Annotated in this window: 91 protein-coding genes, 1 tRNA gene and 1 pseudogene (1 of these 93 running past the window's edge); 30 read left to right on the top strand and 63 right to left on the bottom strand. The window is 35.7% G+C overall.

Annotated elements, in window-relative coordinates:
• From ES724_RS09060 to ES724_RS09040, 5 genes are all read right to left on the bottom strand, one after another.
• Window positions 1–4,771: the 5' portion of a DNA repair ATPase gene (locus ES724_RS09060; RefSeq protein ID WP_146932281.1), read on the bottom strand. 122 nt of this gene lie to the left of the window's left edge; only the first 4,771 of its 4,893 coding nucleotides appear in the window; the start codon lies at window positions 4,769–4,771; the stop codon falls past the left edge of the window.
• A gap of 165 nt (window positions 4,772–4,936) precedes the next feature.
• Complete coding sequence (locus ES724_RS09055) at window positions 4,937–7,018, bottom strand: flotillin family protein (protein ID WP_146932280.1); 2,082 nt, start codon at window positions 7,016–7,018, stop codon at window positions 4,937–4,939.
• 14 nt (window positions 7,019–7,032) lie between these two features.
• Entirely contained in the window at window positions 7,033–7,749 is a 717-nt protein-coding gene (locus ES724_RS09050; RefSeq protein ID WP_146932278.1) for a hypothetical protein, read from the bottom strand.
• A gap of 2 nt (window positions 7,750–7,751) precedes the next feature.
• A complete protein-coding gene (locus tag ES724_RS09045) occupies window positions 7,752–8,468 on the bottom strand; it encodes a PspA/IM30 family protein (RefSeq protein WP_146932276.1) in 717 nt (238 codons plus the stop codon).
• 12 nt (window positions 8,469–8,480) lie between these two features.
• Entirely contained in the window at window positions 8,481–8,876 is a 396-nt protein-coding gene (locus ES724_RS09040; RefSeq protein WP_146932274.1) for a type III secretion system chaperone family protein, read from the bottom strand.
• 320 nt (window positions 8,877–9,196) lie between these two features.
• On the opposite strand from ES724_RS09040, the gene ES724_RS09035 reads away from it, so the two are divergent.
• The 12 genes from ES724_RS09035 to ES724_RS08980 all read left to right on the top strand — a co-directional run bounded on the left by ES724_RS09035 (window position 9,197) and on the right by ES724_RS08980 (window position 20,983).
• Window positions 9,197–9,952, top strand: coding sequence for a helix-turn-helix domain-containing protein (locus tag ES724_RS09035; protein WP_146932272.1), 756 nt, complete (start codon window positions 9,197–9,199; stop codon window positions 9,950–9,952).
• 763 nt (window positions 9,953–10,715) lie between these two features.
• The gene (locus ES724_RS09030; protein WP_146932270.1) at window positions 10,716–11,519 is read left to right on the top strand and encodes a hypothetical protein; all 804 of its coding nucleotides are present in this window, start codon (window positions 10,716–10,718) and stop codon (window positions 11,517–11,519) included.
• Between the two features lie 492 nt (window positions 11,520–12,011).
• Entirely contained in the window at window positions 12,012–12,494 is a 483-nt protein-coding gene (locus tag ES724_RS09025; protein WP_146932268.1) for a hypothetical protein, read from the top strand.
• 114 nt (window positions 12,495–12,608) lie between these two features.
• Complete coding sequence (locus ES724_RS09020; RefSeq protein WP_146932266.1) at window positions 12,609–12,839, top strand: helix-turn-helix domain-containing protein; 231 nt, start codon at window positions 12,609–12,611, stop codon at window positions 12,837–12,839.
• 4 nt (window positions 12,840–12,843) lie between these two features.
• The gene (locus ES724_RS09015) at window positions 12,844–13,647 is read left to right on the top strand and encodes a hypothetical protein (RefSeq protein WP_146932264.1); all 804 of its coding nucleotides are present in this window, start codon (window positions 12,844–12,846) and stop codon (window positions 13,645–13,647) included.
• Complete coding sequence (locus ES724_RS09010) at window positions 13,640–14,305, top strand: P-loop NTPase family protein (RefSeq protein ID WP_146932263.1); 666 nt, start codon at window positions 13,640–13,642, stop codon at window positions 14,303–14,305. Before ES724_RS09015 ends, ES724_RS09010 begins: the two co-directional genes overlap by 8 nt.
• A 589-nt stretch (window positions 14,306–14,894) precedes the next feature.
• A complete protein-coding gene (locus tag ES724_RS09005; protein ID WP_146932261.1) occupies window positions 14,895–15,257 on the top strand; it encodes a BfmA/BtgA family mobilization protein in 363 nt (120 codons plus the stop codon).
• A gap of 729 nt (window positions 15,258–15,986) precedes the next feature.
• Window positions 15,987–16,214, top strand: coding sequence for a hypothetical protein (locus tag ES724_RS09000; RefSeq protein ID WP_146932259.1), 228 nt, complete (start codon window positions 15,987–15,989; stop codon window positions 16,212–16,214).
• Window positions 16,215–16,216: 2 nt separating this feature from the next.
• Window positions 16,217–16,708: a YqiA/YcfP family alpha/beta fold hydrolase gene (locus tag ES724_RS08995; RefSeq protein ID WP_146932257.1), complete on the top strand. Its 492-nt coding sequence runs from the start codon at window positions 16,217–16,219 to the stop codon at window positions 16,706–16,708.
• 10 nt (window positions 16,709–16,718) lie between these two features.
• Window positions 16,719–17,609, top strand: a complete 891-nt coding sequence (locus ES724_RS08990) for a helix-turn-helix transcriptional regulator (protein ID WP_146932255.1) — start codon at window positions 16,719–16,721, stop codon at window positions 17,607–17,609.
• Window positions 17,610–18,070: 461 nt separating this feature from the next.
• Window positions 18,071–18,958 (top strand): hypothetical protein, encoded by an 888-nt coding sequence (locus ES724_RS08985; protein ID WP_146932253.1) that lies wholly within the window; start codon window positions 18,071–18,073, stop codon window positions 18,956–18,958.
• A 60-nt stretch (window positions 18,959–19,018) separates the two neighbouring features.
• A complete protein-coding gene (locus ES724_RS08980; RefSeq protein ID WP_246136851.1) occupies window positions 19,019–20,983 on the top strand; it encodes a DUF2779 domain-containing protein in 1,965 nt (654 codons plus the stop codon).
• A gap of 24 nt (window positions 20,984–21,007) precedes the next feature.
• Here ES724_RS08980 and ES724_RS08975 read toward each other — a convergent pair whose 3' ends face one another.
• From ES724_RS08975 to ES724_RS08915, 13 genes are all read right to left on the bottom strand, one after another.
• Window positions 21,008–24,289 carry a T9SS type B sorting domain-containing protein gene (locus ES724_RS08975; protein WP_146932251.1) on the bottom strand — a complete coding sequence of 1,094 codons (3,282 nt, stop codon included), beginning with the start codon at window positions 24,287–24,289 and terminating at the stop codon, window positions 21,008–21,010.
• A gap of 7 nt (window positions 24,290–24,296) precedes the next feature.
• The gene (locus ES724_RS08970; protein WP_146932250.1) at window positions 24,297–24,575 is read right to left on the bottom strand and encodes a hypothetical protein; all 279 of its coding nucleotides are present in this window, start codon (window positions 24,573–24,575) and stop codon (window positions 24,297–24,299) included.
• A complete protein-coding gene (locus tag ES724_RS08965; RefSeq protein ID WP_146932248.1) occupies window positions 24,576–25,934 on the bottom strand; it encodes an ATP-dependent DNA helicase in 1,359 nt (452 codons plus the stop codon).
• Window positions 25,935–25,938: 4 nt separating this feature from the next.
• Complete coding sequence (locus ES724_RS08960; RefSeq protein ID WP_146932247.1) at window positions 25,939–28,989, bottom strand: type I restriction endonuclease subunit R; 3,051 nt, start codon at window positions 28,987–28,989, stop codon at window positions 25,939–25,941.
• Between the two features lie 353 nt (window positions 28,990–29,342).
• The gene (locus ES724_RS08955) at window positions 29,343–31,289 is read right to left on the bottom strand and encodes a DUF262 domain-containing protein (protein ID WP_146932245.1); all 1,947 of its coding nucleotides are present in this window, start codon (window positions 31,287–31,289) and stop codon (window positions 29,343–29,345) included.
• 1 nt (window position 31,290) lies between these two features.
• Window positions 31,291–32,754 (bottom strand): DUF262 domain-containing protein, encoded by a 1,464-nt coding sequence (locus ES724_RS08950; protein ID WP_170249874.1) that lies wholly within the window; start codon window positions 32,752–32,754, stop codon window positions 31,291–31,293.
• A gap of 92 nt (window positions 32,755–32,846) precedes the next feature.
• Window positions 32,847–33,812 (bottom strand): hypothetical protein, encoded by a 966-nt coding sequence (locus ES724_RS08945; protein ID WP_146932241.1) that lies wholly within the window; start codon window positions 33,810–33,812, stop codon window positions 32,847–32,849.
• Between the two features lie 10 nt (window positions 33,813–33,822).
• Window positions 33,823–35,157 (bottom strand): restriction endonuclease subunit S, encoded by a 1,335-nt coding sequence (locus ES724_RS08940; RefSeq protein WP_146932239.1) that lies wholly within the window; start codon window positions 35,155–35,157, stop codon window positions 33,823–33,825.
• Window position 35,158: 1 nt separating this feature from the next.
• Window positions 35,159–36,169: a virulence RhuM family protein gene (locus ES724_RS08935; RefSeq protein WP_146932237.1), complete on the bottom strand. Its 1,011-nt coding sequence runs from the start codon at window positions 36,167–36,169 to the stop codon at window positions 35,159–35,161.
• 3 nt (window positions 36,170–36,172) lie between these two features.
• A complete protein-coding gene (locus tag ES724_RS08930; protein ID WP_146932235.1) occupies window positions 36,173–38,521 on the bottom strand; it encodes a type I restriction-modification system subunit M in 2,349 nt (782 codons plus the stop codon).
• Window positions 38,522–38,679: 158 nt separating this feature from the next.
• Window positions 38,680–39,105 (bottom strand): hypothetical protein, encoded by a 426-nt coding sequence (locus ES724_RS08925; protein ID WP_146932233.1) that lies wholly within the window; start codon window positions 39,103–39,105, stop codon window positions 38,680–38,682.
• A gap of 8 nt (window positions 39,106–39,113) precedes the next feature.
• On the bottom strand, window positions 39,114–39,416 hold the full coding sequence (locus tag ES724_RS08920) for a hypothetical protein (protein ID WP_146932231.1): 303 nt from the start codon (window positions 39,414–39,416) through the stop codon (window positions 39,114–39,116).
• Window positions 39,413–39,625 carry a hypothetical protein gene (locus ES724_RS08915; protein ID WP_146932229.1) on the bottom strand — a complete coding sequence of 71 codons (213 nt, stop codon included), beginning with the start codon at window positions 39,623–39,625 and terminating at the stop codon, window positions 39,413–39,415. Before ES724_RS08915 ends, ES724_RS08920 begins: the two co-directional genes overlap by 4 nt.
• Window positions 39,626–40,219: 594 nt before the next feature.
• Here ES724_RS08915 and ES724_RS08910 point away from each other — a divergent pair.
• Window positions 40,220–40,966 carry a carboxypeptidase-like regulatory domain-containing protein gene (locus tag ES724_RS08910; protein ID WP_146932227.1) on the top strand — a complete coding sequence of 249 codons (747 nt, stop codon included), beginning with the start codon at window positions 40,220–40,222 and terminating at the stop codon, window positions 40,964–40,966.
• 62 nt (window positions 40,967–41,028) lie between these two features.
• Here the strand turns inward: ES724_RS08910 and ES724_RS08905 are convergent, their stop codons facing one another.
• From ES724_RS08905 to ES724_RS08875, 7 genes are all read right to left on the bottom strand, one after another.
• The gene (locus tag ES724_RS08905) at window positions 41,029–41,862 is read right to left on the bottom strand and encodes an endonuclease/exonuclease/phosphatase family protein (RefSeq protein WP_146932226.1); all 834 of its coding nucleotides are present in this window, start codon (window positions 41,860–41,862) and stop codon (window positions 41,029–41,031) included.
• Window positions 41,863–42,142: 280 nt separating this feature from the next.
• A complete protein-coding gene (locus ES724_RS08900; protein WP_146932224.1) occupies window positions 42,143–43,084 on the bottom strand; it encodes a hypothetical protein in 942 nt (313 codons plus the stop codon).
• 2 nt (window positions 43,085–43,086) lie between these two features.
• The gene (locus ES724_RS08895; protein ID WP_146932222.1) at window positions 43,087–44,346 is read right to left on the bottom strand and encodes an ABC transporter permease; all 1,260 of its coding nucleotides are present in this window, start codon (window positions 44,344–44,346) and stop codon (window positions 43,087–43,089) included.
• A 5-nt stretch (window positions 44,347–44,351) separates the two neighbouring features.
• Window positions 44,352–44,756: a hypothetical protein gene (locus ES724_RS08890; RefSeq protein WP_146932220.1), complete on the bottom strand. Its 405-nt coding sequence runs from the start codon at window positions 44,754–44,756 to the stop codon at window positions 44,352–44,354.
• A 415-nt stretch (window positions 44,757–45,171) separates the two neighbouring features.
• Complete coding sequence (locus tag ES724_RS08885) at window positions 45,172–45,597, bottom strand: hypothetical protein (protein WP_146932218.1); 426 nt, start codon at window positions 45,595–45,597, stop codon at window positions 45,172–45,174.
• Window positions 45,597–45,821 carry a hypothetical protein gene (locus ES724_RS08880; protein ID WP_146932216.1) on the bottom strand — a complete coding sequence of 75 codons (225 nt, stop codon included), beginning with the start codon at window positions 45,819–45,821 and terminating at the stop codon, window positions 45,597–45,599. Before ES724_RS08880 ends, ES724_RS08885 begins: the two co-directional genes overlap by 1 nt.
• Before the next feature lie 189 nt (window positions 45,822–46,010).
• Window positions 46,011–46,187 (bottom strand): endonuclease/exonuclease/phosphatase family protein, encoded by a 177-nt coding sequence (locus ES724_RS08875; protein ID WP_211362757.1) that lies wholly within the window; start codon window positions 46,185–46,187, stop codon window positions 46,011–46,013.
• Window positions 46,188–46,212: 25 nt separating this feature from the next.
• Here ES724_RS08875 and ES724_RS08870 point away from each other — a divergent pair, with 25 nt between their 5' ends.
• Both ES724_RS08870 and ES724_RS08865 read left to right on the top strand, forming a co-directional pair.
• The gene (locus ES724_RS08870; protein WP_146932214.1) at window positions 46,213–48,168 is read left to right on the top strand and encodes an ATP-binding protein; all 1,956 of its coding nucleotides are present in this window, start codon (window positions 46,213–46,215) and stop codon (window positions 48,166–48,168) included.
• A gap of 7 nt (window positions 48,169–48,175) precedes the next feature.
• On the top strand, window positions 48,176–48,841 hold the full coding sequence (locus tag ES724_RS08865) for a response regulator (protein WP_146932212.1): 666 nt from the start codon (window positions 48,176–48,178) through the stop codon (window positions 48,839–48,841).
• 230 nt (window positions 48,842–49,071) lie between these two features.
• On the opposite strand, the pseudogene ES724_RS16965 reads toward ES724_RS08865, so the two are convergent.
• From ES724_RS16965 to ES724_RS08815, 9 genes and pseudogenes are all read right to left on the bottom strand, one after another.
• Window positions 49,072–49,306, bottom strand: a pseudogene (locus ES724_RS16965) (tyrosine-type recombinase/integrase); the annotation flags it as partial.
• A gap of 280 nt (window positions 49,307–49,586) precedes the next feature.
• On the bottom strand, window positions 49,587–50,702 hold the full coding sequence (locus tag ES724_RS08855) for a DUF2914 domain-containing protein (protein WP_146932210.1): 1,116 nt from the start codon (window positions 50,700–50,702) through the stop codon (window positions 49,587–49,589).
• Between the two features lie 611 nt (window positions 50,703–51,313).
• The gene (locus tag ES724_RS08845) at window positions 51,314–52,534 is read right to left on the bottom strand and encodes a site-specific integrase (protein ID WP_146932208.1); all 1,221 of its coding nucleotides are present in this window, start codon (window positions 52,532–52,534) and stop codon (window positions 51,314–51,316) included.
• Between the two features lie 240 nt (window positions 52,535–52,774).
• Window positions 52,775–52,848: transfer RNA gene (locus ES724_RS08840), tRNA-Asp, on the bottom strand.
• A gap of 83 nt (window positions 52,849–52,931) precedes the next feature.
• Window positions 52,932–53,861, bottom strand: coding sequence for a DUF58 domain-containing protein (locus ES724_RS08835; RefSeq protein WP_146932206.1), 930 nt, complete (start codon window positions 53,859–53,861; stop codon window positions 52,932–52,934).
• A 232-nt stretch (window positions 53,862–54,093) separates the two neighbouring features.
• Window positions 54,094–54,411 carry a thioredoxin gene (gene trxA / locus ES724_RS08830; RefSeq protein ID WP_146932204.1) on the bottom strand — a complete coding sequence of 106 codons (318 nt, stop codon included), beginning with the start codon at window positions 54,409–54,411 and terminating at the stop codon, window positions 54,094–54,096.
• 293 nt (window positions 54,412–54,704) lie between these two features.
• Window positions 54,705–59,093 carry a DNA polymerase III subunit alpha gene (dnaE, locus tag ES724_RS08825; RefSeq protein ID WP_146932202.1) on the bottom strand — a complete coding sequence of 1,463 codons (4,389 nt, stop codon included), beginning with the start codon at window positions 59,091–59,093 and terminating at the stop codon, window positions 54,705–54,707.
• 179 nt (window positions 59,094–59,272) lie between these two features.
• Entirely contained in the window at window positions 59,273–59,722 is a 450-nt protein-coding gene (locus tag ES724_RS08820) for a ferritin-like domain-containing protein (RefSeq protein WP_146932313.1), read from the bottom strand.
• A gap of 286 nt (window positions 59,723–60,008) precedes the next feature.
• On the bottom strand, window positions 60,009–60,455 hold the full coding sequence (locus ES724_RS08815; RefSeq protein ID WP_146932200.1) for a ferritin-like domain-containing protein: 447 nt from the start codon (window positions 60,453–60,455) through the stop codon (window positions 60,009–60,011).
• A 318-nt stretch (window positions 60,456–60,773) separates the two neighbouring features.
• Here ES724_RS08815 and ES724_RS08810 point away from each other — a divergent pair, with 318 nt between their 5' ends.
• From ES724_RS08810 to ES724_RS08790, 5 genes are all read left to right on the top strand, one after another.
• Window positions 60,774–61,376 carry a 30S ribosomal protein S16 gene (locus tag ES724_RS08810; RefSeq protein WP_146932199.1) on the top strand — a complete coding sequence of 201 codons (603 nt, stop codon included), beginning with the start codon at window positions 60,774–60,776 and terminating at the stop codon, window positions 61,374–61,376.
• A gap of 12 nt (window positions 61,377–61,388) precedes the next feature.
• Window positions 61,389–61,916 (top strand): ribosome maturation factor RimM, encoded by a 528-nt coding sequence (gene rimM, locus ES724_RS08805; protein WP_146932197.1) that lies wholly within the window; start codon window positions 61,389–61,391, stop codon window positions 61,914–61,916.
• A gap of 6 nt (window positions 61,917–61,922) precedes the next feature.
• Window positions 61,923–62,642, top strand: coding sequence for a tRNA1(Val) (adenine(37)-N6)-methyltransferase (locus tag ES724_RS08800; RefSeq protein WP_146932195.1), 720 nt, complete (start codon window positions 61,923–61,925; stop codon window positions 62,640–62,642).
• Window positions 62,643–62,701: 59 nt separating this feature from the next.
• A complete protein-coding gene (locus ES724_RS08795) occupies window positions 62,702–63,880 on the top strand; it encodes an acyl-CoA dehydrogenase family protein (RefSeq protein WP_026837325.1) in 1,179 nt (392 codons plus the stop codon).
• Window positions 63,881–64,362: 482 nt separating this feature from the next.
• Complete coding sequence (locus tag ES724_RS08790; protein ID WP_211362756.1) at window positions 64,363–65,139, top strand: DUF3050 domain-containing protein; 777 nt, start codon at window positions 64,363–64,365, stop codon at window positions 65,137–65,139.
• Between the two features lie 608 nt (window positions 65,140–65,747).
• On the opposite strand, the gene ES724_RS17020 is transcribed toward ES724_RS08790, so the two are convergent.
• The 21 genes from ES724_RS17020 to trmB form a co-directional block, all read right to left on the bottom strand.
• Complete coding sequence (locus ES724_RS17020; RefSeq protein WP_146932191.1) at window positions 65,748–65,897, bottom strand: fibronectin type III-like domain-contianing protein; 150 nt, start codon at window positions 65,895–65,897, stop codon at window positions 65,748–65,750.
• Window positions 65,890–68,376 (bottom strand): glycoside hydrolase family 2 protein, encoded by a 2,487-nt coding sequence (locus ES724_RS08780; protein ID WP_146932190.1) that lies wholly within the window; start codon window positions 68,374–68,376, stop codon window positions 65,890–65,892. The genes ES724_RS17020 and ES724_RS08780 overlap by 8 nt, the downstream gene beginning before the upstream one ends.
• The gene (locus ES724_RS08775; protein WP_146932188.1) at window positions 68,369–69,202 is read right to left on the bottom strand and encodes an endonuclease/exonuclease/phosphatase family protein; all 834 of its coding nucleotides are present in this window, start codon (window positions 69,200–69,202) and stop codon (window positions 68,369–68,371) included. Before ES724_RS08775 ends, ES724_RS08780 begins: the two co-directional genes overlap by 8 nt.
• 136 nt (window positions 69,203–69,338) lie before the next feature.
• Complete coding sequence (locus ES724_RS16750; protein ID WP_246136850.1) at window positions 69,339–69,617, bottom strand: hypothetical protein; 279 nt, start codon at window positions 69,615–69,617, stop codon at window positions 69,339–69,341.
• Between the two features lie 12 nt (window positions 69,618–69,629).
• Window positions 69,630–70,067 carry a discoidin domain-containing protein gene (locus ES724_RS16745; protein WP_246136849.1) on the bottom strand — a complete coding sequence of 146 codons (438 nt, stop codon included), beginning with the start codon at window positions 70,065–70,067 and terminating at the stop codon, window positions 69,630–69,632.
• A gap of 260 nt (window positions 70,068–70,327) precedes the next feature.
• Window positions 70,328–72,595, bottom strand: a complete 2,268-nt coding sequence (bglX, locus tag ES724_RS08765; RefSeq protein WP_146932186.1) for a beta-glucosidase BglX — start codon at window positions 72,593–72,595, stop codon at window positions 70,328–70,330.
• 39 nt (window positions 72,596–72,634) lie between these two features.
• Window positions 72,635–74,440, bottom strand: coding sequence for a family 43 glycosylhydrolase (locus ES724_RS08760; RefSeq protein ID WP_146932184.1), 1,806 nt, complete (start codon window positions 74,438–74,440; stop codon window positions 72,635–72,637).
• 49 nt (window positions 74,441–74,489) lie between these two features.
• Window positions 74,490–75,287 (bottom strand): carboxylesterase family protein, encoded by a 798-nt coding sequence (locus tag ES724_RS08755; protein WP_146932182.1) that lies wholly within the window; start codon window positions 75,285–75,287, stop codon window positions 74,490–74,492.
• 34 nt (window positions 75,288–75,321) lie between these two features.
• Window positions 75,322–76,683 carry a glucoamylase family protein gene (locus ES724_RS08750; RefSeq protein WP_146932180.1) on the bottom strand — a complete coding sequence of 454 codons (1,362 nt, stop codon included), beginning with the start codon at window positions 76,681–76,683 and terminating at the stop codon, window positions 75,322–75,324.
• Window positions 76,684–76,709: 26 nt separating this feature from the next.
• Window positions 76,710–78,059, bottom strand: coding sequence for a glucoamylase family protein (locus tag ES724_RS08745; RefSeq protein ID WP_146932178.1), 1,350 nt, complete (start codon window positions 78,057–78,059; stop codon window positions 76,710–76,712).
• Between the two features lie 231 nt (window positions 78,060–78,290).
• On the bottom strand, window positions 78,291–80,012 hold the full coding sequence (locus tag ES724_RS08740) for a LamG-like jellyroll fold domain-containing protein (protein ID WP_146932176.1): 1,722 nt from the start codon (window positions 80,010–80,012) through the stop codon (window positions 78,291–78,293).
• A 22-nt stretch (window positions 80,013–80,034) separates the two neighbouring features.
• Window positions 80,035–81,582: a RagB/SusD family nutrient uptake outer membrane protein gene (locus ES724_RS08735; RefSeq protein WP_146932174.1), complete on the bottom strand. Its 1,548-nt coding sequence runs from the start codon at window positions 81,580–81,582 to the stop codon at window positions 80,035–80,037.
• 11 nt (window positions 81,583–81,593) lie between these two features.
• Window positions 81,594–84,632, bottom strand: coding sequence for a SusC/RagA family TonB-linked outer membrane protein (locus ES724_RS08730; protein ID WP_146932172.1), 3,039 nt, complete (start codon window positions 84,630–84,632; stop codon window positions 81,594–81,596).
• A 272-nt stretch (window positions 84,633–84,904) separates the two neighbouring features.
• Entirely contained in the window at window positions 84,905–87,670 is a 2,766-nt protein-coding gene (locus ES724_RS08725) for a triple tyrosine motif-containing protein (protein ID WP_170249873.1), read from the bottom strand.
• 74 nt (window positions 87,671–87,744) lie between these two features.
• Complete coding sequence (locus ES724_RS08720) at window positions 87,745–88,080, bottom strand: 2Fe-2S iron-sulfur cluster-binding protein (protein ID WP_146932168.1); 336 nt, start codon at window positions 88,078–88,080, stop codon at window positions 87,745–87,747.
• Between the two features lie 22 nt (window positions 88,081–88,102).
• Window positions 88,103–89,164: an NAD(P)/FAD-dependent oxidoreductase gene (locus tag ES724_RS08715; protein WP_146932166.1), complete on the bottom strand. Its 1,062-nt coding sequence runs from the start codon at window positions 89,162–89,164 to the stop codon at window positions 88,103–88,105.
• 43 nt (window positions 89,165–89,207) lie between these two features.
• Window positions 89,208–89,450 (bottom strand): NifU family protein, encoded by a 243-nt coding sequence (locus ES724_RS08710; RefSeq protein ID WP_146932165.1) that lies wholly within the window; start codon window positions 89,448–89,450, stop codon window positions 89,208–89,210.
• The gene (locus ES724_RS08705) at window positions 89,451–90,581 is read right to left on the bottom strand and encodes an Mrp/NBP35 family ATP-binding protein (RefSeq protein WP_146932163.1); all 1,131 of its coding nucleotides are present in this window, start codon (window positions 90,579–90,581) and stop codon (window positions 89,451–89,453) included. It lies immediately after the preceding gene.
• Window positions 90,582–90,723: 142 nt separating this feature from the next.
• Window positions 90,724–91,065: an MGMT family protein gene (locus ES724_RS08700; RefSeq protein WP_146932161.1), complete on the bottom strand. Its 342-nt coding sequence runs from the start codon at window positions 91,063–91,065 to the stop codon at window positions 90,724–90,726.
• Between the two features lies 1 nt (window position 91,066).
• Window positions 91,067–91,690: a LysE family translocator gene (locus ES724_RS08695; protein WP_146932159.1), complete on the bottom strand. Its 624-nt coding sequence runs from the start codon at window positions 91,688–91,690 to the stop codon at window positions 91,067–91,069.
• A gap of 4 nt (window positions 91,691–91,694) precedes the next feature.
• Entirely contained in the window at window positions 91,695–92,369 is a 675-nt protein-coding gene (gene trmB / locus ES724_RS08690; RefSeq protein WP_146932157.1) for a tRNA (guanosine(46)-N7)-methyltransferase TrmB, read from the bottom strand.
• Between the two features lie 1,500 nt (window positions 92,370–93,869).
• On the opposite strand from trmB, the gene ES724_RS08685 reads away from it, so the two are divergent.
• On the top strand, window positions 93,870–94,928 hold the full coding sequence (locus tag ES724_RS08685; RefSeq protein WP_146932155.1) for a glycosyltransferase: 1,059 nt from the start codon (window positions 93,870–93,872) through the stop codon (window positions 94,926–94,928).
• Here the strand turns inward: ES724_RS08685 and ES724_RS08680 are convergent.
• Window positions 94,866–95,945 carry a sensor histidine kinase gene (locus ES724_RS08680; RefSeq protein ID WP_146932153.1) on the bottom strand — a complete coding sequence of 360 codons (1,080 nt, stop codon included), beginning with the start codon at window positions 95,943–95,945 and terminating at the stop codon, window positions 94,866–94,868. The two genes, ES724_RS08685 and ES724_RS08680, sit on opposite strands and share 63 nt — an antisense overlap.
• On the bottom strand, window positions 95,945–96,628 hold the full coding sequence (locus tag ES724_RS08675) for a response regulator transcription factor (protein WP_146932151.1): 684 nt from the start codon (window positions 96,626–96,628) through the stop codon (window positions 95,945–95,947). The genes ES724_RS08680 and ES724_RS08675 overlap by 1 nt, the downstream gene beginning before the upstream one ends.
• Window positions 96,629–96,935: 307 nt before the next feature.
• On the opposite strand from ES724_RS08675, the gene ES724_RS08670 reads away from it, so the two are divergent.
• The 4 genes from ES724_RS08670 to ES724_RS08655 all read left to right on the top strand — a co-directional run bounded on the left by ES724_RS08670 (window position 96,936) and on the right by ES724_RS08655 (window position 103,427).
• Window positions 96,936–99,722, top strand: a complete 2,787-nt coding sequence (locus tag ES724_RS08670; RefSeq protein WP_211362755.1) for a TonB-dependent receptor — start codon at window positions 96,936–96,938, stop codon at window positions 99,720–99,722.
• Between the two features lie 12 nt (window positions 99,723–99,734).
• Window positions 99,735–101,720, top strand: coding sequence for an autotransporter outer membrane beta-barrel domain-containing protein (locus tag ES724_RS08665; RefSeq protein ID WP_246136848.1), 1,986 nt, complete (start codon window positions 99,735–99,737; stop codon window positions 101,718–101,720).
• 195 nt (window positions 101,721–101,915) lie between these two features.
• The gene (locus tag ES724_RS08660) at window positions 101,916–102,254 is read left to right on the top strand and encodes a T9SS type A sorting domain-containing protein (protein ID WP_146932147.1); all 339 of its coding nucleotides are present in this window, start codon (window positions 101,916–101,918) and stop codon (window positions 102,252–102,254) included.
• A gap of 195 nt (window positions 102,255–102,449) precedes the next feature.
• Window positions 102,450–103,427, top strand: a complete 978-nt coding sequence (locus tag ES724_RS08655; protein ID WP_146932145.1) for a LuxE/PaaK family acyltransferase — start codon at window positions 102,450–102,452, stop codon at window positions 103,425–103,427.
• 209 nt (window positions 103,428–103,636) lie between these two features.
• Here ES724_RS08655 and tyrS read toward each other — a convergent pair whose 3' ends face one another.
• Window positions 103,637–104,932: a tyrosine--tRNA ligase gene (gene tyrS, locus ES724_RS08650; protein ID WP_146932143.1), complete on the bottom strand. Its 1,296-nt coding sequence runs from the start codon at window positions 104,930–104,932 to the stop codon at window positions 103,637–103,639.
• Window positions 104,933–105,084: 152 nt separating this feature from the next.
• Between tyrS and ES724_RS08645 the strand changes: the two genes are divergently transcribed.
• Entirely contained in the window at window positions 105,085–106,116 is a 1,032-nt protein-coding gene (locus tag ES724_RS08645) for an NAD-dependent epimerase/dehydratase family protein (RefSeq protein WP_146932141.1), read from the top strand.
• Window positions 106,117–106,396: 280 nt separating this feature from the next.
• On the opposite strand, the gene ES724_RS08640 is transcribed toward ES724_RS08645, so the two are convergent.
• Genes ES724_RS08640 through ES724_RS08630 form a run of 3 tightly spaced genes read right to left on the bottom strand, consistent with a single transcriptional unit; the run spans window position 106,397 to window position 108,959 of the window.
• Window positions 106,397–106,876 (bottom strand): DUF4296 domain-containing protein, encoded by a 480-nt coding sequence (locus ES724_RS08640; RefSeq protein ID WP_146932139.1) that lies wholly within the window; start codon window positions 106,874–106,876, stop codon window positions 106,397–106,399.
• Window positions 106,877–106,881: 5 nt separating this feature from the next.
• Window positions 106,882–108,228, bottom strand: coding sequence for a dihydroorotase (locus ES724_RS08635; protein WP_146932137.1), 1,347 nt, complete (start codon window positions 108,226–108,228; stop codon window positions 106,882–106,884).
• Window positions 108,228–108,959 (bottom strand): polyprenol monophosphomannose synthase, encoded by a 732-nt coding sequence (locus tag ES724_RS08630; protein ID WP_026837293.1) that lies wholly within the window; start codon window positions 108,957–108,959, stop codon window positions 108,228–108,230. The genes ES724_RS08635 and ES724_RS08630 overlap by 1 nt, the downstream gene beginning before the upstream one ends.
• Window positions 108,960–109,059: 100 nt before the next feature.
• Between ES724_RS08630 and ES724_RS08625 the strand changes: the two genes are divergently transcribed.
• The gene (locus ES724_RS08625; RefSeq protein WP_146932135.1) at window positions 109,060–109,719 is read left to right on the top strand and encodes a DUF4271 domain-containing protein; all 660 of its coding nucleotides are present in this window, start codon (window positions 109,060–109,062) and stop codon (window positions 109,717–109,719) included.
• A gap of 21 nt (window positions 109,720–109,740) precedes the next feature.
• On the top strand, window positions 109,741–110,487 hold the full coding sequence (locus tag ES724_RS08620) for a uroporphyrinogen-III synthase (RefSeq protein ID WP_146932133.1): 747 nt from the start codon (window positions 109,741–109,743) through the stop codon (window positions 110,485–110,487).
• A gap of 159 nt (window positions 110,488–110,646) precedes the next feature.
• Here ES724_RS08620 and pckA read toward each other — a convergent pair whose 3' ends face one another.
• Both pckA and ES724_RS08610 read right to left on the bottom strand, forming a co-directional pair.
• Window positions 110,647–112,245 carry a phosphoenolpyruvate carboxykinase (ATP) gene (pckA, locus tag ES724_RS08615; protein ID WP_146932131.1) on the bottom strand — a complete coding sequence of 533 codons (1,599 nt, stop codon included), beginning with the start codon at window positions 112,243–112,245 and terminating at the stop codon, window positions 110,647–110,649.
• 78 nt (window positions 112,246–112,323) lie between these two features.
• The gene (locus ES724_RS08610; RefSeq protein ID WP_146932129.1) at window positions 112,324–112,713 is read right to left on the bottom strand and encodes a DUF423 domain-containing protein; all 390 of its coding nucleotides are present in this window, start codon (window positions 112,711–112,713) and stop codon (window positions 112,324–112,326) included.
• Window positions 112,714–112,788: 75 nt separating this feature from the next.
• On the opposite strand from ES724_RS08610, the gene ES724_RS08605 reads away from it, so the two are divergent.
• Together ES724_RS08605 and ES724_RS08600 are read left to right on the top strand one after the other, a co-directional pair.
• Window positions 112,789–114,162 (top strand): saccharopine dehydrogenase family protein, encoded by a 1,374-nt coding sequence (locus tag ES724_RS08605; protein ID WP_146932127.1) that lies wholly within the window; start codon window positions 112,789–112,791, stop codon window positions 114,160–114,162.
• Window positions 114,163–114,211: 49 nt separating this feature from the next.
• Entirely contained in the window at window positions 114,212–114,682 is a 471-nt protein-coding gene (locus ES724_RS08600) for an Lrp/AsnC ligand binding domain-containing protein (RefSeq protein ID WP_146932125.1), read from the top strand.
• Window positions 114,683–115,343: the final 661 nt, after the last annotated feature.

Below are 115,343 nucleotides of genomic sequence, written 5' to 3'. Positions count from 1 at the left end.
TATTTTTCACAAAGGTTTCCTTAATGGTTTTCCACCGCTCCTGCTCTGTCTCATCAAGGCGGTTTATAAGCTCCTTGTATCTTAAAAGGTTGGCTTCTGCAGAAGAAGTGAGGGTTTGCGATTCGCTCTCATAGTGAGAAAGCAGAAGCCTCTCCAGCTCCTTGTCGTTCATAATAGGTACTACTTTGCTCACCAGCTTGTTCATATCTCTATAGGAACCCTGAAGTTTAAACGTGGGCTGTGTTCTGTATTCATCTTCCATAGCGGCGCTATTTATATATGCAGCGTTTACTTTAAGAACAGTATCTCTTATGGCAATCACTTTCTTAAGCACCGAGGTGTATTCCTGCACCTCCTGGGCGGTATGACTTCCGGTAAGTTGGGTGTCCTGAGTATTATTTTCGATCCTGTCAATAAGCGTGTATATATCGTCAAAATGGGTGCTGCTCAACTGCTGCAATAACGGATTCGCAGTAAGCGAATTCTCGATCAAACTTAGCTTGAACAAGTGCCCGGTATCTCCAATGATATCTCCCAGGTTGTAAATATCTGCCCGGTTGGCAAGCATATCGGGAATCCTGAATTTGTCACCGGTTTCAGTATATGGGTTTCCGGCCATGATCACGCAAAATTTCTTTCCGCGCAGATCATAGGTTTTTGATTTCCCGTTGAAGATCCCTTCTATTTTTCGGGTACCATCAGATAGAGAAATGAATTTCTGTAAGAACTCTGGGTTGCAATGTTGGATATCGTCAAGATAAAGCATCACATTATTCCCCATTTCAAAGGCGAGGTTCAACTTTTTCAGCTCTTCCCTGGCTGCAGAATTTGTTGCTGAAAGCGGATCTACTGAGGTGATCTCGTGACCAATTGCAGGGCCGTTGATCCTTATGAATACCAAGCCAAGACGATCTGCAATGTATTCCATAAGCGTAGTTTTTCCATAGCCAGGGGGTGAGATCAACAGCAGCATTCCGCTTCTGTCTGTTCGGGTCTTATCCCCCACTGTTCCCAATTGTTTTGCAAGATTATCTCCAAACAATGGAAAATACACCTGGTCTATCAACTTGTTTCGTACAAAGGAAGTCAACACTTTTGGCTGTAACTCTTCGAGTTTCAGGTCTTCCTTGAGCTGTTTGGTCACTTCGTTTTTTGCCTTTCTAAAAGTGTTATAAGCAGGAATGTTATTATTTACAAACTCCTCCAGTTGAGCTTCAAAACTGTGGTAATTGAAATTAAAAACCCCATCCTGAAAACTTGGATGATCCCCGCTTAATCCCTGTATGGTTTCCCCGGGAGATACGGCTTTGGTTTTAGAAACAGATCCATCTTCAAACATAATAAGGCATACCACCTCATCAACATAATTGAGAAGCAAAGGTTTTCCCAATGTTTCAGGTTGCTCCGTACTATTTACAAAGGCCGAAACCCACTGTTTGATCAAACGGATCTTTCCTTCATAAGTTGTTTCCGCTTCATAACTTTTCCTGAATTTAAGGTCGGCCTGTTGTTCTTTCAATGCCTTTAAAAAATCTTCTTTCAAAAACAAAGCAACGCTACTGCGTACAAAATCGTTATCACTTTGTAGCTCTTCAAAAATATAAGCGGCTATTTTTTCACTAAATTCTGAAGAAAACAAACCTGATCCTTCTGAATAGTTACAGATGTGCCCGCTCAGCTTTGAGATCAGAAAATCGTATTCCCGCGTATTGGGAAAAATGCTCAATACTTCTCCTGAAGCCTTCATAGTCTGGTCTAAATTCTTGCGAACTTCAGCGGTTAAGCTGTTCCAGAAATACTGTGCATGTCCTCTTATTTTTGGCGAATAAGTGAGTAGTCCTAGTTCATAATCTTTATGAACCAGCACCCGGAGGATCTTGGCGGCATCTACATCGTGAACACCTTTAATATAACCTTCAGTATAATCGCTATTGCTTTCCTGCTGCACGATTTTCAGCAGCCCTTCTTCTGATGACTCCAGCAAGGTTGCTTGAGGAATCTTTCGGAATAATTTGTAAGCGAGATAAGCCGAACGATACACCTTCGGATTTTCAGAAACAAATTCCTGCTCCCACAGTGCGGTTGAATTCAGCAGAACCTGGTTTTTTAATTCCTGGTAAAAATCAGTTCCAGTTAAATGGTAATGCGGGGTGCCATCCTTTAAAACGATGGTGAGGTCCAGGGGCTGCTTGTTCACTCCAAACTTATGTTTACCCAGCTTGATCACATTGTCGCCATCTTCGTAAAGATCGAGTTTATCCTTTAGTTTTCGCAGCGCGTTTTCCCTGGCGGTTTTCAGGCTGGTCTCTATCTCTTCAGCTTTCCCGCTATCTTCCAGTTCCACCAATTGTTTGATGATGTCGCGAACCTTATTGATCATAAGATCTGCAGCAAAATACCCGTGAATCTCTGAGGCTGTTGAAAACCTTTCAGCTTTAGAAATGGCTCCTTTCAAAATCCGATCTGCAGCATTTTGAAGGGCGAGGGCTTTTTTGTTCCGCTTTTCAACAAGAGAATTTTTTCTCGCTTCAAAGGCTGCGTGAACCTCCTCCCGCTTTTGAATTATTAGAGATATGAATTCTTCAAAATCTGTGAATTTTCCTTCAAGTTCCTCCAGCTGTATCGAGATCTTTGTCTGGAATTCGTCACACTTTTCAGGTGTTGATGAAATATCGAGGTAATTAATGATGCTCTGGTCTATAAGCTTTAATTGAGCTGCAAAATCGGCACGTGCCTCTTCACTTCCCAAAGCTTTTTTCTTATTTTTCAGTGCGGCTTTCAATTGGTTGATTGTCGCGAAGATCAAAGAAATATTGTCGATGATTTTTGTAGAATGCGCGGTGTCTTCAATATCGAGATTGGAAACGATCTCTATCAACATCTCAAGATCTGCCGCTATTTGGTTTACCTCCTCCTCCAGTTTTTTTACTTCTATGACCTTGTTGACTTTTTCTAAAGCTGCCCGCTTTTCATCAACGGTCTTTTGATAAGGTAACAATGCTTTTTGATCCAATAAGAAATGTACGCACTTTTCAGAAATTTTTTGAGTTTGTTGGGCGATCTCCTCTTCCAGCTGCTTAATAAAATCTGCATCTACGTAGCGAATATCCTTAAGGCTAATAGCCTCCCCGCGAAGCTTCCTCAACTCGGTTAAGAACAACACAAAATCATTGATAGATTTGAAGGAAGAGCTTTTCACTTTGCTAAAAATAGCCTGTGCTTTCTCCCTGATCTCTTTGGTTTGTCCCTGCGCGTTTTTCTTAAGCTGAACAACTTTCTCAAATTCATCTATCGCAGCATTTGCAGCTTTATTGATCTCTCCAATAGGCTCGTTGAGTTGCTGCGCTTCCGGCTCCGGCAACCAGTAATAGGAATCGAGAATGTCCCTTGAAAATTTGGAGATATCCAGATACAATCCGCCGTAGTTGTCTTCTTTGTTTAGTAAATTTACAAGTCCGTTCACCTCGGCCATCGCTTTGACTATATCTTTATTTCCAATTTTGTAAAGCAAAGTATCCTCGTGCTGTGAAGGCATAAAATCTCCTGATAAATACGGGGTTTGCCAGATCTGGATTACGTGGTGCCTAGTTTGCTCATTCTCAGTTCTAAAATAACAGAGCTCTCCGTTTTTAAGAATTGTAAATCCGTTGCAAATAATAGGGGTTTGAATCTCCTGGGTGATGATATTGTAAGACATCAGGTTGTAAAGGCCTTCCCCGGGGGAATAGAAAACATAAAGATAATCTTCGCCATTGGGAGAAGCGATCTTCTGCTCAAACTTTACATTCTGGATCTCATTGTTGAGAATCTTGTACTCCCCGGTTTGCAAGTAATATCCGGTAGGAAAAATAATTCCCTGATCGTCTGGCAACAGGATACAGGAATCTTTGATGCTTTCAATTTTCTTGACTTCCTTAAGCTTATGGTTGTATACAAAGTACCGCGGCGCTTCCTGAAATGGCTTTATTTCCAAAGCGATAAGGTTGCCTAAATTGGCGAATTTGTATTGCCCGTCGTCCAAAGTCTGGTCCTGATGCTCCACCGGCTCATCGAGGATTCCTTTTCCGTCCTGGGTGTTGTTCTCGATCTTAATGGTAAGATCACCTCCAATGGTTTCTACAAAAACCTTATCCAGAATAGAAACATGAGAATGCACGCCGTAGCGATGCATATCCCGGGTTACCTCAAGCCATTTGAATTCGTGCTGAGGCTTGAATTTGTACTCTGTTTCACTACGATTATCAATATATTGAAGAGTGTTGTCCCTTATGAGCCATTTGAAAGTCTTAATATCTGTTGCACTGTCACTAAGCTGAAAAACCATATGAAGGTAATTCCCAATAACAGCAAACTTAGAGAAAATGGTGTTGCGGTAATACTTGTAAAGGTTGGCAAAGTCGGCCACAAAAACCTCATCCTGCAAAATATCTAGCGGCTTAGGCTCAAAGCGATTGTCCCTGAATTCATAGATACTAAAAACATCTGAAAGACTAATCTCGGTTCGCAAACCGAAATGCACGTTGTAACCAAACACACAGGTATTTCCCAGGGAGATGATGTCCCGGGCAATGCAATTATTCTCTGTATTTATACGGTCTGTAGAGATCAATTTGGTCTCCAGAGAACCAAAAACCTCTTTGCGTTCTACATTAAGTTTTTGTAAACGCTCCTGCAGCTCGGTCTTTTGTTTCTGTAAACGGCCCTGGATGATCTCATAGGTGCCGCCGTCGAGGGTTTGAGTGTCCTTAATTGTTGCCTGCTCTTCTGCCATTTCTCTATGTAATAATTTTGAAACGCATGAATGATCCTACACAATCTAGATCTTGTTAGCGCATGAAAACCTTCGTGGCCTTCCAGATCCAGAAATGACTTGTGGGAAAATTTCGCTTTTCGTGTGGAAAATTAAAGCACCCCGGTTGCCCGGGGCGCAAGTTATCTACTTATGGTTGAGTTTTGGGAGCGGTTTATTTGAGATCCCAAGACCATCGGCCAAGGTTAACAAATTTCCGAAGATCGTTTGCTCTTCCTGGTCATCAGACTTCTGTCTAAGGTTGTTCAGCAATGTCGCAATACTCAGATTCTTTACATCTTCCGAAGAAATGCCGTACTTATCTGTGAACATCTTGATCTTGTCCAGCAAATCTCCTTTTAGGTTGTCACTGCCTAAAATGGCGGTTTTCACTTCCTGTAGATTGGTACTGTTCTCCACCAACCTGTCATATCCTTTGGCTCTGGTGATCTGGCTTATGATCTTGTCAAAGAACATAGTTTCACCACCTACAATATCAATTTTAGCAGCTCGTAAAGCATCTCCAAGCACTGCGGCCTGGGCATCGGCGATATCTTTCTGGATGTTGATGTGTGCAAGATCTACCTGAAGGTCTTTGTCAAGACGTAGTTTGAACTCTTCGTGTTCTTTTCCTACCCCGTCAAGTTTCTTCATTGCATTGGCTTTCTCCTCAATTCCTGCAGCATCGGCAAGGGCTTTTTCCTTGATCACGGCAGCTTCAGCAAGGCCATCTTTACGTTTTGCATCGGCATTGGCTTCAATTCCTGATGCCAAGGCTTTGGCTTTAAGTTCTATTATATTTGCTTCCACAATTCCCTGGCGCTCGTGGGCATCAGCTTTTGCGTGCATTACCTGAGCTTCAGACATCCCAATGGTAGCTTCTTCTTTGGCTTGTGCCTCTGCAAGGATCTTACGGGCATCTGCTTGTTTAATACTGGCTTCTTTTTCTGCCAGAGCTTCAATATTAATCTCTTCTGCTCTTTGTTTAGCGGCTTCTTTAGAAGCTTCAGCGGCTTTGGTTACTTTGATAAGGCTTTCCTGAGCATTAGCTTCAGCAATAGTTATCTTCACCTGCTTTTCACGATCGGCAGTTTTGAAGGCTTCAATATCTTTCATATTTTCCTGCTCCTCAACCACTCCTTTTTCAAGGGTTACCCGGTCGCGAATCACATCCTGAATATTCTTCTTTTCAACTTCAACAACTTTCACTTTCTCGATTTGGGCCAATGTCACCACGCGTTCTCTTTCGGTAGCTTCAAGCATGCGGTCTTTTTCAACGCGTTCTGTTTCCACAGCTTCGGTCCTTTGCTTGTTCTTAAGTGCTACAATGATCTGGCGCTCCATATTTTCTTCAGCAACTTTCACTTTTTCCTGAGTGATAATTCGTGCTGATTCAGATTTCAGACGCTCCTCTTCAGAAACCTTCAAGATTTCAGCTTCCTCCCTGGACTTGATGTTTGCGATCTCTCGTTTTTGTTGTTCCTCTTTTTCAGCTAACTGCTTATCGAGTTCCAGGATCGCTTCCCGGGCTTCTACATCCTGTTTGCGGATGGTCTTTTCTTCATCTCGCTTTATAAGGTTGGCTTTAATATTTTGAATAGCAGTGAGTTCAGTAATCTTCTTGATCCCTTCAGCATCTAGAATATTATCTGCTTTTAAAGCCGTAACTGGGGTTTGCTCCAAAAAGTCGATAGCACAGTCTTCCAGTGTATATCCATTAAGATCTGTACCTATAATATTCACGATCTCATCTCGAAATTCCCGGCGGGCTTCATAAAGCTCTATAAACTCAAATTTCTTTCCAACGGTTTTAAGTGCTTCAGAAAATTTTGCTTCGAAAAGATCTTCTAAAGTTTCTATTTTAGATGCACGGGCTACCCCAATGGTTTGAGCCACTTTTTTGATGTAGTCAATATCGTTGTTCACCCTAACGAAAAAGGCTACTTTAATATCTGCACGCATGTTGTCCTTGCAAATGAGTCCTTCATGAGCAAGGCGCTCTATCTGGATCTTTTTTACTGAAACATCCATAATTTCAACCTTATGGAATACTGGTACTACGTATAGACCTTTATCTGTAGCAACCTGGGATCCGCCAAAACCGGTACGGATTAGGGCCTGACCCTGGGGAACTTTTTTGTAGAACATCGCAATGATTGCGAAGTAGACGATGATGAGGAAGAGAACTATGCCTATCCCAATGCCAATAATTGGTAAAATTGAATTCATGAATTTAAGTTTTTTTAATCGTTGTACGTTTGAACTAAATAATAATTGTGGTCTGGCGACCTTTTGATGATTAGGATATTACTTCCGTATGGTAAAGCTTCTCCATTAAGTGATTTTACATATATAGACATGGAATTACCGTCTACCTTCACCTCTGCATTGCCCATCTTATCTTCTGAAATTGAAGAGAGCAACATGGCTTTTCTTCCCAAATAATCTATAGGTGAATCTCCGTTTTTATTGAGATTTTTGAAAAAACCTTTGAACGGGGTGGTGAAAATTTTAGTCACGATCAACGCCGGAAAAAGAGCCAGCAGCATAATGGCAAACCCAATAAAATTGTCATATGTATAGGTAAGTGCTGTGGTAAGCACCGTCATGAACCACCAGAAAAAGATCCAACAGGTAAATGTGAACATGAATGGAAGGCCTACAAAATTGAAGTAGATCAAAAATATTTGCCACCATTTTAGCGGATTTCGGCGCTTTCCAACGACATCTTCCTGATTGACCTCGGCGTTTGAAATATCCTCAAAATCCATATTGCCACCTTCTATACCTGCATCCAGGTCCAACGCAGGCTCAATATTGGCATCAACATCTATATCAAAATCTAGGTCAAAGTCAATACCGCCTATCATTGTGGCTATCCAGTAAACAATTAGCACGATGAGCAGGATGGAAAGTACCAGGTTAACTTCAGAGAATAATATATTTAAAAGATCGGTCAAAGCTATTGGTCTTTAGAATCGTTAAGCCCCAGTTTTGCCTTCAATTGCGCAAGATCTTCTTCGGCCTTACCCTTAGAGGTATCTGCTGCTTTATCGATCTCGTCATCTATGGATTTTGTTGCGTTTGCAATATCTCCATAAGCTTCAGCAAGGGCTTCTTCCTGGGCTACTTTTTCCTTCATTCGTTCCAGCATGCTCACAGTTCCCGAGTTGTCCAGCTGTGCCATTTGCTTATTGAGGCTTTTTGTAGCATTGCTCACTTTCACGCGCGCTCTCAGGGTTTTCAATTCGTTCTCCCAATTCCCAATATTCCCTTTGATAGACTGGATGTTTTTTTGCAACTGGGCTACATTGTTGTCGAACTTAGCAGACTCTTCTTTTGAGCGAATTACCTGTTGGTCGCTAAGGTCTTTTTGAATTAGCGATTCTTTGGCAAGGCGGTCTGCCTCTGCGGAATCCATCTCCTTTTTGTGTCCTTTTTTTAGGATAGCAATGGCCTTGTTCTGGTAATCATCGGCTTTGTTCTGATGTTCATCCTGATCGTTCTTCGCACGAATAGCCAAAGCTTTCACCTGTGCTAGGGCTTCAAGGCTTTTGTCAAGATCTTCTTTCATATCTCTTATGCCTTGCTCGGTCATTTTGATGGGATCTTCCATTTGGTCTATAGCCGAATTGGTTTCAGCCTGTCCAATTTTAAATAATCGCTTAAATAAGTTCATAATTTTAGATTTTTAGTATTTAGAAAATTCAATAATGTTATCGGAATATTCACTCATTAAAAGGCTTAGCGAGTTTAGGCTGCCTTCCAATTCATTGATATCCATGTTTTCGATTTGAAGGGTATCTCTAAAGATCACCTTCTCACCGCTCTCGTCCAGGACAAAGGCTCCGTGAATAATATCGCGGTTCTTTTGCAGCAGGCTTTTAAAGATCTTTTCAGACTGGTCATTGATCCTGAAAATAAACTGTTCCAGGATAAGGATGGGAGGCGCCACTCCAAGGATGAGATTTCTTATTCCCGCACTTTCTTTTTGAACCACAAGGATACAATCTTCTGTTGCTTCTCGGGAGATATCAAAATTTAGTTCCAGTAAAAAATCCCTGGTAATATTGTAATGATTTTTCATTGAGTTTGTTTAGTTAGAAAATGTTAAAAATTTCTAAAGGTTAATAATACAAAAAAGTTCTAAAGCTTTGGTTATTACGTGGGTTAAAAACATAATTATTAATGGAATCATAATTTTTGGCTTTTAAAGTTAGTGTTTTTATTAAAAAATTAAAGATCGAGGTCTCGAAGACACTGTTTTTTCCTCCTTACTTTTTAGCAATTATTTCTTGTAGGGAGGAAATGAATTGCTAATGATTGTGGTAAAGTGAAAACTTTTTGCTAATATTGTTAGACGAATATACAATATTTTTTAAATGCTGCAAATTAAATTAGCAAATTATGTCATTTTTTGGTAAAAATATTCGGAAGATCCGAAGCGTAAGATCCTTAAGCCAACAATCTTTTGCCGAACTTTTCGACTTAAAGCGAGGTACACTTGGGGCTTACGAAGAAGGAAGAAGTGAACCCAAGATCGAAACCATAATTAAAATTGCTAACCATTTTAGCATTCCCATAGATGATCTACTTACCAAAGAGCTTACCGTAAACAAGCTACTGAAGTTTAAAAGTAGCATGATCACAGATCACGAAGAAATGGTGCGTGAACAATTTGCTGTGGTGCCGTGCATTGTACATAGTAACAGCAACGACTATAAACGTTATTTTGACAAGGAGGACTTCATCAAGAACATGCCGTGCTTACGTCTTCCTATAAGCAAAGAAACAAATTACAGGGGTTATACAGTAGACAACTTAGAAATGAGTAATCATGATAAAGGCTTATTTCCTAAAGATGTTGTTATTGGAGAGATTATTCCTAAATCGGGGTTTAAGAAATTAGACAACGGGATCCTGGTGGTGGTCATTTATCAGGATCAGCTGGTTCTGCGCAGGCTCTACATCACCAATGATACCGTAGTTTTGAGGGCAGATCATAAGGTAGTAGAAGATATCAAAGTAAACCTGAAAGAGGTGAAGGAACTTTGGCGTATTTGCTATGTTTTTTATCACCGAATTCCTGAAACCGGGGATGGCCTGGAGGAAAAACTTAGCCTGTTGGAGCAGGAATTTGCAAGATTGAGGTCAAAGATGTGAGCATTAAATTTCATCTATCGCCCTTATTTACATAACCCTTAATCAAATAGCCTCTCTCCCTTAACAATAACATGAAGATTATATGACTTTAATTTTCAATGAATAAGGCTGTTTATTTTTAAATTTATTTCCTAAACTTTCAGCTATGCAAGTAAGGAAGACCTTTAAGATCATAAGTTTCACGATTTTTTTGATAACTTATATTATGGGCATCTCTATGCTGATGAATATTCGAACTCTGGAAAATATTATGATTTGTAGTTTGGGGTGTTTTATTTCCCTTGTGCTTTTTCTGATCTCCCATAGTTATTATGTGAAAATTTGAAATGCGAAAATATCAAAATACTTAAGGCCTCACTCAAATACACCAAACCTCCAAACCAACAGCCACAAGGGACTTACAAGATCTTTGTGACAAAGGTATTCTCACCAAGGAAGGTGGAGGGCGAAGTACTTCTTACTTTTTGAAATTCATGCAAACAAGTATTTAAAAACATATGCTTCTAATAAATTTTTTAATCAGCTTGATATCTTTATAAATCTGAGGAAGAAGAATTTTCTATTCGGCTCATAAAATTTAATCGAAAAAACTAAGCTTTAGTGAAGTAATATCACTCAGAAATCCAAAGATTGAATGGTAATTACAAAAGAAGCACTGTAAAGGTTCCTCAGTCCAAAAAAATAATTTCTTTAAATCTCAAATTATAATACTTTTCGAATCCTTTTTTATTATACATTTATTCAGTTTTTCTTAAAAATGAATATGGGAAAAAAAATCTTACTGATATGGGTGCTAACACTTGGTTTTTCGTGTAGTCCTGATTCCGCAAATGAACAGCTTCCTGAAATTGAAAAAATTTTCAACGTAAACCTTACACCTTCTGTAACTGAAGTAACAGTGGATATACCTTTTGAAGTTAAGGTACAATCTAACGAAGATATTTATGATATCACCAGAATTTTTGAAAATGGCTCTCAGAGTATTACGGCAGCAATGCCCGGTACTTCGCTAGATGAGCAAAATCTTAATCTGCACTTCCAATTTGGATATTTAGGTAACGAAGAAGTGAAGTTGGAGTTTACCAGTATCAGCGGAAAAAGAACAACAAAAACCCTGAATTTTAATGTTACTCGCGGAAATGCGGTGAAGGTTATTGGCTTCCGGATCAATTCGTTTTATAACATGAATGGCAACTGGGACGAAGAATATGCTGAAGACGACCCAAACCGAATGGCCGATATAATTTTTTCACTTAACAAATTAAAAAATATACATTTTTCGAAAGCCACTGTTGATATGAGGTTATGGTACCTTTCCCCAATATATCCAAATCAGCAACAACTAGAGTGGGATTTGTCCCAAAAGGAACTTTATATTTCGGACCGTTCTACAATTGAGTTTGGAATTGGGGATGATGACGGAAATGGTGTTGGACAAGACCTTGCAAGGAGTTCGCAAGAATTAATCATTCGGCTTAACGATTACAGGGATACAAAACCCACCGAAATCAATCTAAGGAATGAAGAATATGGCTATAACGTAAGTTTTCAATTGGAGTGGTTGTAAGCTCAGTGGTAATTATTAAAGTAGAGTTTTTAGAACTCTTTTTAAAGGAATGAACACACTAAAAAACAATTCCTGACCAAAAACTCCTAACAACTGTGACCAAAGATTTGCAAGATCTTTGTGACAAAGATATTCTTACCAAGATAGGTGAGGGCGAAGTACTTCTTACTTTTTGAAATTCATGTAACCAAGTATTTAAAAGCTTAATTATTTCTTCTTTTTATTATCTTTAATTAGCTAATAGTAAGATTGATAAGGATGTTTTTAGAGCGGATTGCAATTTTTTCACTTCAAGCGAAGGAAAAGCTAGATACTTTTCTCAATTATCTCATTCGAGAAACAAATTCTCAAATTGGTCCTCTTCTTTTTTTGGGTTGCGTTTTCCTTCTAACATTGCTTTTGTATTATGTATGGATTACTCCCTATGCTTTTTGGGCACAAATTGTATTCACTTTTATATTCATATTGTGCTTACTAATATGTGCTTCTGTAATGTACTTTCATATTACACAAAAGAGGGTTAGAAGGAATTCTAATACATTGGAGGTATTTAGCTTAGCTGAAGATGAAATAAAGAAATTTGACCTAAATGCCATTCCTTTAAATGAGGTTCAAGTAAATAATATTTTTAAAGCATTTTCAGAAAATCATTTAAGTGGAGACTATCAAACCTTTCAAGCTTTTATTCAGTTAAAACCAGTTTCAAGATTGAAACGATTGGTATGGAAAGATTCTTCTTATAAATTACCTAAACAAGTAAACCGCCAAACCTTGTTGGAATTTCTAAGTCAAATTTTGGTAGGATTTGAAAATTTGGAAAATCAACAAATGATAGAATTAACAAATTATTACTTCATTCTGAAAAATTCTGAAGGAAAAGAATTGACTTTTTCAACAAAAAATATTTACGATTGGAAAAACAACAAATCCTCCTATCTAGAGAATATTTCCGCGCTTCTCAAAAAGAATTTATAAGGTATTACCACTAGACCACGACTTACCCTATTGATTTTCAGGGATTTTCGTTATTCATTTGTTTCTATAATCAAAAGACAACAAGACTTGTTGGCTTTATAAAAAATAGAAATTATGGATGATTTACAACTAGAGGATCGATTGATTCGTATTGAGCAACTGCTTCTGGCAAACAAAGAAGTTCTAACCTTGGAAGAAGCTTGCCAGTATACTGGTATTTCAAGAAGTTATATGTATAAGCTTACCTCTACTGAAAAAATTCCCTATTGCAAACCCCGAGGAAAGTTGATCTATTTCGAAAAGGAAAAACTGAATTCCTGGCTACTAAATAAATCTAATTCTTAGAGTGATGACTGGCTACGAATTTTCCCGCACATGGTTCGATTTTAGTTTCGCAAACACTCATAAGATAAAACCCAACCATACCGCTATTTACTTTTTTGCCATCGAACGCTGCAATCGGTTGGGATGGAAAGAGGAATTTGGTTTTCCCACTGATCTAGCAATGGAAGCCCTGGGCATCAAAAATTATAAAACCTATATCTGTGCACTACAAGATCTAGCAGATTGGGGTTTCATAAAATGGATTCAGAAAAGCAAAAATCAGTACACCGCCAATATCATTGCTTTGGTAAAAAATGACAAGCCAGTTCTAAAAGCATTAGATAAAGCAATGTCCAGCCATTATATAAAGCAAGTCCATGGCACTTGCCAAGGCATTGCTAGTATAGATAAACAAGCAAACAATAAAACTATAAACCTTGAAACTTTAGAAAAGAAGCCATTAATGGAAATCAAAGATTTTGAAGTTGGTTTTGATCAAAAACTGTCATTCAATTGGGCGATTAAATTTCAGGAGTTATTTCTGCAGAATTTAAAAAATAAAGGTGCGCCATTGAAAAAAATGAAAGAGGCCAGTTTTGAAGATTTCGTAGAGCCTGTTCGGAAAATGCTAATAAATGATGGGATTACGGAAACACATTTACAGCTCGCTTATGAGCTGCTTCATAAAGATGAATTCTGGAAAGGGATCATTTTGGACACTAATAAACTTCGGGAAAAAATAAGTCAGCTTATCGCACAGGGAAAAAAGTATGTGGAAATTAAAGAAATGGACATAAGAGTTCAGGATAAAATTAAAAGCTATGATTAATTCAAATACAATACTGGTTTCATCAAAAACCTCCGCATCGGTAAAAGTTAATAGTCATCATCAATCCTTGATTACCAAACAACTTTTTTGGAAGCTATTCCGATTTCATGCTCCTCAATTCATCATAAAACCTGAAAACAAAGAAATAATTTACAGTGTTTTCAGGTATTTTTTGCACCAACCTGATTTCAATGATTACGGAGTGATTAAAAATAAGGCTGATCTGGATAAAGGTTTATTGGTATATGGAGATTACGGAGTTGGAAAATCCACGCTCTTTAATACCATTCATGAAGTTGGAAGAACAATCGTTACTAAAACCCAAAATACCCAATTATGGTTTCCGCGCATATCAACCATAGATATGCTTAATCAGTATTATAAATCTCAGAAACATCCAAGCAGCAATTTTAAACTGGAAAATTATTATCGAGGAAAGCTATACCTGGACGATCTAGGAAAAGAAGATAAGGCTTACAACAGGGAAGAAATAATTGGAAAGCTACTTTTTGAAAGACACCACCGGAAGTTTAAAACTTTTGTAACTACGAATGAAAATCCATCGGCCATAACTGCGAGATATGGAAATCATATTGGAGATCGACTGCCGGAAATGTTTAATATCATTAAATGGGAAGGGAAAAGCTGGAGAGAATAAGGATGATTTATAAAATAAGTCCTCACCACATTTTTCCCGATGTTTAAAAAGAACATCTTAGAAAAAAGAGGTTCGTCTGTAAAAATCTTGAACACCAACCAATATTTTGAACAGAAAAGCAGATTGAAATAAGAACGAAAATCGAACTTTAAAATTATTTATAGAAAATTATGGTTGGAGTTCGCTGTCGTTTTTCTGAAAGTAATTTAGTAGATAATTATAAGACAGTTAACTTCAAAATCTAATCAAAAAATCGAAAATTGCACTACTAACTTAATTTTCAAATTGATACAAAGGCAGTCAAATAATATTCTTTGAGTGCTGCATTAAACAGAGAAAATTAAGGATAGTAATCACTAAAAAAGTACTCTTTTGATGAGCTGAAAGCGAAGGAAAATGAGTAGCAAGAGGATAACACGCTACGCGATGTTAAGTTATTCTCATTTTCTCATAAGTAATTGAATATCAGTATTTTATATAGGTGTTCTGAAGATTATAAAACCATTCCAACTACAATATTTACCGCAATTGGTCGGCAGGCCTTATAAACAGTACAACCAATTATCCTAATCTTTAAAAAAAAGAAACCATGAGCAAGAATTTCTCCCGAATTAACTTTCATTCCGAAACGGTAGAACGCTTTAAAAAATACGCCGTAGAAAATGAGGTGAATTATACTGAAACCTTAGAAGCGATGCTGGACTTTTTTGACAAGAATTATATCTCTCCCTTTAAGCCATTCCCTCTTACTAATAATAGATTACTGCATATTTTCAATAAAAGAATGGATGCTCTGGAAGCACTGTTACGTAAAATGGAAAAAGATTCTTTAGAGCCTACGCTCAAAATTCTTCTTAATCTTATAAATGGGGCAAATCTAAGAAACAAACCTCTGTATCGTGAGAAAAAAGCCTATGAAGAGGATGATACACATCCCGATTTTTATAAATAAATCAAACAATTTCTTCTGTAGTTTAATTTTGAGTAGAAAAAAAAGAAATTCAGTTTCAAATCATAGCACAATTGCGCCCTCTGCTGTTTTTACTTAACGCTTATCTTCCCGAACGCTATAAAAACAGCACAGGAACCACGCGCAGGTTAGTTCTGGTAGATTTGGGGGCATTGTAGTAGAAAATTATGTTTTAGATTCTTGATTAGGAATTTGTGATCTTTGCATAACAATCATTCTTCCTACAACTCTTTTGAAATATGAATATTCATAAAGAATATCGGTTTCATAGTATCTATTTAATATGTTTTGATAAAAACTACTTATGAATCGCTATGTTTCATATCGGGTCAGAACATTTAATTGGCGGAATTTATCTGAGGAATGTTTAAGTGAAAATCAATAGCAATGTGTGTTTTTTCTGAATATTTATTTAAGCGTTTCTTTAGGGAAACAATTTGGTAAATAAGATGGAACCTGTAATAAAAAACTCTATTAAAAAATATGTCATAAGTGCCTTTTAATGCACTATTTGGATGTGTTTGTTGTTTTGTGAAGCGTTGATATCTAAAAAGTGCTTTATGTTGCACTATTCAGATTAATAATCTTTAGTAGGTTAAGCGATATCGAGCTTGTACCCTGGTATTGAAAAGAAATGAACTCAAATTAATTCTAGTGCCGACATATTTTGTCGCTCTAATTGGTTTTATTTGTTTTATAGAATTAGAGAAGATGAGTAGATCGAGAAGAAAACTACCAATTTTAGGAAACTGCCTGGCATCTTCTGAAAAGGAAGAAAAGCTAAAAGCAAATAGAAAACTAAGACGCCTGGTCAAGAAAAAGTTATCAGACTCACAAATCGAATTACCCCAACTAAAAGAGATCTCCAACAAATGGAATTGGCCTAAAGATGGAAAATCCTATCGAAGTGATCTTACTAAGAAACAATTAAGCAAATAACTATGAACATACTTTATTTACATGGACTTAACAGCAAATTGAATGATCAAAAACGTGCGATACTTGAAAAATATGGAAATGTTTACGCCCCCGATATTGATTACAGTATTGAACATATTCAACCAAAATTAATTTTGGAAAAGCTTAAAGATATTGAGATCAATGTGATTATTGGAAGTAGCATGGGAGCTCTAAATTCTTATATCATTTCAGACAGCATAGGCAGACCATGCTTACTGTTTAATCCACCATTAGCTAAATATGAAGACAAGCATACTATTAATTCTAATTACACTAAAGGAAATTCCTATAAGCAGATTGTTTTAGGAGGCATTGATGATGTCGTGGATCCTAAGGAGACTTTAGCTTTCTTAGGGAACTACATTGATAAAGAAGAAATAGACCTTCATATAGATCCTCGATTAGGGCATCGAATACCTTTAGACCTATTCGAGACTCAAACTGCAATCTTCTTTTCTAAACTTTGTTATTAAAACTAATACTATGTCTGTACGCCAAACCATCAAACGTCATTACAAAATTATTTCTCTTTTAAGGTTAAGACCTCTGGGATATGATGAAGTTCAAGATGAAATGAACATGGATCCTGACTCCAGAGAAGAAAGTTTAATGACTTCTCAAAGAACTTTCCAAAGAGATATACTCGATATAGCATCCATCTATGGAATTGAAATTGAATCTGATCGAAGTAATAAAAAATACTTTATAAAGGACGATCTGGAAGAAACACATTCCCAAAGATTGCGTGAAAATTTTGAGATCTTAAATGCAATTCGACTTTCTAAAAGCTTAGGAAATAGTTTAGTATTTGAAGAGCGAAGATCATTAGGAACTCAGAATATGGCAGGGCTTCTAAATGCTATTCAAAATGGTTTAAAAGTGAAATTTGACTATCATAAATTTTATGATGATACAGACAGCAAAAGAGAGGTTATGCCCATTGCTTTAAAGGAAGCAAGAAACAGGTGGTATCTAATAGCTGAAGACGCAGATAATATAATCAAGAATTTTGCCCTAGATAGAATTGTGTCCCTCCTAATAACTGAAACCAAATTCAAACCAATTCAATACAACGCACATCAAGAATTTAAGGATAGTTTCGGGATAATAAATGGAACCAATGAAAAACCGATTGATGTCATTCTTTCATTCACGGCTAGAGAAGGCAGATATGTAGAATCCCTTCCGCTACATAGAAGCCAGAAGCTCATTTCCAAAAATGATAATGAATATCAGTTTAATTACTTCATTAGACCTACCTACGATTTTAAAATGGAACTACTTTCCTATGGAGATCAGGTAAAAGTTCTGGAACCAAATAGTCTCCAAAAGCAAATTCGGAATCAGTTAGAAAATGCTTTAAAAAATTATTAAGCGACATGTCTTGACATACGTAAATAATAGTTTTGAAAATATAACCGCTTTATTGATGTTTTGATATTTATTGGTAGGGCAATAAGAATTGATTGAATATAAGGCGGTTTTAAAAAATATTGATTGGTTTATGGATTTCCATCAAACTATTAGGATTAAAATTATATATTTAAAAACTTTTAAGTCCCTACCTTAAAATCACTTAACCTACAATTAAAATGAGGGACCTTAATACGTTTTTTTCAGATACCTCTGAAAAAGCATTCTTACTTTATAATAAAATTCTGGCATCAGTTAGCAAAAGCGCTAGGATTAAAGAATCTTTATTTAGGCCATATACACTTACCAATTGATAAATATTTTTTTCGTTGCTGCTTATTTTTCTTTGATGATTTGACTAATAGCTCAAAACATAACCATAGAATATTTAATATATTTCAATTAATCTAAAGCTCAAACTCATGTTCAAATCACCCAACTCGGAAAAAGTCATTAATTTAGGTAGCATTATTTCTAGTAAGGTTACTGATACAGGCAAAAAGACTGTAGAGTCAGATATGGTAAAAAAAACAATTTCTATTATTGGAGTTTCATCAAAAGATATTTCCACTTTTACTAATGTAACCACTAAAAGTGCCATTGCTGTAGGTAAAAAAACTATTGAATCAGAAAGGGTGAAGAAAGCTATAAATTATGTTGAAGCCTCTTCAAGAGAGGTTATTTCAGAAAGCAAGAAAATAGCTAGTAATGTCATATTTAATGTTTCAATAGTAGCAATTCTTTTTTTCTCTGTAAATATAATATTCATGATTTATGGTGTATGGATTCTGTTTACTGAATTCGCCTATTTCAATCTTCTCTTAATTCTAGGACTAATAATAGGTGGAATAACATTTTCTGGCCTTGCCGCTTTTAAATGTTATAAGTATGCTCAATTTAAGATTGGACTTGGAGTTTATCACCTATTTACAGCTTTTTTCAAAAACTTGATTACCACATGCATCAACGAATTAGAACTTCATGGCTCTGAAAAATTGAAAAAACATAAAATTCATGAGGTTCTGAAAAAGAATGGAAATTCTCAAATTCAGTCATCCAATTTCAAAGTTCCAGGAATAGTAAGGAAACCAGTCTTGTTATTATTTGAGTTTCTTCCTTTTGGAGATATTATTGTTGAAATAGTAGAAGAGTCAAAAAGGAAGGTCTCTAGTAATATGGAGGATCAGGTGATGAAGCGAATGGACACTTTTGTCTCCGACTTGAAACCTCATAAAAGATTCACCAACTTCATTGTAATGACTTTGGTAGCAAATATTGTTGTAATGGGCTTTTTAGTAAACTGGATGTAGATAAAAATAGCAAAAAATGGTTTAATAAGAAGTCCCTATCTTCAAATTAATAATCTCCTCTTGAAAAATCTGAAAAGAAGATATCTTACCAAATCCCGATTTAAACTGGCTTTAGATTGTCCAACAAAGCTTTTCTACACCCGTAAGAGTGAGTATGAGAACCAAAGTGAAACAGATTCATTTTTGGAAGGTTTGGCGCAAGGTGGATTTCAGGTTGAAGAATTGGCAAGGATGGATCATCCAGCTGGAATTGCTATTCTGGGTAAAGATTATAATTATCAGTTACTGGCAGATAAAACAGCGGAATTATTAAAGCAGGAGAATGTGACCATCTTCGAACCTGCTTTTCTAATAGATGGTCTTTTTATCAGAGTAGACATCTTAGAGAAAAAAGGAAATAAGATCAGACTAATAGAGGTTAAAGCCAAATCGATCAATAGCAACTCACATGATTCTTTTATAAATTCCAAAGGCAATTTGAGTGGCGGCTGGGATATCTACTTATATGATATTGCTTTTCAAAAACATGTAATGCATTTATGCTATCCGGAATGGCAAATTACATCCTATCTCAAATTAGTCGATAAGAATGCGATTACTACCGTGGATGGATTACACCAATGCTTTAAAGTGGTTGCCGATTCACAATTACGAACTGGTATTGAGAAAAGAGAAGGACTTACTAAAGATGACATTGGAGATCCTATTTTGTGCTTATTAAATGTAAGCGCGGAAGTGGATCTCATTCTAAAAGATAACCCCATAGATACCAATAGCTCTTTCACAGAAACGCTTGCTCATTTTAAAAAGCATTATCAGGAAGATATAAAGTTATTTACTGAAATAGGTGCTCATTGTAAAGGCTGTGAATTCCAGGTTAGAGATTTAGCAGAGGGATATAAAAGTGGCTTTCACGAATGTTGGAGGGAACAACTTCAACTTCCAGATCATAAAATAGACCGTCCTAAAGTATATAATGTTTGGTACAATCCTGTGAAAAATGCGATAGAGGAAGGTCGGTATTTTATGGATGAATTAACAGAGAATGACCTCAACATTCGCCCCGAAGCCGGCAAAATGAGCCGTTCCGAACGCCAATGGCTTCAGATAAGTAAACATCAAGAAGACGATGCTACTCCCTATTTTGATATAGAAAACTTAAGGATGGAACTGGATTCTTGGAAATTCCCATTGAATTTTATCGATTTTGAAACCACTGCGGTTGCCATTCCTTTTATGGCTGGTATGAAACCATATGAACAGATAGCCTTTCAGTTTAGTCATCATATAGTATATGAAGATGGCAGAGTAGTACATCACAATGAATATCTAAATACAGAAATTGGAGTAATCCCCAACTTCGATTTTATTCGTGCCTTAAGAGATTCTCTTTCTGAAAATAAAGGCAGTATTTTCAGATACCACAATCATGAAAACACCATTGTAAATGTTATCTATAATCAGTTACTAAAATCTAAGGAGCTTGATAAACAAGAGTTGCTAGAATTTATTGAAAGCATAAGTCATAATACTGGTAAAAACGCCAAGTCATGGTGTGGCGAAAGGGATATGATAGACCTTCAAAAAACCGTGGTGAATTACTATTACGATCCATCAACAGGAGGTTCCAATTCCATAAAAGCCATTTTACCTGCAGTTCTAGGTTCTAGTGAATATCTTCAGAAGAAATATCAAAACAAACTAACTACCATTGACTTAACAAGTAAGAATTTTGACATGGATCATGTGTTTTGTGAAATGGAGAATGGGAAACCCATTAATCCTTATAAAGCATTACCTCCACTTTTTGATGGATGGGACAATGAAAAATTAGAGCAAGTTTCAGAAAGTCTAACTGAAATTAAAGATGGTGGAGCTGCTTTGTTTGCTTATGCCAAATTACAGTTCCCGGACGTCCCGGAAATAGAACGAGCAGCTATTAAGAAAGGATTACTGCGCTATTGTGAATTAGACACCCTAGCTATGGTTATGATCTATGAGTATTTAAGAGAAGTATGTAAATAAACAATTTTGATCTGAAAAGCTGAATCACCTAATCAAGGAAAAGTGATCTCCATATGTTTTCCCATCTGCCATTTGTGCTTTGAACCAATAATCATCTGCAGGCATAGGTTTACCATTAAAAATTCCATCCCAACCTTTATCGTTTGGGTTCAGTACCTTTAATAGTTTTCCATAACGATCATATATATAAATCTCATATACTTCTCCTTCAAATCCAGTAATTTTCCAATATTCATTAATGCCATCACCATTCGGAGTAAAAACTTTAAGAAAATCAAGGATCATAACGGAATCTGATAAGGTTCTGCACCCGTCCACTTCTCTGGCAAAAATTCGGTGTTCACCTCCAGATAGGTTTAAAAATCTATTACTAGCATAATAATTTTCACCGTCAAGGGAATATTCAAAATTCCCTATTTCCAAAACGTTTATCTCTAAAAATGCATTTTCATTAAATTCTGAAGTGTTTATTTCATAATTATTAATCGAGACATTCGCGTCTAATTCAATTATTACTTCAGAACTGGAACTGCCGCAATTGTTGTTCAATTTATATGTATAGATTCCCGGGGAATCCTGTTGTGGATTAAAAGTTCCATTATCATTAAGTAATGGTGGAGACCACTTACCATCTCTATCTACATTAGGCCCTAGAATATCATAAAGGTCAACTATTGGGCTATTTTCACATAATGATATGGAAGTTGAAACCCCCGAATCAGGAATAGAATTTACCGTAACCGTTACAAAGGAGGAACTTACCCCACAAGTTTTATTATCAATTTTATACTCATAGATTCCGCTGTCATTCACTTTCGGATCGAAGATGCCATTTATTAAAATTGGTGTCCATTCGCCATTATCATCTGCATTTGGTCCTAATAAAGGTTTTAGATCTATAGGCCCATCATTTTCACAAAGCTCAAGGCTTGCGTCTTCTCCCGCATTAGGTTCTTCTTCTATTAAATTTATAACCACCTCCGCAAAAGTTGGATTGCAATTTGTAGCGCCTACAGTATATGTGTACTTTATGCTGCTGTCAAGCTTAGGGTCAAATACACTTTCTCCACCAGATAAAGCAGGAGACCAAGTACCTCCAGCAGTAGGTGTGCCGTTAAGTATAGTGAATAGATCTACAGGGGCTGAACTTTTACAAATACTTAATTCTCCATCTGACCCTGCCGTTGGAGTATCATTAAAACTGATAGAAATTTCTGACTTTGCTGTTTGGCAGTTATCATCTCTAAACCAATAGCGATAGGTTCCTTCAGCATCCATCGAAGTATCAAACACAGAAGTCCCGCTATTTAATGGTGGACTAAATTGCCCTCCTTTTTCCGGAGTGCCCTCAATTAAGGAGAAAAGATCAATTTTCCCTGAGGAAGGGCAGAATTCTAATTGTGTATCTTCTCCTGGATCTCCTAAAACACTTGATTTCACAATTAGCGAAGCAAAATAAGAAGTGATTTGAGCTGTACAGGAATTTCCACTATTAGAAATATTAACACGGAACAAATAATTATGAAACTCTTTCGTGGTATTTTGAATTGTTAGCACAGAAATTTTAACTCCACTATAAATAGTATTTGCATCAATATCTTCCCAAGTATTTCCGTTATCCTTACTAACCTGCCATTGAAACCTATCTGCATTAATGGTTTCTACGGAAAAGCTTGCAGAATTGCCAGCACTCACCTCCAAAAACTCAGGATTTTTCGTTATCTGAGGGGATAAAGTAGGTTGCTGAAAAAACAGAATACCTTCTTCTTTATCCGGGCATCCATCATTATCGCTGTCAAGATCTACATGGTCTGGCAAGTTATCCCCGTCGGTATCTAAGAACTCATTCCCAGCATTTTCTTCAAGATCCCTAAGACCATCATTGTCATCATCTAAATCGTTAACATCTAAAATTCCATCCTTATCGGTATCTGCTGCCGCCTCAATATCTGCTCTAGTATTGCAACCAAAGGCACCTGTAGAGACATTAATATTATTAGATATACTACCATATTTTAGAAGATTGGAAAGACCAGAACAATCCTGAAGTGTTGGCATAGCCTGTATAAAAATATCTGAATCATTTGAACTTACATCATGTAAATTTTCAAGAAAATCGAAATTTGTTAAACTATTATTCAATAACCAAAAAGCATTCTCAACATATTCTGCGGACTTAAATGCATTTACCTCAAACAACTTAATATTATTACTAAGTTTAAATGATCCATTAATTAGCTTAAGATTTTCAAAGCCTTCAATAGTCTCTAGATCTATGTTATTATCTATCCACAAATTCTTGGTGGATTGTGTTTTATTAAAACCTTTTAAACTTTTTAAATTCCTAAGCGATTCAATCTTTAAATCATTTATCTGAACTAGATTATTAAAGGCCGTGTAGGTTTGCGGCATTATGAGCTGTGTTAAGTAAATATGATCTGCACTGCGCAAGGAAGGGAAGCTAGGGAATGAATTAGGAGCCCCAGAGCCTGCATTATTATCGAATATTAAATGCTGAGCACTCTCTAAGCTTTGAAAGCCTGTAATAGATTCTAGGATAGGATTATCGGTGATCCGTAATCCACCAGAATCACCAACTAGACTCGCTATCGATGAAAATGAATTAATAATCTTTAAACCTTCATTGCCAATAATCGATATATTTTTTACGCAGGTGAGGGATTGAAAACCTAGAATCTCTTTTAGGCTTGGATTGGCAATGATAGTTAAATCCTCTAATATAACTTCCAAGTTATTAAAGGCTGGCAAAATTTCTACAAACCCGTTATCTTCAAAAATAAAAAATTTGAGAGATTTAATTTGATCGAATCCTGTAAGGGTATTTGCATAGGACATACCCAATAAATTAAGGCCTCCTCCAATAAAACTTATATTGGGAACACATACATAAAGCAAATCATAATTTCCGAAAATATTAAAATCACCATCAACATTTTCAAGATTGCTTAGTGAAAGTTCAATTGCTTTGGTATTCTGAATAGTCAAATCTCCATTGATGGATATCATATCTTTTAAAAAGGAAAGATCAGTAACCTCTTCACTTCTCACTAAAAGGCTTCCATTTATATTTGTACAAGAAGGATAGGTGGCCACAAAATTAGTTATTTGTTGCTGACTTTCTAATGTAACATCCCCGCTAGGACATTGGGCTAATAAGAATTGAGATGAGAATAGACTAATAAAGAATACTAACCAAAAAGTATGTTTTCTTATTGTCTTGTTTGTGTAAGCATCAATTTTAGAATTGAATTTAACTAGTGGGTTCGTGATTTGGGTTTTCAACATTTTATTTTTAATCTCTCCTTTCAATACTTATAGTTTCCGGCTCCATCCATTTTGAAATCGAAGCATTTTTATTGACTTTTCTAAATTTGCACCAGTGTCCATCAAAACTATATTCATAAACCGGTATACCCTTACTTTTTAGAATACCCTCCTGTGGTTTATTCTTAATTTTCACTCTCCAATTCTGTTTAGAACCTTTTAAATTGAACAACAGGTATTCGGGATATATACCTGTTCTTTCAAATTCTAGCATTCCGCCTTGTATAAAGGTGATTTCTAATATCATTTAATACAAAATCAATTCGTCTTTAGCTCTTGTAATAGCCGTATACTGGTATCTTAAACTTGGCATATAGTAAGAATTTAAGTAAACTTTTTTCCATTCCCCGCCTTGCGCTTTATGACAGGTAATGGAGTGTCCATAAGTAGCTCTTATAGCTCCTACATATTTATCATCAGCCGGATTACCTGACTTTTGATATATTTTATTTGCTCTAAATCGTTCAAATCGCAATCTTTTTTCTTGCTCTGCATTAAGCCCTTTAGACTGTTCTAGGCATTCTAAAAGCAAATAATCATCTAAAAACTCCTCCTTATCTAACAAGTTTTTAAACATTAATTTCACAGGAACAAATCTTAGCCCAGCAATAATTTCTGTTTCATCAAGATCAATTTTCTTTACAATTACGTGATCCCCACTATATAATTCTTTTGCTTTTCTTCTCCATGAAGAAATTATAAGTAACAAATCATTTTCCACAAGTTCATCCGCAAACTTACCATACATATATTCCCTTACTATTCTATTAAAGAGTTGGTTCATTTTATGAGTTGCTGCAATCGAGATACTTCCTTCCAATCCATAATTTTTATACTCCTGGATATAATTCAGTGCTGCGGTGTTCATTCTTTGCACTTCTAAATCTACCAAATCTTCCGGGGGCATATTATTATCAATTGCTTCCCTAACAGTTACAGCATTCTTTAAAATATAGCTGTCTTTTTGCTGACGCTTAACTTCTGTAAGTCTATATGACTCACCTGACAATTGATAATTCTCCTCCAAATATGATTTAGAAAGAGCTTTGGAATATTCTTCCTGAATGGGTGGTAACTGATTTCTATCTCCTAATAAAATTAATTTGTTTCGAAGGTTTCCATCTTTTACAAATTTCACAAGATCATTAAGAAGGGAGTTCGTACTCACAAATAAACTTTCTTCATCATTTGTAATGATTGATGAAATCATTGAGGCTTCATCTAAAAGATAAACTGAATAATCTTTAACCGTATTAGGTTTCAATTTAAAGTTCACTTCACCTGTATTAGGATCGGATACAGAATTATATATTAGTGAATGAATAGTTGTACTGGTAGCTCCAGCTTTTTTACCAAGGATTCTGGCTGCTCTGCCAGTAGGTGCTGCGATTTTAAATTGAACATTTTGATGGTTCAAATATTTTATCAAACTAGTGGTAATGGATGTTTTTCCAGTCCCGGCTGCACCACTAAGAATAAGAAAATCTTCTGAATTAGAAGTTGAAACAAAATCAGACATAGCAATTAAAGCATTCCTTTGCTCTAAGGTGGGTGATTTAAAACTGACAAAATCTAAAATAGATTTTTGCTTAATGTTCTTATCCATATATTTAAATTCGGTCTCGAGAAACCATCCTCTTCATGGTATCAAAAAATGCTTGATAGAAGCCTTCGTCCTTGGCATATAACTTATAAAGATCAAGCTCATTTTTTCGCTGTTTTCGCATTACATCTTCAATGATCTTTTCTAATGCGAGGTCGCTATTTTGTCTATCGCCATTATCTGCCACCTTGGATTGAAAATCCTGGTGTGCTTGAATATGCTTACTTAATTGTATGAATTTTGTCCGCTGCTCATCTGGTGTTGCTTCCCAGCCCTGAAACCATTTTTCATTGAAGTTTCTTATAATGCTTTCAAGAATATCTTCCTCTTTCTCTCCATGGGCTCCACGCGGTTTTGCATTCTGTGGATCCAATTCTGAAGCTGAAGCATCTAAACCAATACTATCATTCAATTTAGTGCGTTCAAGACCATAGGTAGACAGGTCTACAGACTCTAGTAATTTATCAAGATCATCTGCATCTTTATCTTTCACGATCAGTTTCGGAACAAGAAATTTCAGGAACCAAAATAATTTTTCCCAGGCCATCATTTCATAAGGCATAATAGCTGCCATTTGTCCGTAGATCTTTACGAATTGCTTTGCTTTTATTTTAAAGTCGGCTTTGTCCTCATCCTCCAATTCAAGTTCTTTATTAAAACGATTGGCGGCCATATCAATAATAGGACTCAATTTCTGCGCATCCTCTTTTAAAAAGAACTTCTCGCAAAACAACTCTACTTCTTCCTGCTCGTAAACCCCGGTTTCATCCAGCGTTTGTTTTAAGTCATGCAGAACATTAATATCTGTTGCGCCACTTAAGGATGTTGCTGTATAAAAAGGATCAAAAGATGCTTTAATATCATCTGTAGAATTAAAGAAATCTAGGATGAAAATATCCTCTGTTTTCTTTCCAAGTTTGTCTGCAGACCGATTTAATCTTGACAAAGCTTGAACAGCCATAACTCCCTGAAGCTTTTTATCCACGTACATCGCAGTAAGCTTTGGCTGATCGAACCCGGTCAAATATTTATTGGCAACCACCAATATTCGATACTCATCTTTATCAAAATTATCTTTGGTATCTTTTTCTCCAAACCCATTAATATCGGCTTCGGTATATTCAATTCCATCTACAGTTTTAGAGCCGGAAAATGCAACTAGGATTTTAAATGGATTTCCTTTTTCACCTAGAATTCTACTTAATGCTTTGTAGTAGCGTATAGCCGATATTATACTTTGAGTTACTACCATAGCCTTGGCTTTCCCTTTAAGCTTTTTCTTATTCACAATATTAGGAATGAAATGATCCAGAATCACTTCAGCTTTGGTATCTATTGTTCGCTGATCGCTTTCTACAAAAGCCTTTAATTTTTTTTGTGCCTTTTGCGAATCAAATAAAGGGTTTTCTTCAATAGACTTTTCTATTTCATAATAACTCTTATAGGTAGTGTAGTTTGCCAGAACGTCCAGAATAAATCCTTCTTCAATAGCTTGTTTCATGGAATATAAATGAAATGGCTTAAATGAACCATCTTCCTCTTTTACTCCAAATTTTTCTAATGTATTATTTTTTGGGGTTGCAGTAAAGGCAAAATAAGAAGCATTCCCACGCATCTTTCTAGATTGCATAGCTTTGATGATCTTGTCCTGCACATCTTCCTCCTCATCCTCTTCCTGATCCTTCTGCCCCATAGATTGATTCATCTTATCGTGCGCTGAACCGCTTTGAGAACTATGAGCTTCATCTATAATTACAGCAAAACGCTTATCACTAAGATCTGATATTCCATCAATTATAAAAGGGAACTTCTGAATTGTGGTAATAATGATTTTTTTTCCGCTTTCTAAACTTTCTCGTAATTCTTTAGAAGAATATGCCGGAGACACAATATTTTTAACTTCTGAAAAATCCTTTATATTATCCCTGATCTGCTTATCCAGTAAGCGCCTATCGGTTACAACTATTACTGAATCAAATAAAGGCTTTTCCATTCCAATACTTCCATGAAGCCCTTCCTTCTGTGGATAGGATTCTATAAGCTGAAATGCCGCCCAGGTAATAGAATTGGATTTTCCTGAACCTGCCGAATGCTGAATGAGATACGTTTGCCCTACTCCGTTCTTTGCAGCGTGATCTATGATCTCTCTAACCACATCCATCTGTTGGTATCTTGGAAAGAACAACGTTCTGGAATTCAATGGATCTTTTGATTTCCCGTCTAATCTTACGAAATGCTGAATAAGGTTAGCTAAACTTTTCTTGGTTAAAACTTCTTCCCAGAGATAGGCAGTTTTATGTCCGTTTAGATTTACAGGATTTCCCTTCCCATTATTATCTCCTTTATTGAAAGGTAGAAAGAAGGTGTTCTCTCCATTTAACTTCGTAGTCATATAAATCTCATCGGTATCTACAGCGAAATGCACTAGGCAGCGGCCAAAATTTAGCAATGGTTGTTTGATATCCCGGTCAAATTTATATTGCTTCTGGGCATGTACTTTAGCATTCTGCCCGGTCCAGTGATTTTTTAATTCTGCGGTAATAATTGGTAGCCCGTTAATAAAGATTACTATATCGATCTCCTCCCGAGGATTATCTACAGAATATCTTAATTGCCTAGTGGCGCTAAACTGATTGTTTTCAAAAAGTTTTTTTACGCGAATGCTGCTACTTGCTAGTGGGGCCTGATAAAACAAAGTGAAATGCGCATCATCTACATCCAAACCTTTCTTTAAAATTTGGAGGACTCCATATTTTTTGATCATCCTGTCCAGACGTTCCAGGATCTTTAATTTCCAATCGCCATGCCTTTGAAGTTTCTCGAGTTCCTCCTTTTGGGTTTCCTTCAGATAATTCCAGAATCTTCTATTATCAATAGCATATTTTGCATCAAAATCATCGGGATTACCAATATAATAGCCTTTCCCTAAAAGATATTGCTCAGATTCTTCTGCAATATTAGCCAAAGGATTTTGCTCCTTTATCATCTCTATGGTGGTACCAGAAAGTGTTTCCTGTATGGCTGCTTCTAAAGCTTGTTCGTTGGTTTGGCTATGCATGCTATAATTTTGTTTTCCGAATTCCAGTCAAATAAGAAATCCTTGATATTTAATGGTTTAACAACTACTTCCTAATTCTAATCAAATAAACATCTACAGTATAATTATTGGTTTTAAAACCCACAATCTGTCATTTTCCGAATTCCCGTCAAATAAGAAACCCCTACAAACACTGGTTTTTTTCGATTTTTATAATTTCAAGTTAAATAAAATCATGCCCAATAAGGTATATACATTATGAATTTTTTGGAATCGCTACCTAATCTGAAAGATCTTACTACTTTATCATCGCAATCTTGTTACCAGATAGCATTTCCTGTATTGAATCTTTTAAAGCTTTTTCATTGGTTTTACTATTCATTGAAATAATGCTTAGTAATTTTTTTTATCATCTCTTTTTGATGCTCTTTTATGGAATCTATATTCCATGGGTGAGCAGATTTTTCAAAAATATAATAAGACTTTAATGTATCATAAGCGTCTCTTTTCTCTTTGAACATTGATTTTTTAACACTTACAGATTTATTACTGTACTCAGAATTTTGAGAAACACTTAATAAAACTAAATTTCCAAAAGAATGGAGATATTCATCTTTAATCTCTGGATGATTCAAAATGTTTTCCGGGTTTTGAGGATAGATATGTTCAATTGAATTTTTGGAAGTTATTTTGTAACTTTTAAATTCATCTGTTTCTTCGAACTTCCAATTTTTCCATATAATATATTCTAGTTTCTGAAACCAATAATGTTTAAACCTAGTTCCTTGATTAGAATTTAAATATTCTTTTATGTTAAAACGTTTTTCAATTTCAAAATCCTGACCCATTAAACTCCAAGAGAGTTCTTTATCTGTGATTGATTTACAAATTGAAAAGGTATTATCTAGTTTCTCCAAATAATTTAAGTGTTTCTCATCTGTAGGGGAAAGATTAGAATGATTTTTATGCAGATAATTCAGATAAGTTGTCAACCAATATTGCCTTAAATAATCACCTGTGAAATACAGTACACTTTGAAGCATTAAACTTTCAGACTTTTCGTATTTGCTACGACTGTAGTAACTTTCTTTATTTCGATTAATGTTAACTAGCTCTAAAGATTCTGATTTAGTATCTACATCAGAAATCCATTTAATTATGTATTTATCGAATAGGTATCGAATATCCCAAAGCAGTAAAAAAAAACGTTTGATCTCTTCTGGATTTTTACGCAATACTAGTTCATTAAATATTTCGATTAATCTTGACACATGAAAGGTGCCCTCAAAATCGTTAAGACCTTTTTCACGATACAAGTGAATACGATATGTATGCAACAAAATCTGACCGAAGCTAATTACAGATCTACAATATATCTCGTCAGATTTTCGCGTTTCTTCATTTAAACTTTTATACTCTGGTCTTTTATATTCTTCTAATTCATCAATATTAAAATTATCAATATTAAATATTTCAGAATTCCTTTTATCTCTTAAATTTTCAGATTGATATTTAAAAACAGCATCATTAAAAAATGTAAAATCCTGCATATGTACAGCCTCCCATTTTGTGCTCGGAAAGGAATCCCTTGCATTGCGTTCAAAAAAATTATTCATGTTTTCGCAGGACTCCCATATTCTACTATACTTCGTTTTTTCGTCTATAAGACTTAACAGGTTTGCTTTTATAATATCTGTTTGCTCTAGTTGAATTCCAGCACTATTTATTGTAGAAAATAATTTATTTAGATCGGTGTTTTTAGGTGTAGTGTTTTTAATTAAATGTACATTTCTGTAAATCCAATCTCCAAAATCATCCAATTCAGTCACGGGTAATTGATCTATGAACCCTTTTATAAAAACAAATGCTTTAGCTATATTTTTAAGGTAAGGATGCTTAATTATATATTGTTCTTCAAATATTCTTTGTGAAGTATTTTCTTCTTCTAAAAGCGACCTGAAAAAGTCTCCAACCTCTTTTCTTATTTCAAAACTTAATCGAAGTTTACCATCTTTTTTAAGAAACTTAGAAATTTCTGAAGATTCACATACGCTATCCAACACGAAGGAAATTAACCATAACGTTGTAAATCTTTGTTGTCCATCTATTAGTTCAGCCTCATTATTATTTTCCTTAGTTAAAAAGGTGCTTACATAATAGACGTCATTAGGTGCAGTATTAAATGCTAGATAAAAATCATCTAATATTTTTTTCAATTGTTCATCTCCCCAAACGTAAGGACGTTGATAAGTTGGTATAGAAAAATTATAATTATCTAAGGTTTTTAAACTTACTATTTTAGTTTCAAATATATTATCCATCTTATTGCTTTTCTTTTATTTTATCTGAAATGCTTAATAATAAGTGTTTATCAAATTCACGTGGATTATTCTTGTAGTAGTCTATAGCATTTAAGCCGGAAAAATATTTCTGTAAAGTACTAATATGCTTTCCTTTGGATTTGTTTTTATCTGCATAAGATGTATCCAAAGAGTAATAGTGTTTTTTAAGAAATAAGAATAATTCTTCGGTTGTAAATACCTCTATTATATTATCTACAAACTGCTTATCGTAAACAAATTTAAAGACACTATCCTCCCTAACGTTTCTTTTCATACTTACACGTAAAGAATAAATAACCCTGTATAGCCAAAGGCTAGCCTCAAACATTTTGTAAAAGCCAAACCTACTTACATAACTAATCATTGCTATTTCAAACAATTCCTTTAAAAAAAGAGTTCCATTTTCACCGTGTATAACTACATCTCTAAACTCGTAATAATTATCATCTATTCGATGATCTGATAATTTACCAAAAAGCACTTCGTACAGATGTATATAATCATTAATATAATCCAAGGTGTTATTACCGTTAGAAAGTGGTTGCTTTAATTGTTTATAATTGCTTTCGTGCATTTGTAGCAAACGTCCGCCATCGTTTTGTACGGCACTGTAGTAAAAAGACACATCTCCATTATTACTTGAAGTATTTAAAGTATATTCATCGATAAGCACTTGTTTGATTCCTATTTTATTTTTGTAAAAAGGGAATTGTCGCCATTTTCTATTATCCCAAAAACGAATCTTAGTTAATTGTTGTGTTACATATTCAACATTATCACTATCTATAGATTCCCATTTTCTTGCTTGATAATTAACTGTTTTCTTACAGTCTATAGCTCTTAAGTGATGAGCTTTTAAAATATCACTCCCTTCAAGGCGGACTCCTCCTGTGTTTTGAGTTTCAAAAAAAGTGTAAGCTAAATCTTGGGTAGAAGTAATAATTAAAGTAATATTAATTTCATCGAATTTGATTAAATCAAACACGTCAAATTCTCTAAATTCAAAAATATTCTTATCCTGAATACTTTTTAAGTATTTCAAGTTTTTTTTAATATTTTTAATAGTTGAGCTTGATGAATATTCTAGTCCACTTTTAATTTCTTCATTTTTCAACTTTTGAATAAGTAATGCAGTGGTTATGCGTTGTTGACCATCTATTATATTTAATTTCCCATCATCATGATGTAATAGAATACTTCCTAAATAATATAAAGGTTTATCTGCAACATTTTTTTTGTCATACTCAATATAATCATTCAATAACTGATTAATTTGTTTTTCCTTCCAAACATAAGGTCTTTGATATTCTGGTATGTGTAATTGTCCTACTATGGAAGTTCCTGGTATAGCATCAGAATTACAATTTAAGAGTTCACGTAAAGTACAACTAACCACCTTTACCGATACATTTTCAATATTATTTAAAGTTAATTCTTCTTGCACAATCTATTTATTTTCTTTTCGCATTCCAACACACTTTCACTTTACGAGTTACTAAGCAATCTATTAAACAACCATTTTTTTTCTTTAATTTTTCAATTTCTAGAACTCCTGATATCAATTGAGTCTTTTGTTTTTCTAGATGCTATTCGCTTCTCAAACTTTTCCAATGCTTTTTTTAAAGCTAATTTCTCGCATTCTTTTATCGTTCTACAATCATTTGGATCATCAGAATACATTGTATTTAGATAAGAGTTGCTGTAGCATTCAATAAAAAGTGATTTATCTTTAAGATTGTTTTCATTGGCATATTCCCAACCATTTATATAAGCCTTGGCTTTATCTTTCGCAAAATCCAGTATTTCTTCGTCCTCTGAAATACCGGCTCTTCTTTTAACGTCCACCAATTCGCTGGCATATTTTGATGCATATTGCTCAGCATATTCTTCACTTTTCTCGTGTGTGAGGGATTGATCATAAATCAAAGCATAATCTTGACAATATATCTCATGATAATGATCTTCAGCTATTAAACTTGCGTATTTGTTAGCATAGATCTCCGACTTACCACCTTCTATTTGCTTCTTATAAATTTTAGAAAAGTCATCTGCAAGTTCTTCAACAGGTCTTTCTGAGTAACCATTATTGATTACATAATCAATTAAAAAATCAGTGTATCGTTTATCTCCATTATTTAGTTTGCAAAAAACATGTAGATCTTTTAAAGCTTCTTCTTTATCTACCGCGGCAACTTCCTCGTAACAGCTAAAAACTTCGTTACTCCTAACAGATGACATCTTTAATTTCGCTCGCGTTATACTCCAAATTTTGCTAAATCCATCCTTCCTACACTCAATATAACAGTCTATAAAATCATTTGGTATTTCAAGCAAGGTTGTGGGAGTATCATCTTCTTCAATTGCATTATCTCCTTCCAACTCTGTAAGATAGTTGGATAAAAAAGAGGTGAAAACTTCCTCGAATTCAGTATTCCCGAAAAACTTTTCAACTTTTTCTTCAAAAGCTTTTTTACCTATATATTTTTCTATAATTGTTTTCATAAAATTTATATTAACTTACCTTAATCTTCCCAGTTACTGCGCTATTTATCAAACTACTCTTATACTCCTTTAACTTCCTAATTTCTTGTTGTTTTAAGTTGACGGCTTTTTCAGTCTTCTTGTTGAGACCATCGATAAATTCCACAATACTCCCTTGCTCCTGGAGATCTGGAAGTACAGTAAACAACTGTTTGAACTCATCCCAATATAATCTCTTTCTAAAGTCTGTAATACCCCGCGAGTTTTGGTTCATTTGTTGGATAAAGGAATCAGTTCGATAGAGATGTTCGAAGTATTTGGATTTCAATTTTAAGTTTGGGGTAGCCACAACGTATGCTGGACTCACCAGTCCTTTGACACTTACTGAACCAATCGCTCCTTGCCAAGCTCTCATCATATTAAAAACTATATCTTGCTCATCAACAAGTTTATATTTTGTCTTGTCTTCAATTTTGACCCTACCTCTAATATTATTATCATCTTCCAGTTCTTCAGAAGAAACAGCCGAATGAATAGATACAGATAAGAGTGGAAGATCTTCCTCTCCAGGTTTATTACTTTCTCGGAAAAGCGTTTTATTTTTTACTAATTCCCAATGCTCAGGAATCTTTCCAATCCATTCTACACCAGAGTCTTTTAGTTTGACATTTGGATTTAAACCTTGTGTAACTGCTTTGTGTATGAGTATTTGTTTGCGTTCTTTAAGCAGGTTTATTTGTCGCTCTTTTATGGTGATAGCATCTTCTATTTTTGTTGTTTTATCATCTAAAAATTGAGCTATTGAATTCTGTTCTTTTAATGGTGGAATTATTACCTGTATATTTTTAAACACTCCTCTACCAATAATTTTTCTTGTCGTCCCTTTTCCTGCTCTAGAAAATTGATTTAAAACAAAATTGTTATTTGTTAAATATTTTCTAAATGGATGATTGATGTCTTTAGCAAATTGAAATCGAATAACGTGATATGAAAAAGATGTGTTTTCGAGTTCTTCATCTATTAATGCGGCAAGCCCTAATTCTTCATAGGTCTCAGAACTGGGAAGTAATACTAAATCTCCTTTATTTACAAGATGTTTAATTCTATTTGATTCAGGAGTAGTAACCTCCATAAATTTAAAAAGTGAATTGATAGTTCCCTTTTTATTTCCATAGACATCCGTAAAATTGATTATTTTAATTATACTTTCATTATTCTTAATATATTTATCTATTCCGCTCGCAGAAAAAACGCCAATATTTCTCAATTTAATTACCTCCCAATGCTCAGGAATCTCTCTTAACCATTCTACTCCAGAATCTTTATAAGCAGGATATTTTGGTATGCTGTTTTCTACCTCCACCATATTATTTTTTGTTTTTAAGCTGTTTATGGGTTTGGTCCAATTGCTTTATAAAGTCTTTTTCAACCTTAGACAAACTGTTTTTAATGCTTTCTTTATATTGGGTATAATCATGGGTTGCTTTTTCTAGCGCTTCCTTATGGCTAATACTGCCGGCGTGTGTTAAAATATTTTTCCCTGTTAATTGTAAAAAATCATCTACACGTTGTAACCAATCTTTCATATACATTGGTTTGCTGTTTAAGGCCTGTAGTTCGGCAATTTCTAAATAAGCAGTTACCATACGGTTTAATATGTTTAGCTCTTCTCCATTTAAATAATTTTTAGCCACGCCCACCTCTTGTTTGGTAGGCTGTTCGCCTTTAAAAGTAGTCAGTCCCAAATACGGTTTTGCAGGATCTATACGGCTATAAATAACCTCTGCGGCGGTTTGGCCGTGTGCTGCCCAATGCATTTTATTTTGTATGGTTTTAAAAAATTGTTGCGAAGTTTCAGCATTTGGGTTGTAATCTACACTAGTAGCATAAATATCTAATACTTTTCGCCAAAACACTTTCTCTGACGAACGTATATCACGAATACGCTCTAATAATTCTTCAAAGTAATTGCCACCACCAGCTTCTTTCAATAAATCATCGTTTATGGTAAAGCCTTTCACAATATATTCTCGCAGTCTTTGGGTTGCCCAAATACGAAATTGTGTACCATTATTAGATTTTACTCTGTAACCAACCGAAATAATAACATCGAGATTGTAAAACGTGCTTTCGGCTTCTTGTGTTTTACCAACAATAGCACCATGTTGAGTGGTATGTCGGATTTTCCGACTTACCAATGCTTTGTCTAGTTCACCTTCTTTAAAAATGTTAGTAATATGTTCTGTAATGGTAGAACGTCCTTTGCCAAATAGCGTTGCCATTTGTGTTTGTGTTAACCAAACAGTTTCATTTTCTAAACGTGTTTGAATTTTAGTTTGTCCGTCTTCGGTTTGATATATAATAAGTTCTGAAGCCATACTTTACCCTAAGTTTAAAATTTCAGCAATTAAACCATCGCTTTTTTCTTCTAATGCTAAAATATCGGCAGTAACTTCTTCAATAGAACGCAGTGGCGTATGCTTGTAAAAGTATTTGTTAAAGCTAATTTCATAACCAATTTTGGTAGCGTCCAGATTTATCCAAGCTTCGGCTACATGTGGTTTTACTTCTCGTAAAAAGTAACTGTGTATATTGTCTTTTAAGGGTACATTCTCGGTATCACGCAGGTCGCTTTCAGTTTCGTAAGTGATATATTCTCCTTTTTTGTTAGTTGCAAAATACCCGAAATCTGCTAAATCACTTTCTTTACAATCTAAATGCACTAAAAGTTTGTTTAGCTTATCGCCAGTTAGTTTTTCTATCTTTTTTATTACTTTTTCGGCTTCAGCATCATACCAACTTACTGCATTTAAAATGGCTTTTTTATCGCTAGCACCTAGTGATAGTTTCTGCTTTTTAATTTCGGCATCTACCAATACTTTAAATTGGTTAAAGTCGGCATACTCATTTTCCCCAATCGCCTTTAATAAACTCATCCCTGTTTTTACCAGATAGAGATGTTTCTTCCAAGTATCAGCCTTGGTGAGTTTCTTTTTATTAGCAGAAGAAAGATTCAGGTCATTTTTCTCGCACCAGTCTAGCAATTCCTTTTCGTGTTCCTTGGTGTTGGTATATATACTTTCTCCAAAAGTTGTGTATGCCCATTGCATAGGTTCTTGTAAGCTCTTATCAAAACGCAAAGTTTCAATTCGTTCTGCGGTAAACTGAGCTTTTAAACGTTTTGGCCTTTCTATGCTAGCTTTGTAATATCCGAAATCTGCATTATCGAATACTTGAGCAGAAACACCCTTTTCTCCTTCGCGTTCTTTTACACTCATTTTGGTATAAGCCGTAACAATCTCAGTGATGTGTTTTGGGGAAAATTCGCAATTCTTATTTCCTAAATTCTTGCGCAACTTTCTATATAACTGTCCGGCATCTATAAGTTGTACTTTTCCTTTTCGGGTAGCCGGTTTATTATTGCTTAATATCCAGATGTAAGTAGTGATTCCTGTATTATAAAAAAGGTTGTTTGGTAATTGCACAATGGCTTCTAACCAATCGTTTTCTATAATATAACGGCGTATATTACTCTCACCACCTCCGGCATCTCCTGTAAATAAACTGCTTCCGTTATGTACAGAGGCTATTCTGGTTCCTTTATCACTTTGAGTCAAGGGTTTCATTTTAGACACCATCTCCATTAAGAATAATAACTGCCCATCTGAAGATCGCGGAATGGCATCTGCATCTTCATCTACTCCCCAGTAATTATTTAATTTAATTTGAAAACGAGGATCGATAACCTCTTTTCCATCCTTTATGTATTTCTGCTCACTGCTCCAGGATTTCCCATAAGGCGGATTAGACAGCATAAAATCGAAGGTATTCCCGGCAAATTCATCTGTAGAAAGTGTAGAGCCAACTCTAATGTTTTCAGGGTTGTTTCCCTTAATCATCATATCACTCTTACAGATTGCGTAAGTTTCATCGTTAATCTCTTTTCCGTAGAGATATACATCCCCTAGGGCTTTAATGATTCCTTCTTCATCCTTTATGAAATTTTGAGCTTCCGTAAGCATTCCGCCACTTCCACATGCGGGATCGTAAATAGTCATCACCGGCGGTAAATTATCTTTTACAGGATCAAAAATAATATGGGTCATCAAATCTATCACTTCACGAGGCGTAAAGTGTTCACCCGCTTCTTCATTATTTTCTTCATTGAACTTCCTGATAAGCTCTTCAAATACATACCCCATCCCTAAATTAGACAATGCAGCTAATTTTCTTCCTTCCGGGTCTTCTTTTTCAAATGGAGTTAGGTTGATGTGAGGAGAAGTGAATTTTTCCAACACATTTAATAGTACATCCTTATTTGCCATATGGCGAACCTGACTGCGTAATTTAAACTTTTCAATGATCTCCTTTACATTATAACTGAAACCATTAAGATAATCTTCAAAATTAGCCAGCAATATCTGTTGAGAATTAGTTGCGGTGCCTCGTAATTTTTGAAGAGTCCAAGTGCTAGTATTGTAAAACACATAACCTGAAGCTTCACAAAGTCCGCTTTCATCCCACTCTGTAAAACCGGCTTCATCTCTTTGAAAAATCAGTTCCTCCATTACGGCATCTTTTGAAGGTTCCAGAAGTGCATCTAGCCTTCTAAGGACTATCATTGGTAAAATTACATCTCGGTATTTTCCACGTTGGTATACATCACGCAGGTAATCGTCTGCAATAGACCAAATAAAAGAAACGAGTTTATTGTGTACTTGTTGATTCATTTATGTAGATATGTTATAATAGAATATGGGTGCTTAATTACTGAAAAATCAATCTCCGGAAGATAGGGTAACTGGAGAATAATTGAAAGCGGAGTAAATCTAAAGCTTTTCTTAAAGCTTAGAAAATGTTTTCCCGTAATGTAAACACTAAAATTTTATTAGTAAGGATCATTATCAAACAAAACCCTCAGAAATATTAAAAACAGGTTCTTATTTGAAACTCCTTTTCTAATTGCAGTTTCACAAATTTTCTGGATAGATAGATTGATCTCCTTTTTAAACCCTAAAGTTTCAAAATCCTTTTCCAGTTTTACTACTACAGGAATATAATGATCTATTAAACTGATTGCTTGGTTGATCTCAGTGATAATAAAATCATTTGAGTCCAAAATTATAAAGAGAAGATACTTCTCGTTAGCCAGCGTTAAGCAGTGATCCATATGATTCTCTAATTTAAAAGTTGATGGATCTACACCTTTTAAAACAGAACTTATCAAAGCATATTTAATCATGCTTATCCCCAACAATTTCTCAAGACCCTCAATTTGGGAAAGCCCTTTAAAAAATTCGATCTCATATTTCATTAGGCTACTTAATTGATCATGATTTCAGGCTTAAGAGACAATTTTCTGTAATGCACATAATGCTGAATGTCAAACTTTCTAAAATTGTCTGGTTCTATCTCCGGAATAACTCCTCTTAAAGTTACCGGAGAAGTGTCTCTGGGATTAGCTCTTATCCAGCCATTACAAGCCTCTTCTTTGGCTATTGCATCTGTGTTTTGCAAAGTTATTCGCGAAATAAAATCATCATTATCCACCGCATACAGGCCAACAATCAATAGATTGCGTTTTCCTCTCTTTCCGCGTAACTGAAAGTGGTTCAGATCTTTCATTGAATTTTCCATTTCACCTCCCCTAGGTCGATACTAGTATTCGTCTTCAATTCAAGCTGTCCCCCAAAAACGTTCGGGATGCCAACGCTTAGGCATAGCTCGTATCCGCCAAAGACACCTTCAGATAAATGAACTCTGTTCGAGTATTTGATCTCTTCCTGTATGTGTTGGTATTGTTCTTCGGTAAGGCTTATTTCAAATTTCCTCATATTGCTTTTAATTTCAATACAAGTTTAAGTTAAGGATCAGACAAAGCGTGTCGGCTTAAAAGCCATAATAAGATGAACCATTGATATTATATACATCAAACATTAATCCTTAAAAATTTCTCTTATTAGCCACTGACATTGCCCTTCTTCCGAAGAAAAATCAAACTCTGCCCACACAGGAATATGATCTGAGATGCGGCACACTGCTTTCATATTCGGAAAACTTTATAGATTAAAACCACTCCGAAATTCAATGACTTAAGTTTCCCTGAATTGACGAAAATAATCTCTTATCCGAAAACAGAAGAATCATTTAATAGACTGAAAATAATATCTGAAGCCTGATTTCTACTAAAACCTGTTTCTAATACAATTCCCCTCTCCGTGTGCAAATAAACCTACTTCTGAGATAACGATTTCTTTAAAAAAACATTACAGGAATTAGCACAGAACAAGATTCTTTCGAAAATAATTAAATAATTTTCTTCAAGAGTTTAAAACTAATACCTGTTATCTTTAATTAGTATATTACTTTCGCACCCATGGGGTTTTTAAAAAAACAGGGAAATGCAATGCTTGCATTACACTAAAAAAATGTACAGAACAAAAATATTTTTCACTCTTTTAATTAGTCTATTTGCGCTTTGCTCAACCGCGCAGGAAAGGACAATACTTGAAGGCCGGGTTGTAAATATTGACAGCCTTCTTGAAAACGTTTACCTAAAAAATATCACCACCGGCAGATCTACGGTGACCAACCTTTATGGAGAGTTCCTGCTACTTGCCAAAGCCGGGGATACCCTGCTTTTTTCGCACGTAGCAATGTATGACCTTATCAAATTCGTGGATTCCAATGATGTAAAGAAAAGTTCCTTAATAATAAATATGAAAAGCAGCACCAATGAACTGGAGGAAGTGACGGTTACGGATGTGTCAAGGATAAATGCGGTGAGCCTCGGGATCATTCCAAAAGAAATAAAATCTCTTACTTTGAATGAGAGAAGATTGCAAACCGCTGGAGATTTTAAATGGATACATCTTCTGGGTTTGTTGGTCGGAAATCTTCAGGTGGATCCAATTCTCAATGCAATCAACGGGAGAACCAAAAAATTAAAACGGAATATCCTCATCGATAAAAAGATTCAAAACATTGCAATCCTTGAAGGACACAGAGATTATATTCAGAATAGTATGGATTTGACAGATCAACAAATGGGCAGACTTATTTATTTAGCTGTGGATGAAGAGGAGGTCCAAATGGTTATCGACACTAAAAATGACGGAAGGATGCAGATTTTTCTTCTTGATACTTGGATGAAATTTAAGCAGCCTGAAGAATAGGTTTACAAAAGAAAAATTTTTTTGCTAGTCTGATCTAACAGACTTCAATACTGCTGCATTAACTACTGACATTGCCCTTCTTCCGAAGAAAATTCAAACTCTGCCCACACAGGAATATGATCAGAGATGCGACGCACTGCTTTCATATTCGGAAAACTTTTATAGATCAATTTCACCCCGAAGTTCAAGGACTTAAGTTTCCCTGAATTGTAGAAAATATTATCGTATTCTGAAGCCAAACATTCCTCTCCAACACATTCCATTTTCATAGTGGTCTTCTGATCTACCAAAACCGAAAGATATCCAGCCTTCTTCAGCGGATTAAATACCGTATGACTCTGCGGAATGTTAAAATCTCCCAAGAAAACCAAGTTTTTATCGGGGTATTTACCAGGAAGGAACTTGAAGTATTTAATCTCAGTTTCAGGTTGTTTCTTTTTTGGAATCGCGTGAAAGCTTACAAGGGTAAAGGACTGACCTTTAAAATTGAAGTCCATCATGTAGGGTTCTCTATCAATTTCAGCAACATAATTTCGATCTAGCCAAGCCCTACCCTCTCGTTTTACCTTGGCTGTTTTCCATAAAAAAGCATAACGCTCTGTAGCATAAGGAGTGCTTTCAGTAGGATCACTTACGGCATAGTCCCACTTAGCGCCTTTCCTGTTTAAAGCATCTGCCAGTTTCGCCACCGCCTGGGTTCCACCAAACCCTGCCACTATCTCCTGCAGTGCCACCACATCGAATTCATTTAGAACATCTGCAACATAATTAATTTCAGATTCTGATTTTGTTTTTCCGAAGTTCTGCAGATTCCAAGAGGAGATCTTTACCTGCGCGGTGATGAGTTCACTACAGAATAACAGAAGTAAAATTAAAAGGATACTTGGTTTAAGCATGGGATTTTAAAATTATGAAGTGGGACTGCCTTATATTATTAGAATGATGTCTATTGAGCTAAGGAATAAATTAATAGAAATTTGTAATTATTAGTAGTTTTTAATTTGAGGGCTTATTAAATAAGAAGACTCAGGTTCTAACACCTGAGTCTGTAATTAACTTTAGGAATCTTGAACCTATATTACCTTCTCTGGTGGTTAATTATACTAAAGCAGTATAACAATTTGCACAACAAATAAATTGCACTTCCTCAGTAAAATATTGATAATTCTAGTCCTTTTATTTATTTATAAAATCTAGTATTACACCTTCCATATTAGAAGGAATCACCGCATTTTTAATTTTATAATTCCCCTCTGGAATTCCCATTTCTCTAAACCATTGGCTCCAATATTCCTGAATAATATCTAAAGCATAAGGATTGTTATCGTTCAAACTATTTATTCCAATTACCAATACTTCTAGATCTTGCAGATCTTTTGCTGCCGGTATGAAACCTAAATCTTGCTTTTGCATTTCTTCTTTCCAGTTGCTCTTTTTTAGATTAAGTTTAGATAGATAATTAGGGGTTAAATAGGAAGTTCTTCCACCTTCCTTCATTTCAGTTTTATCATAATACATATAGCCATCTGTAAGAATTACCAGAATATTTCTATGACAATTATCTATACTATAATCCCTCACATTGTCTTTAAAAAATCGCCATATATCAGAACCGGGATAATTCTCTTTATTCCCGTTAGCATCCGTTTTGGCAAATTCATATAGTTTCAATGGTTCATTTTGATAAAGAGTTTTTGTTTCCTCAATTAATTCCTTAGGAGTGTTTTTAGTAAAGGAAATTTTAAGGTTTTCAGCAATTTCATTTATTGCACTGCTAGAGGGTTCTGGATTAAAGAATAATTGAATACGATCCTCCAATAAAACCAATTTCTTAGTCTTTATATGGTTTGTAAAAGCCTTAGATAAGCTTCCCAAATAAGCCACGTCTTTTTCAATAGATTTTGGTTGTTCAATCCTATCGGAAAGGTCAAGAAGAATACTAATATTTAAATTATTCTGTTTATTTTTTATTATATATGCGGGGCATTCCATTGTGCCCTCAGTTCGTAAATTAGGTGTGGATTCCGCTATTATTTTCTCCTCTTTAGGATCCTCGCCACATGAGGATAACGCCAGAGTAAATATTGCTAATAGGTATATTGAAGATTTAAAATTCATGTTTAGACAGATTTTAGGTAAATTTTATTTGGTATATGTGAAACATTCAAGCCCAGATCATCTATATGTAAATCATATTCTTCTCTGCACTTTTGCAATAATTCATCCTTATGATTTTGACCCATTGATAATTCTGAAGCAATAAAATGTTGCCAGCCTTGCAAATACTGTGAAGAATTATTTTTATAATTTTTGATCGGGAATATAAAGCCATCAATAATATTGTCCAACTCAGTGCCTCTTACTTTTAGTTTGTCCATTTCTTCCTTAATATTCTCAACTTTTAAAGTATGGGTCTCTAGTAATTTCATTTTATTAAATATTTCAGCTTTTAAACTGGAAAGAAACACCTGAATTTTATCACGGTCTGCATGCTCTTTCATAATAAAATCGAACACTAAACCCCAAATTAAATAGGACACAAATCCTGCAAATATTATCACCCAAAAGCCTGGACTTGTTAAAGCATAAGAAACAGAGAATGGTGGATCTCCATATACCTTATCTAGATCATATAACTTCCCTTCTATCAAATAGGCCAATATTGCATCGAAAACAAATGTAATAATGAATAACATCGCAATCTTAAAGACGTTAAGTATTCCTTTTTTGTGCTGAAACATGTGTATCAAATAGCCTAAACCAAAGAATACAAAGGGAATAAAAACAATGAATCCTAATTCCAACATTCCATCTTTATAGGCTTCTGATAATGCCTGTGGATAAAATATCCCCCCGAATAGATCTATCGAAGGATCAAAATTTCTAAAAAATCCTGAATAAGAAGTTGAAATGTAAAATATAAAAATATAAGCGCTAATAGGTAACAATAAAAATAGTCCAATCCAAAATTTAACCGAGGACTTGGCATCAACCTCAATTCCGTAATCTATAGGATTCTTACGGACATTGATTTTATCTTGTTGAAGTTTTTCAATTTGACTCTCCAATGTAGATTTGTGATCTAATAAGCCGCCCAATGTTTCAGCTTTATTTAACAAAGAGGTATTGATTCCTTTCTGTTCTGCAATATATGGTTGCTTTAATCTACGTTGTTCTTCTTCTTCTTCTCTGCAATCTTTTTCAAATCTATGAAACAGAGCTTGTAAAGAAGTTTTTAAGTTATGAAAATTCCCGAGGCATGCTTTTGAACCTCCATGTCCTTGATTATGATAAGTTAATCTTTGATCGTATAGAGTTTCATTTTGAGACTCTTCAATTTTCGGAGATTTTAAAGCAGATAAATTTCTTAATATACTCATGACTATTAATTATTAAGTTCATTCAAAAATTCAGTTTTAGATTTATTTTCTTTAGCACTTTCTATTAAGTATTCTGCTAAGGCATCTACATTTTCATCTAAAAATTCAAACTTTCTACAATACTTCTTAAGAGTACTTAACTCATCTTCTGTGATTTTTTGATCTGCCCAAATCATTACGGCAAAATCATATAAATACTCCATTCTTTCTTCAAGAGCATCTGGGATGGTTATTTCTCCAATAGATCCAGTTAATATCTTATCTAATTCTTCACTAGACACATTCCGTTCTTCAGCGAACTTATAAAGTAGCTGCATTTCTAAATGACTAAAGTTTTCGTCTGCAAGAGCAATTTGATAAAGTCTAAGAAAGTGGCTTTTTAACTGTGTAGTAATTTCTATTTTTTCCATTGTCAATTATTATTTATTAACTGTTTTATAATTTTAAAATCAATTTTTTAACTAATGCCTTAATATCAATTATAGGTACCGTATAATAATACATCAAGTAACATTAGATATATTAACGAATAATCCCTTTTTACTTTAAAAAATCCAATTATGGATTATTTTATAAGTAATTGACGTGAAAAAAAATAGAACAAAAGTTTTTAACATATACGAGGTTTAGGAAAATCAACCTCTTCTGTGTAGGGCAAAAGAATTTGGGTTAGCAATTTAAAATAAAATCTTAATTTATCGAAAATTATTAAAGTATTCTTGTAATTTTTATATTTATACGCGAATAAAATCACCTATTATTACTAAATTTTAGTGTAAAGTAACTACGATTTTATTTAAAATGATTATGGCTTTCCGTAATTGATCAAGGAACTGGATAATCAAAAAGCACTTTCAAAAATGTGATAAATAAATTTTTACCGGGAATATCTCTCTTCCGTGATCCGGCGATGATATTATTTACATTCAAGCCTAAATAATTTTTAGGCATCGGCACCTTCACTTCCTGTTCTATTAGAATTACAATAGTGTTTAAATGTTGGATCTCTTTAACCGCTTTGTTTATCTCCCTAAGCACTGCTTTATTTTTTTCTACCAATACAAAAACTAAATATTCCGAATTGGAGTAAGTGACACATTTATCCTGATGATTTTCAATCACGAAAGTAGTTTCATCAAAGTCCTCTAAAACACAAGCCAACACCGCTTCTTTTATACAAAAATTAGATAGCCTTGCAAAAGCGCCTGTTTTATTTAACCCCCTAAAAAAGGCTACATCTTTCAGACCCATTAGCTCGCCACTTTAACAAATTCCGATTCCACCTCTCCCATGTCTATATTAGTATTCGTTTTCAATTCTAGCTGTCCTCCAAAAAGATTCGGGATTCCCACACGTAGGCATAGCTCATATCCTCCAAAGACACCTTCAGACAAATGAACTCTGTTCGAGTATTTGATCTCTTCCTGAATATGTTGGTATTGTTCTTCGGTAAGGCTTATTTCAAGTTTCCTCATATTGATTTTTATTTGAATACAAGGATAAGTTAAGGTGCAGACAAAGCATGTCGGTTTAAAAGCAATACCAAGATGAACTATTGTCTTATATACATTCAAATCTTAATCAATAGAAATCGATCTAATGGCGCGGATTTGTAATCCGTGACAACAAGCTCTTAATAATTCAATCTATAAATCCTTGTAATACTACTGCGACTCCTCTTCCAACTTCAAACCTTCCGCAAAAAATTCAAACTCTGCCCACACAGGAATATGATCTGAGATACGGCGCACGGCTTTCATATTCGGAAAACTTTTATAGATCAATTTCACCCCGAAGTTCAATGACTTAAGTTTCCCGGAATTGAAAAACTTGTTTGCCATCGCTTTTTTTAATTATTTTCGTTTTATGAAATTCCCCCATCTTCTTATATGCCCATATTTCTTATTGGCAACTTTACTCTTTTCCTGTAATTCAAATCAGAAAGAAAATTCTCTCAATGATAATACAGAATCAACATCTTTACAGTCACCCAGAAAAGATTCTGTTACATTCTACTTTGATCAAGCAAAATCTGTAAAGGGAGCTCAAGAAAAGATAGTGTTTTTAAATAAAGCTCTTGCAGCAGTTCCCAACGAAAATGATACTATATTAACCAATCTATTGGACTTCAAGATCTATTATCACAATCAGATTAAAGAGTATGACAGTTCTCTCTATTTTTCTGATAAGCTTCTCAATACAGCAAAATTTCAGAAAGATACCAGTTATGAGGCCATGGCTTATTACAGAAAAGCTACTATCCATAAATATTTAAAAGTTGAGGAAAAAGTATTTGAAAATCATTATCGAGCGCTTCAGCTTTATTTAAAAATAAATGATAGCGCTAAAGCTGGAAAAAATTTATCAGACATGTCATTATCTCAAGGCAGGGTTATGGATTATACAGGATCCCAAGAATCTGCCACTGAATCATTAAAATATCTTAATAAATACAAAGATTCTATAGGGATTAGTAGTGCTTATAACAATATTGCAATTGCCTACCGTCAACAAGGATTTCATGATGATGCAATCAAAGAATATCAGAATGCCCTACGATATTCCACTAATCTTGCGGATAGTTTAAGTCATTTGAATAACATGGCTCTAGTACTAGGAGATCAAAAGAAGTTTGAAGAAGCGATACGCATACTTCAACAGATAGTTTTAAAATCTTCCACAGTTAATGAAAGCTCTAAAGCACGTTTTTTGAATAATCTAGCTTATACCAAATGGTTAAGAGATAGCACTATTGATATTGCAAAAGATCTACAAGAAGCAAAGGAGATACGGCTAAAAATTGATGACAAACCGGGTCTGTTATCAAGCTATAATGATCTTTCAGTCTATTTTCTAACAAAAGATAAAAATCAAGCTAAAATATTTGCTAAAGAACATTTAAACGTCGCGACAGAATTGAATAGTGAATCAGCACAATTAAGAGCTTTAAAAAGATTAGTACGACTTTCTTCAGGAGAGGAACTAAGAAAATATTCAGAAGAATACTTTCTTATAAACGAGGATCTAAATGAATCCAATCTTAAAGCAAAAAACACATTTGCCAAGATCAAATACGATGAGGAGCAAAAGGAAAAGGAAATAAACAATCTAGAAGCAGAAACAGTTCGCCAACAATTAGAAACTAAACAATTGGAGGATCAAATGCTCATTATGTTTTTAGGAAGTCTCTTAATTTTAAGTATTGGTGGTTTTATTCTTTACTATTTCAAGCATAAACATAAAAAAGAGAAACTACAGGAAGTTTATATTACAGAAACGCGCATTTCTAAAAAGATCCATGATGAATTGGCCAATGATATTTACAACATGATGGGCAGCTTGGAGCCTATTGCTTCGCCTGATGTATTGGACAATCTGGCAAGTATATATTCCCGTACCAGAGATATTTCCAGAGCAAATAGCGATATAGATACTGGGGAAAACTATATAGCACATTTATTAAGCATACTTTCTAATGCTGCTCCTGCAAATGCAAAACTTATAATTAAGGGTGAAAATTCTATAAACTGGAAAAACATTTCTGAAGAAAAGAAAATCGTGATCTACCGCGTGCTTCAAGAATTCATGGTTAATATGAAAAAACATAGCACCGCTAGTTTTGTTGCCATCATTTTTTCCAAAACTGAGAAATTTTTAAATATTGATTATTCCGATAATGGACAGGGAAGCGAACTTTCGACTATAAAATCTGGAAACGGACTTAAGAATGTGGAAAACCGTATTATTTCAGTAAACGGAAAGCTTAATTTTGAAACTGAAAAAGGAAAAGGATTGAAAACAAACATCCAAATCCCAATATAAGTCTAGCATGTTTAAAAAAGTTTTAGTTGCAGAAGATATGGATAGCATTAACCACGCGGTGGCTGCTGTTTTAAAAGAATTGGGGATCCTAGAAGTAGTTCATGCCCAATACTGTGATAAAGCCTGGCTATTAGCAAAAAAAGCTCTTCAAGATGGCGAAGCTTTTGACCTTCTAATTTGTGACCTCAGCTTTAAACCAGATCATCGGGAAGAAAAAATAAGCTCGGGACAAGAATTAATAGCTGCTCTTAAACAAGAAGATGCATCCCTTAAAATAATCGTAAACTCTATTGAAGATCATCCTCAAACGGTCAAAAACCTTTGGGAAACAGGTAATATCGATGGGTATGTTTGTAAAGACCGAAATGGTCTGAAGGAACTTAAGGAAGCGATAATCCGAGTAGATAGTGGGGAGAATTATAATTCACCCGCTATTGAAAATGCATTAAAACAAAGCAATCTGCTGATATTAAATGATTTCGAGATAAATATTGTGAAATATCTCGCCAATGGCTTAACCCAAGATGAAATTCAGGAGAAATTAAAAAATAACAATATAAAACCCAGCAGTAAAAGTGCGATCGAGAAGCGTTTAAAAGAACTGAGGGAAGAATTTAATGCCAATACAAATCCCCATCTTATAGGGATCATGAAAGATCTAAAACTGATCTAGAATCAGTTTTTCAAGAATCTCTATTAAGAGATAAAATAACAGTTCTTATCTAAAATTAATGGAGTAGGGTCTATTAATTATTTGAGGCTGTTATTTTGTATTTATAAGATCGGCCAAATCAGCCCATATTTACTGTTGTCTTCTTCATTCTTTATCTGGTTCTTTTATCGAGCCATATTTATTTGATTTGAGATAAATACAATAGCACAGCAAATTCTATTTTTGCTGTCTCATCCCATATCCTTAGCTACTTTCTCATCCAGCACCTTGGCGTAGATCTGAGTTGTCTTTAAGGATTTATGTCCAAGCATCTTCCCGACAGATTCAATAGGCACGCCTTTAGAAAGCGTTGCCGTGGTCGCAAAGGCATGCCGGGCAATGGGTGGTTAAATTCTTTTTGATACCGCACACGTCAGCTATTTCCTTTAAATAGGCATTGGATTTCTGGTTGGTGAGAACTGGTAAAGTACTCCAAAAAGTATCATGTCATAGACATAGTTCCGGAACTTATAGCGCATAACAAAATAATATTTGGAGCAGAAAATTTAGAATTTCATGCATTAGATGTCGCTGAAGATAATCTACCTTTGGGAGATTATGTTATTCTGAGGCAGGTCTTGCAACATTTATTGAAAGAGGAATAAAAGATATGGTAGAAAGATTATGCTACCGGAAGTCAATGCAGGCTTATGAAGCGCATTATTAATTATTTTTAGAGCATTAAATATGATTGAGAAAACAGTTTTTAAAATGTTTTCTTTACCATTCCTTTTTTATAAGATTCAGAAGTGTTTTTAATCACAAAATCCACAACACCAAGTACCAGTTCCTCTTCTGTAATTACATCAACTTTCCATTGGCCTTCCTCAAGGTTGTTTTTATAAGTATATCCGCGGAAACCACGATCACGCCCACCGGCAACTTCAAAGCCAAGGTCATCAGTTACTTCCCATTTCCCGGTTTCGGGATTGTACCGTTTCCACCTATGAAAAATGGCCTTTTTTAAATCTGTAGGTGCAAAAACAGAAGTGAACACATAAACTCTTTGATCTGCTTGACGATGAAATTTGATGTTATGTTTACGCCAAAATACATACCATTGATCCTTCTCGTAAGTAACGATGTATTCGTTATTTATTTTCCGCACATCATGAGCCACCAACCCGGTATCCAGAGCTAGCGGCACTGGTGGAATAAGATTGAAATAATAAAAAACATTAATTGTTATATAAATACAAAAGATAATACTCATCAGTTTTTTTAGACTTATCTCAGCTCTTGTGCCTGGGCTTGACCTGTAAATAAACCTGATGAGTGCCAACGTACACCCCAAACTTACAAGTCCGGAAATGATAAAAATAAAGGTATTCATTTGCCTGATGAGCGTGGGAATCATAAAGGCGAAAAAGGTAAAACTTATAAAAAAATAAACACTAAACTGAAGGTATTTATTGGAGATTTTCTTTTTAAGAAACTCGTTTGCAAATAAGAGCAGAACCAGCAGTATGAAAAAAATCATGGTTTTTGACATGGACACACTTCTGAAAAAATAGATGACAAAAGCACTTGAAAGTGCGCCAAAGAAAAACTGTATAGCTAGCGGAAAATATTCCGAATAACGTCTGATAAAAGTACCTTCCCACTTGTCATCATTCACTGTATTATATAAATAAAGCGTTATGGATAATAAGGTCATATGCGAGCAAAGGACCACCGTATCATAAACACGATCTATTCGCCCTAAGGTCAACGTATCAAAAATAAAACCACCCATAAAAAAAAGAATGGGAGCGTACTTTTGATTGCGAATAACATACCTTCCAAAAGCACTGTTTCTATATCTTACTAAAGTTCTTTTCATAATGTATTAGTCCCGCCAAATTTAGCGTAAAAACTTCATCCGGATATTTGCTTTGACTTTAATCCCAGAGAGCTTATGAAAAAAAGCGGAATTTGAATATTATCGAATTTCAGCGGAAGAGAATTAATTGTTTATTGTTCATGATTTCTTGTCATTCTGTGATTTAAAAAAAAGCCATAGATACACCGATTATTTTTTAGCTAATAGCTGTTGGATTTAGCATTTGCAGTTGGGGTTTAACCCAAGATGAAATTCAAGAGAAATTAAAAAATAACAATATAAAACCCAGCAGTAAAAGTGCGATCGAGAAGCGTTTAAAAGAACTGAAGGAAGAATTTAATGCCAATACAAATCCCCATCTTATAGGGATCATGAAAGATCTAAAACTGATCTAGAATCAGTTTTTCAAGAATCTCAATTAAGAGATAAAATAACAGTTCTTATCTAAAATTAATGGAGTAGGGTCTATTAATTATTTGAGGCTGTTATTTTGTATTTATAAGATCGGCCAAATCAACCCATATTTACTGTTGTCTTCTTCATTATTTATCTGGTTCTTTTATCGAGCCATATTTATTTGATTTGAGATAAATACAATAGCACAGCAAATTCTATTTTTGCTGTCTCATCTTTTGTTCTAAGGCTTCCATATCCTTAGCTACTTTCTCATCCAGCACCTTGGCGTAGATCTGAGTTGTCTTTAAAGATTTATGTCCAAGCATCTTCCCGACAGATTCAATAGGCACGCCTTTAGAAAGCGTTACGGTAGTCGCAAAGGTATGCCGGGCTAAATGGGTGGTTAAATTCTTTTTGATGCCACACACATCAGCTATTTCCTTTAAATAGGCATTGGATTTTTGATTGGTCAACACTGGCAATACTACTTTCCCGGTTTTTACCTGCGGATGATCGCTGTATTTTTCAAGTATTGCTTCCGGCACTTCGAGTATGGGAATACTACTCATAGAATTAGTTTTCTGACGTTTGGTTTTTATCCATTTTTTACCGTTCATTCCGATCACTATATCATTCTCTGATAGCTTTTTTACATCGGCGAATGCCAAGCCAGTATAACAACAGAATAAAAAAATGTCCCTTACTAGGTCCAGACGGGGAATATCAAATTCTATTTCCGCCATTTTCTGAAGTTCCATATCAGTCAAATATTCCCGTTCAGAAGACTTCCAGGTTCCTTTCCAGTGAAAAAATGGATCCCGATCTATCCACTGATTGGCATAAGCAATACGGATGATCTTTTTAAAATTCACGATATACTTTAGAGCTGTGTTATGTGCGCAGTCTTTTTGGGATTTTAAATAATGATCAAACCCGGTGATAAATTTATGATCTACTTCCTGAACAGGAATATCTTTCTTTTTGTAAGAGTACAGCAGATAATTTTCGATATGGTTTTTACAAGCCTCATAGCGTTGCATGGTGCCTTTTGTATAGCCTTTGCCAATTAGCTTTTTCATTTGGTCATTATGATCTTGAAAAATCTCCATTAGCATACGTTCCTCCTCCCCTTTTCCGAAATAAATATCTCGAATGATCTTAGAGGATATTGTTTGATTATCCCTGATCAATCGATCATGTATATTATATAGTTTGGCTTTTATGGAATCCAGATACCTATTTATAGATTTTGACTCATCGGAATTACCCTTAGCATTATTGCTATGAGTATTCCAATTTTTTATGTCAATTTTTCTAGAAGTTGTAAAATCTATTCGCTTTCCATTATAGGTTAAACGCCCATATATTACAGCAGCTGTACTTTTGACAGAGGTTGTCTTTTTAGGATAAAATAGTATAGATAATAGATTATTCATCGGTGCATATTTAAATTATACATCGGAAGGTAAGAAATTAATGCATTAAAAAATCCTCGTAAAACATTTATTAACAGTACGTTAGGAGCTTCGCGGTGCATATTTTTTCATCAAAAAATATGCACCGAATTGAGCACCAATTACTTAGGTTTATTTGCTATCAAATGAGATTAATTGAATTAAAAAAGCCTCTAAATCGTTGATTTAGAGGCTTTTAGTGTTATTTTGAAGTGTAATAAGCGGTCTGGACGAGACTCGAACTCGCGACCTCCTGCGTGACAGGCAGGCATTCTAACCAACTGAACTACCAGACCGTTGCTTTATTGCGATGGCAAATATACACCTGTTTTTAGATTCCACAAACGTTTTTTAAAATAATTTTTGATTAATTTTTGCATTAGCCCGCAAATTTTTGTCTCTCAATAAGATAGGTGGTTAAAATTTTTTCGAAACTTTCCTCAATATCAGCCTGCACGTACTTTATTCGGTATTTCGCACATTGTAGTTTGAGCATATTAAAGTATTTTTCGACTGAATTTTGATAAGATTCCTTGAAATTTTCAGCATAAAGATCCAAATGAACACCCGATTCTACATCTGTAAATCGTTTTGGAGTATTATCAAAGTCGAAATTGAGCTCTTTTTTCTTATCAATGACATGAAAAAGCACCACTTCGTGTTTATTATATTTAAGATGCTTTAGTGCTTCAAATAATTCCTCCTCCTTTTTATCCTCTTGGAACATATCTGTAAAAAGGAAGACTAAAGATCTTCTTTTTAATTTTTCAGCGATCTGGTGTAGATATGTATAACTATCTGTTGTTCTATTTTTCACTGGACTGGCAACCATCCTATCCAATTCATTCAACAACATATGATGATGGCGCTCACTTCCCTTCTCTGGCGCATAAAATTCATATTTGTCACTATACACACTTAAACCAACAGCGTCTCTCTGACGCTTTAAAATTTGCATTAGCGAAGCTGCTGCTAGAGCAGAAAAAGCAATTTTATTCAAAGAGACCCTATTGAAGGTTTTCATAATAGGAAAATGCATAGAAGAAGAGTTGTCTATAATCAAATGACACCTCAAATTGGTTTCTTCTTCATACCGCTTTGTATACAACTTATCGGTTTTTGCATAAAGCTTCCAATCTATATGCTTTGTACTTTCTCCATTGTTATAGATCTTATGTTCGGCAAATTCTGCAGAGAATCCATGAAACGGACTTTTATGGATCCCAGAAATAAAACCTTCTACCACCTGCCTGGCTAATAAATCTAAGTTGATGAAACCACCCGATTTATGGACTTCCTGTTCTAACATTTTTTAAATCTAAAATTACCTGAGAAAGGTACGGAATATAATTTTTTTTGCGTTCCAGAAGCTTGGGGCAAGTTCAAGAGGTATGTCCCAATGATTGGTAGGAAGATAATTTTAAAATTCGAGGCATTCAGATAAATATCGAGACAGGGAAGAAACCCTTAAATAAGGAAGAATAAAAAAGCCTCGCTAAATTTAAATTTAGCGAGGCTTATATCTTAAAATTTGAAGTTCTCTATAAAAGAGCATCTAATGCTTCAGCATAGGTGGTTTTTGGAGCAACTCCAACTTGACGTCCAACTACTTCTCCGCCTTTGAAAATAAGCACTGTTGGAATATTTCTCACTCCATATTTAGCAGCGAATTCCTGGTTAGCATCTACATCTAGTTTCCCTACAACAGCTTTCCCGTCGTAATCTTTACTGATGTCTTCTATGATTGGTCCAACCATTCTACATGGTCCACACCAAGCTGCCCAGAAATCAACCATTACTGGTTTCTCACTTTTTAATACTGTTTCTTCAAAATTAGCATCTGTTATCTCTAAAGCCATAATTTTTTTTATTTCAATTAATATGTAAAAATAGTCAATTATTTCAGCAAAACTTACAGCGCTAGTATTGGATTTGGCTATTCATATATCAAATGGTCTTATATATCTACTGTTTTACCTATGCTTATCATTATATTTTGTATAAAGTCCTCTCCTTTGGGGATGGTGAATATTTTCTTATTATTTAAGCTTCGATAAATTAACAAAAACTGTTTGCTAAGCTCTTTGTATTAAAGTCCTCCCTTTAGGGAGGATTTAGGAAGGGATGAGTGTCTAAAAAAAAAGCAATGCTTTTAATTCAACTTATATTTCACGTGTTCCTCTTCCAAAGCATTCAATAACTCTTGTGAGATCTTCACTTTTTGCTTTCTGCTTGTCAAATTCAGTTTTATAAGCTCTTTCATTTCATAAATTATAAAATGCAAATTGTGATCTCCCTTATGAGTCCTGAAAATATCTTTTAAGGAATCTATATTCTCTTCTTTCAATTCATTTATATCCAGCTGAATAGTAAGTTTTCTTGCATAAATATCCATAATATCATGCAACAGCTGAAAGTTATTGAACTGAATTCTAGGCTCCCCTTTACTACCTGTCTCCTTATTGGTCCATCCTTCTTTCACAAATGCTTTGATGTACACAAATGCGTTAGGCACCAAAAAATGCTGATATTTTAAATACTCTTCTCCGAATATTCTGAATTCATAAGAATCCCAGTAATCTTCTATGGAAAATGCAGCCCAACCTTTCCCCATTTTTGAAGTTCTATGTTGCACCTCAGAGATCACCCCTCCAAAAGAAAGCTCACTGTTTACATATTTCTCCTGCTCCCTAAAGTCGGAAACCTTAGAATTACAGAAATAATGAATTTCAGCTTTAAAATCGTCTAAGGGATGTCCAGATATATAGATCCCCACTACTTCCTTCTCTCTTTTCAACTTTCCTATGCCTCCCCATTCTTCACACGGTGGCACCACAGGTTCCGGAATCTGCACATCACTGGCTTCTCCAAATAAACTTACCTGCGAAGAGTTTTCATTCTCCTGAAATTTCACTGCATATTTAATCACTTTTTCTAAAAAGGTGATCCCATCACCTTCATCATAAAAATACTGTGCTCTATGATTTCCGAAGCCATCAAAACCTCCCGCTAAAGCCAAATTTTCCAAGGCTTTTTTATTTGCAGCTCGAAGATCTAAACGCTTCGCCATATCGAAAATAGACTTATAGGGTCCTTTCTCGGTTTTCCGACTTTCTACAATAGTTGCAACCGCTCCAGAACCAACTCCTTTCACAGCACCCATTCCAAATCGGACGGCGTTCTCCTTATTTACAGAGAATTTATAAAAGGATTCATTTACATCTGGCCCAAGTACATTAAGCTTCATTCGTTTACATTCTTCCATAAAGAAAGTAACCTGCTTGATATCGCTCATGTTATTAGACAATACCGCAGCCATATATTCTGCAGGATAATGCGCTTTTAAATAAGCAGTTTGATAAGCGATCCACGCATAACAGGTAGAGTGAGATTTGTTAAAGGCATAGGCCGCGAAGGCTTCCCAATCTTTCCATACTTTTTCTAAAACCTCTCTTGGATGCCCTTTAGCTTCTCCACCATCTAGAAATTTCGGCTTCAATTGCTCCAGTAAAGCAAATATCTTTTTACCCATCGCTTTCCTTAAAACATCGGCTTCACCTTTGGTAAATCCAGCAAGTTTTTGAGAAAGCAGCATCACCTGCTCTTGGTATACTGTAATTCCGTAGGTTTCCTTAAGGTATTCATCCATACCCGGAAGGTCATAAGCTATTTCCTCATTCCCATGTTTTCTAGCAATGAAACTCGGAATATATTCCATTGGTCCAGGTCTATATAGCGCATTCATCGCAATAAGATCTCCAAACACTGTAGGCTTTAAATCCTTCATGTGTTTTTGCATTCCCGGAGATTCATATTGAAAGATCCCTACAGTTTCTCCGCGCTGGAACAATTCATAGGTCTTTTCATCATCTAACGGAAAAGCATCCGGATCCAGGATTATATCATGTCTTCCCTTTACAATTTTAACCGTATCTTTTATTAAGGTAAGGGTCTTCAACCCCAAGAAGTCCATTTTTAATAATCCGGCACTTTCTACCACCGAGTTATCAAACTGAGTTACATATAGATCTGAATCTTTTGCAAGGGCAACCGGAACAAAATTGGTAATATCACTTGGCGTGATGATTACCCCGCATGCATGGATACCGGTATTTCTAACAGAGCCTTCTAAAATTCGCGCCTGATTTAAGGTTTGTGCTTGTAGATCATCTCCATCTGCAATATTCAACAGCTCGTTAACTTTTTCCAGATCTTCACTTCGGAAAGATTTTTTAAGCTCCTTAGCATCCATTCCAAAGATCTTCCCCAATTTAGACATGGTAGGAATCAGTTTTGCAATTCTGTCAGATTCATGCAGCGGCAGATCCAAAACTCTGGCAGTATCGCGAATAGAAGACTTTGCAGCCATGGTACCATAGGTAATAATTTGCGCCACCTGATTGGAACCATATTTCTTGATCACATAATCCATTACCCTGCTTCGACCCTCATCATCAAAATCGATATCAATATCGGGCATACTTACACGATCCGGATTCAAAAACCTCTCAAAAAGCAGATCGTACTTAATGGGGTCTATATTGGTAATCTTTAAACAATAAGCAACGGCACTTCCCGCTGCAGATCCCCTACCCGGCCCAACCGAAACATCCATTGCTCGCGCTGCCCGTATAAAATCTTCAGTAATTAAAAAATATCCAGGATACCCTGTGTTTTGAATTACCGAGAGTTCAAAGTCTAATCTTGTTTTTATATCTTCTGAAAGATCTCCATAACGCTCCTTAGCCCCTACATAAGTTAGATGTTTTAAATAGGCATTTTCTCCACGCTTCCCGCCGTCATCCACATCTTCTGGGTTCAAAAACTCTTCGGGAATATCGAAAGCTGGTAAGAGCACATCTCTGGCAAGTTCAAAAGGTTCAATTTTATCTACCACTTCCTGAATATTGGAAATAGCTTCAGGAAGATCCTTGAACAAGCTTTTCATTTCAGAATCGGACTTGAAATAGAACTCGTTATTTGGCAATCCATATCTATATCCGCGTCCTCTCCCTATTGGAGTAGCCTGTTTTTCTCCCTCTTTAACACACAATAAAATATCGTGAGCATTGGCATCTTCCTTTGCGCAGTAATACGTGTTATTTGTTGCAACAGTTTTTACCTGATGCTTCTTTGCTAATTTTATCAATACATCATTCACCCGATTTTCCTCCTCGAGATCATGACGCATCAGTTCTATATAAAGGTCTTCTCCAAAAGTTTCTTTCCACCAGAGCAAAGCTTCCTCCGCTTGGTTTTCTCCAACATTAAGGATCTTTCCAGGAACTTCCCCATACAGGTTTCCAGTTAATACAATAAGGTCTTCTTTGTATTGTTCTATAACTTTTCTATCTATTCTAGGTAAATAATAAAACCCATTTACATAGGCGATAGAAGCCATTTTAGCCAGATTATGATACCCATTCTTGTTCTTGGCAAGGATCACTATCTGATATCCATTATCCTTTCTTGTTTTATCTAAATGATCTTCACATACAAAGAATTCGCAACCAATGATGGCTTTTAATTCTTTTCCAGTTGCCGGTTCTCCTTTTTCTAAGGAAGCTGCATTTAGAGATTTTATAGATTTATTATAGTTCCCAACTTCTTTTACAAAATGGAAAGCTCCCATCATATTTCCATGATCTGTAAGTGCAACAGCCGGCATACTCTCCTTGGTGGCAGCTTCTATTAGATTTGGAATACTAATAGTAGATTGTAATATTGAAAATTGAGAGTGATTATGAAGATGTGAAAAACGCACTTCATCAAGTTTCTCGAGGTTTTCCTCAATCTCCTCGGTACTAACCTCATCCACTTTTTCAAGCTTCTGAAGCTCTTCCCTTATTTTAGCCGAAGCCTTTTTAAGGTTGATATGTTTTAAACCTATAAGCTTTAATGGCTCAGGGTTCTCTTCTTTATAATTTTCGAAATAGTCTTCAGAGACCTGAAGCTGTTCTTTCGTAAAATTCTCTCTTCGTATTAATTCTAGAAAACAACGCGTAGTCGCTTCTACATCGGCTGTAGCATTGTGCGCTTCAGAAAAAGGCTGATCAAATAATTCCTGATGTAACTCTGTAAGTGTTGGAAGTTTAAATCTACCATATCTACCACCGGCAAGTTTACATAATTCTGCCGTTTTTTCTGTACAAGTATCTAAGACTGGAAGTGCCTCCATCGGATTCTCCAATCCTTCTCTTAAAAACTCGGCACCCATGATATTAAGGTCGAAGCCAACATTTTGCCCCACAATAAATTTCGATCTTTGTAAAGCTGCCTTAAATTTTTCTAATACTTCCTGAAGAGGCAAACCATCTTGCTGTGCCAGTTCAGTAGAAATCCCATGTATTTTTTCTGCATCAAAAGGAATGTTGAAGCCTTCTGGCTGCACCAAGTAATCCTGATGCTCCACCAAATTACCCATCTCGTCGTGTAATTGCCAAGCTATCTGAATACAGCGAGGCCAATTGTCGAAATCTGTTAATGGGGCATCCCATTTTTTTGGTAATCCAGTAGTTTCGGTATCGAAAATTAAATACATGTATTAATTTTAATGCTGTTAAAACTTCGCAAATGCATTTGCAAAGAAAAGGGACTTCTAATAGAAAGAAGCACTAAAATTACAGATTATTCACCCTTTTTAAAAACGAAAGTTATAAACATTTTAAACAAAAAAAACGCAACCCTAAGGTTGCGTCTTAATATTTATCAAGCAATTTTCTATGCTACTGCTTGTTCTAATTTTGGAACATTATTAATAACGTTCTTAATTGAATTTCTATGAGAAACCAAAACAGTCTTTATATTTTCTGGGATGTCTGTTTCAGAGATTATCTCATTGTAGTCCTCTAAACTGGCCTTTTCACCTCTAAGTATTTCTTCCAAAATAACTTTTTCATCATTTGAAGTGAATAAAGTTTTAAATTCCATCCAGTTTCTATGCATTGTTCCAGTAAAACTACCTGATTCTTTTGGAGTTTCACCGAACCTTAGAATCTGAGTTCTTATCTGGCTAGCAAATCTACCTCTATCTTCCGAGCGTTCTGTAAAAAATGATTTTAAGCTATCATTCTCTACATTATGCATTGCCTTGATATAACCTTGTTCGGCATCGTAATTCTTGATTAATAATTCATTTAACTTGTTTGAAATTTTTTCAAAATTCTTCATAATATCTATCTTCATTTTAAATTTCAATAAATTCTTTTAAGATGTGTATTGTCTCGCATCTATATATAGTATAAGGCTTAAAGGCCCTAATAGCAAGTATATTAACATCTTTCACATAAGTTTAATAGGATTTAACACTTATGTTATATATAGACTTAAAATGTTTGAGTTTAGAAGTATAGCTATTATAATTTAAAACGTTTTTATAAAAAAAACTCCCGGAATATGCTCATTGAAGCATACCCCGGGAGGAAATATTTTTTATTATTCTATGAAATTAAGTTTTCTACCGCTTATTTTCCATAGACTTCAATTTATTTAAAGATGCAGTAATAGAATCTCTTTGCTTCGTTAGAATACTTCCAGTAGATGCAGGAAGGTTTGTGTCTTTTAAAATATCATTATATTCCTCTATAGCTGCTTTTTCACCTCGTACGGCCTCTTCCAAAACCGCTTCTTTTTTATCTGAAGAAAGACTGGTTTTTAAATTCATCCAAGTGCGGTGAGCATCACCTGCCAAACTAGATCCTTTTTCTGGAGCCTCTCCAAAATTTCTGATCTCAGACTTTAATTCATGTCCAAAATCATATCTCTCTTTTGCTCTTTCACTAAAAAAAGACTGAAGTTGGGGATTCTTCACTTTCTCAGCAGCGAACTTGAAACCTTTCTCTGCATCATAATTTTTCTCCAACAACTCGTTTAATTTTTTTGCTAAATCTTCAGAATACTCCATATTATATTTTTTTTTGATTAGTAAATTTATTTCCAACGGTATAAAAATACAAGATAAAAGAGCTCACTTCAAGCTCTTTAACAGGCTTTGGCATAGTTTAACTGCTTTTAACAAGGCGTCTCAGTAATGGAGAAAAATTCTTAATTATTAGCTAAACTACTTTGTCCAACGTCCTTTTTAATTAAATGATTTTGCCTAAATGAGCAAGGCGATTTTATTAAAATTGTGTTGCTGAATTATGTTCAGAAAAACAAATAATATAGTATCTTTGCAGACTTATTAATAATAGAGGTCGTGAACCTCACTAATTAATTTAATATGCCTGTAAAAATAAGATTACAAAGACACGGTAAAAAAGGGAAACCATTTTACTGGATTATTGCTGCGGATACCCGTGCAAAAAGAGATGGAAAATACCTTGAGAAAATTGGTATCTACAATCCAAATACAAACCCTGCAACTATTGAGTTAGATGTAGATGGTGCTGTAAAATGGCTACAAAATGGTGCACAACCAACAGATACGGCTCGTGCAATTCTTTCTTACAAAGGTGCCCTTCTTAAAACTCACCTTGCTGGTGGTGTTAGAAAAGGAGCTTTAACTGAAGAACAAGCTGAGGAGAAATTCAAAACTTGGTTAGATGAAAAAGAAGGATCTGTTTCTTCTAAGGAAGAGTCTTTAACAAAAGCACAAGAAGATGCTAAGAATAAAGCTCTAGATGCTGAAAAAGAAGTGAATGCTAAACGTATGGCAGCATCAGCTGAGGCTGAAACTGCAGCCACAGAAGCTTCTGAAGAAGTAAATGAGGCTGAAAAAGCTGAAGGTGAAAGTGAAAATGCAGAATTGGAAGCGCAGGCTGAAAAAGATGTAGATTCCAAAACTGCTGAAGAAGCAAAAGCACAAGAGAAAAAAGACGCCTAAAATTAAATAGCGATGCTTAAAGAAGAATGTTTCTATTTAGGAAAGATCGTTAGTAAATTCAGTTTTAAAGGCGAGGTATTAATTAAACTTGATACCGATGAACCTGAAGAATACACAGGAATGGAATCGGTTTTCGTTGAATACAACGAAAACTTGGTTCCATTTTTTATTGAAAGAAGCGGACTTCACCGAAGTACTTTACTTCGTGTAAAATTTGAAGACGTAGATACGGAAGAGGGTGCAGAAGATATTATGAAATGTGCTGTATATCTTCCGCTTAATAAACTTCCAGAATTAGATGGCGACAAATTCTATTTCCACGAGATCATAGGTTTCACTGTAGAAGATGTGAATTATGGTACCGTTGGAAAGATCACTGCTATAAATGATAGCACCGCACAATCATTGTTTGAGATAGATAAGGATGGTAAACAAGTACTCATCCCCTTGAATGATGAATTCATAGAAAAACTAGACAAAAAGAATAAGATCATTTTTGTTAAAACTCCAGAAGGTCTTATAGATCTTTATTTAGACTAATCCATTTTGGAAACCCCATTTCGTTTTAAAGAATTTAGTATAGCTCAAGACAAATGCGCCATGAAAATTGGTACAGATGCTGTCTTGCTTGGTGCCTGGACCTCAATTTCTTCTGAAGTCAATTCCATTCTAGACATTGGCACAGGAACAGGAATAATCGCATTAATGCTCGCACAACGCAGTTTTGCAGAAACCCTTGATGCTTTAGAGATCGATGAAGATGCCTATGAGCAAGCTGTAGATAATTTTGAGAACAGCCCATGGGGAGACAGATTGTTTTGTTACCATGCTGCCTTCGACGAATTTGTTGAAGAAATGAAGGACGAGAAGTATGATCTAATAGTAAGCAATCCACCTTTCTTTCCTAATACCTCTGCTTCAGAAATTACAACTTCCAGAGAAACAGCAAGATCTCAAGCCTCACTTCCATTTGAAGAATTGCTTCATGGAGTTTCACTATTACTTTCAGAAACTGGCACTTTTACCGTTGTTGTCCCGAAAGAAGAAGAACCTATTATTTTAGAAATCGCTTCTTCAAACAAACTTTATCCAAATAAAATTACTGAAGTAAAAGGGACTGAAACCGCGAAAGTGAAACGCAGCTTGATCACTTTTCAATTTCTTCAGAAGGAAATAGAAAGAGATGTATTGATCTTAGAAGAGAGCAGACACATTTACACCCCAGAATATAAAAAAATGGTGGCTCCGTTTTACCTTAAATTATAAGCTTTTTAAATTGCTTGCTACTAGCAGGTTGGTTATTTTTGTGTACAAAATCATAACCAATGAAACCAGATTTATTCCAGGCTCCAGATTATTACAATCTAGACGATCTTTTAACCGAAGAACATAAAATGGTACGTGACGCTGCTCGAGAATGGGTGAAGCGAGATGTATCTCCTATTATAGAACAAGCAGCTCAAGACGCAAAATTCCCGAAATCTATTATTAAAGGTCTTGCTGAAATTGGTGCTTTTGGTCCTTATATCCCTGAAGAATACGGGGGAGCAGGTCTAGACCAGATCGCCTACGGACTTATCATGCAAGAAATTGAACGTGGAGATAGTGGAGTGAGGTCTACTGCATCTGTTCAATCTTCTTTAGTGATGTATCCTATCTACAAATACGGAAGTGAAGAGCAAAAGAAAAAATATTTACCAAAATTAGCTTCAGGAGAATTCATGGGTTGTTTTGGACTTACTGAACCAGATCATGGATCTAATCCTAGTGGGATGGTTACTAATTTTAAAGACAAAGGAGATCATTATTTATTGAACGGAGCCAAGCTTTGGATCTCCAACTCTCCTTTTGCAGATATCGCTGTAGTTTGGGCAAAAAATGAAGAAGGAAGAATCCACGGACTTATTGTTGAACGTGGGATGGAAGGCTTCTCTACGCCAGAGACACATAACAAATGGTCTCTTCGTGCAAGTGCAACTGGAGAACTGATCTTCGATAATGTGAAAATCCCTAAAGAAAACTTACTTCCAAATAAATCTGGTTTAGGAGCACCTCTGGGCTGTTTAGATTCTGCGCGATTCGGAATTGCATGGGGAGCGATTGGAGCTGCAATGGATTGTTACGATACCGCACTTAGATATTCCAAAGAGCGTGTGCAGTTTGGAAAACCTATTGCAGGATTTCAGCTTCAACAAAAGAAATTAGCAGAGATGATCACAGAGATCACTAAAGCACAGTTATTAGCTTGGAGATTGGGAGTGCTTAGAAATGAAGGAAAAGCTACCTCTGCTCAAATCTCTATGGCTAAAAGGAATAATGTAGATATGGCTCTAAAAATTGCCCGTGAAGCTAGACAAGTGCTAGGTGCAATGGGAATTACCGGAGATTATAGTATTATGAGACACATGATGAACCTTGAAAGTGTGATCACTTATGAAGGGACTCATGATATCCACTTGCTAATAACTGGAATGGATATTACAGGTATCTCAGCTTTTAGTTAATCCCTCATTGAGGGTTTAATTCCCCGAGGCCTGCCCGATACGTTCAGGCGGGCTTGCCCCGAGGTTCTTGATTATAAAAGAGATTTTTTGAAAAGGGCAGTTTCAATGAAGCTGCCCTTTTTTATTTATAGAATTGTCACATTGAGCTTGTCGAAATGTGAAAAGTAAAATATTTAAAACTTCGACAAGCTACCATTGACTTATTTTTAAAGTTGCTCCAAATAAGAGACCCTGAAACTCCCGAAGTGCCGGGACAGGTTGACGATACAGGTTCTAACTACCGTCATGCTGAACTCGTTTCAGCATCTTTCTTACGTCAATTTCCTCCGCTAGATAATTTTTTTATCAGGGGTCTCATTTTGACAATCGAAAAGTCTCATTCAACTAGCATATTATACAATCGTTAAACTTTTTAAAAAGCCTTTTAAAGGCTTTAAAAATCAAACTCTTAAGTTTATTTTTGTAGAAATGTTAGCCTGAAAATGATACAAGAAATTAACGCTGCCCTTAAGCCTCAAACCGACGAATTACTAAGCCACCCACTTTATAGTAAAATAAGTACTCCAGAACATTTAAGATGTTTTATGGAGCACCATGTTTTTGCCGTTTGGGATTTCATGTCTTTACTAAAAGCGCTTCAAGTAAACTTGACAAGAACCACTACTCCGTGGGTTCCTGTTGGAAATCCAGAATTGCGATATTTAATAAACGAGATTGTTCTTGCGGAAGAAACCGACTTGAACGCATTTGGAAAAAGACAAAGTCATTTTGAAATGTACCTCGATGCTATGAGTAAAAGCGGAGCGAGTAGAGTAAAAATTGAAGATTTTATATCTCAAGTTACTCATGGAACAGATATCTATTTGGTTATCGCTGCCAGTGATCTGCCTATTAGTATAAAGCAGTTTTTAAAGTTTACTTTTGAAATTATTTCTGAAGGGGAACCTCATAAAATAGCTGCTGCATTTACCTTTGGAAGAGAAGGTTTAATTCCAGCTATGTTTACTTCAATCATAAAAAATATTCAGCAACAATTCCCTGAAGAAGACTTGAAACTATTCAAATATTATTTTGACAGGCACATAGAATTAGATGCAGATGAGCATGGCCCTATGGCATTCCAAATGGTCGAGGAATTATGTGAGAAAGATCCAATTAAAATAGCTGAAGTAGAGGAGGTTGCACAAAAGGCACTTGAAAGCAGAATATCCTTGTGGGATGGAATTTTGGCTGAAATTGAAACTGGAGTTTTAGTATAAACCTGTTCTTAAAATTCAAAAAAGTTCCTTAAAAAGGAGCTTTTTTAAATCCTTTGTTTTTATAATTTCGAATTACTACTTATAACATCACTCTTTTCTGAAATCCCATTCTAATTAAAAGACTACAACCTGAAAAAATCTTTTCGATCATAGTTGTTTTTGTGATATATAAGGCTAGAATTATTAAGCTTGTCTGGCTTAATTCCACATTAGAGAACATTACCTTAAATATTCTCTATACTACTCCAGTATAAAGCAGCATTTCTGGCTTCCTTTTTCCCTTACTTATGGAGAATTCCACAGCGAGCTATTTTGATGGCGATTGTATTGGTTGTGCGGATATTGCTGTAAAAGAAAATTGATTGTCGGCTTTTGTTCCACTAAGTTATTTTCAATTAACAATACACGCTGTTTCCGTCATTCTGTCCCGAACCATCGGGCGTTTCAGCATTCTGTTTATAAGGGTTTGAGACTCTGAAACTAGTTCAGGGTGACGCGATGTTTAATGGACATAAAACGGATATACAGTAAAAGAAAATACAAGCCATAAAAAAATAGTTTTTTCATGTTTTTTAATATATTGAAGCTAATTATTTTACTAGCTTGAATTAAGACTTTAAATTGGAAACTGAATTTGTGCCTACAAAGAGTTTAAAGTCCCCGAGCTCTGCTTTAAAACTCATATTACTTATATAATATGAAAAGTCTTTGAAACTTAAATTAAAGAATACTCCTTTCGACTCTCCTGGTTTAATCATTATTTTTTTTAATGAGGATTCCACATATTGAGAATACCTGGTTATTTATAGTTTCAATTGTAATTCCATTTTCAGCATTTACAGAAAGCGTAATATCCTGTTTATTAAAAAGATCTAATTCTTTTAACGAAACCTTATTATCGTTAATAATTAAGCTGTTGCTCTGATCGCTTTGGTTAATTTCATTTTCTTTTCTATTTAATTCATAAACTTGTTTGGGTTCCTTTTTAAGTTTTGAAAACAGCAAGGTGATTTCATAGATTCCTTTAGGAACATCAAAATGAAGTTTATTAATATTGGTTAAAGAAGATTGATATAATGGATCGTTAATAGTATTCCTGATATTCGTGCTGCTGTTTTGATTTACTACATCTCCAAATATTTTTAGGTTTACAGTTTGATTAGCCGGGATCCAAATTTGATTATTTGAATCTAAAAAGTAACTTTCAGTTCCAAAATTTATTGCTAATTCATCTGTTTTACTGAAATCCGGTTTATAGTATTTCAGAGATAAGGAATCCTGTAATTCAACTTTTTCATTCATCAGTTTGAAGGTATTTCTTCCTTCTTTTAAATTTACTGAATAGGATATTAATCCATTAGTTGGTTCTAAATGGATCGGTTTATTTTTATTTACCTGCAATAAAATATCCTGATTAGAAATTATTGTAATTTCTTTATTAGAATCATTACTTATATGGGTTGATAAGCCTCTAAAAAAACGACTTTCTTTTTCTTCAGGTTTTAAAATGCCTTTATACCAATAGTAAATATTTTTTGGTGTTCTGTCATAGTTCACTAATCCTTTTTGGTTTATGTGTGGCAAAGCATCTCCACGAAACTCAGAGCTGAAATCTGCGAAATTCCAGGCTGCCATTCCAACAACAAAAGGACGATCTGTGACTTGCTGATAATAACCCGGGTGATACTTAAATTGATACTCTTCAGAAAAATCAAACTTTTTAGGCTTAGAGTTATGAAGACGTGTATCTGCCCCAACTCCATATTCAGAAATAATTAAAGGACGGTTTGGGTATTTCTTAAATTCATTATCTAAAAACCCTCCTAAATCATCTGTTTGCCCTTCGTACCAGCCATAATAAAGATTCCAGCCAATGACCATTGGAATATCTGCAATTTTGGTATCGTTATAAATTTGATTTCCGTGCAACGCCATTACTGTGATGTGATTAGGCGCCTCTTCACGTGTGAGTTTTTCCAGAGTTTTAGCTAAATCTAAACTGTTGGCAATTATTTGTGGTTTTTCTTCTTCAGAAGGTTTGTCAAAAACCATTCTAATAAATATCTCGTTCATGTAGCCAACAAAAATGAAGGATGGGTGGTTGTAATTCTGTGCAATATGCTCCTCCTGCATTTGTATAGAATTCTTCTTGTATGGAGCGTAATCAGCTCCAATTGGGACTTTGTTGATAACTGGGATTTCAGACCAAAGAATAAGGCCCAGGCTGTCTGCCGCTTTATATACAGACTTGTCTTGAGGATAATGGGCTAAACGCAAAAAGTTACTCCCCATATCTTTAATCATAACAAGGTCTTCCAACTGTTTTTTTATGGGTACAGCGTTACCAAATCCTTCCAAATCCTGATGTCTGTTGACACCAATTAATTTTATGGGTTGTCCGTTTAGTTTAAATCCGGAGGTGGAGACTTCAAATTTTCGAAATCCTATGTAATGTCTGTAAGTATCTAAAAGCTTATCGCCATCAAAAATTTCTAATTCAACAATATATAAATTTGGAGCATCTGGCGACCATAGTAACGGGTCTTTAAATTCTGATGAAATTTTAAAATTCGAAGTCACTGTTTTTTCTGACTCAGCAACAATTTCATTTGATGCATTCAGTAAACTTAATTTAAGTTGATAAGAAGTTTTCTCAGGATTTGAAACACTTCCATTAATATTTAGTGTTCCTTGCCAATTATCATCCAATAAAGCATCTATTTTAATAACATCAGCCCCGTTATTCTTTTTAAAATGTGCAGTATTTTCTTCCACTAAATAAACAGTTCTGTAAATTCCGCCAAAAAAAGTAAAGTCGGCATCTAAGGGCGGAATTTTTTCATCATGCCTGTTATCAACTTCAACCGTGATGGTATTATTCCCCTTAATAATGTATGGCGTAATATCAACATCAAAAGCTGTATATCCTCCTTTATGTGCACCCGCTTCTCGATTATTAACTTTTATTTTAGCTACCTGATTAACCCCGTTAAAGTGCAAATAATATGATTTAGTAAGGTTTGTAATCGTTGTTTGTGTAGTGTAATATCCGGTTCCTCTCCAATAGCCCGGCGTATCATCAAACGCATCCAGGAGATTCCATGTATGCGGTGTTTCAACTAATTGCTCAACAGTATCTTTTTCTGAATGGAATTGCCAGTTTTTTAGTTCTATTTCCTGAGCATAGGCTATGGCATTGCTAAAAACACCTATAATACAAATTAATATCTTATTCATTTTTTAAGTTTAGTTCAACATACACCGGGAAATGGTCTGAAGGGTAGCGACAATCTTTTGAATCACTCAAAATACCACTTTTCAATGCTTCCAGGTTTTTTGAAGTGAATACAAAATCAATCCTTCTTGTTACCGGTTTATCGAAATGAAATCCATTGAAAGTTCCTGTTGGTCCAAAGGAAGTTTTTGCCGTTAGATGGGAATCATCAAATTGCTTCAATATATTCTGAACGCCTTGGCTATCTGATTCTAAGTTAAAATCACCCATAATAATAACTGGGAGATTATCCCTGTTTATTTCTGCCGCTTTTTTAAGAATAAGAAGTGCGCTCTCAGCCCTTGCCTGTTCACCTATATGGTCAAAATGGGTATTGAAGACTAACAGGAGTTTTTTAGAGTTTTTAATTTCAAAAATTCCGTAGGTGCAAATTCTGTTTAACGCGGCATCCCATCCTTTAGAAGGTTTGTCAGGGGTTTCTGAAAGCCAAAAAGTACTTTCCTCTATCAGAATTACTTTCTTAGTGTTATAGAATATGGCCGTATATTCTCCCCTTGTGTCTCCAAAGTCTCTTCCTACCCCAAAAAATTCATATCCATCCAGGCCTTTTTTTATATCGGTAAGCTGGTTGTACATTCCTTCTTGGGTTCCAAAAATATCCGGTTGATTATAATTGATTTGTGACATTAGAAAATCCTTTCTGACATTCCAGCTATTAACAGTGTCTGTAGGTTCGTCATACTTAATATTATATGTCATAACCGAAATTTCCTGTGCACTTATTATGATAGTAGATAGAAGAATGAATGTTGAAACAATTTTTTTCATGACAGATTTAGTTTAATAATTACTTTGTATTTAAAATGGCACTCTTAGCATAAATTCCATTCTCATTGAAAGCTTCTACCTGGTAGAAATAATTTTGGTCTGTATTAAAAGCTCTTAATTCATAATTTGGGTGATCTTACATTAATATTGATAAATTGAGGTGCTCTTTTGAAATTCCCCAGTAAATAACATATCCGGTAGCTCCTTCAACTTTATCCCAGGAAAGATCTGTATTTCTCCTGTCTTTTTGACGTTCTGCTTTAAAATTTGGTGGCGTAACAGGTTTTGCTTCTTTCCCCTTCCCAAAAACTCTAAGCTCAGAAATAGCTAAATATTTATTTGTACAATACACATGATTGTACCTGACATAACGTGCTTCAACAGGATTTTCTAACTCAATATAAGCATGAGGCATGTCTTTGTTATTTTATGAATAATCTTCCACGGTTTCCCATGTATTTCCGTCTAAAGACGATTGAATAATAAATTGCTGTTTGATACCTTCGGGTCTTCCAAAAATCACACTATTGAAATCCTGAAAATTTATTTGTAGAGCTTTAACATTCATTGGTTTTAATAAATCAATTTGTACATAAATAGAATCATTATTAGCTTCTGAAACCCAATATGAGCGAATTTCTTCATCATTTATTTTATTAATGCTAAAATCCGTAATTTGTTCCTGCATATAGCCATCTTCACTTTCGTCCACCACATTAATGTCTTTTTCCACCAAACCTGAATTTGTAGTTACGGGCTTATTGTAAGATAAAAGCATCCAGCCTGTTAAGCGGTCTTTATGATTTTCAACTTCAGTATCTGGCAAATAATGTGGATAATCCCCATAGGCCGTATTCACATACATTTACCCAATATCTTCAAAACCTGCCGGGTACTCAACTAAAAGTATTTCAAATTTACAATAATCCGAAATCGCAATGGTCTCTGTGCTTCATGTTTTTCATCAGCCAAAAATTCTTCCTGCGCCTTATTTTCTTTACAACTAAGGACGAGGAAAGGAACAACAAGAAAAAAATCCTGGTTTTATTCATTTTCCAAAAGTATAAATGCTCCTTCAAAAAAAAATGGGTTTTGTGAGAGGAGCATATTAATGAATTTTACTATCTACTCTACGGTAAAACTTCCGATAAATTTATTGTCTGAGCTGCCACCTACAAAAAATTCAAACTCTCCGGGTTCAAAGATGAATTCCTCCTCATTGTTATAGAATTTAAGGTCTTCTGTAGTGATCTCAAATGTCACGGTTTGAGAAGCCCCTTTTTCAAGGAAGATCTTTTTAAAACCTTTTAATTCTTTCATTGGTGGAGTAATAGACCTCACTTTGTCATGCAGGTAAAGTTGCACGACTTCTTCGCCGTTATAATCTCCGGAATTGGTTACAGTTGCTGAGATGGTAATACTTCCATTTTCAGAAAGTGTAGCATCGCTCACTTTCACATTGGAATAATCAAATTCTGTATAGCTCAACCCATATCCAAAGGGAAATAGAGGGGCGTTTGGAGCGTCAAGATAATTGGATTTGAATTTCTCAAATTTTTCTGAAGCTGCGGGCCTTCCGGTGGTTCTCATTCCGTAGTAGATAGGGATCTGTCCCACATTTACGGGCCAGGTAGATGTAAGTTTTCCCGAAGGATTATAATCTCCAAAAACTACATCGGCTACAGCATTTCCTGCTTCCACCCCGGGATGCCATACCTGTAATATACTCACCGGTAATTCCATTTCTTCCGGAATGGTAAGCGGGCGACCACTCATTAAGACCAGAACCACGGGCTTTCCGCTTGCGGCAAGTTCCCTTATCAGTTTCTTCTGACTTTCAGGAATAGAAATGTCAGTTCGACTGGCGGCTTCCCCACTCATTTCTGATGCTTCCCCAACCACTGCAACAACCACATCGGCATTCGCAACCAACTTCATAGCTTCCTTCAACAATTGCTCCGGAGATTCTTCTGAGATTTCAATACGGGGCCCAAAGACATTCACCTTTTTTGCAAAGGTGGTGTCATCGCTTATGTTGGCTCCTTTTGCATAGGTAATACTTGCATTGGGCGCCACATTTTTAAAACCTTCCAGTATTGGGATTGAAAGCTGTTGATCGCCTGTAGGTGCCCAGGTTCCCAACATATTGTTCTTGTTATTTGCCAGCGGTCCAATAAGTGCAATCTTTGCATTTTTTGAAATTGGCAGGGTGTTGTTATGTTTTTTAAGAAGCACGAAAGATTTGGTGGCTGCTTCCCTGGCTTTCGCCCGATTAGCTGCTGTAAGTATATCGGTTTCCGGCCTGCTTTCATCAGAGTACCTGTAAGGATCATCAAATAATCCAAGTTTGTGTTTAGCTTCAAGGATCCTTCTGGCGGCAGTGGTAATAGTTTCTTCAGTAACTTTTCCTTCTTCAACAGATTTTTTTAGGGTGGTAAGAAAACCTTCTCCAACCATATCCATATCCAGCCCGGCATTGATCGCCAGTGCCGAAACGGCCTGCAAATCTCCCATGCCGTGAGCGATCATTTCGTTTACTGAAGTATAATCTGATACCACAAACCCATCAAATCCCCAGCGCTCACGTAAAACATCGGTAAGCAGCCAGTTATTTCCTGAAGCGGGAACCCCGTCTATGTCATTAAAGGAGGTCATTACACTCCATACTCCGGCATCTACTGCGGCTTTATAAGGTGGCAGGTATTCATTAAACATCTTTGCACGACTCATATCTACACGATTATAATCGCGACCACCTTCAGCAGCTCCGTAGAGCGCCATATGCTTTACAGTAGAGATCATTGTTTCTGGCTTTGAAAGATCATCTCCCTGGTAACCCTCAACCATTGCTTTAGCAACCTGCGAGCCCAGGTAGGGGTCTTCTCCTGCACCTTCAGCTACCCGGCCCCAACGAGGGTCGCGCGAAATATCCACCATTGGAGAGAAATTCCAGTTAATCCCATCGGCTGTGGCTTCTTTGGCTGCTATTTGGGCGGTTTCCTTTATAAGTTCCATATCCCAGCTGGCCGAAAGTCCCAGCGGAATAGGAAAAGTGGTTTTATACCCATGGATCACATCGCTACCTATAAGCAGCGGAATTTTAAGACGTGAATTTTTCACTGCAAGGTCCTGCGCCTGCCTAACCCGCTCTGGGCTCGAAACGCCAAACACTCCTCCTACATTTCCCGCTTTGATCTTGGCCTCTACATCTTCACTCACCACAGATCCTGTAGCAACACCACCGCCAGGAGTTAGTAAGTTTAGCTGACCGATCTTTTCTTCTAGAGTCATTTTAGAGAGGAGTTCCTCTACTTCAGGAATTTGAGTTTGTGCCTGAAGCGCAAAGCTGCCCGCAAGAAGCAACATACTAATTGACAGATAAATTTTTCTCATTGTAAAATCTTTATTTATTAAATTAGGTTTTTGTTTCAATTATTTCACCCTGATAATCTCAGACCTTTCAGAAATCCCATTCTCATTGAATGACTCAACACTGAAGTAATATTCTGTATCACGGTCCAGATTGCGCATAAAATGTTCATTTTCATCGTAAATCAACCAGGATTGATATAATTTATCTGGAGCAATGCCCCAGCGGATATTGTATCCCTGAGCTCCTTTAACCGAATTCCACGTAAAGGAGGCATCTCTTCGATCTTCCTCGCGGGAAACTTCGAATCCCTTAACCTTTGCAGGCTTCTTACCTAAACCTTTACCAAATATTCTTATTTCGGATAATGCCAGGTTATTCCCCGGCACCTCGATATTATTATAGCGTACGTATTTTCCTTGTACAGGTTGATTAAGGGTGATGTAGGCATTTGGAGCATCTTTATAACTTTTACTTCTGTCTACAACCGTTTCCCAATGTTCACCATCTTCTGAAACTTCCACGGTGAATCTGTGGCGCAAGCCTTCAGTTCGTGTATAAATGCCCGACTCCTCATCGTGAAAATTTAACTGAAAAGCATAAATATTCCGGGGGGAAAGCATTTCGATCTCAACCCATTGCTCATCATCGTTGGCTTCAGCAACCCAAAAGGATTTCGGGCTTTCATCGGTTAACAACTTCGAAATAATTTCACCTTCACTGTTCTTTTCAAGTGGCATTTCGGTGATGTCATAATCATCATAGGTAGAAGTACTTTTTTTCACCTGCATTTGCGAAGATGAAACCGTTACTTTTCCTTTGTAAGAAAGCAACATCCAGCCACTATGCTGTCCCGCTTGTGTTGGATGATCTGGCCCAAACAACGGATAGTCGCCGTAGCTTGTAATGGTGTACATTAAACCTTCCTCATCAAAATAGGTAGGAAACATAGCCAGCCTACGTTCCCAATGAGAATTGGAAGCCAGGGCCATGGTGGCAAAATGCCAGTACTGTCCATTGGTTTGTTTCATAGTGATCCCATGGCCTGCCCCATTAGTGAAACCGCCCGGCTTGAAACTCATGGGATTATTTTTCATGTAAGTAAAAGGACCAAGCGGGGTTTCGCCAATATAAGCTGCATCGGCATACACATTAAATTGTGTACCGGGTGCCGCATACTGTAAATAGTATTTACCATCGTGTTTGGTCATCGAGGCACCTTCCATGTATCCTTCCTTTAAGGTTGGATGGAAATTATTTTCACCAAAGCGTTCCCAACCGTGTTCTTCTTCCACCAGGTTGAAAAGTTCTTTTTCAACCCCGGTTTCAAGAAAACGATCGTCTTTGTTCAGCATTTTCACACGAAGGGGATGTACATTTGACGAGCCCCAATACAAATAGGTTTTCCCGTCATCGTCAATAAATAATTCCGAATCCTGAATATTTTTGGTAATTGATGCGGTTGGTGTCCACTTACCACTTTTAGGGTCATCGGTGTAAAGAATACTCCCATAACCTGCGGGATCGCCTGCAAAATACACCAGCGAATCTTTATAATTGAATGCCGTTGGTGCATTGGAACCCTCGAAAAACCATTGTTCTGGTCTAATAAATTCCCAATTGATCAAATCGGTGGAATGCCAATAACCAAAAGAACGTGTGACAAACATGTAGTATTCGCCACGAAATTCAATAACCGCAGGATCTGCTCCGGAACGGTAGGAAATATTCTTATTTGAATTATAAACCATATAGGTATAATCAATATCCAAAGGATTGATATAAGTTTCCGGAACTACCCCCTGTGCATATATAATAACACCAAATAATAAGGCCGTTGCTGTAAGTATGCTATTATAACATTTCATTTCTTTCCGTCTTAAACAGATTAATAATTGTCAAATTCTTTTCATGTCCCTATTCAGATCGTTTTTGTGAAAACAACCAGGGCAATAAATTAGGCTCAGCAAAAGCCGAATCCCAGCTGTTGTGATTATCTTCCGGATATAATGAAAGTTTAGCGTTTCCGCCATAATGGTTAATGGCCCTTGCCATCGCTTCAGAATATTTTGGAAGTACTACATCATCTTTTTTTCCGTGGAAAAGCCAAATATTGAAGTCTTGCGGATATTCTTTGGCTATTTCAGGATTTGCCCCACCGCAAATAGCAAAAGCTGCGGCAAACATTTCGGGTTTTTTGTAAATGAGTTCGTAAGTTCCCATTCCTCCCATCGATAGTCCGCCCACGTAAATTCGTTCTTTATTTATAAAGTTTTTCGTAGTCATTTCATCCATTAAATCCATCACCAACTCCAACGAAGTAGTGGCCGGCTGCTCATTTTTAAAATCGAACTGAAAAGGAATGGTATCCCGATTAACCTCTACTTTTGCCCAATAATCATCTTCTGGTGCCTGCGGAAAGATCACAATAGCAGGAAAATTTTCCCTGTTTTCAAGAAAAAGAGAGCTGCCGTGGGTGAGTTGAGATTCGTTATCATTTCCTCTCTCCCCGGCTCCATGTAGAAACAGAACTACCGGATATTTTTTGTCTTCTGAAAAATCTTTTGGAAAAAGGATTCTATAATTCAAGGTATCGCCTTTTTTTATAAAATATTCCTTTTTAAAATCCATTTTAGATTGTGCTTCTGCTGAGCAAAAAGGTGCTATTATAAAAGATGCAATCAAAATTCCTAAATATAAAACTCTGTTTTTCATAATCGTAGAATTAAAAACTGTAAACCTTAAGTTACTACTGAATACTGAATCCCAATTTATCCAATCCCTGTTTTACTTCAGGCGCATTCATAAACAGATCCCAGATGAGGCCGGATCGGTGATTCTCTATCATTACTACAATTGGTCCCTGGTCTATCGCAAGATATTTTTTAGCTACCCACGGAGTTCCCTCAAGACTAAAGGCATCGTAAAACCCTGCAGGACCCCAAAGTAATTCATTTTGATCTTCAAAGAAATACCTCATTGCTTTCATAGATTCTTCCGGAGTATAGGGCAATGAACTTAAAGCGGCAGTAGGTGACACCACTCCTTTATCATTATCGGGAGAATGCGCGCTGTATCCAATACTGTTGTCTTTATTACGGGTATAACTGGCTGTTAATCCCCATGAGTTTTCATTATAGGTTTCAAAGCCATTAGGATTTTCCTGGCAATACAGATAATTGATCTTAGAGTGATTTACATTGAGATCCCAGTAATTGGCATATTTGTCACTAAGCCCTTTAGGATTTAATCCCAGATAGGAATAATGTGCCCAAAATAACGGACCACCTTTATCTCCCCTGGTATTGTGCTTTAAGATTAGAGGAAGATCATAAGCTTCAACATCGGTAGAGATATCTCCACTCCTGGCCCAACCATTGTGATACACACTTGCTTCTATGGAATGATCTGGTGATGAAGCGGCCATAACATAGGTAATCAAACACTCATTGTAACCTTCGATCATAAAATCCATTTCCCATTGATAATCCGGTGACCAGTGCCAGTAAAGTCCGTCTTTATTGTTCGTATACCAATCCCACTCGATGCCTTTCCAAAGTTCATCGTATTTTGCAGCAACTGCTTTTTCTTCTTCGTTCCCGTTTTTTAAATATTCGCGTACCACGATAAAGCCCTGTGCTAAAAATGAAGTTTCAACAAGATCTCCCCCGTTATCTTTGTCACTAAAAGCCTGGGTTTCGCCTGTTTCGCCGTTTAACCAATGCGGCCAAACTCCGTGAAATCTTGGTGCATTATCTAAAAATTTTGCGATCTTATCCAATCGTGCTACTGCCGAATCACGTTCAATGAATTCACGTTCCATTCCTGCAACTATGGCCATTAGTCCAAAACCAGATCCTCCGGTGGTAACCACATGAGCATCATTTTTTGGATATTCCCCATCCGGGTGATAGCGTTCGCGTGCCATTCCGGAGTTGGGTTCGGCGTAATCCCAAAAATATTTAAGGGTTTGTCTTTGAACTGTATCCATTAATGCATCATCAGTTAATTCCTGTTGTTCCTTTGTTGTAGTTTCTACTTCCCTGTTATACTTACAGCCAATACTGGTAATAAATAAAAGCAGTAATAAACTAATTTTCAAATTGGTCATATATTAAATTTTATTCGCAACAGTACTTAAAAATTGAAATCAAGACGCTCAAGACCTGCCTGAATTTCTTCATCGGCCATAAATAATTCCCATAGCAATCCTGTTCTGTGATTCTCTATCATTGAAATTATTGGTCCCTGGTCTATGGCCAGATAGCCATTGGCAACCCAGTTCTCCTCTTCAGAAAAAGCATCATAAAAACCATAGGGTCCCCAAAGTTCATTTCCTCTTTCCTCATAAAAATACCTCAGGGCCTTCATCGACTCTTCAGGAGTATAGGGAAATGAGGACAAGGCAGCTGTAGGTGTGATTACACCTAAATCGTTGGTGGGACTGTGGGCCGAATAACCCTCAAAATTATCGCTGGCTGTAAATCCCCAACTGTTCTCCCCATAACCTTCAAAATTTTTCGGATTATCTATTGCATAATTATAATGGATGAGGCTATGTGCGCGGTTTTGTTCCCAGTAATTGGCATATTGGTCGCTTAGATTCCGGGGGTCTAGTCCTATAAACGAATAATGAGCAAAGAACAATGGACCACCAAATGCGGGTCCAAGAGTTAAATTAATTCCATAGTGTTGGCGGTCATTTACCATACTCCCATTGGATGCCCATCCCTGATGATAAACTTCAGGCTGTACAGAATAAGTTGGTGAAGATGCTGCCAACACATAAACTATAAGCGATTCATTCCATCCCTGGATTTTCAAATTTTTCTGAAACCCGAAATTTGTCGACCAATGCCAGTAAAGCACATTTTCTTCCTTGGTATACCAGTCCCATTCCACTGCTTCCCATAGTGCAGTTATCCTGTTTACAATGCTCGTTTCTTCTGAAAAATATTGTCTGTTAATGAGCAATCCCTGCATTAAGAAAGCAGTTTCCACAAGGTCTCCGCCATCATCCATGTCGCCAAAAGGTCTTGTCTGGGCAGTATTATCCAGGTACCAATGAGAATATGCTCCATGGTAGGTAGGAATGGTTTCCAGAAAATCCAGGATCTTTTCCAGACGTTGAATAGCCTGAGATCTGGATACCCAGCCACGCTCTACCGCAACCGGAAATGCCGCAAGGCCAAAACCGGAACCTCCCATTGTGACAATATTTCTACCTTCACCACCATAAGCATCGGCCTGCGAACGCTCCTTAGCAAGACCGGAATTGGTTCCCGCGAAGTCCCAGAAATATTTGAAGGTTTGTTGCTGGACTTTCTCTAAAAGTTCGTCATGGCTAAGTAGTTCCCCAGTATTTCCATTTCCGGGGTCGGGAATATAGGGTTCCTGATAGCCTGGACCGTCATCACCGGAACAAGCTGAGAAAATCAGGATCATTCCAATTAAATAAAATTTCCTCAACTTCTCTAAGTTTATCATTTTCCTGTTATTTTTATTATGGGCTTAAACCAATAACTTTCAATATAGAAATGGAATTAGGTTACCTCTTATTTTCTATTTAAGAGATATCAGACTATTAAATATTTTTGTTGCTTAATTTCAGACCTATTCCCTGAACGTGAATCGCCTTTCAGGTCATTAAGTGGGATCTGTTTAAAATTTATAAAAAGGCTCCGGCTTTTGTAGGGATTTGGCGGAGCCTATTATAAACTAATCAGCCATTGCGGACTGAATTTCATCCTGAGTAAGCACTTTATTGTAAAAGCGCAATTCATCCATAAAACTTGTGTCGGACAAGTGACCCCACTCGGTAAACCTTGGAGCACCAGACATAATGGAAACCAGATCGGTTCCGGTCCAGTCTATAGCTTTGGGCAATGCGCCTGTGTTCACCGCATCTCCATTAAGATAGATAACAGTTTCAGAACTAGAAATGGTAAACGCCACGTGCACCCAGTCTCCTTCAGCAACATTAATAACGCCGCCATCATTCCAGTGATCGCTTGTTCCTGAACCAACGTTTAATTTTATACGTTGTTCAGTAGCATTTCCTTCGCGGAAAAGCCTGAAGCCACTTGTTCTTTTATTCTGAACATCGGGAAAACTCGCATTTTCTGTATCCTCCGGACCAATTGTTATAAGACCGGCTCTATCAGGACTGGCATTCACTTTGTACCAGAAAGTAGCACTGAAATCCTCACCTAACAAACCTTCTGAAGGAAGGGTAAGATACGAATTTGCAGCTCCCGCATAGGCATCAGTACCTTCTACACTTTCTCCCGCAAAGCCTGGAGTTCCAACTACTGTAACCTCACGGTTTCCTACCATATCCTTGTATTGTCCGTCGAATGGCATATACAATGTTACAGCAGAGGCATTAATTAAATTTTGAATATCACTTTGGGATAAAGCTGTATTGAAAAGTCTTAATTCATCTACAAGGCTGTTGGTATCTGATTTGTGATCCCAGTAGCTAAAGGTCTCCCCACCTGCCCCTATAGTGATTTTCTCTACCCCGGTCCAGTCTATAGCTCCGGGGATTGTTGCAGTGCGCAAAGGCATTCCGTTTACGTATAAAACAGTTTCAGAAGCGGTAACACTAAAAGCAATGTGAACCCAATCTCCCGTTACATCAATGCTACCACCATCATTCCAACTATCACCACCTCCGGTGCCCACATTCAGTTTAATTGTTTGTGAAGTTGCAGATCCTTCCCTGAAAAGACGGAAGCCCTGATTACGATCATCGGCATTAGCCCCCGCTACCAGGATCCCGGCACGATTTGCATCAGCACTTAATTTATACCAAAATGCAGCACTGAAATCACTTCCCAGGTCTTCCTCATCAAGAGGGACGGTTATATAAGAATCGGCCACACCACTGTATGCTCCTGTTCCAAGGAAGGAAGCTGTAGAAATAGCCGGGTTTCCAATCTCGTCGGCTGTATAAATATTTACCAATTCCATAAAATCCCCATCATAAGGCATATAGAAAAACTCTCCGGCAAATTTAGGAGAATAAGGGGGTTCTTTACTAAAATTCACCTCTTTGGTTGTAACATTTCCTGAAATATCTGTAGCTCTCACAGTAAGTATGTGTTCCCCATTGGTAACATTATCAAAAGTTACTGTTCTCTTTACAATTCGGTAATCGGTAAATTCATCAAACATTGCTACTTGGATTCCATTCACCAATACTTCAATTTTTTCTACTTCAATATCATCCACAACTTCAAGTCTAATGTCGATGGTAGCTACCGCCTCAGGAACCTGAATTGCGGTTCCTTCAGCAGGATACATAATATTGATTACAGGGCTACCAGCATCTGGCCCCGGATCTACTGCTGTTATTGGATCAATTCCATCACTACATGAAGAAAACATTAGTAATATAGAAAATAACCCTATAAAAAGTTTATCTATGTTTTTCATTTTTTTTGTTTTTTCGTTAGTATTAATTCGATACCCCATCTAATATTGGGAATTCATCTTTTTGATCTTGATGATATGTTACAAAAGCTTTATCTGCTGTAAAAGTTCTTCCTTCATAACTCAGTTCTCCATATCTTTCCAGTCTAACCATATCAAAAAATCGTTTACCCCACTCCATAGCAAATTCAGCATATTTTTCATCTACAAGTTGATTTAAAGTCACACCGCTTAATGGAGTTAGGCCTGCTCTCTCCCTAACCAAATTTACCGCCTGATCTGCACTCATGGCAGAGTTTGAAGCCCCTTGCAATAATGATTCGGTATACATTAAAAGTGTTTCGGCATAACGATAAACAATATAATTTTTATTACTACCATAATCATTTCGCCCAGGAATTAATTGGTTACTTGGTAAATAATGTTTCCCGCTGGAAAAGATATGCCTTGCATTATCTCTAAGAATATCTCCATCTCGGGTGGTAGAAGATACAAAAGCTGGCAGTGTTGCTGCTGTAAAAGATGTTGTAGATATAATGCTATCAATACCATTTTGAGTAAACAACACCGAAGTTTCCAAACGACTATTTTCTCCCCTATTCAACATAAACTTAACATATTTCAAACTAGGCTCAAAAAAGCCCCATCCAGCACTAGCACCAACAACAGCGGGTGTCCAACCATTCGGACCATAAGGCGCATAAAGATGGCCTACTCTGGTACCTGTACCTGCACCAAAATCGGAATATTGAAATTCATACAGACTTTCATTACTTAACTTTCCGGGAGTTTTAAAAAGTTCATAAAAATCAGGAAAAAGACTGAACTTACCAGAACTTATAATTTGTCCCGTAGCATCTGCTACTGCCTGATAATTTTTTAGTTCCTGATTCGCTAAAGCCTTAATATGTAAAGCCGTATATTTAGTTACGCCTCCTGGTAAATCTGTACGTTCGTTAGGTCGCATATCCAACAAAAATGGAATGGCTTCATCCATCTGATCTGAAAGATGCTGCATCACCTCATCTTTTGTAGGTACTGAAGTTACATTTGCAAAATCATCAAGATCAGAGGATTCTGGAATAAATACTGCGCCATAAACTTGCGACAGTTGGAAAAGCAATATAGCCCTTAGGACTTTAGCCTCAGCGATATACTGATTTCCCAAGGCTACACCATCTTCATCTGCAAATTCCATGAATCTTTCAATTTGTTCTATACCCGTGTGGGCGCCAATAATATCACCATAATAGGTTTCCCATAAGGTTCTTGAACCAAAAAAAGAATTGTCATATATATAACGATCTTGATTTTTAAGACCTTGTTGATCCCCGGCAGCATTAACATCATCACCTCTGGTAGAAACAACTAAAGGTTGCTCCCACCCCCTGGCACCAACGGATTGATAGACACCGATGAGTGAAAAAATCATATCGCCGGTTTTCGAAAAATCCGTCCCACCTGCAAAATTATTATTAAGTTCCGGTTGGTCTAATTCATTTGAACAGCCTGTTAGCAGCATGCCTAATACTACTAGAAGCAAAGGCAATTGTTTTGTTTTTACATATATCATAGCTATTTTTTTTAAATTTTAATATTTATGCCGAATGTATATACACCTGGGATAGGATAGGTTTGATTATCTCGTCCATCTGGGACCTCTGGTGTGAACCCATTGTAATCAAATATAGTTAATGGCCTCTCGGCAGTTAAATAAAACCTAATGTCAGGATTGAATTTTCCTTTTAACTGTGGCAATGTATACCCCAATGTGACATTTTGTAATCGAACAAAATCCCCATCTTCAACAAAAAAGCTATTAAGAAATTGATTGCTCCATGGGTTTCTAATACCTCTTGCAGAGGGATAGGAATCTGAAGTGCCAGGACCATTCCAACGGTTAATGAAAAATTCCCTATCAATATTAGGATCGGACGTTTGTCGTATTGCAAAACGTTTGATATTTGCTATTACATTGCCTCCTTGCCCAATTACATTTAAAGAAAAATCCCAGGCCTTATAGTTAAGCCCCAGATTAAAACCAAATGTATAGCTTGGCAAAAAGGATCCTAAATCCACTCTGTCTTGTGCATCAATCATCCCGTCTCCGTTATGATCTACAAATCTAAAATCACCCGGTAACACTACTAGTCCATCTTCTAGAGCTGCTTGTGCTGCAGGATCTGCTTGAATTTCTTCAGGAGTTTGATATACACCAGCAACCTCAAGCCCGAAGAAAGAGTTTATAGCACCTCCAACTACAGATCGCTGTGCCACATCTCCTCCAGTGGTTAAATTTTCTTGTCCTGCTAAGTCTAATATTTCATTTTCTAAGGTTGAAAAGTTTGCACCTATATTATAACTAAAATCTTCAGACACACTTTTATTCCAATTTAACGCAATCTCAAATCCGGAGTTTTTAATTCTTCCAATATTCTGCCTGGTTGATCCTGGCACTAAAAGTCTTGAAACCGGAATTATGGCATCTGTTGTTTCTCTGGTAAAATAATCGGACTCAATAGATAAGTGATTATCGAATAAAGTTGCGGTGATTCCAACGTTTGTTTCAGCAGTTACCTCCCATTTTAAAGATTCAAAATCACTACTGGTAACCAAACCTGGAAATCGGATATCACCAAAAGCGGCATCAACCTCTGTTGAAGTAATACCTCCGGTACTTGCAGCTACATTTGCATTTCCCAATTCACCCCAACTAGCCCTTAATTTCAGGAAACTTACCGGATTATTCGCTCCCCAGAAATCTTCTTGTGAAATTACCCAACCGACACCAACAGTAGGGAAATAGCCCCATTTTTCCTGATATTTACTTGTTCCATCTGCCCGAAAAGTTCCATACAGTAGGTAACGACCATCAAAGTTATAAGCAACCCGCCCAAAATAGGAGAAGAAATATTGTCTCACGCCACCATCACCAACCCCATCCAAATCAATGGTTTTTGCCAAATCCAGAAAGTAAGATTCGTCCCCAATTCCAGGACCATTCGGGAAGTTTAATCCTGTTGCACGTAATTGTTCAAAAGATCTATCTCTAAAAGAGGTACCTGCTAAAACAGTTAAATTATGTTTTCCAAAATCATCATTATATGTTAAGGTGTTGTCCCAGGTTTGCTCAGAAAACGTTTCATTTCTTTTAGTTAACTCTGCATTTTCCCTAAAAGCGTTTCCATTACCAAAAAAGAATGGAAGTCTTACGTCTCTACTTTCAATGGTTTCAAAATTATGAGAGTATGCTGTTTTAATAGTTAGCATATCCGGAATCAGTTGATAGCTTAAATCAAAAGTCATTAATGTATTCCGTATTTTATTCCTGTTTTCGGTATTCTCCATTAAAGGAAACGGGTTTTGTGGCCCTCTGTACCCTAAGTCTTGCGCATCGGCATACGGTCTGGGAAATGCGTCCGTTTTAGATGGGTCTAGAACTGGCATTGTCGGCACCGCAAAATATGCAGAACTAAAAGCACCATCTTCCGGACGGTATCTGGTAGCATTGCTTAAAAGTGACGAAACTCCTACTTTTAGTCGATCGCTTATATCAATATTTATTTTAGATCTTATATTAAATCGCTCATAGTCATTTTTCATTTTAAGAATACCTTCTTGTTCAAATTGACTTATTCCTAGTGAATAGGTGATGTTTTCAGACCCACCTATAACTCCTAAACTGTGATTTTGTATACGGGCGTCACGTAAAATCAAATCGTACCAATCTGTATTTACATCAGGTATATTGGGGTTTATTCTACTACGTCCATAGCGCTGAATAGCATTATCTATAAAACTCGCTTCTGCAGCAGAACCAGATTCTCTTGCTAAGGTGGCAAATTGTTCAGAATTCGATAATTTGACAACATTTTGAGGAATTTGAAAACCTTGATAGCCGCTATAGGTTATTTGAGGTTTCTGATTCTTTCTTCCAGATTTAGTTTGAATAAGAACTACACCGTTTGCAGCTCTTACCCCATAAATGGCGGATGCTGATGCATCTTTAAGCACTGAAATGGTTTCAATATCCTCGCTGTTTAAAAAGTTAATGTCATCGTAAAAGGTGCCATCTACAACGAAGAGCGGGTTAGAAGCCCCTCCTCCGGTGTAGGACCCAAGACCACGAACTCTAACTGTAGGAGATGTACCTGGAGCACCACTACTCACTATTTGCAAACCCGCCACTTTACCTTGTAATGATTGCATCACAGAACCAGAAGGTGTTCTTGTAATATCTTCAGACTCTATAGTAGTAATAGCACCTGTGAGATCGGCCTTTTTCTGGGTTCCGTAACCTATTAGCACAACTTCATCCAAAGTAGAAGCGCTTTCTTTCATTATTACATTTATGATATTTTGAGAAGCAACAATTACCTCGTTGGTTTCGAATCCCAAAAAACTAAATACTAGGGCGTCATTGTCATTTGCACTAATAGAGTAGTTACCATCAAAATCAGTTATAGTACCTTTAGAAGTACCTTTAACAAAAACATTTACGCCTGGGAGAGTTAACCCGTCCGGCTCTGATGTTACTGTTCCGGAAATAATTCGTTCCTGAGCTAATGCCTGGAAATAGAATATATTGAATAACACAAATAATAGAGTGAATTTTGTTTTCATAAGCACAACTATTTTAGAAGAATTAAAGTTTAGAGTTTAAACATTCCTTAAGCCCTTAAAAAAGGAAAGGAATTATACCAAAGCTAATACTAGAACGCACATTGTTAATATTTACTTAATATAAGTAAACACATCAAGTTTGAATATAGTTCTAAAACTTTGTTTTACAATACTTTATGAAATTAAAATAAAGTATAAAATAAAACAACATAGTCTTTTGATGTGGCAATGATGAGGTAAATAGGGCATAATTACAACGTTTTCGTAGGTCTCTAAAGTAATTGGTGTAAAAATTTAACTAGATTTTTATTTTTGGGAAGATTAAATTTCTTTCGTAATCTGTACCTATGTAATTCTACACTTCTATATGTTATTCCAACTAAAGGAGCAATTTCCTTGGAACTTAGGTTCATAATTAGGTAGGCACACATTTTTAAATCCTTGGGGGTAAGGTCTGGAAATTTTTGCTGTAAATTTTTAAAGAAATCATCATGTACTTCATTGAAATTTCTATCGAAAAGAGCCCAATCGTTTTGAGAATTTGATTGTTGCTCTTTAATATCCATAAGTTTTGAATAGAGTTTCTTATTTTCCTTTTTAATATTTGATTTTAATATTTCCTTTTCTATTTCATTCACCATATCCTCTTTTTTTGCCATTAAGGCTGCATAGGAGGCCAGCTCTTTACTTTTAGACTTCAGTTGGGTTTTTAATTTTTCTTGTTCTAATAGGGTTATTTTGTTGTTGGTCTCGAAATTTTGCTTTTGTAATATGAGTTTTTGCTTATAATGGAGTTCCCTTTCCAGTGACTTTTTTTTTCTTTTAAACTTCCTCTTGTTATAGTAATGAACCAGAAACAGAACAAAGATTAAAAGAATCATATAGCCAATCCAAGCCCAAATGTTAAAATACCACGGTTGGAGAACACTAAACGAAAACAGTGTTCTTTCAAGATTTTCATCTACACTAATGTTTCTTACCTTAAATTCATAATCTCCAGGTTGTAGATTTTGATAAGCCACATGTGAGGTGATATTAGGTGTAGACCATTTTTTATCATAACCCTCCAACTTGTAGGAATAAAGAGGTAACGACAAAGCTCCTGGAGCATGGCTGGAAAACTTCAAACTAAGGGTATTCTTCTTGAATGGAATATCTATAGAAGCATTAAGTGGTACCGAATTACCATTTACTTTAACCATTTCCAAAGACACGTTTGCTGAGTCTATGTTTTTCTGAGATTTAGAAGGCTTAACTTTTAAAAAACCATCATCTAAAAATAAAAACAACGACTTATCTATTTTTTTAGCGCTAGGAGCACTCTTAACGATCCTACTATTAATTAGCTCCTCATTAAAATTATATAAATTATCACCTGCTTGGGAAGTAATTCTGAGCGAATTTGCGTTTTTAATTACCAGTAATTCTTTATTAATACCTGATATACTAGTAAATGGGTATATTCTTTTTTCTAATATGGAATCCCTAACTAAAATATCATGAATTGGATCATACCTATAGATTTTATTCTTTCTTGTCAGAAATATTTGTGAGCCAAGAGCAAACATTTCGTATGGGACATTAGAACCATTAAAACTTTTTAGAAGTTTTAATTCCTTAAAGTCATCAGAAATTTTATATTTAAACACTCCTTTATGTGCAGCATCAACCCACAAATTTTGGTCTTGATCAAAATATATACCTCTAACGGGGAAGTCTAATTCTTTAAATCTAAATGATTCCCAGACTCCTTTTATTTTATGATATCTGGTAATCCCATTATAGTTGGGTTGCAAATAATATTTTGTCCCAGAAATATTAACGAAATCCATACCACCGGTTGCAGTGCTTATAAGTTTGAATTCCTTATTTGTAATACTGTAGGTGCCATTGTTATGTCCACAGATAACTTCATCACCTACTTTAGTTAGATTCCATACTTGACCATTTGAAGCTTCTAAAAACTCCAGTTGAGTACCCAATAAAGAGAAAACACCATGGTTAGAACCAACTAGAAGATTTTCACCTTGGTCTATTATACTATATACAGTTCCTAATAGACCGGATTTATCATTATAAGCATACACGCTTTTAGTAAGGAATATTTTAGATAAGCCGTTATCCAGTGCTAGCCATAAATTATTTTGATCATCTAAAAATTGCCTTAAAACAGTATTGTTGGCTAGTCCATTTTTCTTATTATAAACATATTTGAGTAGACCTTCAGAGTTATAGACCATGAGTCCATTGTTAATGGTGCCAACACATACAAGGTTATTCACTATTTTTAAATTATTGATTTCAGGATATTTTATTTCATCAAAAGAAGAAAAAGACCATTTCTTTAATACAAAATCATTGTAATAATAAAGACCATTAATTTGGGTTGCTATCAATAATCCACCTTTATAATCAACAATACTTTGGATGGTATAATTATTTAGCGGTTTACTCCAATTTAATGGGGAAACACTATCATTCTCTATTTGGTAAATCCCATTATTTTTGGTGCCTACATATAATTTATTATGAATTAGATAAGTATATACCGCTGAAATATTTCCAAAAGGAAGTACTTTAATTTTCTTGGTTTTTGTATTAAACCTGTAAACCTTATTGAAGGACTGAAACAAAATTTCCTCACCAAACGAAATTATTTTCCAGATTTCATCATTATTGAAATTTTTTTGGTCGATGGAATCACTTATGGAATTGTATTCTAATTCATTCTTATCATTTTTAATCCAATAGCCAAATTGATGATAAGAACCCGAATATAAAGTATCGTTTATAACGCTTACAGATCTTATTATTCCTTTGGAAGGCAAAGTATACTTAGCCCAAAAATCTCCGTTAAAAGCTAGGAGATTTTTATTATTAGCAACATATACCGTCCCATCTGGATGCTGAGTAATATCCCAATTAGAATTCTCCCCTTTATAATCGGTTTTTAAATAATTGGTGAAGTAGGGAGCTATTTCTTGCCCCTGTAGAGTAAAACAAGCAGTTAGGAGCAGGCCAATTAAAACTGTTCTCATTTCGTTTATTATATCCATTAACTGCAAGATATAATAAAATTAGAATTAGTGCTTAGCGTAAAACATTAAGATATTTACGTTGAATGCGGTGCTAGTTTAACTTCTAGTCCTTCTAGTTCTGGGGTTATATGTATCTGGCAACCTAATCTACTATTGTCTTTAACAAAAAATGCCTGATCTAGCATATCTTCTTCTTCATAACTCTTCTCTGGCATTAGATGTTCATGACTTAAAACATAACATTGACAAGATGCACACATAGCCATTCCGCCACATATACCAATAGTGCCTTCTGGAGCCAATTCATGCATACGCACTATCTCCATCAGGTTCATATTCATATCTGTGGGTGCATCAACATTATGAGCTTCACCTTCTCTATCTATTATGGTAATTTTAATATCAGACATATCTCAGAAAAAAATGGAATCCTTAATTTATACTTTTAACGACTTCTCGTTTAGCTTCTTTTTTTGAACCATCAAAACCATTTACTCCACTTACAGTAGTATATTTCATAACATACTTCTTATCTGGGTTAATTCTTTGATACGCACTTTGACACATTATAGCAGCTTCATGAAAGCCACAAAGTATAAGTTTTAATTTCCCCGGATAGGTATTTACATCTCCAATGGCGTAAACTCCAGGTATATTGGTTTGATAATCGTACGTATTATCAACCTTGATAGCATTTTTTTCAATTTCTAATCCCCAATCGCCTATTGGACCTAATTTTGGAGAAAGACCGAATAATGGAATAAAATGATCTGTAGGTTTTACTTCTTCCTCTTCCACATTATCCTTGTGTCTAATCACTACAGCCTCTAGGTGGTTTTCTCCTTTAAGATCTACAACTTCAGCATCGGTGATCAAGTTGATCTTCCCGATCTTAGATAATTCTTCTACTTTTTCTACGGAATCCAAAGCTCCTCTAAAATCTTTCCTTCTATGAACTAATGAAACTTCCTTTGCAATATTGGAAAGAAAAATTGACCAGTCTAAAGCTGAATCTCCTCCACCGGCAATTACTACAGATTTATCTCTATAAACTTCAGGATCTCTAATAATATAGGAAACTCCTTTATCTTCAAAATTAGTTATTGAAGGGATAGGCGGTTTTCTAGGCTCGAAACTTCCTAAGCCACCTGCAATTACAACAACTGGTGCATTATGCTTAACCCCTCTGGAGGAAGTAACCAAAAACGTTCCGTCTTCTAATTTATCCAAGGTTTCTGCCCTATCTCCTAAAGTGAATCCAGGACTAAAAGGTTTTATTTGCTCCAAAAGGTTAGTTACCAGATCTCCTGCCAACACTTCCGGAAATCCGGGAATATCATAAATTGGCTTTTTTGGATAGATCTCGGCACATTGCCCTCCTGGAATTGGTAATGCATCTATTAAATGACATTTAAGTTTAAGCAATCCGGCTTCAAAAACGGTAAACAAACCTGTGGGTCCGGCACCGACTATAATAATATCTGTTTTGATCATTCTTTTTCAATTTGCAATAAAAGATAAGTAGCTAAAATCCAGCTCACCTTTCAATATTTACCACTTCTTCTATTTGTGGCGCATATTTTTTAATGGTCATTTCCACACCAGATTTCAATGTCATCTGGTTAACGTGACAACCAACACAAGCCCCTTCCAACTGAACTTTTACCAGGCGATCCTCTTCAATAGATATTAAAGAAATATCTCCTCCGTCGCTTTGCAAAAAAGGTCTGATTTCTTGCAGGGCTTTTTCAACATTAATTCTAATTTCTTCAGTCGTCATTTATTTTCCTTTAACAGCACTACATCCAGCCATTGTAGTTATTTTAATCGCTTCGGTTGGAGGAATGCTTGTATTTCTATTTACAGTTTCCTGAACAATATTTCTGGTTAATTCTTCAAAAGAACTTTCCAAAGCTGTTCCGGTTTGTAAAGCTGCAGGTCTTCCTAGATCTCCAGCTTCACGTATGCTTTGCACCAATGGTAGCTCCCCTAAAAACGGAACTCCAAGATCGGTTGCAAGATTTCTTGCTCCTTCTTTGCCGAAAATATAATATTTATTCTCCGGCAACTCATCGGGAGTGAAATAAGCCATGTTTTCTATAATTCCTAATACTGGAACGTTGATGCTTTCTTGTTGAAACATTGCCACTCCTTTTTTAGCATCGGCAAGTGCCACATTTTGCGGAGTACTCACTATAACTGCTCCTGTAATAGGAAGTGATTGCATGATGGATAAGTGAATATCTCCTGTTCCTGGAGGAAGATCTATCAGCATAAAATCTAATTCTCCCCAAGCTGCATCAAAGATCATCTGATTGAGTGCTTTTGCTGCCATAGGGCCTCTCCATACTACCGCCTGATCTGGTTTTGTAAAGAATCCTATAGATAATAATTTAACTCCGTAGCTTTCTACTGGTTTCATCTTAGACTTTCCATCTACGTTTATAGATAAAGGTCTTTCAGTTTGAACATCTAACATCATTGGCATAGAAGGTCCATAAATATCGGCATCTAATAAACCTACTTTAAATCCCATTTTAGCTAAAGAAACTGCTAGGTTAGCAGTAACTGTAGATTTTCCAACTCCACCTTTTCCAGAGGCAACAGCAATAATATTTTTGATTCCAGGAATAGATTTTCCTTTAATAGTAGGTTTTTCTGGTGCTTCAACTTTAATATTAACCTTTACGATAGCTTTATCGAAGATCTTTTCTTGAATAACTTTAATTATATCTGCTTCTGCCCTCTTTTTAATATGCATTGCAGGAGTGGTCATCAACAAATCCACCACTACCTCGTCTCCAAAGGTCATTACATTTTTTACGGCACCGCTTTCCACCATATTACTTCCCTCTCCGGAAAGTGAAATCGTTTCAAGAGCTGCTATTATATCTTTTCTCTCTAATTTCATCTGAATTTATTTCATTTTCAACCTCTTATATAGATTGATTCTAAAATGCAAATATAAAGGCTTTCCCCAAGAAAACGAAGTATTCCGCTATAATTGATTGATTATAGAATAAGCGAAAATTATAGATACTGTTTTAAGTGTTTTAAAGCGGTCTTTGCAATTCCTTATTTGGATCCCAAAACACTTTTTCGAAATTTTGAATTTGGTTTCCTTTAATTACTATGCCTTCACTTTCCAATAATTGCTGCATTGCATTAGACCCTCCAAAATGATGTTTTCCTGTGAGTAATCCCAATCTATTTACAACTCTTTGAGCAGGCACCTCTTCCAGGTCATGTGCCTTGTTCATTGCCCAACCTACCATTCTGGCACTTCTAGCAGCACCTAAATATCTGGCTATAGCGCCATAGGATGAAACTCTACCTAAAGGGATAAGTTTCACCACTTCATAAACTCGCTCAAAAAAATTGGGTTCTTCGGCCATGTTAATAATAGAAGATCCTGATTAGTGTTATTATTACCAAGACAAGCATTAAAGCTGCCATAAAATAATTGGAATATTTGGCAAAGACTTCGGTCTTATCTTCAATTTTCCAAAAAGAAAAAACATAGAAATATAAGGTAGTAAAGCTTCCTAAGGAAGCAGCAAGAACAAAAACCAATATATATGACCAATGATAATTAACCTCTCCGCTCACATTTAAAGCGGCTGCAATGGCAACAAAAAAGGGAATTGGAAACACATTTAAAACCGCCACCAACATTCCTTTAAACATACTGTTGGAGTTTGCCTTTTTAGAATGTGATTTCATGTGAGAATCACTTCTTGCTTTCAAATAGAAATAAATCATTAGAAATATGAATATAACAAGCCCCGTTCTAAGAAGAATATTGCGAACAAATGGATTGTCGAAAATATACTTGGCTAAAAGAATAGCAACCAAGGCCTGAAAAATGACAATTATAGAGGCACCAATTGCAACATAAATTCCATTTTTCTTACCATACTCTACGCAAGTTTTGGCAACTGTCATGTTTACTAATCCCGGGGGCACTACTCCTAAAAGAGCAGCAAAATATGTGATCAGGAAAATTTTTGATTCCTCCAAATTTCTATTTTATCTTAAATTGAATATAGGTAATTGGCTTTCCTTGCTCAAGGTACTGTTTTTCATAGAAAGTTTGTATCCCTACCACTTCTTTTGGAGAGTACACATTTTTATAGACATCATGGTTAGCGTGCAAAATTTCATGACCCTCGCCATGAAGCAAGCCCAATGTATATCCATGCATAAATTCGCTATCGGTCTTTAGGTTTACCAAGCCCGCTGGCTTTAAGATGTGCTTGTATTTTTTAAGGAAGTCTGAATTTGTTAATCTATGCTTGGTACGCTTGTATTTTATCTGAGGATCTGGAAAGGTGATCCAGATCTCATCTACTTCGTTTTCTGCAAAAATAAGGTCTATCAATTCAATTTGGGTTCTCATGAAGCCAACATTAAGCATCTCCTCTTCCACAGCGGTCTTTGCTCCTCTCCAAAAACGAGCCCCCTTTATATCTACCCCAATAAAGTTCTTATCTGGATTTGCTTGGGCCATAGCAACGCTATACTCTCCTTTTCCGCATCCTAGTTCTAGAACGATTGGGTTGTTATTTTTAAAGAATTGTTCGTTCCAATTCCCTTTTAGCGGATAATTATTATCTACTATTTCTTCTCGGGAAGGCTGAACTACATTGTCAAAACTTTCATTTTCCCTAAATCTTTTGAGTTTATTCTTGCTGCCCACGTGATGTTAAATATTTTGGCAAAATTAGCTAAAATAGCTTAGACAGGCATTATTTGTATCTAAGGCATTTTCTGAATTTTCGGTATTTAAATTCTGGTTGTTCATTTTTGTTCCATTGAGTAGTTTTCAATTATTCATACCAGATGGTTTTTGTGATTCTGTTCCAATTGCCATTCTATGTTTATACCAAACTTCGACAAGCTACCATTGACGTATTTTCAAAGTTACTCCGAATAAGAGACCCTGAACTCCCGAAGTATCGGGACAGGGTGACGATACTGTTTTTAACTTCCGTCATGCTGAACTCGTTTCAGCATCTTTCATACGTCAATTTCCTACGCTCGATAATTTTTTTATTACGGGTCTACCATTGACTTATTATATAAGTTTCTGATTTATAGATAATTGAAGCGCCTAATTCTTTGCAAGTTTTTAATACGCTTTTTGTTATCATTGAGGTGATTTCAAGATTTTGGAAAACACTCCTTTTAGTCGGTAATGATTTGTTTAATTTTTAAGATTGTTCATTTTTTTGCTATGCTTTCCTCTCGCTTCACTCGTCGGAAGCAATCAAAACGAACCAAAAAAAGGACACTTTTTTGTAGGTGTTTCCAATTATGCTACCGCATAATTGGAACCGTACTTCCCCAGCTAAATTTTCTCCAAGGCTTCGAAAATTTTACGCTGGGGAAGCACTACACTGCAAAAAAGAAGTTCTTAAAACAATAAATCTGCTGAGAACCATCATACGTCAATATCATACGCTAAATAATTTTTTCATCACGGGTCTCAACCTAACAATTACTATCACTTGTCATCCTGAAAGTAGCGTAGCGGATTGAAGAATCTCAATAAAGTAGGATTAAGGTTCAAAAGAGATCCCTCCTATCGTCGGGATGACAAGACGTTGAGACTAAGCTTGCCGAAGTATGATATAATACTTAAGAGGCTTCGAGAGGCTCAGCCTAACAATTACTTTCACTTGTCATTCTAAAAGTAGCGTAGCGGATTGAAGAATCTCAATAAAGTAGGATTAAGGTTCAAAAGAGATCCCTCCTATCGTCGGGATGACAAGACGTTGAGACTAAGCTTGCCGAAGTATGATATAATACCTAAGAGGCTTCGACCTCAGCCTGACAATTACTTTCACTTGTCATTCTGAAAGTAGCGTAGCGGATTGAAGAATCTCAATGAAATAGAATTAAGGTTCGAAAGAGATCCCTCCTACCGTCGGGATGACAAGACGTTGAGACTAAGCTTGCCGAAGTATGATATAATACTTGAGAGGCTTCGAGAGGCTCAGCCTGACAATTACTTTCACTTGTCATTCTGAAAGCAGCGTAGCGGATTGAAGAATCTCAATAAAGTAGGATTAAGGTTCAAAAGAGATCCCTCCACACGTCGGGATGACAAATAGATATGTTATTTCTTATATCTTGTAAAAATCGATAATCAATTTAATTTACAACTCTTTAATTATTGGGTTACTTATATTTGTAAATGCTGAAAAAAAGGATTTTAGTTGCTCCCTTAAATTGGGGTTTAGGCCATGCTACTAGAGGCATCCCAATAATCAACGAACTAATTCGTCAAAATTTTGAGCCCGTAATCGCCTCAGATGGAGCTGCACTAAAATTACTTCAGAAGGAATTTCCAGATTTAGAATATCATATTTTACCAGAATATGATATCAGTTATTCAAAGAAGGAAGTTTTTTTTAAGTGGAAGCTACTCCTTCAAACTCCAAAAATAATAGCTGCAATTAAGAAGGAGAAAAAAGTAACCGAAGAATTGGTTCGATCTCAAAATATCTCCGGAATAATATCTGACAATAGATGGGGAGTGAGACACAAAAAAATTCCTTCTGTATTTATAACTCATCAGTTGAAGGTGCTTTCTGGTTCTTCAACCTTTTTCAGCAGTAAACTTCAGCAAAAATTGATTTCAAAATTCACAGAATGCTGGGTGCCAGATTTTGAAAACACACCTAATTTAAGCGGGGAAATGGGCCATTTAGTTAAAACACCATTTCCAGTAAAATATATTGGCCCATTAAGCAGATTTTCGAAACTGCAACTTCCTATTAAATACAAATATGCCATCGTACTATCAGGGCCAGAACCTCAGCGAGGAATTTTAGAAAAGTTACTTCTCAAGGAATTCAAAGATCATTCTTCTCCTATTTTATTTATTAGAGGAGTATTGGAAAAGGAATCAAAAACTGAAACAATGGGGAATATTAGGATTTATAACTATCTGCTTGGAAAAGAATTGGAAGAAGCTTTAAATGGTAGCGAACATATAATTTGCAGATCTGGCTATACAAGCATTATGGATATTGCAAAACTGGAGAAAAAAGCATTTTTAATTCCCACTCCAGGACAACCAGAACAGGAATACTTAGCGAAAAAACTTTCTGAAAATGCTTTGGTTGCAAGTTGTGATCAAAACAAGTTCTCTCTTAAGAAATTAGAAAATCTAAAAAACACTACAGGATTAAGGTTTGATTTTCTTACGACCAGTTTTAGTTCTGTTTTTGCTCTTTTCCAGAGTGAATGAGAATTCACTACCTACCCCATACACACTTTCTACATAGATCTTCTCATTATGTGCTTCCAGAATATGCTTTACTATAGAAAGACCCAAGCCTGAACCGCCTTCTTTTCTAGATCCGCTTTTATCTACTCTGAAAAAACGTTCGAAAAGACGTGGAATATTAGCTTTCTCTATTCCTTCTCCATTGTCTGAAACCCTAATTATCACTTTATTCTTAATTAAGTTCTCGATACTAATTTCGGTAGTCCCTCCCTTTTTGCCGTATTTAATAGAGTTCACAACCAAATTAGAGATCACTTGCTGCATTCTATCCATATCGGCATTTACCATTATAGGCTCCTTATAGAGTAAATCGAAAGCAAGAGAGATGTTCTTTTTAGCAGCTTTCATCTCTAAAAGATCAAAGACATTCTGGATTAATTCAACAACATCAAAATTCTCCTTATTTAAATGAAGGTCACCGGCTTCTAATTTTGTGATCATATCCAGATCCTTCACAATATAAACGAGTCGTTCTACTCCTTTACTTGCCCTTTGAAGATATTTTTTGCGCACTGCTTTATCCTTCATCGCGCCATCCAGCAAAGTAAGAATGTAGCCTTGAACAGTAAATAGCGGAGTTTTAAGTTCATGAGAAACATTGCCCATAAACTCTTTTCTATAGGTCTCTCTAACCTGTAAAGTTTCAATCTCTAACTTTTTACCTTTGGCAAATCTTTCTACTTCTTTGGTAAGCGTTGCCATATCTGTGGTGATCTGACTTGGATTTAAAGTGCTGGCATCCAAAAGTGTAACATTATCGTAAATATTCTTGATTCTCTTGTAAATAAAATGCTCTACCCTATATTGGATGATTATGAAAGAAATCAAATAACTAACAAGAAAAAAACCAATTACCGGAAAAAGCTGAAACACTGAAGTTAATAATGAAAATATACTCACGACTAAGGTTAGGAACACTGAAATAAATAACGAAGTCTTAAGTGAAAATTTATATGATTTTCTGAAATTTTTAGCCATTAAATAACAAACTTATAACCTACTCCTTTTACAGTCTTAAAACTGTCGTCCCCAATTTTCTCTCGCAGTTTCCTGATGTGGACATCTATGGTTCTACCTCCAACAACTACTTCATTCCCCCAAACACTATCTAGGATCTCTTCTCTTTTGAAGACTTTCCCAGGTTTAGAGGCTAGTAGTGAAAGTAATTCAAATTCTTTTCTTGGCAATATAATTTCCTCGTCGTTATTGATGATTTTATACTCGTCCCTGTTGATGATTAAATTTCCAACTTGAAGTATGTTAGAAGCAGTTTCATTCTCACGAAACCTTCTTAATAATGCATTTACTTTACTAACCAAAACCTTCGGCTTAATTGGTTTGGTTATATAGTCGTCCGCTCCGGCATCAAAACCTGCCATTTGAGAATAGTCTTCTCCCCTAGCAGTTAAAAATGTGATCATGGTGTCTTCCAATTCTGGGATCTTTCTTATTTGTTCACAAGTTTCAATCCCATCCATTTCCGGCATCATTACATCTAGAATAATAAGTTGCGGCTTTTTTTTCTTCGCGATTTTCAATGCTTCTAATCCGTTTTCAGCAGTAATTACGTTATAGCCTTCCGCAGAAAGGTTATAACCTACTATTTCTAGGATATCCGGTTCATCATCTACTAAGAGGATTGTAATATTGTTTTTCTTCATATAAATCAGATTAATTTATTGCAATTAAATCTATGTAAAGATAAAATTAAAACTGAAGTATCTTAAAGCGTCTAGACTTGGTAACACTTACTTAACACAGAAGATCCTTTGTAATCCCCGAAAAGGGTGTCAACCAAAGAAAATTAAGAGATTTTGTTATCTCATTATTACCAATCACCAAAAACCTTCTAGATCTCGAAACCATTTCATAACATTAGAATAGTCCCAATTAACCTAAGCGTAAAGTTAAGTTAAGCTACTTCAAGAGTTCTCTTCGTTAATTTGTCCTGTCGATAAAAACAAAATAATGAAGAAGATTTTTTTACTGTTAACGCTATTTTTTATAAGCATTTCTTACGCTCAGGAAACTACTAAAGGCACCATTGCGGGCAAGCTTATGGATAAGGAAATAAGCGGCGAAACACTGCCTTTTGCAAATGTAATAATTAAAGGCACTTCTATAGGCACCACCACAGATATAGATGGATTATATGCTATTGAAAATTTGACTCCAGGGACTTATACCGTAATTTTTAGCTTTGTGGGATACGAAACTTTGGAAGTTCCAAATGTAACAGTGGTTGCCGGAAAAGTTACAGAAATAAACACCGCACTAGGTTCTAATGCTGCTTCTCTAGATGAAGTTGTTATTAAAACTGTTGCAAGAAGGGATTCTCAAGTTGCTCTTTTAATAGAACAAAAAAAGGCAATAGAAATTAAAGAAAGTATAGGTGCCCAAGAATTAGCCAAAATGGGAGTTTCTGATGCTGCTACTGCTACTACAAAGATTTCTGGAGTAAGCAGTAGTGAGGCTTCAGGAGATATTTTTGTGCGAGGCCTTGGAGATCGTTATTTAAACACCACCATGAACGGTTTGCCAGTCCCATCAGATGATGTTGAGCGCAAGAATATAGATCTGGAATTGTATTCTACCAACATTCTTCAAAATGTGAGCATTAGCAAAACATATTCAGCTCAAAATTCGGCAGATCAAGCTTCGGGAACTATAGATATTAGCACTAGGGAACTACTTGGGACCCAGGAATTAGCAGCTGGCGTAAAAGTAGGTTTTAACACCAATGCTATAAGAAATGGCGTTGGAGATAATTTCAAAACATCACCAAATTCAGAAAATGTGACTTTTGGATTCTATTCCAGAGACCTTAGAACACGGGAAGCATTAACACAACAAACCTGGAATACGCAACAGGCAGAACTTCCTCTTGATTATAAATACACCTTAACTGCAGGGAAGAAATTTGGTGAAAAGCTTAAAGTATTATTTACTGGTTCACAGGATATTTCTTTTGAACATAGACAAGGAGAGTTTAGAGAATTTAGAGCAAATTTTATAAATGACTCTATTACAGATGTTGAAACGTTTTCGAAATCTATCAATACTACCGGCTTACTTAGTTCCTCTTATAATTTCAATGAGAATAACGAAGTAAAATTTACCAGCCTTTTCATTAATAAATTAACCGATGAAGTTTTTGAAGGTGGAAGAAATGGAGAAGCTACCATTTTTGAAGAAACAGAACCAGTAGAGGATCTCTCTCAGTTTATTAGAGATCAAAATATCAAACAAACCCAATTATGGGTGAATCAGCTAACAGGGAATCATCAAATAAATAAAAAAAATGAATTGGATTGGGCCATTGGCTATAATACTGTAGATGCAGATGAACCAAACAGAATTCGGAATGAAGTTAATTTTAGAGATGGCTTTGTACAATTGGGGAGAACCGGTGGATTTCAACAAAGAAAATCTGCTCAAATAATCAATGACCAGGAATTCAATGGACTTATCAAAGATGAATTAACATTAATAGATTCTGAAGAAAAAAGCTTAAGACTTAGCTTCGGTGCTAATTATAGAAATAAAGAACGTGATTTTGGATCTCAATTTTTGGGCTTAGAGGAAAGCAACATAAATACACTTAATCCAACTTCTATAGACAACTTATCTAGAGTCTTCACTCCAGAAAATCTTCAGAACGGTTCACTTACTTTAAATATTCTTGCTCCAGACAGATATTTGGCAACATTGGAATCTACTGCAGGCTTTGTTTCTGCAAACTACAATTTAAATAAATTCAATTTTAATCTTGGGCTGCGTTATCAAAAAGATGACCTAAATGTAAAGTATGATGTTGGAAACATCCCGGGAAGGTTTGGTATTTCAGACAAATCTTACAACAATTTTTATCCAAGCATCAACTTAAAATATGCTGCCAACGAGCGCAATAATTTTAGAGTTGCAGCTAGTAAGACCATTACTTTACCAGAATTTAAAGAAATCGCACCGTTTGAATATGTATCTCCAACTGGGCAAGTAACTCGTGGAAACCCAGATTTAGAAGCCTCTACCAATTATAATTTTGATGTTAAATGGGAATTCTTTCCTACTGCAAATCAGTTAGTGTCACTTACTGGTTTTTACAAAAAAATAGAAGACCCTATAAATAAAGTCCAGGATCGTGGTTCTGCGGGAGTTTTTTCTTTCTTCAATTCTGCTGAAAAAGCTGAAATATACGGATTGGAAGTTGAAACCAAATTAAACCTGATTAAAGCAGAAGACGAATCAGGGATCAATTTAGATCTCAACTTGAATGCTTCAAGAATGTGGCACTCTCAAGACTTAAAAGAACTAAGAGATGCTCAAGGAGTCTTTCTAAAAACCTTTAGATATAAAGGTTTAACAGAAACAGATCTTCAAGGAGCTTCTGATTGGATCTTTAATGGTTCGCTTAATTTTTCAACAAATTCTCCAAACCCATTTTTGGCTACTGTAACTGCCAATTATGCTTCAGACAAGATCTTTGCTTTAGGTGCACCAGAAATCCAGACTCAAAGTGAAACTTTTTACAACGATGCTATTATAGAAAAGGGATTTGTAACGCTAAATACTGTAATAAGTAAAGATTTTGGCGAACACTGGGGAATAAGACTTTCAGGAAAAAACTTATTAAACCCCGAAATAAAAAGAACCCAAAATGTTAGACCAAGCACCACTGGAATAGAATCCACAGAGACCGTGAGATCTTACACCCGTGGGGCAACAATAAGCCTAGGCTTAAATTATAATTTTTAAATAATGAAAACTATGAATAAACCAATTTTAAAATCTAAAAAAATGAAAACAAGCTTTAAAAGTATTGCAGTATTAGTAACACTTCTTTCTTCTCTTTTCTTGGGAAGTTGTAGTAGTGATGATGGCTTTTTCGACAACGGAGAACAAGGTGAAACACCGGTAACACCAATTGATAATAATCTAAATGGAACATTAACTTCTAATTTAACTTTAGACCCAAATGTAGCTTACCAATTAACAGGTTCATTTAGTGTAGAACCAGGAACTAAATTAACTATCCCTGCTGGAACAAAGATCACTGCGAATGTTGGTCAGGAAGTCTATATCGTAGTAAAAAAAGGAGCACAGATTGATGTTCAGGGAACTCAAAGCAACCCAGTTAGAATGTCCTCTGAAAATTCAAGTCCAGGAGACTGGGGAGGTTTGGTGATCTTAGGAGATGCTAAAACTACTGAAGGTGTAGACGCAACTGCTGAAGTTGGCGGATTTATTTACGGAGGTAATAACGATCAAGATGATTCAGGGTCTATTAGATACATGATCATTGAAGGTGCCGGGGCACAGATACAGGCAAATTCTCAATACAACGGATTAACCTTATATTCTGTTGGTTCTGGAACTACCATAGAGAACATCGCTTTAATTAATGGTGCAGATGATGGAGTTGAGTTTTTTGGAGGAACTGTTTCTGTTAAAAACATCTATTTAGAAAATAATGAAGATGATGCTATCGACTGGACAGAAGGCTGGAACGGAACTGTTACCAACGCATACGTATTACATACTAAAGCTGGTTTTTCTACAGCTGTAGAGGCAGATGGTTTAAACAACAATCCTAAGATTATCAACTTAACGGCCGTGTCTTCTAAAGGTGGAACTGCATTACAGTTCAAAAAAGAATCTGGAGCTACTATTTCAGGATTGTCATTAACAGGATACGATACATCTATAGACATGAAAGATAATGGGCCAATTGCAAATATTCTTATTGAAGATGTGGTAGCCGATCCGGGAAAATCTTATACAGATGTTGCAAGCGTAGATATTGCTCTTTTTAACTGGATAAATAATAGAGGATCTGTTGAAGCTACAGTATTACAAGGTATTGTTGAGGGTGAACTTAGTTTAAATGCATCTGTATCTTATGAGCTAACTTCTTCCTTGATCGTGAAAGATGGAGGAAAATTAACCATCCCAGCAGGAACAAAAATCAGTGCTAGAAATGGAGGAACAGGTGTATACATAGCCGTTCTACAAGGTGGGGAAATAGATATTCAGGGAACTCCGACAAACCCAGTGGTGATTTCTTCTGAAGATGCACAACCAGGAGATTGGGGCGGATTAACGCTAGTTGGAAAAGCAACTACTACAGAAGGTGTAAATGCAACCGCAGAAGTTGGCGGATTTGTATACGGAGGTAATGACGATGCAGACAGTTCTGGAAGTATTAAAAACTTAGTGATCCTTGGAACTGGAGCGCAAATTAATGCTGAATCTCAATATAATGGAGTTTCATTTTACTCGGTTGGATCGGGAACGGTTATAGAAAATATAGCTGTAATAAATGGAGCAGATGATGGAGTAGAGTTCTTTGGAGGAACTGTTTCTGCAACCAACATTTACTTAGAAAATAACGAGGATGATGCTGTAGACTGGACAGAAGGCTGGAATGGAACGGTAACAAATACCTACGTTTCTCATACTGTTTCAGGATTTTCTACCGCATTGGAAGCAGATGGGTTGAATAAGAATCCGAAGCTTGTTAACTTCACTGCGATCTCCACAACTGGAGGGACAGCTCTACAGTTTAAGAAAGAATCTGGGGCAACAATCAACAACATTTATTTAGAAGGTTACCAAACCAATCTGGACATGAAAGACAATGGACCAGTAGCTAACATAAAGGTGGATGGAGCAAATGCCAGTTTAACAGGCACTTATAATGCAGGAACTAAAGTAGATGTTTCTGGTTGGTCTTGGAGAAATGCAAGATTATAAAATTAAATTTCAATTTGGTATACCCCTTTATTAGTTGAGGTTAGCATTGGAGTTGAAAAATAGATGAGGTGTAACTACCTCATCTATTTTGTTTTAGGAGTAAAACAAGAATAATTAATTATATCTTTAAGCATGAATTAATGGTATCATTTTTGAATTATTTATTGTAGATTTACAATTACCAACGTAACAAATATGAAAAAATTCTACATCTTAAGTTTATTATTGGTTAGTTTTCTGCTGTTCACCCCTCGGGCTATAGCTCAAAACACAGCGATTCCTACGTTTGCTACAGAAAAACCAATAGAAGGTCTCTCTATTTACCCTAACCCTGTGGTTGGCAGTAAAGTGTATATTACCTCCAATAAAAATCAAACTAAAGAAGTAGAAATTTATAATGTATTAGGTAAAAAAATTCTAAACGCCCGAATTACAGGTAAAGAATTAGATGTTTCAGAACTTACTCCTGGAATATATATCTTAAAAATTAAAGAAGGAAATACTCAAGCTACCAGAAAATTGGTGGTCAGGTAATTTTAAAACACATAATCAAGAGGTTCGGAATAAGCCTGAGAGGCAAGTAATTGGAAAATACTTTTAAAAATTCGACACATCCCGAACCATCGGGACGAGTAATTTGACCCTCAATGAGGGATAAAATAAAAAGCTTCTATTCTTAGAAGCTTTTTTTATTTCTACCTTTACCTTCATTTTCTTCAAAACACATAAATGAATCCAGAAAAGATTTTTTCTATTTCTTCTGAACAAGATTTCAATGAAGCTGCACTAGAAATTTTCAGATTTCAATATGCTAACAATTCGGTATACCGAAAGTTTTCGGATTTATTAAAAAAAGATCCGAAGCAGATAAATAAGATTGAAAACATTCCCTTTTTACCAATAGATCTTTTTAAGTCTCATACTATATTATCTTCTGAAGAAAATATTCAGAAAACATTCACAAGCAGTGGCACTACCGGCAGTAAAACCAGCAAACATCACGTAACAGATATTGCTATTTACGAACATAGTTTTAATCTGGGTTTTAAACAGTTTTATGGAAAAATCGAAGATTATTCTATCCTAGCGCTCTTACCTTCTTATCTGGAACGGGATGGTTCTTCTTTAATTTACATGGCGCAGCAGTTAATTGAAAAAAGCAGTCATCCAGATAGCGGATTCTATCTTAATAATCTTTCTGAATTAAAAGAGAAATTAATCTCTTTGGATAGCAAGGGCCAAAAAGTCTTACTTATTGGTGTGTCCTTTGCCTTATTAGATCTTGTAGAAGACTTTCAGTTTAAACTGAAGAATACCATAGTTATGGAAACTGGCGGCATGAAAGGGAGACGTAAAGAGATGATCCGGGAAGAACTGCATAGTATCCTTAAAAAAGGTTTTGGGGTAGCTGCCATCCATAGCGAATACGGAATGACCGAGTTGTTATCTCAAGCATATTCCGCAGGAAATGGAGTTTTTGATTGCCCACCTTGGATGAAGATCTTAATTCGTGACCCCGAAGATGCACAGTCCTACCTCCAAAATAATAGCACAGGCGGAATTAATGTGATAGACCTTGCCAATATAAATTCCTGCTCTTTTATCGCCACTCAAGATCTTGGAAAAAAGAGCGAAAAAAATTCTATAGAAATTATGGGTAGGTTTGATAACAGTGATATTCGCGGCTGTAATTTAATGGTGCTTTAGACACACACAAACTTATCTTTTTTCTTGCCGAAAAAATCAAAAATTTTTTTTATAAAACTGTAATGAACTAGTTTTTTTTCGAACTAATACTTGTAAACATAATTTTTGGTTAGGTTTTTGTTTACAATAAGCTATATGAGTTTTTTCATATTAGATTGGTTAGTTAGTTGCAAAGCCCTTAAACAGTATAATGTTTAGGGGCTTTTGCATTATACCACTCTTAAAATATAGGTGTTTCTTTTCCCTTTATTTAGAATAACAAATTTGTTGTTTATAAGATCCGATTCAGAAATTAGATAATCCTCCCCTACTTTTTCTTTATTCACAGAGATCGAGTTTTCTTTTAAAGCTCTTCTTGCCTCTCCATTAGAATTTAAAAACCCTGTTTTAGCAGCTAAAGCAGCAATCATATCTAAACCAGCATCAACATCTGCACGCTCAATTTCTGCCTGAGGAACTCCTTCAAAAATATCTAAAAATGTAGCTTCATTTAAACTTCTAAAATCACTTGCAGTACTTTTTCCGAAGAGCACATTAGAGGCTTTCACTGCATTCTCAAAATCTTCTTTGCTATGTACAGTAATTGTAACCTCTTCAGCTAAACGTTTTTGAAGCAATCTTAAATGCGGCTCTTTTCCATGTTCTGTAATAAGTTCTTCAATAGTTTTTTGATCTAAAAACGTAAAGATCTTAATATATTTTTCGGCATCCTCATCACTGGTATTTAACCAATACTGGTAGAATTTATAAGGAGAGGTTCTATTTGGATCCAACCAAATATTACCGCCTTCACTCTTCCCGAACTTACTACCATCACTTTTGGTGATTAAAGGACAGGTAAGTGCATAACCTTTCCCATTCCCAATTCTTCTAATAAGCTCTGTCCCGGTAGTGATATTTCCCCACTGGTCACTTCCTCCCATTTGCAATGTACAAGACTGATTTCTATATAAATGAACAAAGTCATATCCCTGCACTAACTGATAGGTGAATTCAGTAAAAGACATTCCTTCGGTATCTTCTCCAGAAATTCTATTTTTCACAGAATCCTTAGACATCATATAGTTTACCGTAATATGCTTACCAACGTCTCTTATAAAATCCAGAAAAGAAAATTCTTTCATCCAATCGTAGTTATTCACAAGAATAGCATCATTCTTTTCTCCTGAAGAAAAATCCAGAAATTGAGAAAGTTGTTTTCGCACACAATCCTGATTATGTCTTAAAGTAGCTTCATCTAAAAGATTTCTTTCGCTAGACTTCCCTGAAGGATCCCCAATCATCCCCGTTGCTCCACCTACTAATGCCACCGGCTTATGACCACTTCGCTGAAAATGTGCTAAGAGCATAATAGGCACCAAATTTCCAATATGCAAGGAGTCTGCAGTAGGGTCGAAACCAATATAAGCAGCACGCATTTCTTCCATTAAGTGCTCTTCAGTTCCAGGCATCACATCGTGCATCATGCCTCTCCAGGTAATTTCCTTAACAAAATTCATAGGTATCTTATTTTCAATATTAATGCTTCAAACTTCTTTGTTTCTGTCCTATTCTGAATTCATTGGTTTACTAATGAACTCTAATATCTAATAGAAAACAGCGGTAAAGATACCAATAACTGCCATTTTTCCTAAGTTGAAATAGCTATATTTACCTTATGATATTAGTTACAGGAGGCACAGGACTAGTGGGCTCACATTTACTTTTAGATTTAGCGAAATCTGGAAAAAAAGTTAGGGCGATCTATAGATCAGAAGACAAACTTTCTGAGGTGAAAAAGATTTTTTTATATTTTGTTTCAGCTAAAGAAACCGCTTTTTTATTCGATTCTATAGATTGGGTTCAAGCAGATATCTTAGACATCCCTTCTCTCAATGAAGTATTCACGAATATTGATTATGTATATCACTGCGCTGCAATAGTATCTTTTGATGCTAAAAACGCCGAAAACCTTAGGGCTACAAATATTGAAGGAACTGCCAATATTGTAAACTCTTGTATAATATTCAAGGTTAAAAAACTTTGCCATATCAGCTCTATAGCTACTATGGATATCGCTTTGGGAGATGAATACATTTCTGAAAATTTTACTTGGCATCCCGAAAAAGCACATAGCGATTATGCCATTTCGAAACATGGAGCTGAAATTGAAGTTTGGAGGGGCACTCAGGAAGGTCTTTCAGCAGTAATTGTAAATCCCGGAGTAATCATTGGGCCTGGATTTTGGGATTCTGGCAGTGGACAGCTATTCAAAAAAATAGATGAAGGTTTAAAATATCATTTCCCGAAGACAACAGGTTTTGTCGGGGTGCAAGATGTATCTAAAGCATCTATACTTCTAATGGATTCTTCCATGGAAAATGAACAATATATAGTTGTGTCAGAAAACTTGAGTTTTAAAACCATCTTGGAGTGGGTCGCAGAGAGCCTTCAGAAAAAAGGGCCACATACCCCTTTAGAACCTTGGATGGTCTTTATTGGCTGGATATATCAAAGTATTGCCAATATATTATGGGGAGCAAAGAAACAACTTTCAAAAAACGATTATAGATCCCTTTTTGAACATTCTTACTATAGCAATGAGAAAATTAGGGAGAAAACAGGTTTTTCTTTTACTCCAGTAAAAAGTGTGGTAATGGAAACAGGAGTGTTATTTAGAAAAGAAAAAGATAATATCGCGTCACCCTGAGACCTGTGATAAAAAATTATCTAGCGTAGGTTTTTGACGTATGAAAGATGCTGAAACGAGTTCAGCATGACGAAAGTTAAAACCAGTATCGTCAACCTGTCCCGATACTTCGGGAGTTCAGGGTCGCTTATTTGGAGCAACTTTGGAATTACGTCAATGGTAATTTATTTTAAGGTCTTCTCAAGATATATTCTGAGATGCTAAAACTCCCGAAGTTTCAGGATAGAATAACGTCCATTTTCTGTTTATGATATTTTCTATGTATTAAGAAGAAAAAAATTTAATTAGAGATATTTTTACTTTGAGGTTTCGAACCAAGACTATCAATTAAAATAGCTTTTGGAATCTTAAGGCTGTCAATATCCAAAGTGTCCTTGGTATCCAATGCTCTTATAGAATCTTCAATTCGTTGTTCTTCGTCACGAATCACTTCAAACTTCGCCTTCATCACTTCCAGGTTATGCTTCACTTTCTGGTAGATGCCATCGAATTTATCATACTTTTTAGCATAATAAGTCGTGCTTTCTGCCAATTGCAAACTGTCTATCTTATATTTTGAGTATAAATAAGTGTCCGGCTGAAGACCTGTTTCTTCAAGAGTTCGTTTGTTTTTGTTCTTCGCAGAATTTAATAAGGACAATTCTGTAAGAACATCTACCATCTTATCTTCAGATATTAAATTATCGGGTTTTTTGACCTCCTCTATATTTTGGCAGGAGCTCAAGAAACAAGCAATTATAAATACCTTTAAAAATCTCATACAATTTATTTTCTATCGAATGTTAACTGCTCTGCCACCTGAGTAAAAGGCATGAATTTGAAGTTTTTATAAACCAATTGTCCATTTACAAAGGTATGGGTAACTCTAGATTTAAAAGTAACTCCATCAAACGGAGACCAACCACATTTGTAGACTGTATTACTTGGCTGTACAGCCCATGGAGCATTAAGATCTATTAGAACAAGATCTGCTTTGTAACCCACTCTAATGAATCCTCGTTTTTCAATTTGAAATAGAATCGCAGGATTATGGCACATTTTTTCTACAATCTGCTCAAGACTTATCTTTTCCTGGTGATGCATTTGTAACATTGCAGGAAGCGCATGTTGTACCAAAGGACCTCCGCTAGGAGCTTTAGTGTACACGTTTTTCTTTTCCTCTTTTGTATGAGGTGCATGATCTGTAGCAATTACATCTATACGTCCATCTAACAATGCTTTCAACAAAGCATCTTGATCTTTCTTTGTTTTAATTGCAGGATTCCATTTTATTAAAGTTCCTTTCTTTTGATAATCTGAATCGTTGAACCACAGGTGATGTACACAAACCTCAGCAGTGATCTTCTTATCTTTTAAAGGCAATTTATTGTCGAATAATTTTAATTCCTTTTCCGTAGAAATATGAAAAACATGCAATCTTGCTCCAGTCTTTTTTGCTAGCGCAACCGCTCTTGAAGAGGATATATAACATGCTTCTTCACTTCGGATTTTTGAATGTAATTCAATAGGAATATCATCCCCATAACGTTCAACACACTCAGCTAAATTCTTCTGAATAGTAGCTTCATCTTCACAATGCACCGCGATCATTAAAGGAGATTTCAAAAAGATCTGCTCCAAAACTTTTGCATCATCTACCAACATATTTCCTGTAGAAGAACCTAAAAATAATTTTAGGGCAGCTGTAGTTTTAGGATCTACCTTTAAAATTTCATCCAGATTATCATTGGTACCACCAAACATAAAAGAGTAGTTGGCATAAGAGGAATTCTTTGCTAAATCAAATTTCTCCTGCAACTTTTCTATAGTTGTGGTCTGCGGATTGGTGTTTGGCATTTCTATAAAAGAGGTGATCCCTCCCGCAATAGCGGCACGAGAACCTGTTTCTATAGTATCTTTATGAGTTAAACCTGGTTCCCTAAAATGCACCTGATCGTCTATAATTCCAGGAATAAGATAATTCCCTTCCGCATCGATCATCGTTAGGTCTGGAGATTTTGCACTTATACTATCGGCTATTTCAACAATAATTCCATTTTCGATAAATACATCTCCCTCCATAATTGTCCCTTCATTGACAATTCGTGCGTTTTTGATTAAAACCTTCTTCATTATTTTGATGTCTTATTAAAAAGACTTTTTAATTTCATATTAATAACTCCAAAAACAGCTTCAGAAATAATCCCTCCACTCATTTTAGAACTTCCCTTTGTTCTGTCGGTAAAAATTACCGGAATTTCTTTAATGTCGAACTTTTGTAGATATGCTTTAAATTTCATCTCTATCTGAAATGCATAACCCACAAACCGTATCTTATCTAAGTTTATATTTTCTAAAACCGTTCTCTTATAACAAACAAAACCGGCAGTTGTATCATGAATATCCATTCCAGTGACAAACCGGACATATTTTGAAGCAAGCCACGAAAGCAACACTCTACTCATAGGCCAGTTAATGACATTTACTCCTGTTACATATCTGGAACCAATAGCCAGATCGGCACCGTTTTTCTCACAAGTATTGTACAACCGGATGAGATCATTAGGATTATGCGAAAAATCGGCATCCATTTCAAAAACGTATTCATATTTATGAGCTAATGCCCATCTAAAACCGTGAATATATGCTGTCCCTAATCCCAACTTCCCTTTTCGTTCCTCTATAAATAACGAACCAAAATACTCCGCCTGAAGTTCTTTTACCTTAGCAGCAGTCTGGTCTGGAGAATTATCATCTACCACCAAGATATGAAATTTACGCTGCAAGGAAAATATGTTCCTAATCAAGCGTTCAATATTTTCAATTTCGTTAAAGGTGGGTATAATAATTATCCCATTAGACATGCTAGAAATTTTGGGCAAATGTAACCATTTTTGTCCTTTTCAGGTTCAATTTTACTTTCATCTTTACCGCTATTAATTATACATTTGTAAAAATTTATAATTGGAAGCAATAGAACGATATATAACCTCAAACGACCTACTTACCATTATTATTCTATTGGTACTATTGTTATTAGCCGTTGCAAAGACTCTATTTAGTAATCGGTTCGAAGATTTTATCTCTCTAGCTTCATCCGGAAAGTACTTAGTTATAAAATCTAAAGAGTATAAACTCCTATTTGGTTTTAACGTTTTAATGCTCACAGCACATATTTTAAGTGTCTCTTTATTCGTTTTTTTAACATTTAGGCTTTTTACAACACAAACTTTAGACAGTTCTGGAAATTTACTATTGAGAATAATTACAGCTTATAGTTTTATTGTTTTACTGAAGATTACCGTAGAAAAAATTATTGCTAACGTTTTTGACATAGATGAAATTATGGATACTTATATTTTTCAAAAACAAACCTATCTCAATTTTATCTCTCTGATTATCTTTGGATTATCACTGTTTCTGGTTTATAGCAATATCCCAAGTTTACCTCTTTTCTATCTGATCATTGGGCTTATACTTATCGCTCTTTTATATATCCTGTATGCAATTGTCAAAAAAAACCTCAGATTAATCTCTCGCTTTTGGTTCTATTTTATTTTGTACCTTTGCGCACTCGAAATCGCCCCCTATGTTGTTTTGTATAAGTTAATTACTAAATACTAAAAATTCAAATAACTCAACTATATGAAAGTGAAAACAATTTTAATATCTCAACCAGAGCCTAAAATAGAAAATTCACCCTATTTTGAGTTGGAAGAAAAGCAACGAGTAAAAATTGATTTCATACCATTTATTCACGTTGAAGGAGTTAGCTCCAAGGATATCAGGCAACAAAAAATAGATCTTACTAATTATACTGCTATTATTCTAACAAGCAGAAATGCGGTAGATCACTTTTTTAGAATAGCCGAGGAAATGCGATATAAAGTGCCAGATACACTTAAATATTTTTGCTTAAGTGAAGCTGTCGCGTATTATCTGCAGAAGTATGTAGTCTACAGAAAGCGAAAGATATATGTTGGGAAACGCACATTCTCAGAATTGTCTCCATTTATCAAAAAATATAAGAACGAAAAATTTCTTTTGCCAGCTTCGGACATGCTAAAACCAGATGTACCTAAAATACTTAACAAATTAGGCGTAGAATGGAAAGAAGCAGTGTTTTATAAAACAGTGGTAAGTGATCTTTCACATTTAAGAAATGTCACTTATGATATTCTTGTGTTCTTTAGCCCAAGTGGAATAAAATCCCTGTTTGAAAACTTCCCAGATTTCGAACAAAAAGAAACTAAAATAGCCGTTTTTGGAAACACCACCATAAAGGCAGCAAAAGAACATGGACTTGTTTGTAATATAAAAGCACCAACTCCAGAAACCCCATCTATGACGATGGCGCTTCAGAAATATATAAAAGAAATTAACAAGAAATAGTTAGATTTTTTTACAATTAATAAAGCCAGATAAATTTAAATTTATCTGGCTTTTGTTTTTCAAATTACCCGCTATTGCTCTTGTCTTATAATCTATAAATCAAAAAACCCGATAAACTCTTAGGATTTATCGGGTTTCTGACTTGTTATATACTATTAACTAAACAATAGGACCTCCAGAAAGGATCTCTTTATTAGAATTATCTTCATATTTTTTGAAGTTCCTCTTAAATGAATTAGCTAGTTCCATTGCCTTCTCATCGTAAGATTTTTTATCACTCCAAGTTTCTTTTGGATTCAAGATCCCACTAGGAACATTATCACATTCTACCGGCATATTAAGACCAAATATAGGATGTTGTGTAAATTCTACTTCTTCTAATTTACCATCTAAAGCAGCTTCTATCATTGCCCTAGTATATTTCAACTTCATTCTGTTTCCTGTACCGTATGCTCCACCCGTCCAACCGGTGTTTACCAACCATACATTAACATTAGCATCTTTCATCTTCTTACTTAACATTTCAGCATATTCTGCAGGATGTAATGGCATGAAAGGCGCTCCAAAACACGCAGAGAAGTTTGGTTGTGGCTCATCTACTCCAGCTTCCGTTCCTGCTACTTTTGCAGTATAACCGCTCATAAAGTGATATGCAGCTTGCGCAGGAGTAAGTTTGCTTATGGGAGGCAATACCCCGAAGGCATCTGCAGTTAAGAAAAATATGTTCTTAGGATTTTCACCTATTGAAGGCGTTGCAATATTGTTAATATGATCTAAAGGATAACTCACACGAGTGTTTGGAGTAATAGAAGTGTTTTCGAAATCTACGCTTCCATCATCATTCAAGATCACATTTTCCAAGATAGCTCCAGGCTTAATGGCATTAAATATATCTGGTTCATTTTCTTCTGAAAGGTTGATCACTTTCGCGTAACATCCTCCTTCAAAATTGAAAATAGTGTTTTCTTTAGTCCATCCGTGCTCATCGTCTCCAATAAGTTTACGTTTAGGATCTGCAGATAAAGTTGTTTTTCCAGTTCCCGAAAGTCCGAAGAAAACAGCAGTGTCTCCTTCTTCTCCTATGTTTGCTGAACAATGCATAGGAAGTGCATTTTTATGTACCGGAAGTATAAAATTTAATGCTGAAAAAATTCCTTTTTTGATCTCTCCTGTATAGCCACTACCACCTATTAAGGCGATCTTCTTCGAGAAATTTAAAATAGAAAAGTTTGCTTGACGAGTTCCATCTACAGAAGGATCTGCTTTAAAACCTGGAGCATTAACTACAATCCAGTCTTCTTTAAAATTTTCAAGCTCAGATTCCTCTGGTCTTAAAAACATGTTGTAAGCAAATAAATTAGACCATGCATATTCGTTGATCACACGGATGTTTATACGATAATTATCATCTGCACAGGCATAAGAATCACGAACGTAAATTTCTTTCTCTGAAAGGTAATCTACTACCTTGTCGTATAGCTTATCAAATTTATCAGTATCAAATGGAATATTGATATCTCCCCACCAAACTTTGTCTTTGGTCTCTTCATCTTTTACCAAAAAGCGATCTTTAGGAGATCTTCCGGTAAATTCTCCTGTGTTAACGGCTAAAGCGCCAGTCGCTGACTCAACCCCTTGGTTATTAACCAAAGTTATCTGGTGTAATTCTTTTGGGGATAGTTGATAGTGAGCAGTAGCCTTATTAATTCCGTATTTTTCTAACGATAACGATTTCGTAATTTGCTTATTTGCCAACATAAAAGTTTAAGTTGTGTGTTTGTTTAGGCTGGCAAAAGTAAAGAAACTTATTTTGATACTTAATAAAAAGGTTCTACTTTATTTCTTTTTTAACTTTATAAAATGAACCAATAACCAGGCCCAGCCTATAATTAATAAACTGCCTCCCAAAGGGGTAGCCAAGGCAATTACTTTAAAATCAATGCTTGTTAAATCATTTGTCGCCAGTAAATAAATAGATCCGCTAAACAAAATCACCCCAAAAATCAGTAAATAAAAGATCCCTTTGGAAAGCTGATACCCAGATGTTATTATTAATCCTAGTATTAGTAATAATAAAGAATGATAGATCTGGTATTTTATTGCTGTTTCCATTGAAATAAAAGAGTCTGGAGATAATACTGGTTTTAATCCGTGAGTTCCAAAGGCGCCAATTACAATTCCTAAAAGTCCAAACACAAAGCCTGCGATATAATATTTTCTCTCCATCCTATAATTTTATTAGTCTAAACATTTAAGTACATTCGTCCTTTAACTTTACAAAACTAATTAAGAAAATTTAATATGCGACAAATATTAATAATTGGTGCCGGTAAGTCTACTTCGGTATTAATTTCCTACTTACTTGATAAATCTGAAACCGAAAATTTATTCCTAACCATTGGGGATCTAGATATAGAAAATGCAAAAAACCTTAGCCAGAATCATGAAAGATGCAAGGCTATTGTATTAGATGTTTTTAATAAAGAAAGTCGGGAATCAGCAATCAAAGATGCCGATATCGTTATTTCTATGTTGCCTGCAAGATTTCATATAGAGGCAGCTAAAGATTGTATTAAATATAAAAAATCACTTGTTACAGCTTCGTATGTGAGCAAGGAGATGAAAGCCTTAGATCAAGAAGTCAAAGAAAATGGCTTGGTCTTTATGAATGAGATTGGTGTAGATCCAGGAATAGACCACATGAGTGCCATGAAGGTAATAGACAGCATCCGCGATAAAGGTGGAAAAATGATCCTTTTTGAATCTTTCACCGGCGGACTTGTAGCTCCAGAAAGCGATACAAATCTTTGGAACTATAAATTTACTTGGAACCCAAGAAATGTTGTTGTAGCGGGGCAAGGTGGTGTAGCTGAATTCATCCAAGAAGGAAAATATAAATATATCCCTTACCACCGCTTATTCCGAAGAACAGAATTCTTAGAAATAGAAGGTCATGGCAGATTTGAAGGATATGCCAATAGAAACTCGTTAGATTACCGAAGTATTTATGGCTTGGAAGATATTCTTACTTTATATAGAGGAACTATAAGACGGGTAGGTTTTAGTAAGGCTTGGAATATGTTTGTTCAGCTAGGTTTAACAGATGACACTTATACTATGCAGGATACTATGAATATGAGCTATAGGGATTTCATCAATTCATTTCTACCTTATTCTCCAACGAATACTGTAGAGCTAAAACTTAGACATAATCTTAAAATAGACCAGGATGATATTATGTGGAATAAGCTGGAAGAATTAGACCTTTTCAATAAAGACAAGAAAATAGGATTAGAGAATGCCACTCCAGCACAAGCACTTCAAAAAATATTATCAGATAAATGGACACTTGCAGAAGATGATAAGGATATGATCGTGATGTATCATAAATTTGGATATGAGCTTAATGGAGAGAAAAAGCAAATAGATTCTACCATGGTACTAATTGGGGAAGATCAAACCCGAACTGCGATGGCTAAAACTGTAGGCTTACCAGTTGCCATAGCAACCTTAGCTATTTTAAATAAAAAGATAACTACTCCTGGGGTTCAAATTCCAATCACAAAAGAAGTTTACACCCCTATACTAGAGGAGTTAGAATCTCATGGAATTTTATTTAAGGAGCAGGAAAATAAATATTTAGGTTATAATCCGTCTGGAGGAGTAGGGAATTGATTAAAATAACAGTAATTTTTAAGCCCCAAACTTAACAACCTATAACCAAATGAAATATGTAGATGACCAAGTAACTATTGATGGTATTGATAAAACCATCCTTAATTATCTTATGGAAGATGCGCGAAAGCCTATACTAGAAATTGCCAGAAGTATTGGTATAAGTGGTGCTGCTATCCATCAAAGATTGAGAAAACTAGAAAAAGCTGGACTAATTGAAGGCTCGAAACTCATGATCAACCCAAGGGTTTTAGGCTATAAAACTTTAGCCTTTGTGGGTGTTTATTTGGATAAGGCGGTGAGCAATCCCCAAGCTGTAAAAAGATTAAGTGAAATTCCGGAAGTATTGGAATGCCATTATACAACAGGAAACTGGTCTATATTTTTAAAGATCCTCTGTAGAGATAATGAGCATCTTATGAATGTTCTTAATAAGAATATTCAAGCCATTGATGGCGTTTCTAGAACAGAGACCTTTATCTCTTTGGATCAACAATTGAAAAGGCAGATTAAAGTATAGCTACTGATTAGAGGAATTAGCATCATACAAACGAACTTGTCTCCCTGAGACCTGTGATAAAAAAATTTATCTAGCGTAGGTTTTTGACGTACGATGATTCCTAGTAGATTTATTTTCTTAAGAACTTCTTTTTTGCAAGTGTAGTGCTTCCAGGGCGTAAAATTTTTGAAGCCTTGGAGAAAATTTAGCCGTGGAAGTACGGTTCCAATTATGCGGTAGCATAATTGGAAACACCTACAAAAAAGTGTCCTTTTTTTGGTTCGTTTTTTTGGACAGGCAAAAAAATGAACAATCTCAAAAATTTAACAGATCTTTACCGACCAGAGGGAGTGTATTCCAGATTCTTGGAATTACGTCAACGGTAGCCCTTCGACTAGCGCTCAGGATAGACTAAAGTCAAAGGGTCATGTAAACATCTAGACTATACTAGATGTGACATTTTATAATATCTAGGCAGAAAACAGAAATATCCAAAAATAAAAAGAGGCATTGTAAATTACAATGCCTCTTTTATTTTTAAACCAACCTTTCCCAATAGATTCTGTGTTAACTAACAAAAGGTTTTCTCTTTTATTTTATTATTTTTGTTACTCAAGACGGCTATAAGCTAGTCTGTAAAAGGATACTTTCTGCATTTGCATCTAGTGTCCTTTTTTGTTGA

The sequence above is a fragment of the Gillisia hiemivivida genome (genome assembly GCF_007997295.1).
GTDB lineage: Bacteria > Bacteroidota > Bacteroidia > Flavobacteriales > Flavobacteriaceae > Gillisia > Gillisia hiemivivida.
This window is presented reverse-complemented; position numbering and strand designations above follow the sequence as displayed.

What these genes read in the sequence shown, in the direction of transcription:
- ES724_RS09055 (WP_146932280.1), bottom strand. Translation starts at nt 7,018, where the DNA reads ATGAATTCAATTTTACCAATTATTGGCATTGGGATAGGCATAGTTCTC.
- ES724_RS09045 (WP_146932276.1), bottom strand. Translation starts at nt 8,468, where the DNA reads ATGAACTTATTTAAGCGATTATTTAAAATTGGACAGGCTGAAACCAAT.
- ES724_RS09040 (WP_146932274.1), bottom strand. Translation starts at nt 8,876, where the DNA reads ATGAAAAATCATTACAATATTACCAGGGATTTTTTACTGGAACTAAAT.
- ES724_RS09035 (WP_146932272.1), top strand. Translation starts at nt 9,197, where the DNA reads ATGTCATTTTTTGGTAAAAATATTCGGAAGATCCGAAGCGTAAGATCC.
- ES724_RS09030 (WP_146932270.1), top strand. Translation starts at nt 10,716, where the DNA reads ATGGGAAAAAAAATCTTACTGATATGGGTGCTAACACTTGGTTTTTCG.
- ES724_RS09025 (WP_146932268.1), top strand. Translation starts at nt 12,012, where the DNA reads ATGTACTTTCATATTACACAAAAGAGGGTTAGAAGGAATTCTAATACA.
- ES724_RS09020 (WP_146932266.1), top strand. Translation starts at nt 12,609, where the DNA reads ATGGATGATTTACAACTAGAGGATCGATTGATTCGTATTGAGCAACTG.
- ES724_RS09015 (WP_146932264.1), top strand. Translation starts at nt 12,844, where the DNA reads ATGACTGGCTACGAATTTTCCCGCACATGGTTCGATTTTAGTTTCGCA.
- ES724_RS09010 (WP_146932263.1), top strand. Translation starts at nt 13,640, where the DNA reads ATGATTAATTCAAATACAATACTGGTTTCATCAAAAACCTCCGCATCG.
- ES724_RS09005 (WP_146932261.1), top strand. Translation starts at nt 14,895, where the DNA reads ATGAGCAAGAATTTCTCCCGAATTAACTTTCATTCCGAAACGGTAGAA.
- ES724_RS09000 (WP_146932259.1), top strand. Translation starts at nt 15,987, where the DNA reads ATGAGTAGATCGAGAAGAAAACTACCAATTTTAGGAAACTGCCTGGCA.
- ES724_RS08995 (WP_146932257.1), top strand. Translation starts at nt 16,217, where the DNA reads ATGAACATACTTTATTTACATGGACTTAACAGCAAATTGAATGATCAA.
- ES724_RS08990 (WP_146932255.1), top strand. Translation starts at nt 16,719, where the DNA reads ATGTCTGTACGCCAAACCATCAAACGTCATTACAAAATTATTTCTCTT.
- ES724_RS08985 (WP_146932253.1), top strand. Translation starts at nt 18,071, where the DNA reads ATGTTCAAATCACCCAACTCGGAAAAAGTCATTAATTTAGGTAGCATT.
- ES724_RS08975 (WP_146932251.1), bottom strand. Translation starts at nt 24,289, where the DNA reads ATGTTGAAAACCCAAATCACGAACCCACTAGTTAAATTCAATTCTAAA.
- ES724_RS08970 (WP_146932250.1), bottom strand. Translation starts at nt 24,575, where the DNA reads ATGATATTAGAAATCACCTTTATACAAGGCGGAATGCTAGAATTTGAA.
- ES724_RS08965 (WP_146932248.1), bottom strand. Translation starts at nt 25,934, where the DNA reads ATGGATAAGAACATTAAGCAAAAATCTATTTTAGATTTTGTCAGTTTT.
- ES724_RS08960 (WP_146932247.1), bottom strand. Translation starts at nt 28,989, where the DNA reads ATGCATAGCCAAACCAACGAACAAGCTTTAGAAGCAGCCATACAGGAA.
- ES724_RS08955 (WP_146932245.1), bottom strand. Translation starts at nt 31,289, where the DNA reads ATGGATAATATATTTGAAACTAAAATAGTAAGTTTAAAAACCTTAGAT.
- ES724_RS08945 (WP_146932241.1), bottom strand. Translation starts at nt 33,812, where the DNA reads ATGAAAACAATTATAGAAAAATATATAGGTAAAAAAGCTTTTGAAGAA.
- ES724_RS08940 (WP_146932239.1), bottom strand. Translation starts at nt 35,157, where the DNA reads ATGGTGGAGGTAGAAAACAGCATACCAAAATATCCTGCTTATAAAGAT.
- ES724_RS08935 (WP_146932237.1), bottom strand. Translation starts at nt 36,169, where the DNA reads ATGGCTTCAGAACTTATTATATATCAAACCGAAGACGGACAAACTAAA.
- ES724_RS08930 (WP_146932235.1), bottom strand. Translation starts at nt 38,521, where the DNA reads ATGAATCAACAAGTACACAATAAACTCGTTTCTTTTATTTGGTCTATT.
- ES724_RS08925 (WP_146932233.1), bottom strand. Translation starts at nt 39,105, where the DNA reads ATGAAATATGAGATCGAATTTTTTAAAGGGCTTTCCCAAATTGAGGGT.
- ES724_RS08920 (WP_146932231.1), bottom strand. Translation starts at nt 39,416, where the DNA reads ATGAAAGATCTGAACCACTTTCAGTTACGCGGAAAGAGAGGAAAACGC.
- ES724_RS08915 (WP_146932229.1), bottom strand. Translation starts at nt 39,625, where the DNA reads ATGAGGAAATTTGAAATAAGCCTTACCGAAGAACAATACCAACACATA.
- ES724_RS08910 (WP_146932227.1), top strand. Translation starts at nt 40,220, where the DNA reads ATGTACAGAACAAAAATATTTTTCACTCTTTTAATTAGTCTATTTGCG.
- ES724_RS08905 (WP_146932226.1), bottom strand. Translation starts at nt 41,862, where the DNA reads ATGCTTAAACCAAGTATCCTTTTAATTTTACTTCTGTTATTCTGTAGT.
- ES724_RS08900 (WP_146932224.1), bottom strand. Translation starts at nt 43,084, where the DNA reads ATGAATTTTAAATCTTCAATATACCTATTAGCAATATTTACTCTGGCG.
- ES724_RS08895 (WP_146932222.1), bottom strand. Translation starts at nt 44,346, where the DNA reads ATGAGTATATTAAGAAATTTATCTGCTTTAAAATCTCCGAAAATTGAA.
- ES724_RS08890 (WP_146932220.1), bottom strand. Translation starts at nt 44,756, where the DNA reads ATGGAAAAAATAGAAATTACTACACAGTTAAAAAGCCACTTTCTTAGA.
- ES724_RS08885 (WP_146932218.1), bottom strand. Translation starts at nt 45,597, where the DNA reads ATGGGTCTGAAAGATGTAGCCTTTTTTAGGGGGTTAAATAAAACAGGC.
- ES724_RS08880 (WP_146932216.1), bottom strand. Translation starts at nt 45,821, where the DNA reads ATGAGGAAACTTGAAATAAGCCTTACCGAAGAACAATACCAACATATT.
- ES724_RS08875 (WP_211362757.1), bottom strand. Translation starts at nt 46,187, where the DNA reads ATGGCAAACAAGTTTTTCAATTCCGGGAAACTTAAGTCATTGAACTTC.
- ES724_RS08870 (WP_146932214.1), top strand. Translation starts at nt 46,213, where the DNA reads ATGAAATTCCCCCATCTTCTTATATGCCCATATTTCTTATTGGCAACT.
- ES724_RS08865 (WP_146932212.1), top strand. Translation starts at nt 48,176, where the DNA reads ATGTTTAAAAAAGTTTTAGTTGCAGAAGATATGGATAGCATTAACCAC.
- ES724_RS08855 (WP_146932210.1), bottom strand. Translation starts at nt 50,702, where the DNA reads ATGAAAAGAACTTTAGTAAGATATAGAAACAGTGCTTTTGGAAGGTAT.
- ES724_RS08845 (WP_146932208.1), bottom strand. Translation starts at nt 52,534, where the DNA reads ATGAATAATCTATTATCTATACTATTTTATCCTAAAAAGACAACCTCT.
- ES724_RS08835 (WP_146932206.1), bottom strand. Translation starts at nt 53,861, where the DNA reads ATGTTAGAACAGGAAGTCCATAAATCGGGTGGTTTCATCAACTTAGAT.
- trxA (WP_146932204.1), bottom strand. Translation starts at nt 54,411, where the DNA reads ATGGCTTTAGAGATAACAGATGCTAATTTTGAAGAAACAGTATTAAAA.
- dnaE (WP_146932202.1), bottom strand. Translation starts at nt 59,093, where the DNA reads ATGTATTTAATTTTCGATACCGAAACTACTGGATTACCAAAAAAATGG.
- ES724_RS08820 (WP_146932313.1), bottom strand. Translation starts at nt 59,722, where the DNA reads ATGAAGAATTTTGAAAAAATTTCAAACAAGTTAAATGAATTATTAATC.
- ES724_RS08815 (WP_146932200.1), bottom strand. Translation starts at nt 60,455, where the DNA reads ATGGAGTATTCTGAAGATTTAGCAAAAAAATTAAACGAGTTGTTGGAG.
- ES724_RS08810 (WP_146932199.1), top strand. Translation starts at nt 60,774, where the DNA reads ATGCCTGTAAAAATAAGATTACAAAGACACGGTAAAAAAGGGAAACCA.
- rimM (WP_146932197.1), top strand. Translation starts at nt 61,389, where the DNA reads ATGCTTAAAGAAGAATGTTTCTATTTAGGAAAGATCGTTAGTAAATTC.
- ES724_RS08795 (WP_026837325.1), top strand. Translation starts at nt 62,702, where the DNA reads ATGAAACCAGATTTATTCCAGGCTCCAGATTATTACAATCTAGACGAT.
- ES724_RS08790 (WP_211362756.1), top strand. Translation starts at nt 64,363, where the DNA reads ATGATACAAGAAATTAACGCTGCCCTTAAGCCTCAAACCGACGAATTA.
- ES724_RS17020 (WP_146932191.1), bottom strand. Translation starts at nt 65,897, where the DNA reads ATGATTAAACCAGGAGAGTCGAAAGGAGTATTCTTTAATTTAAGTTTC.
- ES724_RS08780 (WP_146932190.1), bottom strand. Translation starts at nt 68,376, where the DNA reads ATGAATAAGATATTAATTTGTATTATAGGTGTTTTTAGCAATGCCATA.
- ES724_RS08775 (WP_146932188.1), bottom strand. Translation starts at nt 69,202, where the DNA reads ATGAAAAAAATTGTTTCAACATTCATTCTTCTATCTACTATCATAATA.
- ES724_RS16750 (WP_246136850.1), bottom strand. Translation starts at nt 69,617, where the DNA reads ATGCCTCATGCTTATATTGAGTTAGAAAATCCTGTTGAAGCACGTTAT.
- ES724_RS16745 (WP_246136849.1), bottom strand. Translation starts at nt 70,067, where the DNA reads ATGTATGTGAATACGGCCTATGGGGATTATCCACATTATTTGCCAGAT.
- bglX (WP_146932186.1), bottom strand. Translation starts at nt 72,595, where the DNA reads ATGAGAAAAATTTATCTGTCAATTAGTATGTTGCTTCTTGCGGGCAGC.
- ES724_RS08760 (WP_146932184.1), bottom strand. Translation starts at nt 74,440, where the DNA reads ATGAAATGTTATAATAGCATACTTACAGCAACGGCCTTATTATTTGGT.
- ES724_RS08755 (WP_146932182.1), bottom strand. Translation starts at nt 75,287, where the DNA reads ATGAAAAACAGAGTTTTATATTTAGGAATTTTGATTGCATCTTTTATA.
- ES724_RS08750 (WP_146932180.1), bottom strand. Translation starts at nt 76,683, where the DNA reads ATGACCAATTTGAAAATTAGTTTATTACTGCTTTTATTTATTACCAGT.
- ES724_RS08745 (WP_146932178.1), bottom strand. Translation starts at nt 78,059, where the DNA reads ATGATAAACTTAGAGAAGTTGAGGAAATTTTATTTAATTGGAATGATC.
- ES724_RS08740 (WP_146932176.1), bottom strand. Translation starts at nt 80,012, where the DNA reads ATGAAAAACATAGATAAACTTTTTATAGGGTTATTTTCTATATTACTA.
- ES724_RS08735 (WP_146932174.1), bottom strand. Translation starts at nt 81,582, where the DNA reads ATGATATATGTAAAAACAAAACAATTGCCTTTGCTTCTAGTAGTATTA.
- ES724_RS08730 (WP_146932172.1), bottom strand. Translation starts at nt 84,632, where the DNA reads ATGAAAACAAAATTCACTCTATTATTTGTGTTATTCAATATATTCTAT.
- ES724_RS08725 (WP_170249873.1), bottom strand. Translation starts at nt 87,670, where the DNA reads ATGAGAACAGTTTTAATTGGCCTGCTCCTAACTGCTTGTTTTACTCTA.
- ES724_RS08720 (WP_146932168.1), bottom strand. Translation starts at nt 88,080, where the DNA reads ATGTCTGATATTAAAATTACCATAATAGATAGAGAAGGTGAAGCTCAT.
- ES724_RS08715 (WP_146932166.1), bottom strand. Translation starts at nt 89,164, where the DNA reads ATGATCAAAACAGATATTATTATAGTCGGTGCCGGACCCACAGGTTTG.
- ES724_RS08710 (WP_146932165.1), bottom strand. Translation starts at nt 89,450, where the DNA reads ATGACGACTGAAGAAATTAGAATTAATGTTGAAAAAGCCCTGCAAGAA.
- ES724_RS08705 (WP_146932163.1), bottom strand. Translation starts at nt 90,581, where the DNA reads ATGAAATTAGAGAGAAAAGATATAATAGCAGCTCTTGAAACGATTTCA.
- ES724_RS08700 (WP_146932161.1), bottom strand. Translation starts at nt 91,065, where the DNA reads ATGGCCGAAGAACCCAATTTTTTTGAGCGAGTTTATGAAGTGGTGAAA.
- ES724_RS08685 (WP_146932155.1), top strand. Translation starts at nt 93,870, where the DNA reads ATGCTGAAAAAAAGGATTTTAGTTGCTCCCTTAAATTGGGGTTTAGGC.
- ES724_RS08680 (WP_146932153.1), bottom strand. Translation starts at nt 95,945, where the DNA reads ATGGCTAAAAATTTCAGAAAATCATATAAATTTTCACTTAAGACTTCG.
- ES724_RS08675 (WP_146932151.1), bottom strand. Translation starts at nt 96,628, where the DNA reads ATGAAGAAAAACAATATTACAATCCTCTTAGTAGATGATGAACCGGAT.
- ES724_RS08670 (WP_211362755.1), top strand. Translation starts at nt 96,936, where the DNA reads ATGAAGAAGATTTTTTTACTGTTAACGCTATTTTTTATAAGCATTTCT.
- ES724_RS08665 (WP_246136848.1), top strand. Translation starts at nt 99,735, where the DNA reads ATGAATAAACCAATTTTAAAATCTAAAAAAATGAAAACAAGCTTTAAA.
- ES724_RS08660 (WP_146932147.1), top strand. Translation starts at nt 101,916, where the DNA reads ATGAAAAAATTCTACATCTTAAGTTTATTATTGGTTAGTTTTCTGCTG.
- ES724_RS08655 (WP_146932145.1), top strand. Translation starts at nt 102,450, where the DNA reads ATGAATCCAGAAAAGATTTTTTCTATTTCTTCTGAACAAGATTTCAAT.
- ES724_RS08645 (WP_146932141.1), top strand. Translation starts at nt 105,085, where the DNA reads ATGATATTAGTTACAGGAGGCACAGGACTAGTGGGCTCACATTTACTT.
- ES724_RS08640 (WP_146932139.1), bottom strand. Translation starts at nt 106,876, where the DNA reads ATGAGATTTTTAAAGGTATTTATAATTGCTTGTTTCTTGAGCTCCTGC.
- ES724_RS08635 (WP_146932137.1), bottom strand. Translation starts at nt 108,228, where the DNA reads ATGAAGAAGGTTTTAATCAAAAACGCACGAATTGTCAATGAAGGGACA.
- ES724_RS08630 (WP_026837293.1), bottom strand. Translation starts at nt 108,959, where the DNA reads ATGTCTAATGGGATAATTATTATACCCACCTTTAACGAAATTGAAAAT.
- ES724_RS08620 (WP_146932133.1), top strand. Translation starts at nt 109,741, where the DNA reads ATGAAAGTGAAAACAATTTTAATATCTCAACCAGAGCCTAAAATAGAA.
- pckA (WP_146932131.1), bottom strand. Translation starts at nt 112,245, where the DNA reads ATGTTGGCAAATAAGCAAATTACGAAATCGTTATCGTTAGAAAAATAC.
- ES724_RS08610 (WP_146932129.1), bottom strand. Translation starts at nt 112,713, where the DNA reads ATGGAGAGAAAATATTATATCGCAGGCTTTGTGTTTGGACTTTTAGGA.
- ES724_RS08605 (WP_146932127.1), top strand. Translation starts at nt 112,789, where the DNA reads ATGCGACAAATATTAATAATTGGTGCCGGTAAGTCTACTTCGGTATTA.
- ES724_RS08600 (WP_146932125.1), top strand. Translation starts at nt 114,212, where the DNA reads ATGAAATATGTAGATGACCAAGTAACTATTGATGGTATTGATAAAACC.